The 102,773-nt window shown below is 56.4% G+C and carries 106 protein-coding genes, 2 tRNA genes, 1 other RNA gene and 1 other annotated feature (1 of these 110 cut by a window edge); of the genes, 57 read left to right on the top strand and 52 right to left on the bottom strand.

The features are described 5' to 3' along the window. Window positions 1–327: 327 nt before the first annotated feature. The 11 genes from ydgT (at window position 328) to gstA (ending at window position 10,137) form a co-directional block, all read left to right on the top strand. The gene (gene ydgT / locus ACOTXF_RS02820) at window positions 328–543 is read left to right on the top strand and encodes a transcription modulator YdgT (protein ID WP_006174966.1); all 216 of its coding nucleotides are present in this window, start codon (window positions 328–330) and stop codon (window positions 541–543) included. A gap of 86 nt (window positions 544–629) precedes the next feature. Further along, window positions 630–1,070 carry a DUF2569 domain-containing protein gene (locus ACOTXF_RS02815; RefSeq protein WP_021241142.1) on the top strand — a complete coding sequence of 147 codons (441 nt, stop codon included), beginning with the start codon at window positions 630–632 and terminating at the stop codon, window positions 1,068–1,070. A 76-nt stretch (window positions 1,071–1,146) separates the two neighbouring features. Continuing rightward, window positions 1,147–1,728 carry an electron transport complex subunit RsxA gene (gene rsxA, locus ACOTXF_RS02810; RefSeq protein ID WP_008500564.1) on the top strand — a complete coding sequence of 194 codons (582 nt, stop codon included), beginning with the start codon at window positions 1,147–1,149 and terminating at the stop codon, window positions 1,726–1,728. Continuing rightward, window positions 1,728–2,306: an electron transport complex subunit RsxB gene (rsxB, locus tag ACOTXF_RS02805; protein ID WP_008500565.1), complete on the top strand. Its 579-nt coding sequence runs from the start codon at window positions 1,728–1,730 to the stop codon at window positions 2,304–2,306. Before rsxA ends, rsxB begins: the two co-directional genes overlap by 1 nt. Further along, a complete protein-coding gene (rsxC, locus tag ACOTXF_RS02800) occupies window positions 2,299–4,320 on the top strand; it encodes an electron transport complex subunit RsxC (protein ID WP_039266203.1) in 2,022 nt (673 codons plus the stop codon). Before rsxB ends, rsxC begins: the two co-directional genes overlap by 8 nt. Beyond that, window positions 4,321–5,373 carry an electron transport complex subunit RsxD gene (rsxD, locus tag ACOTXF_RS02795; protein ID WP_008500567.1) on the top strand — a complete coding sequence of 351 codons (1,053 nt, stop codon included), beginning with the start codon at window positions 4,321–4,323 and terminating at the stop codon, window positions 5,371–5,373. It abuts the gene before it with no gap. 10 nt (window positions 5,374–5,383) lie between these two features. Beyond that, on the top strand, window positions 5,384–6,004 hold the full coding sequence (gene rsxG / locus ACOTXF_RS02790; protein WP_023327216.1) for an electron transport complex subunit RsxG: 621 nt from the start codon (window positions 5,384–5,386) through the stop codon (window positions 6,002–6,004). A gap of 2 nt (window positions 6,005–6,006) precedes the next feature. After that, window positions 6,007–6,693, top strand: coding sequence for an electron transport complex subunit E (locus tag ACOTXF_RS02785; protein ID WP_008500569.1), 687 nt, complete (start codon window positions 6,007–6,009; stop codon window positions 6,691–6,693). Beyond that, complete coding sequence (nth, locus tag ACOTXF_RS02780; RefSeq protein ID WP_008500570.1) at window positions 6,690–7,325, top strand: endonuclease III; 636 nt, start codon at window positions 6,690–6,692, stop codon at window positions 7,323–7,325. The genes ACOTXF_RS02785 and nth overlap by 4 nt, the downstream gene beginning before the upstream one ends. Window positions 7,326–7,917: 592 nt before the next feature. Next, window positions 7,918–9,426, top strand: coding sequence for a dipeptide/tripeptide permease DtpA (dtpA, locus tag ACOTXF_RS02775; protein WP_008500571.1), 1,509 nt, complete (start codon window positions 7,918–7,920; stop codon window positions 9,424–9,426). Between the two features lie 105 nt (window positions 9,427–9,531). Then, entirely contained in the window at window positions 9,532–10,137 is a 606-nt protein-coding gene (gene gstA, locus ACOTXF_RS02770) for a glutathione transferase GstA (protein WP_008500572.1), read from the top strand. A gap of 76 nt (window positions 10,138–10,213) precedes the next feature. On the opposite strand, the gene pdxY is transcribed toward gstA, so the two are convergent. The 5 genes from pdxY to anmK form a co-directional block, all read right to left on the bottom strand. Continuing rightward, window positions 10,214–11,074, bottom strand: a complete 861-nt coding sequence (pdxY, locus tag ACOTXF_RS02765; RefSeq protein ID WP_023327213.1) for a pyridoxal kinase PdxY — start codon at window positions 11,072–11,074, stop codon at window positions 10,214–10,216. 66 nt (window positions 11,075–11,140) lie between these two features. Further along, the gene (gene tyrS, locus ACOTXF_RS02760; RefSeq protein WP_008500574.1) at window positions 11,141–12,415 is read right to left on the bottom strand and encodes a tyrosine--tRNA ligase; all 1,275 of its coding nucleotides are present in this window, start codon (window positions 12,413–12,415) and stop codon (window positions 11,141–11,143) included. Between the two features lie 125 nt (window positions 12,416–12,540). Beyond that, window positions 12,541–13,197, bottom strand: coding sequence for a pyridoxamine 5'-phosphate oxidase (pdxH, locus tag ACOTXF_RS02755; RefSeq protein WP_008500575.1), 657 nt, complete (start codon window positions 13,195–13,197; stop codon window positions 12,541–12,543). Window positions 13,198–13,254: 57 nt separating this feature from the next. Beyond that, a complete protein-coding gene (gene mliC / locus ACOTXF_RS02750) occupies window positions 13,255–13,578 on the bottom strand; it encodes a C-type lysozyme inhibitor (RefSeq protein WP_047747478.1) in 324 nt (107 codons plus the stop codon). 93 nt (window positions 13,579–13,671) lie between these two features. Continuing rightward, complete coding sequence (gene anmK / locus ACOTXF_RS02745; protein ID WP_023343975.1) at window positions 13,672–14,796, bottom strand: anhydro-N-acetylmuramic acid kinase; 1,125 nt, start codon at window positions 14,794–14,796, stop codon at window positions 13,672–13,674. Between the two features lie 255 nt (window positions 14,797–15,051). Here anmK and slyB point away from each other — a divergent pair, with 255 nt between their 5' ends. Both slyB and ACOTXF_RS02735 read left to right on the top strand, forming a co-directional pair. Further along, window positions 15,052–15,519, top strand: coding sequence for an outer membrane lipoprotein SlyB (slyB, locus tag ACOTXF_RS02740; RefSeq protein WP_008500578.1), 468 nt, complete (start codon window positions 15,052–15,054; stop codon window positions 15,517–15,519). 196 nt (window positions 15,520–15,715) lie between these two features. Next, window positions 15,716–17,077, top strand: coding sequence for a sensor domain-containing diguanylate cyclase (locus tag ACOTXF_RS02735; protein ID WP_047745169.1), 1,362 nt, complete (start codon window positions 15,716–15,718; stop codon window positions 17,075–17,077). Window positions 17,078–17,112: 35 nt separating this feature from the next. On the opposite strand, the gene slyA is transcribed toward ACOTXF_RS02735, so the two are convergent. Then, window positions 17,113–17,553, bottom strand: coding sequence for a transcriptional regulator SlyA (slyA, locus tag ACOTXF_RS02730; protein WP_021241135.1), 441 nt, complete (start codon window positions 17,551–17,553; stop codon window positions 17,113–17,115). 186 nt (window positions 17,554–17,739) lie between these two features. Here slyA and ACOTXF_RS02725 point away from each other — a divergent pair, with 186 nt between their 5' ends. Genes ACOTXF_RS02725 through ACOTXF_RS02715 form a run of 3 tightly spaced genes read left to right on the top strand, consistent with a single transcriptional unit; the run spans window position 17,740 to window position 20,872 of the window. Beyond that, the gene (locus ACOTXF_RS02725; protein ID WP_008500581.1) at window positions 17,740–17,976 is read left to right on the top strand and encodes a DUF1656 domain-containing protein; all 237 of its coding nucleotides are present in this window, start codon (window positions 17,740–17,742) and stop codon (window positions 17,974–17,976) included. Between the two features lie 2 nt (window positions 17,977–17,978). Then, complete coding sequence (locus tag ACOTXF_RS02720) at window positions 17,979–18,839, top strand: HlyD family secretion protein (protein ID WP_047745170.1); 861 nt, start codon at window positions 17,979–17,981, stop codon at window positions 18,837–18,839. Beyond that, window positions 18,839–20,872 carry an FUSC family protein gene (locus ACOTXF_RS02715; RefSeq protein WP_045415050.1) on the top strand — a complete coding sequence of 678 codons (2,034 nt, stop codon included), beginning with the start codon at window positions 18,839–18,841 and terminating at the stop codon, window positions 20,870–20,872. The genes ACOTXF_RS02720 and ACOTXF_RS02715 overlap by 1 nt, the downstream gene beginning before the upstream one ends. Here the strand turns inward: ACOTXF_RS02715 and sodC are convergent. From sodC to ACOTXF_RS02700, 3 genes are all read right to left on the bottom strand, one after another. Continuing rightward, window positions 20,851–21,369 carry a superoxide dismutase [Cu-Zn] SodC gene (gene sodC, locus ACOTXF_RS02710; RefSeq protein WP_234115193.1) on the bottom strand — a complete coding sequence of 173 codons (519 nt, stop codon included), beginning with the start codon at window positions 21,367–21,369 and terminating at the stop codon, window positions 20,851–20,853. The two genes, ACOTXF_RS02715 and sodC, sit on opposite strands and share 22 nt — an antisense overlap. 80 nt (window positions 21,370–21,449) lie before the next feature. Further along, window positions 21,450–22,346: an aldo/keto reductase gene (locus ACOTXF_RS02705; protein WP_021241132.1), complete on the bottom strand. Its 897-nt coding sequence runs from the start codon at window positions 22,344–22,346 to the stop codon at window positions 21,450–21,452. A 48-nt stretch (window positions 22,347–22,394) separates the two neighbouring features. Continuing rightward, the gene (locus tag ACOTXF_RS02700; protein ID WP_008500587.1) at window positions 22,395–22,634 is read right to left on the bottom strand and encodes a DUF1289 domain-containing protein; all 240 of its coding nucleotides are present in this window, start codon (window positions 22,632–22,634) and stop codon (window positions 22,395–22,397) included. Between the two features lie 149 nt (window positions 22,635–22,783). Here ACOTXF_RS02700 and eptA point away from each other — a divergent pair, with 149 nt between their 5' ends. From eptA to rnt, 5 genes are all read left to right on the top strand, one after another. Then, window positions 22,784–24,409: a phosphoethanolamine transferase EptA gene (gene eptA, locus ACOTXF_RS02695; protein WP_045415052.1), complete on the top strand. Its 1,626-nt coding sequence runs from the start codon at window positions 22,784–22,786 to the stop codon at window positions 24,407–24,409. Window positions 24,410–24,450: 41 nt separating this feature from the next. Then, entirely contained in the window at window positions 24,451–25,050 is a 600-nt protein-coding gene (locus tag ACOTXF_RS02690; RefSeq protein WP_021241130.1) for a TetR/AcrR family transcriptional regulator, read from the top strand. A 54-nt stretch (window positions 25,051–25,104) separates the two neighbouring features. Next, window positions 25,105–26,202: an alkene reductase gene (locus ACOTXF_RS02685; protein WP_047745172.1), complete on the top strand. Its 1,098-nt coding sequence runs from the start codon at window positions 25,105–25,107 to the stop codon at window positions 26,200–26,202. A gap of 100 nt (window positions 26,203–26,302) precedes the next feature. After that, complete coding sequence (gene gloA, locus ACOTXF_RS02680) at window positions 26,303–26,710, top strand: lactoylglutathione lyase (RefSeq protein WP_008500591.1); 408 nt, start codon at window positions 26,303–26,305, stop codon at window positions 26,708–26,710. Between the two features lie 95 nt (window positions 26,711–26,805). Further along, complete coding sequence (rnt, locus tag ACOTXF_RS02675) at window positions 26,806–27,465, top strand: ribonuclease T (protein WP_008500592.1); 660 nt, start codon at window positions 26,806–26,808, stop codon at window positions 27,463–27,465. 75 nt (window positions 27,466–27,540) lie between these two features. Here the strand turns inward: rnt and grxD are convergent, their stop codons facing one another. Continuing rightward, window positions 27,541–27,888 carry a monothiol glutaredoxin 4 gene (grxD, locus tag ACOTXF_RS02670; RefSeq protein WP_003832760.1) on the bottom strand — a complete coding sequence of 116 codons (348 nt, stop codon included), beginning with the start codon at window positions 27,886–27,888 and terminating at the stop codon, window positions 27,541–27,543. Window positions 27,889–28,226: 338 nt separating this feature from the next. On the opposite strand from grxD, the gene ACOTXF_RS02665 reads away from it, so the two are divergent. Beyond that, window positions 28,227–29,000, top strand: coding sequence for a C40 family peptidase (locus ACOTXF_RS02665; RefSeq protein WP_021241128.1), 774 nt, complete (start codon window positions 28,227–28,229; stop codon window positions 28,998–29,000). 122 nt (window positions 29,001–29,122) lie between these two features. Next, on the top strand, window positions 29,123–29,704 hold the full coding sequence (gene sodB, locus ACOTXF_RS02660; RefSeq protein WP_023292633.1) for a superoxide dismutase [Fe]: 582 nt from the start codon (window positions 29,123–29,125) through the stop codon (window positions 29,702–29,704). 38 nt (window positions 29,705–29,742) lie between these two features. Here sodB and ACOTXF_RS02655 read toward each other — a convergent pair whose 3' ends face one another. Then, the gene (locus ACOTXF_RS02655) at window positions 29,743–30,909 is read right to left on the bottom strand and encodes an MFS transporter (RefSeq protein WP_421635253.1); all 1,167 of its coding nucleotides are present in this window, start codon (window positions 30,907–30,909) and stop codon (window positions 29,743–29,745) included. 163 nt (window positions 30,910–31,072) lie between these two features. Further along, on the bottom strand, window positions 31,073–31,162 hold the full coding sequence (locus tag ACOTXF_RS02650) for a YnhF family membrane protein (RefSeq protein WP_008500596.1): 90 nt from the start codon (window positions 31,160–31,162) through the stop codon (window positions 31,073–31,075). A gap of 297 nt (window positions 31,163–31,459) precedes the next feature. On the opposite strand from ACOTXF_RS02650, the gene purR reads away from it, so the two are divergent. Then, a complete protein-coding gene (gene purR / locus ACOTXF_RS02645) occupies window positions 31,460–32,485 on the top strand; it encodes an HTH-type transcriptional repressor PurR (protein WP_014883552.1) in 1,026 nt (341 codons plus the stop codon). Window positions 32,486–32,502: 17 nt separating this feature from the next. On the opposite strand, the gene punR is transcribed toward purR, so the two are convergent. Then, window positions 32,503–33,414: a DNA-binding transcriptional activator PunR gene (gene punR, locus ACOTXF_RS02640; protein WP_008500598.1), complete on the bottom strand. Its 912-nt coding sequence runs from the start codon at window positions 33,412–33,414 to the stop codon at window positions 32,503–32,505. A 114-nt stretch (window positions 33,415–33,528) separates the two neighbouring features. Here punR and punC point away from each other — a divergent pair, with 114 nt between their 5' ends. Beyond that, on the top strand, window positions 33,529–34,728 hold the full coding sequence (gene punC, locus ACOTXF_RS02635) for a purine nucleoside transporter PunC (RefSeq protein WP_047745173.1): 1,200 nt from the start codon (window positions 33,529–33,531) through the stop codon (window positions 34,726–34,728). A 298-nt stretch (window positions 34,729–35,026) separates the two neighbouring features. Further along, entirely contained in the window at window positions 35,027–36,175 is a 1,149-nt protein-coding gene (cfa, locus tag ACOTXF_RS02630) for a cyclopropane fatty acyl phospholipid synthase (RefSeq protein WP_008500601.1), read from the top strand. Window positions 36,176–36,205: 30 nt separating this feature from the next. On the opposite strand, the gene ACOTXF_RS02625 is transcribed toward cfa, so the two are convergent. Continuing rightward, on the bottom strand, window positions 36,206–36,847 hold the full coding sequence (locus ACOTXF_RS02625) for a riboflavin synthase (protein WP_008500602.1): 642 nt from the start codon (window positions 36,845–36,847) through the stop codon (window positions 36,206–36,208). A gap of 225 nt (window positions 36,848–37,072) precedes the next feature. Between ACOTXF_RS02625 and mdtK the strand changes: the two genes are divergently transcribed. The 4 genes from mdtK to ACOTXF_RS02605 all read left to right on the top strand — a co-directional run bounded on the left by mdtK (window position 37,073) and on the right by ACOTXF_RS02605 (window position 40,471). Further along, window positions 37,073–38,446 carry an MdtK family multidrug efflux MATE transporter gene (gene mdtK, locus ACOTXF_RS02620; protein ID WP_150319313.1) on the top strand — a complete coding sequence of 458 codons (1,374 nt, stop codon included), beginning with the start codon at window positions 37,073–37,075 and terminating at the stop codon, window positions 38,444–38,446. A 153-nt stretch (window positions 38,447–38,599) separates the two neighbouring features. Continuing rightward, window positions 38,600–38,676: transfer RNA gene (locus ACOTXF_RS02615), tRNA-Val, on the top strand. A gap of 4 nt (window positions 38,677–38,680) precedes the next feature. Further along, window positions 38,681–38,757, top strand: a tRNA-Val gene (locus ACOTXF_RS02610). A gap of 118 nt (window positions 38,758–38,875) precedes the next feature. Next, a complete protein-coding gene (locus ACOTXF_RS02605; RefSeq protein ID WP_232926549.1) occupies window positions 38,876–40,471 on the top strand; it encodes an FAD-NAD(P)-binding protein in 1,596 nt (531 codons plus the stop codon). Between the two features lie 28 nt (window positions 40,472–40,499). Here ACOTXF_RS02605 and ACOTXF_RS02600 read toward each other — a convergent pair whose 3' ends face one another. Together ACOTXF_RS02600 and ACOTXF_RS02595 are read right to left on the bottom strand one after the other, a co-directional pair. Continuing rightward, on the bottom strand, window positions 40,500–41,135 hold the full coding sequence (locus tag ACOTXF_RS02600) for a carbonic anhydrase (protein ID WP_008500605.1): 636 nt from the start codon (window positions 41,133–41,135) through the stop codon (window positions 40,500–40,502). A 72-nt stretch (window positions 41,136–41,207) separates the two neighbouring features. Then, window positions 41,208–41,990: an MBL fold metallo-hydrolase gene (locus ACOTXF_RS02595; protein ID WP_008500606.1), complete on the bottom strand. Its 783-nt coding sequence runs from the start codon at window positions 41,988–41,990 to the stop codon at window positions 41,208–41,210. A gap of 125 nt (window positions 41,991–42,115) precedes the next feature. Here ACOTXF_RS02595 and ACOTXF_RS02590 point away from each other — a divergent pair, with 125 nt between their 5' ends. After that, the gene (locus ACOTXF_RS02590; protein ID WP_008500607.1) at window positions 42,116–42,256 is read left to right on the top strand and encodes a hypothetical protein; all 141 of its coding nucleotides are present in this window, start codon (window positions 42,116–42,118) and stop codon (window positions 42,254–42,256) included. Window positions 42,257–42,301: 45 nt separating this feature from the next. On the opposite strand, the gene ACOTXF_RS02585 is transcribed toward ACOTXF_RS02590, so the two are convergent. Both ACOTXF_RS02585 and ACOTXF_RS02580 read right to left on the bottom strand, forming a co-directional pair. Then, the gene (locus ACOTXF_RS02585) at window positions 42,302–43,708 is read right to left on the bottom strand and encodes a DUF1996 domain-containing protein (RefSeq protein ID WP_047745176.1); all 1,407 of its coding nucleotides are present in this window, start codon (window positions 43,706–43,708) and stop codon (window positions 42,302–42,304) included. A gap of 144 nt (window positions 43,709–43,852) precedes the next feature. Further along, on the bottom strand, window positions 43,853–44,020 hold the full coding sequence (locus tag ACOTXF_RS02580; RefSeq protein ID WP_008500610.1) for a hypothetical protein: 168 nt from the start codon (window positions 44,018–44,020) through the stop codon (window positions 43,853–43,855). 245 nt (window positions 44,021–44,265) lie between these two features. Between ACOTXF_RS02580 and ACOTXF_RS02575 the strand changes: the two genes are divergently transcribed. The 4 genes from ACOTXF_RS02575 to ACOTXF_RS02560 are packed head-to-tail and all read left to right on the top strand — an operon-like array spanning window position 44,266 to window position 47,360. After that, window positions 44,266–45,096, top strand: coding sequence for an ABC transporter substrate-binding protein (locus ACOTXF_RS02575; RefSeq protein ID WP_072253605.1), 831 nt, complete (start codon window positions 44,266–44,268; stop codon window positions 45,094–45,096). 2 nt (window positions 45,097–45,098) lie between these two features. Next, window positions 45,099–45,914: an amino acid ABC transporter ATP-binding protein gene (locus ACOTXF_RS02570; RefSeq protein WP_045353762.1), complete on the top strand. Its 816-nt coding sequence runs from the start codon at window positions 45,099–45,101 to the stop codon at window positions 45,912–45,914. Further along, window positions 45,914–46,690, top strand: coding sequence for an amino acid ABC transporter permease (locus tag ACOTXF_RS02565; RefSeq protein WP_047745177.1), 777 nt, complete (start codon window positions 45,914–45,916; stop codon window positions 46,688–46,690). Before ACOTXF_RS02570 ends, ACOTXF_RS02565 begins: the two co-directional genes overlap by 1 nt. Continuing rightward, window positions 46,674–47,360, top strand: coding sequence for an amino acid ABC transporter permease (locus tag ACOTXF_RS02560; RefSeq protein WP_047745178.1), 687 nt, complete (start codon window positions 46,674–46,676; stop codon window positions 47,358–47,360). Before ACOTXF_RS02565 ends, ACOTXF_RS02560 begins: the two co-directional genes overlap by 17 nt. On the opposite strand, the gene fumD is transcribed toward ACOTXF_RS02560, so the two are convergent. The 4 genes from fumD to ACOTXF_RS02540 form a co-directional block, all read right to left on the bottom strand. Beyond that, complete coding sequence (gene fumD, locus ACOTXF_RS02555; protein ID WP_023343959.1) at window positions 47,341–47,550, bottom strand: fumarate hydratase FumD; 210 nt, start codon at window positions 47,548–47,550, stop codon at window positions 47,341–47,343. The genes ACOTXF_RS02560 and fumD overlap by 20 nt on opposite strands. Window positions 47,551–47,660: 110 nt before the next feature. Further along, window positions 47,661–48,473: a MetQ/NlpA family ABC transporter substrate-binding protein gene (locus tag ACOTXF_RS02550; RefSeq protein WP_008500616.1), complete on the bottom strand. Its 813-nt coding sequence runs from the start codon at window positions 48,471–48,473 to the stop codon at window positions 47,661–47,663. A 148-nt stretch (window positions 48,474–48,621) separates the two neighbouring features. Next, a complete protein-coding gene (locus ACOTXF_RS02545) occupies window positions 48,622–49,290 on the bottom strand; it encodes a methionine ABC transporter permease (protein ID WP_047745179.1) in 669 nt (222 codons plus the stop codon). Next, on the bottom strand, window positions 49,283–50,305 hold the full coding sequence (locus ACOTXF_RS02540; RefSeq protein WP_008500618.1) for a methionine ABC transporter ATP-binding protein: 1,023 nt from the start codon (window positions 50,303–50,305) through the stop codon (window positions 49,283–49,285). The genes ACOTXF_RS02545 and ACOTXF_RS02540 overlap by 8 nt, the downstream gene beginning before the upstream one ends. Window positions 50,306–50,705: 400 nt before the next feature. Here ACOTXF_RS02540 and ACOTXF_RS02535 point away from each other — a divergent pair, with 400 nt between their 5' ends. The 5 genes from ACOTXF_RS02535 (at window position 50,706) to lpp (ending at window position 55,569) form a co-directional block, all read left to right on the top strand. Further along, window positions 50,706–52,076: a pyridoxal-phosphate dependent enzyme gene (locus ACOTXF_RS02535; protein WP_232926548.1), complete on the top strand. Its 1,371-nt coding sequence runs from the start codon at window positions 50,706–50,708 to the stop codon at window positions 52,074–52,076. An 11-nt stretch (window positions 52,077–52,087) separates the two neighbouring features. Continuing rightward, the gene (locus ACOTXF_RS02530) at window positions 52,088–53,233 is read left to right on the top strand and encodes a trans-sulfuration enzyme family protein (protein ID WP_232926558.1); all 1,146 of its coding nucleotides are present in this window, start codon (window positions 52,088–52,090) and stop codon (window positions 53,231–53,233) included. 73 nt (window positions 53,234–53,306) lie between these two features. Beyond that, window positions 53,307–53,603, top strand: a complete 297-nt coding sequence (locus ACOTXF_RS02525) for a hypothetical protein (protein ID WP_420252602.1) — start codon at window positions 53,307–53,309, stop codon at window positions 53,601–53,603. A gap of 7 nt (window positions 53,604–53,610) precedes the next feature. Further along, entirely contained in the window at window positions 53,611–55,023 is a 1,413-nt protein-coding gene (gene pykF / locus ACOTXF_RS02520) for a pyruvate kinase PykF (protein WP_008500621.1), read from the top strand. Window positions 55,024–55,332: 309 nt separating this feature from the next. Further along, window positions 55,333–55,569 (top strand): murein lipoprotein Lpp, encoded by a 237-nt coding sequence (lpp, locus tag ACOTXF_RS02515; protein WP_001082307.1) that lies wholly within the window; start codon window positions 55,333–55,335, stop codon window positions 55,567–55,569. A 60-nt stretch (window positions 55,570–55,629) separates the two neighbouring features. Here the strand turns inward: lpp and ldtE are convergent, their stop codons facing one another. The 9 genes from ldtE to ACOTXF_RS02470 form a co-directional block, all read right to left on the bottom strand. Further along, entirely contained in the window at window positions 55,630–56,643 is a 1,014-nt protein-coding gene (ldtE, locus tag ACOTXF_RS02510; protein ID WP_048963066.1) for a L,D-transpeptidase LdtE, read from the bottom strand. A gap of 97 nt (window positions 56,644–56,740) precedes the next feature. Continuing rightward, window positions 56,741–57,157 carry a cysteine desulfuration protein SufE gene (sufE, locus tag ACOTXF_RS02505; protein WP_234115191.1) on the bottom strand — a complete coding sequence of 139 codons (417 nt, stop codon included), beginning with the start codon at window positions 57,155–57,157 and terminating at the stop codon, window positions 56,741–56,743. 14 nt (window positions 57,158–57,171) lie between these two features. Further along, window positions 57,172–58,392 (bottom strand): cysteine desulfurase SufS, encoded by a 1,221-nt coding sequence (sufS, locus tag ACOTXF_RS02500; protein WP_047745183.1) that lies wholly within the window; start codon window positions 58,390–58,392, stop codon window positions 57,172–57,174. Beyond that, window positions 58,389–59,660, bottom strand: coding sequence for a Fe-S cluster assembly protein SufD (gene sufD / locus ACOTXF_RS02495; RefSeq protein ID WP_047745184.1), 1,272 nt, complete (start codon window positions 59,658–59,660; stop codon window positions 58,389–58,391). The genes sufS and sufD overlap by 4 nt, the downstream gene beginning before the upstream one ends. Next, window positions 59,635–60,381: a Fe-S cluster assembly ATPase SufC gene (gene sufC, locus ACOTXF_RS02490; protein ID WP_008500629.1), complete on the bottom strand. Its 747-nt coding sequence runs from the start codon at window positions 60,379–60,381 to the stop codon at window positions 59,635–59,637. Before sufC ends, sufD begins: the two co-directional genes overlap by 26 nt. 9 nt (window positions 60,382–60,390) lie before the next feature. Next, window positions 60,391–61,881, bottom strand: coding sequence for a Fe-S cluster assembly protein SufB (gene sufB / locus ACOTXF_RS02485; protein ID WP_021241107.1), 1,491 nt, complete (start codon window positions 61,879–61,881; stop codon window positions 60,391–60,393). An 8-nt stretch (window positions 61,882–61,889) separates the two neighbouring features. Further along, the gene (gene sufA, locus ACOTXF_RS02480) at window positions 61,890–62,258 is read right to left on the bottom strand and encodes a Fe-S cluster assembly scaffold SufA (RefSeq protein WP_008500631.1); all 369 of its coding nucleotides are present in this window, start codon (window positions 62,256–62,258) and stop codon (window positions 61,890–61,892) included. Window positions 62,259–62,571: 313 nt separating this feature from the next. Continuing rightward, on the bottom strand, window positions 62,572–63,300 hold the full coding sequence (locus tag ACOTXF_RS02475; protein WP_008500632.1) for a MerR family transcriptional regulator: 729 nt from the start codon (window positions 63,298–63,300) through the stop codon (window positions 62,572–62,574). Window positions 63,301–63,488: 188 nt separating this feature from the next. After that, the gene (locus tag ACOTXF_RS02470; protein ID WP_025911631.1) at window positions 63,489–64,709 is read right to left on the bottom strand and encodes a diguanylate phosphodiesterase; all 1,221 of its coding nucleotides are present in this window, start codon (window positions 64,707–64,709) and stop codon (window positions 63,489–63,491) included. A 340-nt stretch (window positions 64,710–65,049) separates the two neighbouring features. Here ACOTXF_RS02470 and ycgZ point away from each other — a divergent pair, with 340 nt between their 5' ends. The 5 genes from ycgZ to ACOTXF_RS02445 all read left to right on the top strand — a co-directional run bounded on the left by ycgZ (window position 65,050) and on the right by ACOTXF_RS02445 (window position 69,024). Beyond that, on the top strand, window positions 65,050–65,289 hold the full coding sequence (gene ycgZ, locus ACOTXF_RS02465; protein ID WP_008500634.1) for a regulatory protein YcgZ: 240 nt from the start codon (window positions 65,050–65,052) through the stop codon (window positions 65,287–65,289). Window positions 65,290–65,293: 4 nt separating this feature from the next. Then, window positions 65,294–65,614 carry a hypothetical protein gene (locus ACOTXF_RS02460; protein WP_021241105.1) on the top strand — a complete coding sequence of 107 codons (321 nt, stop codon included), beginning with the start codon at window positions 65,294–65,296 and terminating at the stop codon, window positions 65,612–65,614. Window positions 65,615–65,643: 29 nt separating this feature from the next. After that, window positions 65,644–65,922: a biofilm/acid-resistance regulator YmgB/AriR gene (locus tag ACOTXF_RS02455; RefSeq protein ID WP_008500635.1), complete on the top strand. Its 279-nt coding sequence runs from the start codon at window positions 65,644–65,646 to the stop codon at window positions 65,920–65,922. A gap of 190 nt (window positions 65,923–66,112) precedes the next feature. After that, complete coding sequence (gene fdhF / locus ACOTXF_RS02450) at window positions 66,113–68,263, top strand: formate dehydrogenase subunit alpha (RefSeq protein ID WP_047745185.1); 2,151 nt, start codon at window positions 66,113–66,115, stop codon at window positions 68,261–68,263. A 131-nt stretch (window positions 68,264–68,394) separates the two neighbouring features. Next, a complete protein-coding gene (locus tag ACOTXF_RS02445; protein WP_045415081.1) occupies window positions 68,395–69,024 on the top strand; it encodes a helix-turn-helix domain-containing protein in 630 nt (209 codons plus the stop codon). Between the two features lie 50 nt (window positions 69,025–69,074). On the opposite strand, the gene ACOTXF_RS02440 is transcribed toward ACOTXF_RS02445, so the two are convergent. The 3 genes from ACOTXF_RS02440 to ydiJ form a co-directional block, all read right to left on the bottom strand. Continuing rightward, complete coding sequence (locus tag ACOTXF_RS02440; protein ID WP_003857766.1) at window positions 69,075–69,269, bottom strand: YdiH family protein; 195 nt, start codon at window positions 69,267–69,269, stop codon at window positions 69,075–69,077. Window positions 69,270–69,354: 85 nt separating this feature from the next. Then, window positions 69,355–69,765 carry a 1,4-dihydroxy-2-naphthoyl-CoA hydrolase gene (gene menI / locus ACOTXF_RS02435; protein WP_045406266.1) on the bottom strand — a complete coding sequence of 137 codons (411 nt, stop codon included), beginning with the start codon at window positions 69,763–69,765 and terminating at the stop codon, window positions 69,355–69,357. After that, window positions 69,762–72,818 carry a D-2-hydroxyglutarate dehydrogenase YdiJ gene (gene ydiJ / locus ACOTXF_RS02430; RefSeq protein WP_047745186.1) on the bottom strand — a complete coding sequence of 1,019 codons (3,057 nt, stop codon included), beginning with the start codon at window positions 72,816–72,818 and terminating at the stop codon, window positions 69,762–69,764. The genes menI and ydiJ overlap by 4 nt, the downstream gene beginning before the upstream one ends. A 200-nt stretch (window positions 72,819–73,018) precedes the next feature. On the opposite strand from ydiJ, the gene ydiK reads away from it, so the two are divergent. Next, window positions 73,019–74,134 (top strand): AI-2E family transporter YdiK, encoded by a 1,116-nt coding sequence (gene ydiK, locus ACOTXF_RS02425; RefSeq protein ID WP_021241100.1) that lies wholly within the window; start codon window positions 73,019–73,021, stop codon window positions 74,132–74,134. Window positions 74,135–74,341: 207 nt separating this feature from the next. Then, window positions 74,342–74,449: antisense sRNA RprA (rprA, locus tag ACOTXF_RS02420), an RNA gene on the top strand. Window positions 74,450–74,454: 5 nt separating this feature from the next. Here rprA and ACOTXF_RS02415 read toward each other — a convergent pair. The 3 genes from ACOTXF_RS02415 to ppsA all read right to left on the bottom strand — a co-directional run bounded on the left by ACOTXF_RS02415 (window position 74,455) and on the right by ppsA (window position 80,847). Next, the gene (locus ACOTXF_RS02415) at window positions 74,455–76,830 is read right to left on the bottom strand and encodes a glycoside hydrolase family 3 N-terminal domain-containing protein (protein ID WP_047745187.1); all 2,376 of its coding nucleotides are present in this window, start codon (window positions 76,828–76,830) and stop codon (window positions 74,455–74,457) included. A gap of 3 nt (window positions 76,831–76,833) precedes the next feature. Next, entirely contained in the window at window positions 76,834–78,234 is a 1,401-nt protein-coding gene (locus tag ACOTXF_RS02410) for an MFS transporter (protein ID WP_048963065.1), read from the bottom strand. A gap of 234 nt (window positions 78,235–78,468) precedes the next feature. Beyond that, a complete protein-coding gene (ppsA, locus tag ACOTXF_RS02405; RefSeq protein WP_045415087.1) occupies window positions 78,469–80,847 on the bottom strand; it encodes a phosphoenolpyruvate synthase in 2,379 nt (792 codons plus the stop codon). 335 nt (window positions 80,848–81,182) lie between these two features. On the opposite strand from ppsA, the gene ppsR reads away from it, so the two are divergent. The 8 genes from ppsR (at window position 81,183) to ACOTXF_RS02365 (ending at window position 89,297) form a co-directional block, all read left to right on the top strand. Further along, window positions 81,183–82,016 carry a posphoenolpyruvate synthetase regulatory kinase/phosphorylase PpsR gene (gene ppsR / locus ACOTXF_RS02400; RefSeq protein WP_008500644.1) on the top strand — a complete coding sequence of 278 codons (834 nt, stop codon included), beginning with the start codon at window positions 81,183–81,185 and terminating at the stop codon, window positions 82,014–82,016. 152 nt (window positions 82,017–82,168) lie between these two features. Further along, entirely contained in the window at window positions 82,169–83,215 is a 1,047-nt protein-coding gene (aroH, locus tag ACOTXF_RS02395) for a 3-deoxy-7-phosphoheptulonate synthase AroH (RefSeq protein WP_008500645.1), read from the top strand. Between the two features lie 198 nt (window positions 83,216–83,413). After that, complete coding sequence (hemP, locus tag ACOTXF_RS02390; RefSeq protein ID WP_021241095.1) at window positions 83,414–83,596, top strand: hemin uptake protein HemP; 183 nt, start codon at window positions 83,414–83,416, stop codon at window positions 83,594–83,596. A 72-nt stretch (window positions 83,597–83,668) separates the two neighbouring features. Continuing rightward, window positions 83,669–85,651: a TonB-dependent hemoglobin/transferrin/lactoferrin family receptor gene (locus ACOTXF_RS02385; RefSeq protein ID WP_047745189.1), complete on the top strand. Its 1,983-nt coding sequence runs from the start codon at window positions 83,669–83,671 to the stop codon at window positions 85,649–85,651. Between the two features lie 35 nt (window positions 85,652–85,686). Beyond that, entirely contained in the window at window positions 85,687–86,715 is a 1,029-nt protein-coding gene (chuS, locus tag ACOTXF_RS02380; protein WP_048963061.1) for a hematinate-forming heme oxygenase ChuS, read from the top strand. Beyond that, window positions 86,712–87,533: a heme/hemin ABC transporter substrate-binding protein gene (locus ACOTXF_RS02375; protein ID WP_094945191.1), complete on the top strand. Its 822-nt coding sequence runs from the start codon at window positions 86,712–86,714 to the stop codon at window positions 87,531–87,533. Before chuS ends, ACOTXF_RS02375 begins: the two co-directional genes overlap by 4 nt. After that, entirely contained in the window at window positions 87,533–88,525 is a 993-nt protein-coding gene (locus ACOTXF_RS02370) for a FecCD family ABC transporter permease (RefSeq protein ID WP_045415092.1), read from the top strand. The genes ACOTXF_RS02375 and ACOTXF_RS02370 overlap by 1 nt, the downstream gene beginning before the upstream one ends. Beyond that, a complete protein-coding gene (locus ACOTXF_RS02365; RefSeq protein WP_045415094.1) occupies window positions 88,518–89,297 on the top strand; it encodes a heme ABC transporter ATP-binding protein in 780 nt (259 codons plus the stop codon). Before ACOTXF_RS02370 ends, ACOTXF_RS02365 begins: the two co-directional genes overlap by 8 nt. Before the next feature lie 38 nt (window positions 89,298–89,335). Here the strand turns inward: ACOTXF_RS02365 and selO are convergent, their stop codons facing one another. The 14 genes from selO to thrS all read right to left on the bottom strand — a co-directional run bounded on the left by selO (window position 89,336) and on the right by thrS (window position 101,972). Next, window positions 89,336–90,778: a protein adenylyltransferase SelO gene (gene selO / locus ACOTXF_RS02360; RefSeq protein ID WP_045415097.1), complete on the bottom strand. Its 1,443-nt coding sequence runs from the start codon at window positions 90,776–90,778 to the stop codon at window positions 89,336–89,338. 61 nt (window positions 90,779–90,839) lie between these two features. Beyond that, window positions 90,840–91,556 (bottom strand): EAL domain-containing protein, encoded by a 717-nt coding sequence (locus tag ACOTXF_RS02355; RefSeq protein ID WP_008500649.1) that lies wholly within the window; start codon window positions 91,554–91,556, stop codon window positions 90,840–90,842. Window positions 91,557–91,849: 293 nt separating this feature from the next. Further along, a complete protein-coding gene (locus ACOTXF_RS02350) occupies window positions 91,850–92,314 on the bottom strand; it encodes an NlpC/P60 family protein (protein WP_008500650.1) in 465 nt (154 codons plus the stop codon). A 74-nt stretch (window positions 92,315–92,388) separates the two neighbouring features. After that, the gene (gene btuD / locus ACOTXF_RS02345) at window positions 92,389–93,144 is read right to left on the bottom strand and encodes a vitamin B12 ABC transporter ATP-binding protein BtuD (protein ID WP_008500651.1); all 756 of its coding nucleotides are present in this window, start codon (window positions 93,142–93,144) and stop codon (window positions 92,389–92,391) included. Then, the gene (locus ACOTXF_RS02340; protein ID WP_021241087.1) at window positions 93,144–93,695 is read right to left on the bottom strand and encodes a glutathione peroxidase; all 552 of its coding nucleotides are present in this window, start codon (window positions 93,693–93,695) and stop codon (window positions 93,144–93,146) included. The genes btuD and ACOTXF_RS02340 overlap by 1 nt, the downstream gene beginning before the upstream one ends. A gap of 22 nt (window positions 93,696–93,717) precedes the next feature. Then, window positions 93,718–94,698, bottom strand: a complete 981-nt coding sequence (gene btuC, locus ACOTXF_RS02335) for a vitamin B12 ABC transporter permease BtuC (RefSeq protein ID WP_023327171.1) — start codon at window positions 94,696–94,698, stop codon at window positions 93,718–93,720. 103 nt (window positions 94,699–94,801) lie between these two features. Then, window positions 94,802–95,101, bottom strand: coding sequence for an integration host factor subunit alpha (ihfA, locus tag ACOTXF_RS02330; RefSeq protein ID WP_003857805.1), 300 nt, complete (start codon window positions 95,099–95,101; stop codon window positions 94,802–94,804). Window positions 95,102–95,105: 4 nt separating this feature from the next. Continuing rightward, window positions 95,106–97,493 (bottom strand): phenylalanine--tRNA ligase subunit beta, encoded by a 2,388-nt coding sequence (gene pheT, locus ACOTXF_RS02325; RefSeq protein WP_023292673.1) that lies wholly within the window; start codon window positions 97,491–97,493, stop codon window positions 95,106–95,108. A gap of 15 nt (window positions 97,494–97,508) precedes the next feature. Next, entirely contained in the window at window positions 97,509–98,492 is a 984-nt protein-coding gene (pheS, locus tag ACOTXF_RS02320; RefSeq protein WP_021241084.1) for a phenylalanine--tRNA ligase subunit alpha, read from the bottom strand. Between the two features lie 62 nt (window positions 98,493–98,554). After that, window positions 98,555–98,679 (bottom strand) — a sequence feature (Phe leader region). Then, on the bottom strand, window positions 98,630–98,674 hold the full coding sequence (pheM, locus tag ACOTXF_RS02315) for a pheST operon leader peptide PheM (protein ID WP_001386830.1): 45 nt from the start codon (window positions 98,672–98,674) through the stop codon (window positions 98,630–98,632). (Overlaps the previous feature by 45 nt.) Before the next feature lie 117 nt (window positions 98,680–98,796). Continuing rightward, window positions 98,797–99,153 (bottom strand): 50S ribosomal protein L20, encoded by a 357-nt coding sequence (gene rplT, locus ACOTXF_RS02310; protein ID WP_000124850.1) that lies wholly within the window; start codon window positions 99,151–99,153, stop codon window positions 98,797–98,799. A gap of 49 nt (window positions 99,154–99,202) precedes the next feature. Then, window positions 99,203–99,400, bottom strand: a complete 198-nt coding sequence (gene rpmI / locus ACOTXF_RS02305; protein WP_001124225.1) for a 50S ribosomal protein L35 — start codon at window positions 99,398–99,400, stop codon at window positions 99,203–99,205. 97 nt (window positions 99,401–99,497) lie between these two features. Continuing rightward, window positions 99,498–100,040 carry a translation initiation factor IF-3 gene (infC, locus tag ACOTXF_RS02300; protein WP_023616141.1) on the bottom strand — a complete coding sequence of 181 codons (543 nt, stop codon included), beginning with the start codon at window positions 100,038–100,040 and terminating at the stop codon, window positions 99,498–99,500. Window positions 100,041–100,043: 3 nt separating this feature from the next. Beyond that, window positions 100,044–101,972, bottom strand: coding sequence for a threonine--tRNA ligase (gene thrS, locus ACOTXF_RS02295; RefSeq protein ID WP_008500657.1), 1,929 nt, complete (start codon window positions 101,970–101,972; stop codon window positions 100,044–100,046). Window positions 101,973–102,188: 216 nt separating this feature from the next. Between thrS and yncL the strand changes: the two genes are divergently transcribed. Together yncL and yniD are read left to right on the top strand one after the other, a co-directional pair. Next, on the top strand, window positions 102,189–102,389 hold the full coding sequence (yncL, locus tag ACOTXF_RS02290) for a stress response membrane protein YncL (RefSeq protein ID WP_084635613.1): 201 nt from the start codon (window positions 102,189–102,191) through the stop codon (window positions 102,387–102,389). 98 nt (window positions 102,390–102,487) lie between these two features. Further along, window positions 102,488–102,595, top strand: a complete 108-nt coding sequence (yniD, locus tag ACOTXF_RS02285; protein ID WP_008500658.1) for a small membrane protein YniD — start codon at window positions 102,488–102,490, stop codon at window positions 102,593–102,595. 80 nt (window positions 102,596–102,675) lie between these two features. Here yniD and ACOTXF_RS02280 read toward each other — a convergent pair whose 3' ends face one another. Next, window positions 102,676–102,773, bottom strand: partial view of a DUF481 domain-containing protein gene (locus tag ACOTXF_RS02280; protein WP_021241081.1) — the end only. 661 nt of this gene lie beyond the right edge of the window; 98 of the gene's 759 nt are visible here — the last part of the coding sequence; its start codon lies beyond the right edge, outside the window — the gene reads right to left on this strand; its stop codon occupies window positions 102,676–102,678.

Genomic DNA, 102,773 nt, shown 5'->3' with positions numbered 1-102,773 from the left:
GCTGAACAGGAGGGACAGCTGATAGAAACAGAAGCCACTGGCGCACCTCAAAAACACCATCATACACTAAATCAGTAAGTTGGCACCATTACCTAACCGGTTACTGCAATAAAGAGTGACATAATATGTCAGTTACTTATTGCCAGCCCTGGTGAACACGGTTAACCTTCTCTTCCAGGCATCGTCTGATGCCTGAATTTCAGCAAAGAAAACTCCTAATTTCGTCGCGTTACCTGAGTGGGCTGTTTACGTCTTTATTAATCCGTTTATTATTCGAACGAATTACCTTAACTGGTATTACTCACTTTTATATGGAAACTTATTAATATGACAGTTCAGGACTATTTATTAAAATTTCGCAAGATCAATTCGCTTGAGAGCCTGGAAAAACTGTTTGACCATCTGAACTACACCCTGTCGGATAATCAGGAAATCATTAATATGTATCGCGCCGCTGACCATCGCCGTGCGGAGCTGGTCTCCGGTGGCCGTTTGTTCAACGTCGGCGAAGTGCCAAAGTCAGTATGGCGTTACGTTTTATAAGAAAGTAGCCATCCGCGCGAAATGTTATATACTCTCCGCCCTGCCAACTGGCTGTACAACATTTCGCGCAGATTATGGGAGAGTTCATGACCGCAACGCCTGGAGAACGCATTGGAGGCTGGTTAATCGCCCCACTGGCATGGCTGCTGGTTGCCTTATTAAGCGCATCACTTGCGCTGCTGCTTTATACCACCGCACTGATTACCCCTCACGCCATTCAGACCCTGTTGTCGCAAAGCGTGCTTAATATTGCTTTGTGGTTTGTGTCGTTCGTTTTCGCGATCGGGATGTGGTACTACACGCTGTGGCTGACCATCGCCTTCTTTAAGCGCCGTAAGAATGTGCCTAAGCACTACATTATCTGGCTGCTGGTTTCGGTCCTGCTGGCGGTGAAGGCGTTTGCTTTTTCGCCCGTTTCAGACGCGCTGGCCGTTCGTCAGCTGCTTTTCCCGTTACTGGCCGCGGCGCTGCTGGTGCCCTACTTCAAGCGTTCGACGCGGGTGAAAAACACCTTCGTGAACCCGTAATAACCCTACAGATAACCTGTTGTCGCCTGCCTGGGTTTGTCCGATAATAGGCGGCTTTTTTATTTCAGGCTAAATAATGACCGATTACTTACTGCTCTTTGTCGGCACCGTGCTGGTTAACAACTTCGTTCTGGTGAAGTTCCTTGGCCTGTGCCCGTTTATGGGCGTTTCCAAAAAGCTGGAAACGGCAATGGGTATGGGGCTGGCGACGACCTTCGTCATGACGCTGGCGTCCATCTGCGCGTGGTGGATTGATACCTGGATCCTCATCCCGCTGGGGTTAACCTATCTCCGTACGCTGGCCTTTATTCTGGTTATCGCGGTGGTGGTGCAGTTTACCGAAATGGTGGTGCGCAAAACCAGCCCGGCGCTCTATCGCCTGCTGGGCATCTTCCTGCCGCTGATCACCACTAACTGCGCCGTTCTCGGCGTGGCGCTGCTGAACATCAACCTGGGTCATAACTTTATGCAATCGGCGCTGTATGGTTTTTCTGCGGCTGTCGGTTTCTCTCTGGTCATGGTGCTGTTTGCCTCTATTCGCGAGCGCCTGGCAGCAGCGGATATTCCTGCGCCCTTCCGCGGTAACGCGATTGCGCTGGTCACCGCCGGTTTAATGTCTCTGGCCTTTATGGGCTTTAGTGGTCTGGTGAAGTTGTAATGAATGCTATCTGGATTGCCATCGCCTCTATCAGCGTCCTGGGGTTGGTGTTTGGCCTTATCCTGGGTTACGCCTCCCGCCGTTTCGCGGTAGAGGACGATCCCGTTGTTGAGAAAATTGATGAGCTTCTGCCGCAAAGCCAGTGCGGGCAGTGTGGCTACCCGGGCTGCCGCCCTTACGCTGAAGCGGTAGGCATCCAGGGCGAAAAAATTAACCGCTGCGCCCCCGGCGGCGAAGCAGTCATGCTGAAAATTGCCGCCCTGCTTAACGTTGATCCGCAGCCGGTTGATGGCGACGCGGACGTGCAGGAGCCGGTCCGCGCGCTGGCCGTGATCGACGAAGCGAACTGCATCGGCTGTACCAAATGTATTCAGGCCTGCCCGGTCGACGCCATTGTTGGCGCCACGCGCGCCATGCACACCGTGGTGGCGGACCTGTGCACCGGCTGTAACCTCTGCGTAGCCCCCTGCCCGACGCAATGTATCGAGCTGCGCCCGGTTGAAACGACTACCGAAAGCTGGAAATGGGATCTTCAAACCATTCCGGTTCGCAATATTCCTGTGGAACAACATGCTTAAGTTATTTTCTGCTTTCAGAAAAGAGAAGATTTGGGACTTTGACGGCGGTATTCACCCACCGGAGATGAAAACCCAGTCTAACGGCACGCCGCTGCGTCAAATACCGCTGGCGACCCGTTTCGTCATGCCGCTCAAGCAGCACATTGGCGCTGAGGGTGAGCTGTGCGTGAAAGAAGGCGATACGGTTCTTCGCGGTCAGCCGCTGACCTTTGGTCGCGGACGTATGCTGCCGGTGCACGCCCCCACCTCCGGTAAGGTGGTCGCCATCGCGCCTCATACGGTGCCGCATCCGTCAGCGCTCTCAGAGCTGAGCGTGATTATTGAAGCCGACGGCGAAGACCGCTGGATCGACCGCGATGGCTGGAGCGACTACCGCTCCCGCAGCCGCGAGGCGCTTATCGAGCGCATTCATCAGTTCGGCGTTGCTGGCCTCGGCGGCGCAGGCTTCCCGACCGGCGTCAAGCTGCGCGGCGGTGGCGATAACATTCAGACGCTGATTATCAACGCCGCCGAATGCGAACCGTACATCACCGCCGACGATCGTCTGATGCAGGACTGCGCCGCCCAGGTGGTGGAAGGCATCCGCATCCTCGCGCACATTCTGCAGCCGCGAGAAGTGCTGATCGGTATCGAAGACAATAAACCGCAGGCTATCTCTATGCTGCGCGCCGTGCTGGCAGGCAGTCACGATATTAGCCTGCGCGTTATCCCGACCAAATACCCCTCTGGCGGTGCTAAACAGCTGACGCAAATTCTCACCGGTAAGCAGGTTCCGCACGGCGGACGCTCTTCAGATATCGGCGTGCTGATGCAGAACGTCGGGACCGCGTACGCCGTGAAGCGCGCGGTGATCGACGGCGAGCCGCTGACCGAACGCGTGGTAACGCTGACCGGGGAAGCGGTCTCTCGTCCGGGCAACGTCTGGGCGCGTCTGGGTACGCCGGTGCGTCACCTGCTGGAGCAGGCTGAGTTTTGCCCGTCCAGCGACCAGATGGTGATCATGGGCGGCCCGCTGATGGGCTTTACTCTGCCGTGGCTCGATGTGCCGGTAGTCAAAATCACCAACTGCCTGCTCGCCCCTTCCCCGACCGAGATGGGTGAAGAGCAGGAAGAAAAAGGCTGTATTCGCTGCAGCGCCTGTGCCGACGCCTGCCCGGCGGATCTGCTTCCACAGCAGCTGTACTGGTACAGCAAAGGCCAGCTGCACGACAAGGCGACAGCCCATAACCTGGCCGACTGCATCGAATGCGGCGCCTGCGCCTGGGTCTGCCCTAGCAACATTCCTCTGGTGCAGTATTTCCGCCAGGAGAAGGCGGAAATTTATGCCATCTCCATGGAAGAAAAACGCGCGGCGGAAGCCAAGGCACGCTTTGAAGCGCGCCAAGCGCGACTGGAACGCGAGAAAATCGCCCGTCAGGAGCGCCATAAGCAGGCCGCCGTTCAGCCCGGCGAGAAAGATCAGGATGCGATTAATGCCGCACTGGCCCGCGTTCGCGAGAAAAAAGCGACCGCGGCGCAGCCTGTGGTGATCCCGGCTGGCGAGAAGCCGGACAACAGCGAAGCCATTGCGGCGCGTGAAGCGCGTAAAGCTCAGGCTCGCGCCCGTCAGGCTGAAAAAGCGCAAACGGTCCAGGCAGAGACGGAGATCGACCCGCGTAAAGCCGCCGTTGAGGCGGCGATAGCCCGCGCTAAAGCCCGCAAAGCCGGTGAGCAAAGCGTGGTGGTTGAGCAGGAAGCGGTCGACCCTCGCAAAGCGGCCGTAGAGGCAGCGATTGCCCGTGCTAAAGCCCGCAAAGCGGCGCAGCAGACGCCAACCGCAGAACCCGACGCGCCGGTCGATCCGCGTAAAGCCGCCGTTGAAGCGGCGATTGCCCGCGCTAAAGCCCGCAAAGCGGCGCAGCAGGATGAGCAGCCGCAGGCCGCCAACGATGACCCGCGCAAAGCCGCCGTCGCCGCCGCCATTGCGCGCGTTCAGGCAAAGAAAGCCGCACAGCAAGCAGTTAACGAGGATTAAATGGTTTTCAGAATCGCAAGCTCCCCTTACACCCACAATCAGCGCCAGACATCGCGCATCATGATGCTGGTCTGCCTGGCGGCGCTGCCGGGCATTGCCGTTCAGTGCTGGTTTTTCGGCTGGGGAACCCTGTTCCAGATAATCCTGGGCTGTGCCAGCGCCTTAGCGGCGGAAGCCCTTGTCCTTAAGCTGCGCAAGGCGGCGGTCTCCCGCATTCTGGCTGATAACTCCGCGCTGCTGACCGGGCTGCTGCTGGCGATCAGTATCCCGCCGTTTGCTCCATGGTGGATGGTGGTCCTCGGCACCGTGTTTGCGGTGATCATTGCCAAACAGCTGTATGGTGGACTGGGCCATAACCCGTTTAACCCGGCGATGATTGGCTACGTGGTGCTGCTGATCTCCTTCCCGGTACAGATGACCAGCTGGCTGCCACCGCACGAGATTGCGGCCACGGTTCCGGGCTTCATGGATGCTCTGCACGTGATCTTTACCGGCCATACGGCGCTCGGTGCCGATATGAACGCGCTGCGCATGGGCGTGGACGGGATCAGCCAGGCGACGCCGCTTGATACCTTTAAAACGTCCCTGCATGCCGGACACAGCGTTGAGCAGATCATGAAATCCGCCATCTACAGCGGCGTACTGGCGGGTGCCGGCTGGCAGTGGGTCAACCTGGCGTATCTGCTGGGCGGCCTGTTCCTGCTGCAGCAGAAAGCCATCCGCTGGCATATTCCGGTCAGCTTCCTCGTGACGCTGGCGGTCTGCGCCACGCTGGGCTGGGTATTCTCTCCTGAATCACTGGCCAGCCCGCAGCTGCACCTGCTCTCCGGGGCGACCATGCTGGGTGCCTTCTTTATCCTGACGGATCCGGTGACGGCCTCAACGACTAACCGCGGGCGCCTGATCTTCGGCGCGCTGGCAGGCCTGCTGGTCTGGCTCATCCGCAGCTTTGGCGGGTACCCGGACGGTGTGGCTTTTGCCGTCCTGCTTGCCAACATTACCGTTCCGCTCATCGACTATTACACGCGTCCGCGCGTGTACGGTCATCGCTAAGGGTCTCGCCATGTTCAAAACGATGCAAAAACACGGCGTCACGCTGGCTGTCTTCGCCGCGGTCCTGACAGGGCTGACGGCGCTAGTAAATGCGCTGACCAAAACGACCATCGAAGAGCAGGCCTCGAAGCAGCAAAAGGCCCTGTTCGATCAGGTGATCCCGTCCGACTTCTACGATAACGACCTGCAAAAAAGCTGCTTTGTGGTAGACGCGCCGCAGCTTGGGAAAGGCCCGCACCGCCTCTTTATTGCCCGCAAAGGGGATAAACCGGTCGGCGCGGTGATGGAAGCGACGGCGCCTGACGGCTATTCCGGTGCCATTCAGCTCCTCGTGGGCAGTGATTTCTCCGGCACCATACTGGGCACCCGCGTGACGGAACACCATGAAACGCCGGGTCTTGGCGATAAAATTGAAACCCGTCTGAGCGACTGGATTTTGCACTTTGCCGGTAAAGTGATCCATGGTGAAGATGACACCGCGTTTGCGGTGAAGAAAGATGGCGGCGAGTTCGACCAGTTCACCGGGGCGACCATCACCCCACGTGCGGTGGTGAATGCCGTAAAACGAGCCGGGCTGTACGCTGAAACGCTGCCCGCGCAAATCAACAATCTTCCGGCCTGTGAGGAGTAATCATGAGCCAGGTTAAAGAGGTTATTGTCCAGGGGTTGTGGAAAAACAACTCCGCGCTGGTTCAGCTTCTGGGGATGTGCCCACTGCTGGCGGTGACATCCACCGCCACCAACGCGCTCGGTCTGGGTCTGGCAACCACGCTGGTATTGACCCTGACCAACCTCTCCATCTCTGCCCTGCGCCGCTGGACGCCGTCGGAAATTCGTATTCCTATTTACGTCATGATCATTGCGTCGGTGGTCAGTATTGTTCAGATGCTGATTAACGCCTACGCGTTCGGTCTGTACCAGTCGCTCGGGATCTTCATTCCCCTTATCGTCACCAACTGTATCGTGGTCGGGCGTGCGGAAGCCTTTGCGGTGAAAAACAGTCCGGCCATGTCGGCGCTGGACGGTTTTTCTATTGGCATGGGTGCCACCTGCGCCATGTTCGTGCTGGGCTCGCTGCGCGAGATCCTCGGCAACGGTACGCTGTTCGACGGCGCTGATGCGCTGCTGGGCGGCTGGGCCAAAGCGCTGCGTATTGAAGTGTTCCACACCGATACGCCATTCCTGCTGGCGATGCTGCCGCCTGGCGCGTTTATTGGTCTTGGCATGATGCTGGCGATAAAATACCTGATTGACGAGAAACGTAAGCGCCGCGCGGCTGAGCGCAGCGTTCTGGAAGGGACACCCGAGAAGGCCTCATGAATAAAGAAAAGCGCATTGCGATCCTGACCCGTCTGCGGGACGAGAACCCGCACCCGACGACGGAGCTGAATTTTACCTCCCCGTTTGAGCTGCTGATCGCCGTGTTGCTCTCTGCGCAGGCTACCGACGTGAGCGTCAATAAAGCCACCGCCCTGCTCTATCCGGTCGCCAATACGCCGAAGGCCATGCTGGAGCTGGGCGTGGAAGGCGTGAAGTCCTATATCAAAACCATCGGCCTGTTTAACAGCAAAGCCGAGAACGTCATCAAGACCTGCCGAATTCTGCTGGAGCAGCACGGAGGCGAAGTGCCGGAAGACCGCGCAGCGCTGGAAGCCTTGCCGGGCGTGGGTCGTAAAACCGCGAACGTAGTACTCAATACCGCGTTTGGCTGGCCCACTATCGCCGTCGATACGCATATCTTTCGCGTGTCTAACCGGACCAACTTCGCGCCGGGAAAAAATGTCGAGCAGGTCGAAGAGAAGCTGCTGAAAGTGGTTCCGGCAGAATTTAAGGTTGATTGCCATCACTGGCTGATTCTGCACGGTCGTTACACATGTATTGCCCGTAAGCCTCGCTGCGGCTCCTGCATTATTGAAGATCTCTGCGAATACAAAGAAAAAGTGTACCCCTGAGGCATCTCAATCCCCTGACTAAAGAAGGGCTTTCAAACGCTCTTCTTTTGACCGTTATTTGTCCGCCTTTCGTTTCGCCTCACCTGTCACTTATTCGGCTCTTTAACGCTGAAACAGGTTAATACTTTTTTCATAGCCGAAAATTTCTATACATCTGTGATCGCGATCACCCTGATAACTTCATGTTGTATTTTTGTTGTCAAAATCGACCTAAACCCTTTATCTGACAAGACACTCCTCTTTCTTTGCCGACGATAAGACCAGCTATTTTTCAGAATATGGGCTATATCACTGCCACAAGCGGCAAATAGCAGAACATATCGCCAACTGCCCGTACTGACCGGTGATTACCAGTCGAAAAAACTACCTTTACTCAGCGTATGAAATTTAACGCTGAATAACATTTGCATGAACCGACGATTATACCACTCAGGATATATGTAACAGATTATTACAAACGTATTGCCAGATGGGGCAGGATAGTGAACATTACCCGCCGTTTCTCCTCCCAATATAACTATAAGGCGTATGGACTACGGCCATCACGCTATGAACACCCCCGTTAATATGGGATGTAAAAAAAGAGGTATATGTGTCGACTGCAAACAATAAACCAACAGATGAAAGCGTGAGTCTGAACGCTTTTAAACAACCTAAAGCGTTCTATCTCATCTTCTCTATTGAGTTATGGGAGCGTTTTGGTTACTACGGCCTGCAAGGGATCATGGCGGTTTACCTGGTGAAACAGCTGGGTATGTCCGAAGCCGATTCCATCACGCTGTTCTCCTCCTTCAGTGCTCTGGTGTACGGTCTGGTCGCTATCGGCGGCTGGCTGGGCGATAAAGTCCTCGGAACTAAACGTGTCATCATGCTGGGCGCCATTGTTCTGGCGATTGGCTATGGACTGGTAGCATGGTCAGGGCATGATGCCGCTGTCGTGTATATGGGCATGGCCACGATCGCCGTGGGTAACGGTCTGTTCAAAGCGAACCCGTCTTCCCTGCTCTCTACCTGCTACAGCAAAGATGACCCGCGTCTGGACGGTGCATTTACCATGTACTACATGTCCATCAACATCGGTTCGTTCTTCTCGATGCTGGCAACTCCATGGCTCGCAGCGAAATTCGGCTGGAGCGTGGCGTTTGCGCTGAGCTTCGTCGGTATGCTGATCACCGTGGTGAACTTCCTGTTCTGCCGCAGCTGGGTTAAAAACTACGGTTCAAAACCAGACTTCGAGCCTGTGCATATGGGCAAACTGCTGGCGACCATCGTAGGCGTTGTGGTCCTGGCGGCCATCGCTACCTGGCTGCTGCACAACCAGGGTATCGCACGTGCCGTTCTGGGCGTTGTGGCGCTGGGTATCGTGGTTATCTTCGCGAAAGAAGCATTCGCTATGCAGGGTGCTGCCCGTCGTAAGATGATCGTGGCCTTCATTCTGATGCTGGAAGCGATTATCTTCTTCGTGCTGTACAGCCAGATGCCAACCTCTCTGAACTTCTTCGCCATTCGTAACGTTGAGCACTCTATTCTGGGCATCGCGTTCGAACCGGAGCAGTATCAGGCACTGAACCCGTTCTGGATCATGATTGGTAGCCCGATTCTGGCCGCGATCTATAACAAGATGGGCGACCGTCTGCCAATGCCGCACAAGTTTGCTATCGGTATGGTGCTGTGTTCCGGCGCGTTCCTGGTGCTGCCGCTGGGTACCAAATTTGCTACCGACGCCGGTATCGTATCCGTTAACTGGCTGATCCTGAGCTACGCGCTGCAGTCTATCGGCGAACTGATGATCTCTGGTCTGGGTCTGGCAATGGTTGCACAGCTGGTTCCGCAGCGTCTGATGGGCTTCATTATGGGTAGCTGGTTCCTGACCACTGCCGGTGCAGCCATTATCGCCGGTAAGATTGCGAACCTGATGGCCGTGCCGGAAAACGTCACTGACCCACTGGTTTCCCTGAACGTCTACGGTACCGTGTTCATGCAGATTGGTATCGCGACTGCCGTTATTGCCGCTCTGATGCTGCTGACCGCACCGAAACTGAATCGCATGACTCAGGACGACGACAAGACCGCTAAGGCGACCAAAACCGCTACTGCGTGAAATCCGTGAGAAACGACTGACCAGAAGCCGCTAATTGATTAGCGGCTTTTTTTTTATCCGTTTGCGCACTAACATAGCTGAAACCTCAGCGAAAAGGAGTTACCGATGAAACTGTTCTACAAACCGGGCGCGTGCTCTCTTGCTTCCCATATCACCCTGCGCGAGAGTGGCAAAGATTTCACGCTGGATGGCGTTGATCTGATGAAAAAACGTCTTGAAAACGGCGATGACTTTCTTGCCATTAACCCGAAAGGACAGGTTCCGGCGCTCCTGCTGGATGACGGTACCCTGCTGACCGAAGGCGTGGCGATTATGCAGTTCCTGGCCGATAGCGTGCCCGATCGCCAGCTGCTGGCCCCGGTCAGTACGATTTCTCGCTATAAAACGCTGGAATGGCTGAACTACATTGCCACCGAGCTGCACAAAGGCTTTACGCCGCTGTTCCGCCCGGATACGCCGGAAGAGTTTAAGCCGACCCTGCGCGCCCTGCTGGAGAAAAAGCTGCAGTACGTTAACGAATCGCTGAAAGACGAACAGTGGATTGGCGGCTCGCGCTTCACGATCGCTGATGCGTACCTTTTCACCGTGCTGCGCTGGGCACGTGCGGTTAAGCTGAATCTGGAAGGGTTAGACCACATTGCATCGTATATGAAACGCGTGGCTGAACGTCCTGCGGTGGCTGCAGCGCTGAAAGCGGAAGGTCTTAACTAATATCGCCGGCGGCGCTGCGCTGGCACGGGCCTACGGGTTTTGTAGGCCGGGTAAGCGCAGCGCCACCCGGCATCGTTTAAAGCTGGGTTGCGCTGAAATAGTGCTCCGGCTTCGCGATACGATCCTGAGCCGCAACCACCTGCAGTTCATATTCCTGCATCTCTTTCGTCGCAATCATAATTTCGTACACCGCTGCCGTAACGTGCTCCAGCGCGTCCCTCACCGTTGCACCCTGAAGCAGTTTCACCAGCAGCAGCCCGCTGGTCACATCGCCCACGCCCACCGGCTGACGCGGGCCAAAATCCACCAGCGGGCGGCTGATATGCCAGGCATCCTCTTTCGTCACCAGCAGCATCTCAAAGCGATCCTGGCTTAGCCCTGCGCGCGCGAGGTGTTTTACCAGCACAACTTCAGGCCCCTGCGCGATCAGCTCGCGTGACGCGCTTACGGCCTCTTCTACGCTGTTAACCGGATGCTCGCAGAGAATTTCCAGTTCGACCAGGTTTGGCGCAATGATATCGCTGGCGGGCAGCGCATGGCGAACGTGGAATTCTGCCACGCCTGGCGCCACAATACAGCCTTTCTCCGGATGGCCCATAACGGGGTCGCAGAAGTATTTTGCCGACGGGTTGGCAGCCTTTACCTGACGCACGATGCCGAGGATATGCTCCCCCTGCTCCGCTGAACCAAGATAACCGCTCAATACGGCGTCACAGCGCTTGAGCTGGTCGATATCGGCAATGCCCTGCACCACCTCGGTGAGGTGTGAAGGCGGCATTACGCAGCCGGCCCATTTGCCATACTGCGTGTGGTTAGAGAACTGAACGGTATTGAGGGGCCAGACGTTGACGCCGAGGCGGCGCATCGGGAATTCCGCAGCGCTGTTGCCAGCATGTCCAAAAACAACGTGGGACTGAATGGCGAGGATGTTCTTCATTTTATGCTTACCAAACCCTGAAAAAACAAAAGGGGCGTGGTTTCCCACGCCCCTCGAGACTGTTAATTATTTCCAGCAGACAAGGCAGTAGTTTTTCTTACCGCGACGCAGCAGGGTGTAGCGGCCATACAGACGGTCGCCATCAACAAAGGTGTATTCCGGGTCAGCCTGCTTTTCACCGTTGATGGTGATCGCGTTTGAGGCGATGGTTTTACGCGCCTGACCGCGGGAAGGCTGCAGCTCAGAATCCACCAGCGCCTGCATCAGGTCAGCCCCTTTCTCCATCTCAACCATTGGCACGCCGTCCTGCGCCAGCTGTTCGAAGTCCGCTTCGCTCAGATCGCTCAGGGTACCGTTGAACAGGCTTGCAGTAATGCGTTTTGCCGCGGCCAGACCTTCTTCACCGTGAACCAGTTTGGTCACTTCATCTGCCAGCACGTACTGCGCGCGTGGCGCTTTACCGCTGTTCTTGTCTTCTTCTTCCAGCGCATTGATGTCTTCAATATCCATAAAGGTGAAGAACTTCAGGAAGCGATAAACATCGGCATCCGCCGTGTTGATCCAGAACTGGTAGAATTTGTACGGGCTGGTTTTCTTCGGATCGAGCCATACCGCACCGCCTTCCGTCTTACCGAATTTGGTGCCGTCTGCTTTAGTGATCAGCGGAACGGTCAGACCAAAGACCTGATTCTGGTGCAGGCGACGGGTCAGGTCGATACCGGAGGTGATGTTACCCCACTGGTCAGAACCGCCAATCTGCAGGGAAACACCGTGCAGTTTGTTCAGGCAGGCAAAGTCATACCCCTGCAGCAGGTTGTAGGAGAACTCGGTAAAGGAGATACCCTGGTCGTCACGGTTCAGACGCTGCTTCACGGCCTCTTTGTTAATCATCTGGTTAACAGAGAAGTGCTTGCCGATGTCACGCAGGAAGGTCAGCACGTTCATGCTGCCAAACCAGTCGTAGTTGTTCGCGGCAATCGCGGCGTTATCGCCACAGTTGAAGTCGAGGAACGGTGCAACCTGTTTGCGGATCTTATCGACCCACTCCTGCACGGTATCTTCGGTGTTCAGTTTACGCTCAGCGGCTTTGAAGCTTGGGTCACCAATCAGACCGGTCGCGCCGCCCACCAGGGCAACAGGCTTATGGCCCGCCATCTGGAAGCGTTTCAGGCATAACAATGGAACAAGATGCCCCAAATGCAAGCTGTCAGCGGTGGGATCGAAGCCGCAATAGAGCGCGATCGGGCCTTGCGCCAGTCGCTCTGCTAACGCTTCCTCGTCCGTCACCTGGGCCACGAGGCCCCGCTCTTGCAATTGTTTAATCAAGTTACTGCTTGCCATCAAATTCTCCATGTATAAACGACTGCACCTTTGCCGGTACACGACTTTTCGCCTGATGCGAAAGGACCATAGAATAAAGCGCAAGCGCGGTGTGCGCTAGCGCTTAAATCAACAAATTTCGGGGATTACGGCGCCAGTCTGTCGATTTTCCAGCCGCCATTCTCGCGCTGGTATAAAAAGCGGTCGTGCAGGCGATGTTCGCCACCCTGCCAGAACTCGATTTGCTCAATCGGGATGCGGAAACCACCCCAGAAGCTCGGCAGCGGGATTTCACCCTGCTGGAACTTCTGCTTCAGCTCGAGGAATTTACTTTCCAGCACGCCGCGGGCGGAAATGCGGCTGGACTGTTTTGATACCCAGGCGCCAATCTGGCTGTCACGCGGACGACTGTGGAAATACTTCACCACTTCCAGCGTCGAGAGACGTTCCGCTTTGCCGGTCACCATGACCTGGCGTTCCAGCATGTGCCACGGGAACAGCAGGCTGATACGCGGATTGTTTTCCAGATGGTGCGCTTTGCGGCTGCCAAGGTTGGTATAGAACACCAGCCCTTTCTCGTCATAATGCTTGAGCAATACGATACGCTGATACGGTTGACCGTTTTCATCTACCGTTGCGACAACCATCGCCGTTGGGTCGGCAAGTTTCGCTTCGCAGGCCTGTTTCAGCCAGCGTTCAAAAAGCACGAGGGGTTCAGCGGGAAGATCCTGGCGACGCAGGCCGCCTTTGGTGTATTCACGGCGCAGATGCGCAATTTGCTGCAGTTCGTCGTTATCTGACATGGCGTTAGCTGACATTGAGAGTGGGTGGCGCTATTGTGCGCCGCCCCTGTAAAAATCTCAACGCTTCGGATTTTCGAGCTGGCAATTGTTCAGCACAATACGGTCGCGTTTGTAGACCGTGGCGCTGTCGCCTTTCGACCAGAAGACATAGATACCGTCGGTGTAGCGTGCGCCCGAGGCCGAAATGCCCTGCTTCAGCGTCAGCAATTTATTGTTGTAAACAAAACTGGCTTCCTGGCGCGGATTGTTCAGCTTCACGGTCAGCGGTTTTTCGTCGCAGCGATACTCAAGCGTATCGGTCTGCATGCGCTCAAGGAGCTGGTTGTAGACGCTGCATCCTGACAGCAACAAAGGGGCGGCAATAAGAAGAAGTTTTTTCATGGGCGTATTCCGAAGACTTTCCTGGTCCTGGAGGGCATGACTGCCCCCCTGTTTCGTTCCATTTTAACGACGACGCGCCGCGCTGAATTTCAGTTAACTCTGATTATGACGCGGATTTGCCGGGAAAATCGCCCCAAGGACGCTCGCCTCGCGCGCGCCGGTGACCGACGGTAAATTGCCCGGCAGCCCGGCAACGGTGCGCCAGGCAAGCCAGGCGAAGGCCAGCGCCTCCATATCATCACCGCTGATGCCGGCCTCATCGGTCGTCGACACTTCGGTGCCCGGCAGCAGCCCGGCAAGACGCGCCATCACCAGCGGGTTACGGCTTCCCCCGCCGCACACCAGCAGGCGTTCACATCCGCCACTGAGGAGCACCTGTTCGGAAATCGACACGGCCGTAAGCTCGGCAAGCGTCGCCTGAACATCCTGCGGCGCGAGCGCCGGGAATGACGCCAGCTGGCGCTCAAGCCAGCCAAAGTTGAAGTATTCACGCCCCGTGCTTTTCGGTGCCGGTAAGGCAAAATAAGGATCGCTCAGCATGGACTGCAGCAGCGGGAGAATCACCTTACCCTCACTCGCCCACTCCGCGTTTTTATCATACGGTTGCCCGCACTGACGCCAGATCCAGGCATCCATTAACATATTGCCCGGGCCGGTATCGTAGCCGCGGACCGGCTGCCCCGGAATAAGCATCGACAGATTGGCGATCCCACCAATGTTGAGCACCATGCGCCGTTCTGAAGGGTGCGCCAGTAGTGCCTGATGAAACGCGGGCACCAGCGGTGCGCCCTGTCCGCCAAGAGCAATATCGCGACGACGGAAATCGCCGACCACCGTGACGCCCGTCTTCGCCACAATCTGGTTGTTATCGCCGATTTGCAGGGTGTGCGGGGCATCGCCGATGGGTTCATGCCAGACCGTTTGTCCGTGACACCCGATGGCCACCACATCCTGCGGACGAAGATGTTCTTTTTGCATCAAAGCCTGCACCGCATCCGCAAACAGCGCCCCCAGGCGAACATCCAGCTGTCCAAGCTGCGAAAGGGTCAGCTGCTGCCCCTGACAGATACTGAGAATATCCTCTTTCAGTGAAATGGGGATTGGCCAGGTCAGGCTCGCCTGCTGCGCCACCATGTTCTCATCAATGGCAGCCAGAACGACATCTACCCCATCCAGACTGGTGCCTGACATCACACCAATGTAGCGACCCGATTTCATGCGCTTTCCTTACGTTGCGTGGGCTAAGGATATCCACTCAACCATAAACGGCGTCGCTTTGCCATCCGGCAATAATATTTTTTAACAATGTCAGACGGGTAGCGTGGGCGGATCCTGTTTATGTCTCGTTAAGTCAAATTCAAGTACAATTTTCCTATTGTTAGTGCAAAGATATGAACGATGGCCCCTTATGCCATATAATTTAGCCATAACGGATGCCCCCCATCGGGCGTTTTTGGTGAACAGGAGATTCAAATGATTTTACGTGTACTGGGCGTTTCGCTGATTGGTTTAACTCTGGCTGGCTGTGTGAATGACAGTTCACTTTCTGGCGACGTTTATAGCGCTTCTGAAGCGAAACAGGTTCAGAACGTGACTTACGGTACCGTTGTTAACGCACGCCCTGTACAGATTCAGGGTGGTGATGAAAACAACGTGATGGGCGCCATCGGCGGTGCCGTTCTGGGTGGTTTCCTGGGTAATACCGTCGGCGGCGGTACGGGCCGTTCTCTGGCAACAGCCGCAGGCGCAGTGGCCGGTGGTGTAGCAGGCCAGGGTGTTCAGGGTGCGATGAATAAAACCCAGGGCGTCGAGCTGGAAATTCGTAAAGACGACGGCAGCACCATTATGGTTGTTCAGAAACAAGGCAGCACCCGCTTCTCCGCAGGTCAGCGCGTTGTGCTGGCAAGCAACGGAAGCCAGGTGACCGTTTCTCCACGTTAATTAAAAGTGGTTGTGGTCCTCGGGCCACATCCATTTACAATATATATCACTCTCACAAATATAATTACAAAATACATTCACCCCATCCATTATTAATCACTCCTTATATTGTTTCTGCGCAAAGTATTTATTGCACTAATTGATTAGACTCTTCGCAATCACCTTCTCTTTATTCATTATAATTTGTAAAAATTCTATGCTTGCGAATCGTCGTGCTCTAACGAGCCGTTATATCGCGTTCTGTCTCGGTTGCCTTGTTGTTATCGGGATATTGCACGCGCTGTTTTTAAAACTCGTTGAATGGGTTCCGTCCTTTTCACCGCTTTTATTCCCTACGCTCACCATTTTTCTTCTGGTGTTTCACCTGTTTATTGCCTGTTTTATGGCGATGAAATACGGGTGTGACAAAAGACGGCTGTATCTGGTCGCAATCGCCTTTGCCTTTGCCGGATCCGCATTGCTGATGGTCGGAACGCTGACCAGCTTCCCCGCCTGGCTGGATCTCTATCAGTTCAACGTCGTGAACTACAACGATGCGATGATCTACTATATGTTCCGCCACTTTTTAATGGCGGTGCTGTTCATCGTGGCGGCAATACTCTATCCCATGCGCAAATACCCTCTTTCACGGCTGGCGCATATCTCAATTGTGAGCGGGGCATCTCTTTTTACCGCCTGTGCCGTGGGACTGGCCTGGATATATTCCAGCCACTCGCCCTTGTTATCGATTGACCTGGTTGATAATGAAACCCGGCAGTTTATGGTCCTCTGGAGCCATTGCATTAATATCTCTTTAATTGTTTTCTGGGTGATAACATTAGTAGCGCTGATGTTTGTCACGCGCGTGCGCAATTTATTCTGGGTAGGCGGAAATTTTCTGTGCGTTTGCTATATCGTCACGCTTTCAATGCTGTTAGCGGGTGGACATGCCGAAGATATCTCATGGTACCGCGCCCGGTTATTTGAAACTGTCGCCACGCTGCTGATTATTTTTGTTCTGCTTTACGATGTCTTCAGACTGTATCGCGACTCGCACGTAAAATATCAGCAGTCCTATCAGAACTCGATTCGCGATCCGCTCACGCGCCTTTATAACCGCAGCTATTTTTATGAATCGTTAAACCAGGCGCTGGATATCGCCAGACCCAACCGCCCCGTTTCCGTCATTGTCAGCGATCTCGATCGCTTCAAGCGCATTAACGACACCTACGGGCATCTTCAGGGCGATAAAGTCCTGCAGTTTGTCGCCAACCTGCTGATGGATTCCGTGCGCCCGCAGGACATCGCGGCCCGTATCGGCGGCGAGGAGTTTGTGCTGATGCTGGCCAACACGTCGTCAGACTCCGCGTACCAGGTGGCCGAGCGCATACGTCTGAAGCTAAGCAGCTTTGATAAAACCAGCAGCGGCGGTCAGTTGCCGGAGCCCATCACCATCAGTATGGGGGTGTTTACGGCAACGTCATCAACGATAACCGCAGAAGCGTGCGTGGAAAATGCCGACAAGGCGATGTATGAAGCGAAGGAGACGGGTCGTAATCGTGTGGTCGTCTTTAAGTAAAAAAAGGCCTTGCTGGTGCAAGGCCTTCGTGTTTATCAGTCGCGAGACTGCAGCTCATGGATATTTTGCTCAAGGCGAGCAATGAGGCTAATGAGCATTTCCAGCTCCGCCGGTGAAACGCCTGAAAGGATTTCACCGCGCGTTTTGGTAATCACAGCTTCCATTTCAGTAATGATAGGCGCCGCTTTCTCAGTGAGTTTTATCCGCTTGGCGCGACGATCGCTGGCGCAGGTTTGTCGGGAGATCAGCCCCTTCTCTTCCAGCTGGTCAAGCGTGCGCACCAGTGACGGTTGCTCAATGCCTATCGCTTTTGCCAGTTGAATTTGCGACTGGTCGGGCGGCAGCTGATGAATGTTGTGCAGCGTGACCCAATGCGTCTGTGTCAATTCCAGAGGTTTCAGGCGATGGTCAATCAGAGCACGCCAGACGCGTACCAACCTTGCCAGATCAGAACCTAATGGCGATTCCAATTTCATCTCCTTATAATTAGCTTGCTAAGTTATTATACTGATTTTAGAATAGTGTGCAGCATTTGTAATGGCAAAACAAATGCAATACTGCATTCATCTAACTCAAAAGTATGACTTACACTGAATTGTGATGCTTCTTCATACTCAGACAAGCCAACACGGCATTCTGTTCACTGCAAAGGATCTCTGCTCGTGACCTTTTTTCATCGCTCAGAGGGTTTACCCCTCCAGGACCTGATCTTCGGTGCGTCAGTCTACTTTCCCCCTCTGTTTAAGGCCGTGCTGGTGGGCTTTATTCTCTGGCTCATCGCGCATCGCCTGCTTCGCGACTGGATGTATTCCGGCGAAATCTGGCATCCCATGCTGATGGATCTTTCCCTGTTTGCCCTCTGTGTATGCCTGGGCCTTGCTGTTCTGATCGTGTGGTGACTATGCCCCTGAAAACGCTGAAGTACTTTTCCACCCTGTTTGTTCTGGTCCTTGCGCTGGTCGCCGGATGGTGGCTCTGGAATTATTACATGCAGTCACCCTGGACGCGTGACGGTAAGATTCGCGCTGAGCAGGTCAGCATTACCCCGCAGGTATCGGGAAGCATTACGTCGCTGCTGGTTAAGGATAACCAGTACGTTAAAAAGGGAGAGGTTTTATTCCGAATCGACGACACGCCGTACCATATCGCGATTCTGAATGCCCAGGCGCAGCTGGCAAAAGCCCTGTCTGATCTGGCAAAGGCCAACAACGAGGCCAACCGCCGCCGTCACCTGTCGCAAAACTACATCTCCGCGGAAGATTTAGACACCGCCAACCTCAACGTTAAGGCGATGCAGGCGAGCGTCAACGTGGCTGAGGCGACGCTGAAGCAGGCGCAGTGGGAGCTGACCCAAACCGTGATTACCGCCCCTGTTGATGGATGGGTGACCAACCTTTCCGCCCGCGTGGGTAACTATGCCACCACGGGACAGCCCGTTTTCGCCCTGGTCGACAGCCACTCCTTCTACGTAGTGGGCTACTTCGAAGAGACCAAGCTTCGACATATTCGCGAGGGATCTCCAGCAGCGATTACGCTGTACAGCGGCTCGCAAAGGTTACAGGGTCACGTCTCCAGCATTGGTCGCGCCATTTACGATCAAAGCGTTGAAACAGATTCCGGCCTGGTGCCGGATATCAAGCCGAACGTCCCCTGGGTGCGTCTCGCTCAACGCGTGCCTGTTCGCGTGGAGTTTGACCATTTACCGCAGGGCATCACGCTGGTATCCGGCACCACCTGCACTGTCTCCATCGGAACCCCTTAATGAAGCTGCAGGCGCTCTCCTGGCAAAACTCGCCGTGGATGAAAGCGACGCGTCCTCAGTGGCGCTACGCGCTGCGTAACGGCATTGCCATGTGTCTGGCGCTGACCGTCGCCTATTACCTGAACCTTGATGAGCCCTACTGGGCGATGACCTCTGCCGCAGTGGTGAGTTTTCCCACCGTTGGTGGGGTGATCAGTAAAAGCCTTGGGCGTATCGCCGGCAGCCTGCTGGGTGCCACGGCGGCGTTAATTATCGCCGGCCACACGCTGAACGACCCATGGCTGTTCCTCCTGAGCATGGCGGCATGGCTGGGATGCTGTACCTGGGCCTGCGCCCATTTCACCAACAACGTCGCCTACGCTTTCCAGCTGGCGGGCTATACCGCCGCCATTATTGCCTTCCCGGTGGTGAATGTGCTCGATACCACCGAGCTGTGGGATATTGCACAGGCGCGCGTCTGCGAAGTGATTGTCGGGATCCTCTGCGGCGGATTTATGATGATGATCCTCCCCAGCACTTCCGACGGCACCGCACTCATCACCGCCCTTAAAACCATGCACACCCGGTTGCTTGAACACGCGAGCCTGCTGTGGCAACCGGATACCAGCGATGAGATCCGTCTCGCCCATGAAAAGGTGATAGGACAGATCCTGACAATGAATCTGCTGCGTATTCAGGCGTTCTGGAGTCACTACCGCTTTCGCCGTCAGAACACCCTGCTTAATTATTTACTGCACCAGCAGCTGCGCATGACCAGCGCCATCTCCAGCCTGCGCCGGATGCTGCTCAACTGGCCAACGCCGCCGGAAAACACGCGCGCGGTGATTGAAACGCTGCTCGCGACCCTTGCGCGCCCGGATGCAGACATCTACACGGTCGCGCGAATAATCGCCCCGCTCGCCCCGGTGGATGAATATGATTATCGCCATCGCGCCTTCTGGCAGCGGTTGAATTACTTTTGCCGCCTCTACCTGCGCAGCAGCCGCTGGATTAACGCGGTAGAGAACGCCACCCCGGTTACGGAGTTCAACGTTCCCGGGAGCCCGGCTCTCGCCCGCCATACTGACTACCTGGAGGCGCTGTGGAGCGGTTTTCGCACCTTTTGCGCGCTGATGCTGGTGGGCGCGTGGAGTATCACCACGCAGTGGGAGTCCGGTACGGCGGCCCTGACGCTCGCCGCCATCAGCTGCGTGCTTTACTCCGTCGCGGCCTCGCCGTTTAACTCGCTGACGCTCCTGCTGCGCACCCTGGTGCTGCTGTCGCTGTTCAGTTTCGTGGTGAAGTTTGGCCTGATGGTGCAGATAAGCGATCTCTGGCAGTTCCTGCTGTTCCTCTTTCCGCTGTTGACCACCATGCAGCTACTCAAGCTGCAGATGCCGAAGCTGGCGGGCCTTTGGGGACAGCTGATTGTCTTTATGGGCTCGTTTATCTCCGTGACGAATCCACCGGTGTACGATTACGCCGATTTTCTCAATGACAACCTGGCAAAGATCCTCGGCGTGGGGCTGGCGTGGCTGGCCTTCGCGGTGCTGCGTCCCGGCTCCGATGTCCGCAAAAGCCGCAGGCATATCCGGGAGTTACGCCGTGGGTTTGTCGACCAGCTCAGCCGCAAACCGCATCTTCGTGAGAGTGAATATGAATCGCTGGTTTATCATCACGTCAGCCAGCTCAATAACAGCCAGGACGCGCTTTCCCGGCGCTGGCTGCTGCGCTGGGGCGTGGTGCTGCTGAACTGCTCGCACGTGGTCTGGCAGCTTCGCGGGTGGGAAACGCGTTCCGACCCGCTGTCGCAGGTGCGTGACGTTTGCATCTCCCTGCTGCGTGATGTCATGAGCGAACGCGGGGTCCAGCAGCGGCCGCTGGAAGCCACGCTGAATGAACTGCAGCGGATCTGCGATACGCTTGCACGACATCATCTCCCCGCCGCCCGCGATTTGGCCTCGATAATCTGGCGGCTGCACTGCTCGCTGTCGCAGCTGGAACAGGCACCACCGCCGGGTACGATTGGGGATCAGATCACGCCGCAGGCATAACGCGCCCCGCCGCCGCCAAGCGGTTTAGGCTGATCGGACATATTGTCGCCGCCGACGTGGATCATCAGCGCTTTGCCTTTCACCTCATCCAGCTTTTTCAGCCGCGGCGCGACAACGGGATCGGTGGCTTTACCGTCGTTATTGACCACCAGCACGGGCAGATCGCCCAGATGTCCCATGCCTTCGGGGCCCTCATGCTTGCCGGAGTGCTGCGGGTCAAGGTGACCGCCTGCCTCTTCCGCAGCCGACGCTTTCCCCTCTTTTAACGCGGGCTGACAGCTTCCTTTGGCGTGAACATGAAAACCATGCTCACCGGGAGGGAGTGCTTTGAGGTTGGGAGCGAACTCCAGTCCTTTATCGGTTTCCGTGATTTTCACCGTACCGATGGACTGACCCACACCCTGAGAGGTGACGAGATTCATTTCCACTTCGTCGCTGGCTGCCTGCGCCCCTGCGCAAACAACCAGCGCGACCATTGCCAGAGCAAAACGCTTCATATGACCTCCGCTGGTTATTTTTTGCCCCTTAAGTGTATACCAGGGGCAAAGATTTCACCGGAAAGTCATCTTCTGGCGGTTTATGGCACGTCGTAACCCAGCGCAGCCTTGCGGATGCGGAACCACTGCTGGCGGGTCATCTGCAGCTCTTCAGCGGCCAGTGCAGAACGCACGCGTTCAATTTTGCCAGAACCAATAATCGGCAGCGGTTTTGACGGCAGGCGCAGGATCCAGGCGTAAACCACCTGTTCGATGCTCTCCGCGTTCAGCTCGCGGGCGATGGTGTCCAGCTCGTTACGCAGCGGCTGGAATTCATCATCATTGAACAGGCGTCCGCCTCCCAGGCACGACCAGGCCATCGGGCGAATGCGCAGCTGCTGCAGCTGGTCGAGCGTACCGTCCAGCAGCAGCGGCTGGTGTACCGGGGAGATCTCCACCTGGTTGGTGGCCAGGGTAAACGGCAGACGAGACTGAAGCAGTGCAAACTGCGCAGGGGTAAAGTTGGAAACGCCAAAGTGACGCACTTTGCCGCTCTGATGCAGGTTCAGGAAGGCTTCTGCCACCTCATCGGCATCCATGAGCGGGTCCGGACGGTGGATTAACAGCAGGTCGATACGGTCGGTCGCCAGGTTGACCAGCGACTGCTCAGCGCTCTTGATGATATGCGCGCTGTCGGTGATGTAATGCCCAAGGGCGTGTTCCGGTTTTGCCGTGGTGGCAATCCCGCACTTCGTGACGATCTCCATGCGGTCGCGGAGTGCCGGAACCAGCTTGAGCGCCTCGCCGAATGCAGCTTCACACTGATAGCCACCGTAAATATCCGCATGGTCGACCGTGGTAACGCCCAGATCGATATGCTCTTCAATAAAGCTCGCCAGCTGGAGGGGGGACATATTCCAGTCCATCAGGCGCCAGTAGCCCATCACAAAACGGGAGAATTCTGGCCCCTGGGGGGCAAGGGTAATTCGCTGAACCATAACATTTTCCTCGAGGACGTGATGTCATGAGTATACGCAATTACCGTGTTAAAAAAGTGAAGGTTGCTGGGGTTCTTCGGTCTCACCGGCTTTGTTTGCGCGTATTTTGCGCAGAAGACGCTGTCGGCAGAGGCGTAACACCTCCTGCTTTTGCGTGTCACTAAAGTTTTGCCAGTTAAAACGCTCGTCGCGGGTACGCATGCACCCGCGGCAATATCCGCGTTCATCCACCTGACAAATCCCCCGGCACGGGCTCTGGATGGGGAAAAACTCCAGCTGCTCTGCCACACTCACCTCCGGATAACCACTCTCACCTACAGTGAAGACGCTAAACGCGCCACGTGCAAGGCCTTTACCACAGATTTGTGGCATTAAGGTTTCACTAATCTTCCTTCTTTATAGTCGGCCCATCATGACAATGACAGGTTTACCGATCGATGTGGTTAATCAAAAAGTTACAATGTAACGACATTAAATTTACTCTGGGCTGTGCACTCTTTTTTACGTTGATTAATGGGCTGTTTATCCAGCGCAGCTGGGCCATTATTGCCCCTGCGCACCTGCACGACATCCTCTTCGCCGCGTCCGTACCGCTGGTGCTGTTTTGCGGCTGGGTGATTGTCTTTAGCCTGCTGAATATCCCCTATATCCGTAAGCCGCTGCTGATCGTCTTAACGGTCGGATGCGCCGCGGCCACCTACTTTATGTACACCTACGGCGCGGTGATCGATCAGAACATGATTGTGAACGTGTTCGAAACCAACTCTCAGGAAGCGACAGCCCTGGTGACCCCGCAGATGATTCTGTGGATTGTTATCGCAGGCCTCGTTCCCTCCGTGGTGCTGGCGTTGACCCGTATTCGTACCGGGAAATGGTGGTATGCCCTGCTGACGCGCGTCGCCGCAATGCTCGGCGCCCTGCTGGTGATTATCCTGATTGCGGCGCTGTTTTATAAAGATTACGCGTCGCTGTTTCGCAACAACAAAAGCATCGTCAAAATGGTAACCCCGGCCAACTATGTCAGCGCGGTGGTGAAGTACACCAAAATGCGCTGGTTTGCCGGCGATCAAACGCTGGTGCGGATTGGCGAAGATGCCCATAAAGGACCGTTGATTTCCGGCCAGCAAAAGAAAACCGTTCTGGTGCTGGTCGTTGGGGAAGCCTCTCGCGCGGCGAACTACTCCCTGAATGGTTACGATCGTGAAACGAACCCGGAGCTGAAAAAGCAGGATGTGATTAACTTCCCGCAGGCCTCCTCATGCGGCACCGAAACCGCCGTTTCCGTTCCGTGCATGTTCTCGGGCATGACGCGCAGCAAATACGATGCCGACCTGGCTCACCATCAGGAAGGTCTGCTCGATGTGCTCAAGCATGCGGGGATCAACCTGCTCTGGCGCGACAACGACGGCGGCTGTAAAGGCGCCTGCGATCGCGTACCGCATACCGATATGACGCAGTGGAATCTGGATCAGTTCTGCAAAGACAAATCCTGTATTGATGATGTGAATTTCTACCGTCTGGACAACGTGCTGGATGGTCTGAAGCAGGACACGGTGCTGGTTATCCACCTGATGGGGAGCCACGGTCCGGCATACTATCGCCGTTACCCGGACAATTTCCGTAAATTCACCCCTACCTGCGACACCAATGAAATTCAGGATTGCGACCATCAGGCGCTGATGAATACCTATGACAACACCATCCTGTATACCGACAGCATGGTCAGCAAAACCATTGATGCGCTGAAAGCGCGCCAGGCAAGCATGAACACCGCCCTGATTTATCTCTCGGATCACGGTGAGTCACTGGGTGAAAGCGGCATTTATCTGCACGGTACGCCGTACATGCTGGCACCGGAGCAGCAAACGCACATTCCGTTTATGTTCTGGCTGTCACCGGACTACGCGAAAAACTTTGGCATCAATGAACAGTGTTTACGCGACCACGCTGCAAAAAATGCGGTTTCCCAGGACAATTTGTTCTCGACCGTACTGGGTATGATGGACGTGAAATCAACGGTTTATCAACAGCAGCTGGATATTCTGAACGCATGTCGGCAATAAACTCGCTTGCATTAGACCGAACGGTCTATTAGAGTGCGGCCATGAGCAGAAATACTGAACACGATACCCGCGAACATCTCCTGGCAACCGGCGAGCGTCTTTGCATGCATCGCGGGTTTACCGGTATGGGGTTGAGCGAGTTATTAAAAACCGCTGAGGTACCGAAGGGGTCGTTTTATCACTACTTCCGGTCCAAAGAAGCCTTTGGCGTGGCAATGCTGGAGCGTCATTACGCGGGCTACCATCAGCGTCTGGCGACCCACTTTGCGTCGGGTGAAGGAAACTATCGGGATCGTGTTCTGAACTACTATCAGGAAACGCTGAACCAGTTCTGTCAGCAGGGCATTATCAGCGGATGCCTGACGGTCAAGCTGTCTGCCGAGGTGTGCGATCTTTCCGAAGATATGCGCTCGGCGATGGATAAGGGTGCCCGCGGCGTGATCGCCCTGCTGGCCCAGGCGCTGGAAAAAGGCCGCGACGAAAAAACGCTGGCCTTTACCGGCGACCCCTTAATGCAGTCTCAGGTGCTCTATTCCCTGTGGTTAGGGGCCAATCTGCAGGCAAAAATTTCGCGCAGTGCCTTGCCGCTGGAAAGCGCCCTGGCACATGTGAAAAACAGCATTACTGCGCCTGGCGTATAACGGGCGCTTTTTATTTACTTTATTACTAGTCGACTGGTCTACTCAGGAGTCTTTATGTCAGCTGAAAAACTGTTTACCCCATTGAAAGTGGGTGCCGTCACGGCGCCAAACCGCGTGTTCATGGCTCCGCTGACCCGTCTGCGCAGCATTGAGCCGGGTGACATCCCAACCCCGCTGATGGGCGAATACTACCGTCAACGCGCAAGCTCTGGCCTGATCATTACGGAAGCCACGCAGATCTCTGCTCAGGCGAAGGGTTACGCCGGTGCGCCGGGCCTCCATAGCCCGGAGCAGATTGCCGCATGGCAGAAAATCACCGCGGGCGTTCACGCTGAAGAGGGCCGCATTGCGGTTCAGCTGTGGCATACCGGTCGTATCTCTCACAGCAGCATCCAGCCTGGCGGTCAGGCACCGGTCTCCGCGTCGGCCCTCAGCGCCAATACCCGTACGTCCCTGCGCGATGAAAACGGTAACGCGATCCGCGTGGATACCTCTATGCCGCGCGCGCTGGAGCTGGACGAAATCCCGGGGATTGTTAACGACTTCCGACAGGCCGTGGCCAACGCCCGTGAAGCCGGCTTTGACCTGATTGAGCTGCACTCCGCGCATGGCTATCTGCTGCACCAGTTCCTGTCACCGTCGTCAAACCACCGCACCGATCAGTACGGCGGCAGCGTCGAAAACCGCGCCCGTCTGGTGCTGGAAGTGGTGGATGCGGTATGCAAGGAGTGGAACCCGGACCGTATCGGGATCCGCGTCTCCCCAATTGGGTCTTTCCAGAACGTCGACAACGGCCCGAACGAGGAAGCGGATGCGCTTTATCTGATTGACGAGCTGGCCAAACGCGGTATTGCCTATCTGCACATGTCCGAGCCTGACTGGGCCGGCGGTAAGCCTTACACTGAAGCCTTCCGCCAGAAAGTGCGCGAGCGCTTCCACGGCGTGATCATCGGTGCAGGTGCCTATACCCCAGAGAAAGCCGAAGACCTGATCGGCAAAGGGCTGATTGATGCCGTCGCGTTTGGCCGCGACTACATCGCCAACCCGGATCTGGTTGCCCGTCTGCAGCAGAAAGCGGCGCTCAACCCGCAGCGTCCGGAAAGCTTCTACGGCGGCGGCGCGGAAGGCTACACCGACTACCCTTCTCTGTAATCTCGCCATTGTTCATTGATAGCGGCGACACTTCGCCGCTATACTAAAACATCGTTTCTGTTCAAAAAGCTTTTTTATTCCATTGGTTAATGAGGAAATTATGCGCCTACTTCACACCATGCTGCGCGTTGGCGACCTGCAACGTTCAATCGATTTCTACACTAACGTCCTGGGCATGAAGCTGCTGCGCACCAGCGAAAACCCGGAATACAAATACTCGCTGGCGTTCGTGGGTTACGGCCCGGAAACGGATGAAGCGGTGATCGAGCTGACCTACAACTGGGGCGTTGACAGCTATGAGCTGGGCACGGCCTACGGCCATATCGCGCTGGAAGTGGACAACGCGGCCGACGCGTGCGAACGCATTCGCAAAAATGGCGGTAACGTTACGCGCGAAGCGGGACCGGTAAAAGGCGGCACCACCGTGATTGCGTTTGTGGAAGATCCGGACGGTTACAAAATCGAGCTGATTGAAGCCAAAGACGCCGGTCGCGGTCTGGGCAACTGATCCCTCAGGGCGCAACGTGCGCCCGTAGTTTTACTGCATCACCCCGCAAAATTTGCCATAATGCGCTCTGCTTTTTCCCCATGTAAGAGACCCTGATGTCCGATAACGCTCAATTTAGCGGTCTGTGCGACCGTTTTCGTGGTTTTTATCCCGTTGTCATTGATGTAGAAACAGCCGGATTTAACGCTAAAACCGATGCGCTGCTCGAAATTGCCGCCATCACGCTGAAGATGGATGAACAGGGCTGGCTTACACCGGACACCACGCTGCATTTCCACGTTGAACCTTTCGAAGGGGCAAACTTACAGCCGGAAGCGCTGGCGTTTAACGGTATCGATCCGCATAACCCGCTGCGCGGTGCCGTCAGTGAATATGATGCGCTGCACGCCATTTTTAAAATGGTGCGCAAAGGCATGAAGGAGAGCAACTGCAGCCGCGCCATTATGGTGGCTCATAACGCCACCTTCGATCACAGCTTTACCATGGCCGCCGCCGAGCGGGCCGCGCTCAAGCGCAACCCCTTCCACCCGTTTGTGACCTTCGATACCGCCGCGCTGAGCGGCCTGGCGCTGGGACAAACGGTGTTATCAAAGGCCTGTATTACGGCTGGCATTCCGTTCGATGGCACGCAGGCGCACTCCGCGCTGTATGACACGGAGCGTACCGCAGAGCTGTTCTGTGAGATCGTCAACCGCTGGAAGCGTCTGGGTGGCTGGCCGCTGCCGATGGATGATGAGGCCGAGCGCCAATCGTAGGTCGGGTAAGCACAGCGCCACCCGACAAAAAAAAAGCGACCACATAGCAGGTCGCTTTTTTATTTCCGCAGAAAGTTACTCTGCGTCCGGCTCTTCCGTTTTGTACTTCGCCGCGGTTTCTTTGATCAGCTGCTGCAGTTCGCCGCGCTGATACATTTCAATCAGGATATCGCAGCCGCCAACCAGTTCACCGTCTACCCACAGCTGTGGGAAGGTCGGCCAGTTCGCGTACTTAGGCAGCTCAGCGCGGATGTCCGGGTTCTGCAGGATATCAACGTAAGCAAAACGCTCACCACAGGCAGACAGCGCCTGAACCGCTTGCGCGGAGAAGCCGCAGCTTGGCAGCTTTGGAGAACCTTTCATATACAGCAGAATCGGGTTTTCAGCGATCTGGCGCTGGATTTTTTCAATAGTGGTGCTCATGTCTTGCTTCCTTTAACTTCTGTTACGGCATTCGTCTGACATTGTAGCGGTTCAGACTGGCATCGGAAAATAACATTTTTGTCACGTATAGACATTCTACTCCGAGTGATGAAAAGTTGCATTGCAAATGGTGTTTACCCCTGCGTCAGCCAGGGTTTTGCTTAGGGAATGGGCAAATGTACGACAGAACGATGAATTTTTTTGCACTTGCTAACGAAACAGGATCGTAGATTGAAAAATGCTATTAACTTTCTGGCTTTTTATGGATTAGAATCGACGGGCTTTGTAAATCACACGCGGGTATTATTGATGACCTGCATTTATCAGGGGACTGCCCAGTGGCGCGGATAAATAAAATCTCGATCACGCTCTGTGCTTTACTGTTTACTTCACTCACCTTCACGCCAGTGGCAAACGCCTCTCAGCAGGCGCGGCATTCTGCTGTACAAAAAAACCATCTGGTGAAAGCCACAGAACGTAAGAAAAAAACCACCGCTAAGAACGACAAGAAAAAGACAACCACACAGACTAAAAAAACCGCTTCCAGCAAGACGAAAACCACCTCTTCCCGCACTGCCCACACCGCCAAAAGTAAAGCTTCGCAAACCGCCGCTAACCTCGTGACTGAAAAATGCATCGCGCGTAAAGGCCATAAGGCGAAATGCACCAAGGTCACCAAAATAGCGGAAGTGCATAAAGTGCGCGTCCAGAAAGCGCAAAAAACCGCAATGAACAAGCTGATGGGACAGATTGGCAAACCGTATCACTGGGGCGGGACTTCGCCACGTACCGGTTTTGACTGCAGCGGCCTCGTCTATTACGCCTATAAAGATCTGGTCAAGTTCCGCATTCCGCGCACCGCCAACGAGATGTACCACCTGCGCGATGCTTCCCCGGTCAACCGAGGAGAGCTGGAGAACGGCGATCTGGTCTTCTTCCGCACGCAGGGTCGCGGGACGGCTGACCACGTTGGCGTCTATGTCGGCAACGGAAAATTCATCCAGTCACCGCGTAGCGGCCAGGATATTCAGATCACATCGCTCAGTGAAGACTACTGGGTGCGCCATTACGTCGGCGCGCGTCGCGTGATGACGCCGAAAACCATTCGCTAACCCTTACCCTGCCACACCCGTGGCAGGGTAAGTTCCTCTTTTGCATACCCTTTCAATTTGCTATCCTGTCCTTGTTGTCTGTGTGGTTATTGGCAACACAAAATACAATAAGGAGAGAAGCAATGTCGTTCGAATTACCTGCACTACCGTATGCAAAAGACGCCCTGGCCCCGCACATTTCTGCGGAAACCCTGGAATATCACTACGGCAAGCATCACCAGACGTACGTCACCAACCTGAATAACCTGATCAAGGGCACCGATTTTGAAGGCAAAACGCTGGAAGAGATCGTGCGCAGTTCTGAGGGTGGCGTATTCAACAACGCCGCTCAGGTGTGGAACCACACCTTCTACTGGCACTGCCTGGCGCCAAACGCCGGTGGCGAACCTGTCGGTGAACTGGCTACCGCCATCAACGCCGCCTTTGGCAGCTTCGCGGAATTCAAAGCGAAGTTCACCGATGCCGCCATCAAGAACTTCGGTTCAGGCTGGACGTGGCTGGTCAAAGAGGCGGATGGCAAACTGGCTATCGTGTCTACCTCTAACGCAGGCACCCCGCTGACCACCAGCGCGAAGCCGCTGATGACCGTGGACGTATGGGAACACGCTTACTACATCGATTACCGCAACGCGCGCCCTAACTACCTGGAGCACTTCTGGGCACTGGTTAACTGGGACTTTGTGGCGAAGAACTTCGCCGCGTAAGAGACACGCAGAAGGGTTCGCCCTTCTGCGTTTTTGGTTTATTCCGCAGCGCAGGCTGCTTCTGGCTGTTTACGACCCGACATCATCACCAGCAGCAGACCGAGCGCGGCAATAATCGCACCCATCACCGGCACAAAACTGTACCCCAGCCCACCGGAAATCACGGCCCCACCGGCCGCCGCACCGAGCGCATTGCCCAGGTTGAAAGCACCAATATTGACCGAGGATGAGAGGCCCGGCGCTTCATGCGCGACGCGCATCACGCGCATCTGCAGCGGTGGCACCACCGCGAACGTTGCAGCCCCCCAGACGACCATTGCGATCGCGGCACCAAACTCGTTACGCGCCAGCCACGGAATGGCGATCATGATAACAATCAGCAGGGTTAAGAAGCCCTTCAGCGTTCCGCTCACGGAACGGTCGGCAAATTTCCCGCCGAGATAGTTACCAATCGAGAAGCCCACGCCAATCAGCACCAGCATCGCGGTAACGAAGAGAGGCGTTGCGTGGGTGATATCGTGCAACACCGGTGAAATATAGGTGTAGAGGGTAAACATCGCCCCTGCCCCCAGCACGGTGGTCAGCAGCGCGGAGAGCACCTGCGGGCGCATCAGCACCGCCAGCTCCTTACGCACTTCCGGACGTTCTCCGGCGCTGCCCTTTGGCAGGGAGAAGAACAAGGCCACCATCGCGACCACGCCCAGTCCGGCCGTCGCCAGGAAGGACATCCGCCAGCCAATGACCTCGCCCAGCCAGGTTGCCGCAGGAACGCCGCCGATGTTAGTGATGGTCAGGCCCATAAACATGGTGGCTACGGCGCTGGCCTGCTTGTGTTTCGGCACAACGCTTGCCGCCACAACCGACCCCAGCCCAAAGAACGCGCCGTGGTTAAGGCTGGTCAGAATACGCGACAGCATCAACGTGGTGTAGTCCGGCGAAATGGCCGAAAGCACGTTGCCGAGGGTGAAAATCGCCATCAGGAAAATCAGCGCATTGCGGCGCGCGCGGTGTGAAAGAAGAAGCGTCATCAGCGGCGCCCCCACCATCACGCCAATGGCGTAGGCGCTGATTAACATGCCGGCCGCAGGGATCGAGACGTCCACGCCGCGGGCGATAACGGGCAGTAACCCCATCGGGGAAAATTCAGTGGTGCCAATCCCAAAAGCGCCAATCGCCAGGGCCAGCAGGGGAAAATTGATTTTCATGCGTCAACTCCGGATGCCGTGTCATGTGGTGACACAGAACAAAGAAGCGGAAAGCATGACATCAATCACAAAAAATGAGAAGTTAACAAAATGGCAAAAGATTTTTGCCTTAGGAGTAACAATCGGGGATAGCGGGAGGGAGAAGGCTCTCCCTCCGCGTAAATCAGTGCAGCGCGGCCGTCAGACCCGCCGCGACAATCAGAGCCAGCACAACCACGGTGGTGAACAGCGAAAACTTCAGATCGGAACTCATCAATTTTTCTCCTTTTAATCCCCCCACGAAAAGTGAGCCTGCTCATTTTTGCATAATTTACGTCAAAAATCTTCCTGGATTTAGGCTGATAAACACTTTACCTCTTCCCCTTTTCATCAAGATAGGACAAAATTCCACGCTAAATTTATTAGCGTACCGGCCATTGACCCCCTCCTGACGTCCCGTGTCGTTTTCCCGGCGTGCCGCAATTCAAGATTGCGTGATAAGGGTGAGAGAAGGCAAACGTTTACCTTCAAGTTTTTCAGGAGTTTAGGATATGGTCTGGAGTGACATTTAATGGCAACAATTAAAGACGTAGCAAAACGCGCAAACGTTTCCACTACAACCGTATCACATGTAATTAACAAAACCCGCTTCGTGGCGGAAGAGACGCGCAACGCCGTCTGGGCTGCGATCAAAGAGCTGCACTATTCGCCAAGTGCGGTTGCGCGCAGCCTCAAGGTTAATCACACCAAATCCATTGGATTGCTGGCGACCAGCAGTGAAGCGGCCTATTTTGCCGAGATCATTGAAGCGGTAGAGAAGAACTGCTTTCAGAAAGGCTATACCCTGATTCTGGGCAACGCGTGGAACAGCATAGAAAAACAGCGCGCCTACCTGTCGATGATGGCGCAAAAGCGCGTCGATGGCCTGCTGGTCATGTGTTCCGAGTACCCGGAATCCGTGCTGTCAATGCTGGAAGAGTATCGCCATATCCCCATGGTGGTCATGGACTGGGGTGAAGCGCGCGCGGACTTCACCGACTCCGTTATCGACAACGCCTTCGAAGGCGGTTACATGGCGGGTCGTTACCTGATCGAACGCGGTCACCGCGAGATTGGCGTGATCCCCGGTCCGCTGGAGCGTAACACCGGCGCGGGCCGTCTGGCCGGTTTTATGAAAGCAATGGAAGAAGCGCTGATCACCGTGCCGGAAAACTGGATCGTGCAGGGCGACTTTGAGCCGGAATCAGGCTACCGCGCGATGCAGCAGATCGTTTCCCAGCAGCACCGCCCGACCGCCGTTTTCTGCGGCGGTGACATCATGGCCATGGGCGCACTCTGCGCCGCCGATGAGCTGGGTCTGCGCGTACCGCAGGATATTTCCGTGATCGGGTATGACAACGTGCGTAACGCGCGCTTCTTCACCCCGGCGCTGACAACCATTCACCAGCCAAAAGATTCGCTGGGCGAAACGGCCTTCAATATGCTGTTGGACAGGATCGTCAACAAACGCGAAGAGTCGCAGTCCATTGAAGTTCACCCGCGCCTGATTGAACGCCGTTCCGTTGCGGACGGTCCGTTCCGCGACTACCGTCGTTAATCCCTTGACGGGGCCAGCTACGCTGGCTCCCGTAACCATTCCCGGTTTAGGGTTTCGCTGTCTCCCAGATAATCCAGCAGCCAGGCCATGGCGGGCGAGACATCATTTTGTTGCCAGGTCAGGCAGCAGGCTGCGTCCGGGAACGGATTCTCCAGCGTCAGTTCAACCCATTCTCCGGTATCGATGCGTGGACGCGCAAAATGAGCGGGCACCATCGCGACGCACAGCCCGGCGCTGAGGCACGTCGCCGATGATTCCCAGTCAGGAGCCACCACCCGCCGCTGGTTATCCAGAAGCCAGGTGATACGCTTGGGCAATGAACGGGACGTATCCTCCAGCACCAGCGACGGCCAGTTGCGCAGCGTATCGTCGCTCAGCGGACCTTCCATCGCTGCCAGAGGATGATCGCTGGCCACCACGCATTTCCAGCTCAGCATACCCATGTCGCGAAAGGCGTAACGTCCCCCGACCGGGATCGCCTGCGTCGCGCCAATCGCCATCTCCGCCCTGCCGTCCGCCAGCGCATCCCAGACGCCGTTGAACACCTCCTGCGAGACCCGTAGCTCGACGTCAGAGAAATGACGATAGAAATCCACGATCATTTGTCGCGTGCGTTCCGGCTTCACGATGTTATCTACCGCGATGGCGAGATGCCCCCGCCAGCCGTTGGCGATCTGCTGACACTGTTCGCGGGTGATCTGCATTTTTTTGATAACAGAACGCCCTTCTTTCAAAAACCATGCTCCGGCGGGCGTTAATTCCACGTCGCGATGCCGCCGTTCAAACAGCGGAACCGCCAGCCACTCCTCAAGCTGACGCACCGTGTAGCTGATGGCCGAAGGGACGCGGTGCAGCTCCTGCGCTGCACCGCTAAAGCTGCCGTTACGCGCAACAGCATCGACCACTTCAAGAGAATAATCTGACCACATTTTCTGCCTGCAAAAAATTTGAATGCACCCGCCAAATATTAGCGTTTCACAAGCCGCTTTGCACTCCCTACACTCTGCGCCAACGTACACCTGCCTCCTCAGGAGAATAAAAGAATGCAACCCAGGAAAGGATTTTTAGTCTGGCTCGGCGGCTTAAGCGTGCTGGGCTTTTTGGCCACCGACATGTACCTGCCCGCGTTTGCCGCGATGCAGGAAGACCTGCAAACCCCTGCCGCGGCCATCAGCGCCAGCCTGAGCCTGTTCCTTGCCGGTTTTGCTTTCGCCCAGCTGCTCTGGGGACCGCTCTCGGATCGCTTCGGCCGTAAACCGGTACTGCTGCTGGGTCTGGCCATTTTTGCCGTGGGCTGCCTGGGGATGCTGTGGGTGCGCGATGCCACCTGGCTGCTGGTGCTGCGCTTCGTTCAGGCCGTGGGCGTCTGTGCCGCGGCGGTGACCTGGCAGGCGCTGGTGACCGACTACTACCCGGCTAACCGCACAAACCGTATTTTCGCCACCATTATGCCGCTGGTGGGCCTCTCCCCTGCCCTGGCTCCGCTGCTGGGCAGCTGGATCCTCGCGCACTTTGACTGGCAGGCCATTTTTGCCACGCTGTTTGCCATCACGCTGGTGCTGATGCTGCCGGCGTTTGTCCTTAAGCCCGCGCATAAAAAAGAGGCGCATGCCGACGCGACGCCGATTACCTTCACCTCCCTGCTGAGCGCCAAAGCGTATCGCGGGAATGTCCTGATTTATGCCGCCTGTTCGGCCAGCTTCTTCGCGTGGCTCACCGGCTCGCCGTTTATTCTGCACGATATGGGCTACAGCCCGGCGGCCATCGGTCTGAGCTATGTTCCGCAGACCATCGCGTTCCTGGTGGGCGGGTACGGCTGCCGCGCGGCGCTGCAAAAATGGGAAGGTCAGCAGATGCTGCCATGGCTGCTGGTGCTCTATGCGCTGAGCGTCATCGGTACCTGGGCCGTCGGGTTTATTCCGGGCGCGGGTCTGGCTGAAATTTTGGTCCCCTTCTGCGTGATGGCCGTGGCAAACGGAGCGATCTACCCGATCGTGGTGGCACAGGCATTACGTCCATTCCCGCAGGCGACAGGCCGCGCCGCCGCGCTGCAAAATACCCTGCAGCTGGGTCTGTGCTTCCTCGCAAGTCTGGTGGTCTCAGCACTGATTGCCACGCCGCTGTTGACCACCACCAGCGTGATGCTGTTCACCGTAGCGCTGGCGGTATTGGGTTACCGCATGCAGGCGTCCGCGCAGCGCGAGCAGGATAACGGCGCGCAGGTGGAAACTTCGCATGCCTGATTGCGCCAGAAATCATGTTACATTTCAGTGATTAGGTTGCTAACAATTTTCTATTGAATCACCAAATTTTGAGGCCTATACTAAATTTGGTTCGATTAAATACGATAAATATTAAGTGTTAACGGGAGCCGGAGTGCTCCCGTTTTACCATGGAAGGCATTTCGGCAAGGGTTATCTCCCTTCCTCTGTTCTACGTCGGATACTAGCCTCGCGGTATTTACCGTGAGATTTCTCACAAACCAAAAAAAGCGTCTACGCTGTTTGAAGGTTCTGATCACATCAGGGTGATGGAGAAGCTATGAGTTCATCGTGTATAGAAGAAGTCAGCGTTCCGGACGACAACTGGTCCCGGATCGTCAGTGAACTATTAGGTCGAGCAGGCATCACTATCAACGGATCTTCGCCATCCGATCCCCAGGTAAAACATCCCGACTTTTTTAAACGCGTGTTGCGGGAAGGATCGTTAGGCCTGGGAGAAAGCTATATGGACGGCTGGTGGGAGTGCGAACGTCTGGATATCTTTTTTGCCAGCGTGTTGCGTGCCGGTCTGGAAAATCAACTCCCCCGCAATCTGAAAGACACCCTGCGTGTCGCCTCTGCCCGACTGTTTAACTTGCAAAGTAAAAAACGCGCATGGATCGTCGGCAAAGAACATTACGATCTCGGCAACGACCTGTTCAGCCGCATGCTGGACCCTTTCATGCAATATTCCTGCGCCTACTGGAAAGACGCGTCGACGCTTGAGGAAGCACAGCAGGCCAAGTTGCGCCTGATCAGCGAGAAGCTGCAGCTACAGCCCGGCATGCGCGTGCTGGATATCGGCTGCGGCTGGGGCGGGCTGGCGTATTTTATGGCGAAGCACTACGGCGTCAGCGTGGTCGGCGTCACGATCTCAGCGGAACAGCAAAAAATGGCGCGGGAGCGCTGTCAGGGTCTTGACGTGGATATCCGGCTGCAGGACTACCGTGACCTGAACGAGCAGTTCGACCGGATCGTTTCCGTCGGCATGTTCGAGCACGTGGGGCCAAAAAACTACGACACCTACTTTGAGGTGGTGGATCGTAATTTGAAACCGGACGGCCTCTTCCTGCTGCACACCATCGGCTCTAAGCGGACCGACAACAACGTTGACCCGTGGATCAATAAATATATCTTTCCGAATGGCTGTTTACCGTCCGTTCGCCAGATTGCCAACGCCAGTGAATCCCATTTCGTAATGGAAGACTGGCATAACTTTGGCGCAGACTACGACACCACCTTAATGGCATGGCATGAACGTTTCCAGAAAGCCTGGCCCGAGATTGCGGACAACTATTCAGAACGATTTAAACGGATGTTTAGCTATTATCTGAATGCCTGCGCGGGGGCGTTTCGTGCACGGGATATTCAGCTCTGGCAGGTGGTATTCAGCCGGGGGATTGAACACGGACTGCGTGTCGCACGCTAAAAAAATAACCCCGATAGCCGGGGTTATTTTTTATTCTTCTTCTGCGGTCTTTATTATTGCGGCTTCTTTAGCTGCCAGCACGCGTTCAACCGTATCCACCACCGCCTGGGTTTGCGGATCGATTTCGATATTCACGCGATGCCCCAGTTTTTTGGCACCCAGCGTGGTGCGCTGCAGCGTTTCAGGAATTAAATGCACGCAAAAACGCGTTGGCGTCACTTCTCCCACCGTCAGGCTAATCCCGTCAATGCCAATAAATCCTTTATAGAGGATGTATTTCATTAATGACGGATCCTGCATTTTAAACCAGATTTGACGGTTATTTTCCGAGGTCACGATTTTCGCCACTTCGGCAGTGGTCATGATGTGCCCGGACATCAAATGGCCGCCAATCTCATCGCTGAACTTCGCCGCGCGCTCAACGTTGACGGTATCGCCTACCACCAGCTCGCCCAGGTTAGTGATCCGCAGCGTCTCTTTCATTAAATCAAAGCTAATCTGGTTGCCGTTAATTTCGGTCACGGTCAGGCAGCAGCCGTTATGGGCAATCGAGGCGCCGGTTTCGATGCCCTCAAGCATATATTCCGGCAGCTCAACAACATGAGTACGGAAATTAGGTTTTTCATCAATGGACACCACTTTGGCAGTGCCCTGCACAATACCAGTAAACATGCTTACAACTCCTGTTTTTTCCGAACGGTGATGACACCGTTTAATCCCTCCACAATAACAGTTGGAAAAACAGGTTGCCAGCGGAGCGCATTTTCTGGCGATTTTTTCACTAGATAAATAGCTAAAGCCCGCTACAATAGCTGGCACCCCCCTGCATTTTCTTCTTGCTGCCCGTTTCGGCGGCTTTTTTAGTCTCTCAAATAACTACAAAATAAAGGTGTTCACGTGCAGAAGTACATGAATGAAGCGCGCCAGTTATTGGCACTGGCTATACCGGTGATCGTCGCGCAAGTGGCCCAGACCGCAATGGGATTTGTGGATACGGTAATGGCAGGTGGCTACAGCGCCACCGACATGGCGGCCGTGGCTATCGGCACGTCAATCTGGCTTCCGGCCATCCTGTTCGGCCACGGTCTGCTGCTCGCGCTCACGCCTGTTATCGCTCAGCTCAATGGCTCGGGGCGCCGCGAGCGCATTGCCCATCAGGTCCGCCAGGGTTTCTGGCTGGCCGGGTTTGTCTCTGTGCTGATCATGGTCGTGCTCTGGAACGCGGGCCATATCATTCGCGCTATGCATAACATTGACCCGGCCCTGGCGGACAAAGCCGTGGGCTATCTGCGCGCCCTGCTCTGGGGGGCGCCTGGATATCTCTTCTTCCAGGTGGCGCGTAACCAGTGTGAAGGTCTGGCGAAAACCAAGCCCGGCATGGTGATGGGCTTTATCGGGTTACTGGTCAACATTCCCGTTAACTATGTTTTTATTTACGGTCATTTCGGGATGCCGGAGCTGGGCGGCGTCGGCTGCGGCGTGGCGACGGCCGCCGTTTACTGGGTCATGTTCTTCTCAATGCTTACCTTCGTGAAGCGCGCCCGCTCCATGCGCGATATTCGTAACGAGAACAGATTCAGCACGCCGGACTGGAACATCATGACGCGCCTGGTGCAGCTAGGGCTGCCGATTGCCCTTGCGTTGTTCTTTGAGGTGACCCTGTTTGCCGTGGTCGCCCTGCTGGTCTCCCCGCTGGGCATTGTGGACGTCGCCGGGCACCAGATTGCGCTCAACTTCAGCTCCCTGATGTTTGTCCTGCCGATGTCGCTGGCCGCGGCAGTGACGATTCGCGTGGGCTTCCGCCTGGGGCAAGGCTCGACGCTCGATGCGCAAACCGCCGCGCGCACCGGACTGGGCGTCGGCGTCTGCATGGCCATTTGCACGGCGCTTTTTACCGTGGCGCTGCGCGAGCAGATTGCCCTGCTCTACAACAACAATCCGGAAGTCGTCGCGCTGGCCTCGCACCTGATGCTGCTGGCCGCGATTTACCAGATTTCGGACTCCATCCAGGTGATTGGCAGCGGGGTGCTGCGCGGCTATAAAGACACGCGTTCCATTTTCTTTATCACCTTCATCGCCTACTGGGTGCTGGGTCTGCCGTGTGGGTATATTCTGGCCCTGACCGACCTGGTGGTTGACCGCATGGGACCGGCGGGGTTCTGGATGGGCTTTATCATCGGCCTGACGTCGGCGGCAATTATGATGATGTTGCGCATGCGCTTCCTGCAGCGCCAGCCATCAACGATCATTTTGCAACGCGCTGCACGTTAAATACGCAGTAGCCGCCGCCCGGCGGCTACTTTCTCTTCACTTTGCGCGGTAATACAGCAATCGCGTGAAATCAGAGAGAAAATTGCATTTTCCCTCTTGCCACCTCGGTGCTGTGCCGCTAATATTCGTCCCCGTTGTCACCGACAACACGTTGCGTTCATAGCTCAGTTGGTTAGAGCACCACCTTGACATGGTGGGGGTCGTTGGTTCGAGTCCAATTGAACGCACCATTCTGCGTCCGTAGCTCAGTTGGTTAGAGCACCACCTTGACATGGTGGGGGTCGGTGGTTCGAGTCCACTCGGACGCACCATTTCAGTCCTGAAATGGTGCAAATTCTCCTCAGTTACCCTGAATTTTCTTAATCCCTTATTTTCATCATTATTCTCCTGCTACGCTTTTCCTATGGAAAAAACACAGGAAACGTGTTGATGAAGAAGATCGCGATTATCGGCTCCGGCCCCACGGGAATTTACACCTTTTATCATCTGCTTAATAACAATACCCCACTCTCCGTTTCCGTCTTTGAACAGGCCGATGAAGCTGGCGTGGGCATGCCCTATAACGACGACGATAATTCCCGGCTGATGCTGGCGAACATAGCGAGCATTGAAATCCCGCCCATTTTCATGACCTACCTCGACTGGCTCAAGGAACAGAGTGACGCCCATCTGGCGCGCTTTAAGGTGGATAAAGCCAGCCTGCATGACCGGCAGTTCCTGCCCCGACTCCTGTTGGGAGAGTATTTTCGCGACAGCTTTCGTTCAATCGTAAAAGAGGCGAAAAAGCTGGGGTTCCAGGTTGAGGTCCATGAATCCGCGAAGGTCAACGACATCATCCCTTCGACAACCGGCGTGACGATTTCGGTCAATGACAACACCTTAGCGGATAAATTCGACCTGGCGGTTATTGCCACCGGCCACGTCTGGCCAGAGGAGGATGAAGCCACGCGCACGTTCTTCCCAAGCCCGTGGTCCGGCCTGATGGACGCCCGCATTCCCCCTTGCCGCGTGGGCATTATGGGCACCTCGTTGAGCGGCCTGGACGCGGCTATGGCGGTGGTGATGCAGCACGGTGCGTTTCGTGACGGTAAATTCATCCTCGACAGCGGCAGCGAAGGGTTACACATTACGCTGATGTCCCGGACGGGTATTCTGCCGGAAGCCGATTTTTACTGCCCTATTCCTTACGAGCCGCTGTCGGTATTGACCGAATTCGTGGTGGAAAGCGAGATCGCCAAAGGACCGGATAGCCTGCTTGACCGCATTTTTGCCCTGATGGTCAAAGAGCTTAAGCTTGCCGATCCGGCGTGGTGCGAGAAGATGTCTCTGCATACGCTGAATGCGGACACTGTTCGTGAGGCCTGGTTTGAGGATCGTCAACGCCATGGCCCCTTTACCTGGGCGGAAGAGAATCTCAACGAGGTTGAACGCAATAAACGCGAACGCCGTACCGTGGCGTGGCGCTACACCGTGCTGCGGCTGCATGAGGTCGTTCAGGAGATTGTCCCCCATCTCGACGAGCGAGACGGTGAACGCTTCAGGCAGGGGCTGGCTCGGGTATTTATTGACAACTATGCCGCCATCCCTCCGCAGTCTATCCGCAGGCTGCTCGCGCTTCGCGAAGCCGGCATCATCAGCGTGGCCGCGCTCGGTGACGACTACACGCTCGACGTTGGCAGCGATCGAACGGTGATAACCACAAAAGAGACCGTCTATCGTTTTGACGTATTTATTGACGCTCGCGGACAAAAGCCGCTCAAAACGAAAGATCTGCCCTTCCCGACGCTGCGAAAACAGCTGGAAGCGACCGGCGATGAGATACCCGATATCGGCGAGGATTACACGTTAAAAGCGCCAGAAACGGTTCGTGGGCGCATCGCCTTCGGCGCAATACCGTGGCTGATGCACGATCGTCCCTTCGTTCAGGGGCTGGCAGAGTGTGCGGAGATTGCAGAAGCGATGGCGAAGGCGGCTGAAAAACCGGCCTCAGGTATACGGCGTCGGTTACCGTACGTGGAGAACTGACAGGGCTTCCATGCCCTGCAACGCGAGATTATTCGAAGAACACTTCCGGGTTTTCAGACAGCGAGACGAAGCTTTTCGTCGCTTTATCCAGGGCGAGAATTTTGCCGCTTTCAATGTCGTATACCCATCCGTGCAGGCGAAGCGAGTTATTACGCAGGCCCACCGCGACGGACGGGTGGGTCTTGATGTTGCTGAGTTGCGCAAAGACGTTTTCCTGCACCATCGCATTCACTTTATCGATCGGCTTATCCCAGCTTTTCTTCTCTACCACGGCTTTTGCCGCGTCGGAATAGCGCAGCCAGTGCGATACAGCAGGCATCGGCTCCAGGTTCGCGTTATCGGCAATCGCCTTCATCGCGCCGCAGTTGGAGTGACCGCAGATCACGATGTCGGTCACGCCCAGCGCCACTACCGCGTACTCGATAGTTGCAGAGACGCCGCCTGGCTCCGGCCCGAACGGTGGAACAATGTTGCCAGCATTACGAATAACAAAGAGTTGTCCCGGCTCTTGCTGGGTGACCAGTTCAGGGACCAGACGGCTGTCGGAGCAGGAGATAAACAGCGCTTTGGGATTCTGGCTGGACGCTAAACTGCGAAAGAGCTCTTTACGTTGCGGGAAAATCTCTTTTTGAAAGCTGAGAAAACCTTCAATGATATGTTGCATAGCAATTTCTCTTTTATCTGTTTTCGTTTAGGCATGATCGAGATCACACTCGCAAAGTTTACCCACCGTGCTTCACTTGAGACAAGCAATATATTTCTGGCCCGACCGCTGCACGATGTCATCGGCGTTTGCCGGAATGTTCTGCCCTTCGAACGCGCCGTAAAGACGGGCGAACGATTTTCCCGCCAGGCGCCGGGTAACGTCCTCAACCGTACGGGCAGGCAGCGGAAGCATATTCGGGTAGCTCCACATGAACGACACGGCCTCTTTCCCTGGGGTCACCTGCAAAATGTCTCCCGCCAGTAAAACGCCCTCGCCCTCCTGCCAGTGCAGTACCGTTCCGCCCGCAAAATGCCCGCCGAGACGCAGCAGCGTAACCGACGGTACTATCTCCAGCGCATCGCCATCCCAGAAATGAATCGCCGGGCTGTCGCGCATCACCCACTCGCTATCGCTTACGTGCAGATAGACCGGCGCGTCGAAAGCCGCGGCCCACTCCTGCATCGTGGTGTAATAGTGCGGATGCGAAATCGCAATCGCGCGAAGGCCGCCGAGTGCGGCGATGAGCGTTTGGGTTGCAGGATCAAGGTTGGCGATGCAGTCCCAGAGAATGTTACCGTGGGGAGTACGCAGGAGCAGTGCCCGCTGGTTAATGGCAAAAGCGGGTACCGTCTTGATACTGAATAACTGCGGCTCCAGCTGCTGCCATTTGTTGGCGTGTGTCGCCGTTACCGTCGCGTAATCGATCCACGCCTGGCCGCTGGCCGGAACATACTGACGTTCATCCTCGCAAATGGCACATCTCTCCGGCGTTCCCTCATAGGAAGTACCGCAGGTTCTACAGAGTGTAATCATGAGCGCTCCTCAGTGATAAAGCACTGAGTATGGCAGGGATTATCCTTATGTGCTGCGAGGTACATTGCTGGCGTTTTTTACCCTATACTGTGCCAGTATCAAAAACCGAACAGAGCAGGTGCAACATGGAAATTGATCTCGATAACTTAGTTTTTAACGGTCTGGATGAAGCGGAAGAGCGAAACGCAGAACGTCTGGACGATGCGGATAAAAAAGCGCAGGCGATTATTGCCGACGACGACTGCGGCGACGCCTGCAAGATCTGATAAAAAAGCACCGGAAAACCGGTGCTTTTTTCATTGCGGGGAAGATTACAGCTCAGGCGTCTTTTTAAACCCCGTTAGCATCAGAACCAGGCTTTCTGATGAAGACGCCGGTTCGAACTGGTAATGATTCCCCTGGCGGTCACCGCCGATATACCACGAGATTTCGGTTTTTCCTTCCGCCAGCGCCTTGCGCACGGCTTTGTCCACGTTCACCATCCGGTATTCACGAGAATGGTTCAGATAGAGCACTGCGTCGGAGCGATAGTTACAGGCCGGACGCGAGGCCCATCTTACGGTAGCTGGATCCCAGTCATTGCTGGCCGGATAGAAGAAGATCTGATCGGCACCGTTAGTTTCCACTTTGCCGCCATAAATCCGCACGCGGTATGTAAACTGCGAAGGATCCTGCCCGGCAGGCAGAGGGGGAATGTGGAACTTCACCAGCGACAGCGTTTCGCTGTTTTTCGTGCGTCCCCCGTTCTGCCAGTTATCCTGCACCAGTAAAACCTGCGGTTCGGGCTGGGAGAGGTCTGGCTCCAGGCTGCTGAGCCAGACGTTGGCCTTCGCTCTGGAATAACCATACGGGACGGTGGTGCCACAATCTAACCCGCGGTTCATGCACAGGTCCGTCATAAAGCGCGCGGCGTCTTCCGTCCAGCCGTTCATGAAATCTGCATGCGCCGTATACAGGCTACCCCACCGCTCTTCTCGCTCATCGCCGTGCATGATGGGGTCCATGGAGAGCTGCACTTTGCTGGTATCAAGCGAGCTAATCGTCGGGAGTACGTAAGCAATGTTCATGTTCACGGTGGGAATTTTCACCGGGAAGGTGGACGGGCACTGCCCCTTGACGTCGTAGGTGGCGTTAATCAGACCATGGGCAGGCTTCAGGTTCACTCCATCCCAGCAGTTAGGAAACTGAATGCCGATATTAAACTGCACGGCATCGTTCGCCTTGCGCAAGCCGCAGACCTCACCGGTTTTGGTGGTGTAACCCTTGCCGTTGGCACATAAAAAGGTGATATGTGGATTCGGCGCACTACCGTGATGGTCGCCCGCCAGCAGCGACAGCCCCGCCGGGAAAGGGTGTAGCGGCCAGGCGTCCACGTTCGATGCCTGATAATAGGTTTTTTGATACGCCGGTTTGACGACCGTGCCGTCAGGCAGGCGAAGCGAAGGTGCCCAGTAGGCAGAGCTGTCGGCTTTGTTATCGCAGGTGGTCTTTTCATCCCGGCGCAGGGATTCACGGCTGGAGTCAGCATCCGTTCGCACGTTGCCGAAGAAGTCGTGCAGCATGGCCTCGTTGGGCATGCCGTACATCATAATGGCGTCATCGCCAAGGGTATGGGAATAGCCGCAAACAACATGCGCCTGCGGTGCGGCGTGTGCCGCATGAATTGTGAAAAGTAGCGCAGGGACAGAAAGCGCGCGTGTTAACGTGGTCCGTTTCATCATTTTCTCCATGACTGAAAGGACACATTGGTAACAAAAGCGGGCTAATTAACCGAATGATTCAGAGCGTACTTTTCCGTCTTTTGAGGCTTTACAGACGTCACGCACACCTCATTCCAGTACGTTTCGCGCGTGCGGCGCAGTTCAGCGTGGCGTTTTATCATGGAACCACTCCGGGTCAATGTTGGCAACGTCTACGCCATACAGGCTGGCGACAGGCAGTATCGACTCAAGAACACGTTGCGCGCTGTTCTCCGCATTCGCTGGTCGGGTCGCAAAAAACCGCCGTAACGTGCTGATCCATTTTTTCATCGTCTTACCCTCTCTCGCCGTATCTGCCTTCAGTTAAGCACCCCACTCCCGTGCAGGGGAAATACCAAAATCCACTGTCGATGTGCAGGATCTGCAAATAGCGCCCCGTCCTTTTCACGCTTCATTAACACCTTGTTCACTAATGCTTTTTTGCTCATAGCAAAGAACGATTTCTTATTTGGCGATAGCTTTCCCTTATGGGAGCGTAACGGGGTAAAACAAAAACAACGGGATGGCGTATGACTATGGCAGCAAAAATGAAAGGGTTTAAAAAACGGACGCTGGTTCTGGGCGTAGTGGCAGCCTGGGGCCTGTTTTCAGCGCAGGCGCAGGCCGATCAGCTGGCGGATATCAAGGCAGCAGGGGTGGTGAAAGTCGCCACGTTTGATGCCAACCCACCGTTTGGCTCGATTGATGCCAAAACGCATGAGATCGTGGGTTACGACGTGGACTTCGCCAAAGCGCTGGCAACCTCGCTCGGCGTGAAGCTTGAACTGGTTGCCACCAATCCGGCCAACCGCATTCCGCTGCTGCAGTCCGGGAAGGCGGACCTGATCGTGGCGGATATCACCATCACCCCAGAACGCGCGCAGGTGATTGATTTCTCGACGCCTTACTTCGTTACCGGCCAGCAGTTCCTCGTTCCGGCGAAATCCCCGGACAAGCTCGATGACTACAGCCGGGCGCGCATTGGCGCAGTCAAAGGCACGACGGGCGAGCAGGCGCTGCACCAGCGCTTCCCGCAGTCCCGCGTCCTCTCTTATGACGATATTCCGCTGGCGCTGACCGCGCTGCGCAACGGCAACGTACAGGCCATCACTCAGGACAGCACCATTCTGGCCGGTCTGCTGGCGCAGGCGCCGGACAAAGCCAACTTCAAAATCCTGCCCGACCTGCTGAGCAAAGAAGAGATTGGCGTCGGGGTGAAAAAAGGTGAAACGGCGCTGCTGAAAGCCGTCAACGATGAGCTGGTCAATCTCGAGAAGACTGGTCAGGCGGCTAAAATCTACGACGTCTGGTTTGGTCCTGGCACCCCTGCTCCACAGCCCCGCGCCTTTAAAATAGAAGCCAGATAATGATGCTCTCAGGTTTATTTTCCCACTCCGCGGCCGGTGCCGCGGATTTTTCACATCTGGAACAGGCCAGCGTCGAGTTTCGCCACGTGGACAAACGCTACGGTGACCATCAGGTTTTAAACGACATTAACCTCACCATCACGCCCGGTGAAGTGGTGGCCATCCTCGGCCCGTCGGGTTCCGGTAAATCCACCCTGATTCGTCTTATCAACCAGCTTGAACCCCTGAGCGGCGGGGAGATCCTGGTCGACAACAAGCCTACCGGAAAGCTCTCCGGTAGCGGGCTGCGCCAGCTGCGAAGCCGCGTGGGGTTTGTGTTTCAGCAGTTCAATCTTTATGCCCACCTCACCGCCAGCCAGAACATCACCCTGGCGCTTGAGCACGTCCACGGCTGGAAGCCGCTGCCCGCTCAGGCGCGCGCGCTGGCCCTGCTGGAGAAAGTCGGGATGCTGGAAAAAGCCCACCATTACCCGGCTGAGCTTTCCGGTGGACAGCAGCAGCGGGTGGCGATTGCCCGCGCCCTGGCCTCGTCACCGCAAATCATTCTCTTTGACGAGCCGACGTCGGCACTCGATCCCGAGATGATTGGTGAAGTGCTGTTTGTGATGAAAGCCCTCGCCCACAGCGGGATCACGATGATCGTGGTGACCCACGAGATGCAGTTTGCCCGGGAAATCGCCGACCGGATTGTCTTTATCGACGGCGGGCACATTCTGGAAACCGCGCCGCCGGCACAGTTTTTCAGCCAGCCAGCGCATCCGCGCGCGCAGCGGTTCCTGCAAAAGGTGCTGGACCCGCTGCATCAGGAGCATCTGTAATGCCCGCGCTCGACTGGCAGGGAGTACTGACCGGACAGCCTCTGCAGTGGATACTTTCCGGATTTCTCACCACCCTGTGGGTGACGCTGGCGGGGATCGCGCTGGCCAGCCTGCTCGCACTGCTCTTTATGCTCCTGCGCCTGTCCGGCGGACGCGTCGGGAAAGCGCTCGTCAGCGGCTGGGTATCGCTGTTTCGCAATACCCCGCTGCTGGTTCAGCTGCTGTTCTGGTATTTTGCCGCCTGGAACGGGCTGCCGCAGGCGTTTCGCGACGCGGTCAACGCCGATCACAGCTGGTCCATTCTGCCCGGCGACGTCTGGTGGTTTACGCCCGAATTTTTATGCTCTGCCTGGGGGCTGGGCGTTTTTACCTCGGCGTTTTTAATCGAAGAAGTGGAAGCCGGGTTGCGTTCTGTGCCAGTCGGGCAACGGGAGGCGGCGCTGGCCCAGGGATTCTCAGCATGGCGCGTGTTTCGCTACATCCTGCTGCCGCAGGGGCTGGCTAACGCCTGGCAGCCCGTCGTGGGCCAGTATCTCAACCTGATGAAGCTCTCCTCGCTCGCCAGCGGGATTGGCTTCGCCGAGCTAACCTATCAGGTCAGGCAGATCGAAAGCTATAACGCGCACGCGCTGGAGGCATTTACCCTCGGTACCGCACTCTATCTCCTGACCGGTCTGGTCATGGGAATGGTGCTGGTTCGCCTTGGGCCGCAGGCGAAACGTAAACGTCCGATCGTCGTCACCGCAGGGAGTGAAAAACATGATTGCCGGACTTAATGTCATCACCGATAACCTCGATTATCTGCTGTGGGGACGCGCGGCAGCCGGTGAACCGGGGGGCGTGTTGCTCTCGCTGATGATGGCGACTGGAGCAGCCGTTATCGCCCTGCCCGCGGGGATTGCGCTCGCGTGCCTGGCCTGGCGCTTTACCGGGCTCGTGCGCAAAGCCCTCTTTTTATGGGCAGAGCTGATTCGCGGGATCCCGCTCATCTTCGTGATTTTCTGGATGTGGTATCTCCTGCCGCTCATGACCGGGGGCGATCTGCCGGGAGCGCTGACCGTCACGCTGGCGCTGGCCTGGTTTACGGCGGCCACCGTGATGCACTCGGTCCTGGCCGGGCTGAGCGCGCTGCCGACCGGGCAGTACGAAGCCGCGCTGTCACAGGGATTCAGCACGCAGCAAACCCTGTGGCGCGTGCTGCTGCCGCAGGCGCTGAGGAATATTCTGCCGTCGCTGGTGGGGATTTTTATCAGCCTGCTGAAGGATACGTCGCTGGCGTTTATCGTGAACGTCCCGGAGCTGACCACGGTGGCGGGACAGGTCAACAACCGGGTGCAAATCTACCCGGCGGCCATTTTTATCTTTACGGGCGTGGTCTACTACCTGCTCTGCTGCTCGCTCGAGCAGCTTGCGAAACGCTGGCGCCTTACCCGGCCAGCGCTTTAACCACCGTTTCCATTGCCTCGGTTGTCAATGCACTGCGTTTCACGCGCTGGTTCGCCAGCGCGGTACGCAGTACCCCGGCAATGACAATATGCTTTGGCTCCTGCCCTAAATCTCGCATCTCAAGCACGACCTTCCCGACCACCCGGCACATCTCCTGATACAGCGCTTCATCTTTGGTCACGTTACCCATCGTCATCACTCCATTGCCTGTTAAACGTTGAGCTTAAATGATTCTCCTGCCGGATACAAAAAAGAAGCCCGGCGAGAAACTCGCCGGGCTTCATCTGTAAAATCAGCTAATTAGTTGTTTACTGGAATGACCGCGCCTTTGTACTTGGTGCGGATCCAGTCCTGAATCTCTTTCGAGTGCAGCACGTTCACCAGCGCGACGATGTCTTTCTTCTTCTCGTCACCGCGATGCACGGTGATGATGTTGGCATACGGGTTGTTTTCACCGCTCTCAACCGCAATCGGGTCGTGAACCGGATCCAGACCGGCGTCAATCGCGTAGTTGGCGTTAATCACCACCGCATCGCCTTCGTTGTTGTTGTACATCTGCGGCAGCAGAGACGCTTCAACGTTAGGCGTGAACTTCAGCTTTTTCGGGTTCTCGACGATGTCGCTGATGCGCGCGGTCACTTTATCGATGCCCGGCTTCAGCTTGATCACGCCCTCTTTCTCGAAGATGGAAAGAATACGACCCTCTTCAGAAACCGCGTCACGCATGATGATCTTGCCACCTTCCGGCAGGTCTTTCAGCGACTTGTATTTTTTGGAGTAGATGCCGATTGGTTCAATGTGGATCGCGCCCGCACTGACAAAATCGTAGTCCTTATCGCCCGCATGATCTTTCAGCACGCTGTTCAGGTAAGGAATGTGCTGGAAATAGTTCGCGTCGATGTCATGACCCGCCAGCGCGGTGTTCGGCAGGATGTAGTCCTGGAACGGTTTAATCTCCAGGTCGATACCCTGCTTCGCCAGAATCGGCTTTGCCTGCTCCAGAATTTCCGCATGCGGCGTGTTGGACGCCCCCACGGTCAGGGTGTCGGCCCAGGAGGCGAAGCTCAGGGCGCTCAGGGTTGCAGCGGCGATCAGTGTCAGTGTCTTTTTCATGATGTGGTTCCTGTGTGTTGTTGTTACCCTAAATAGTTCGAGTCACAGGAAGGCGGCAAGTGAGTGAATCCCCAGGAGCTTACATACAGTAAGTGACTGGGGTGAACGAATGCAGCCAACGCGCCTGAGGCTCGAAATATGACGGGTATTAGCGTTTATCTAACAGTGAAGTAATGACATCGCCGCAGAACTGGATAATGAAAACGATGATCAGAATGGTCACCGTTGCCACCAGCGTGACGTCACCATGGTTGCGCTGGAATCCTTCCAGATAAGCCAGATTTCCCAAACCACCGGCGCCAATCACCCCCGCCATGGCGCTGTAGCTCACCAGCGCAATCAGCGTCACCGTAATACCCGAGACCAGTGCGGGTGATGATTCCGGCAGTAAAACCCGAAACACGAGCGTGCTCAGTCGTGCGCCCATCGAGCGTGTGGCTTCGATGACGCCTTTATCCACTTCACGCAGGGCGATCTCCACCAGGCGTGCGTAGAACGGTGCGGCACCCACAATCAGGGCCGGCAGCGCCGCGTTGGCGCCAAGAATGGTGCCGACAACGGTCTTGGTGAACGGGATCAGCAGCACAATCAAAATGATGAACGGAATCGAGCGGAACACGTTCACCACAATCGAAATGACGTTATACACCGTGCGGTTGTGGAACAATCCGCCGCGCGCGGTTAAAAACAGCGCCAGACCCAGCACGATGCCTAGTACAAAGGTCGCTACGCCGGACAGCGCAGTCATGTACAGCGTCTCCAGCGTCGCCGCCCAGAGCTGATCCCACTTGAGATGCGGAAAGAGATTCTCAGCCATGTTTAATCACCTCGCCTTCAATATCGCTGTGCTGCAGGTCGGCGAGGATATTGTTCAGTTGTTCATCAGATGCCACGACGTGCACCCAGAGCTGACCAAACACGCCGTGAGCGGTTTGGGTCATTTTTCCGTGCAGAATGTTAAACGGCAGGCCGTAGCGCAGCGTCAGTTCGCCCACAATCGGTTTATGCGTGCTGTGCCCGGTAAAGGTCAGCCTGATGACCGTCCCTTCCAGTTCGTTTGCCAGTTCGGGATTGAAGGTTTCTTCTTCAGCGTACTGGCTCACCTGACGGACAAACTGCTGCGTAATCGGCTGCTGCGGATGGGTAAAGACGCTCAGCACGTCTCCCTCTTCCACCACTTTACCGTTCTCCATCACCGCCACGCGGTCGCAGATTTTGCGCACCACGTGCATCTCGTGCGTGATCAGCACGATGGTCAGCCTGAAACGACGGTTAATATCCAGCAGCAGATCGAGGATCTGATCGGTGGTCTGCGGGTCAAGCGCGGAGGTAGCTTCATCGCAGAGCAGCACATCCGGGCGATTAGCCAGCGCACGCGCAATGCCCACGCGCTGCTTTTGCCCACCGCTCAGCTGTGACGGATAAGCATGCTCGCGACCTTTCAGGCCAACGAGTTCAATAAGCTCGGCCACGCGGGCCTTAATGTCGGCTTTCGGTACGCCGGCAATTTGCATCGAGAACGCAATATTCTCGCTGACCGTGCGCGACCACAGCAGGTTGAAGTGCTGAAACACCATGCTGATCTTCAGACGCGCCTGGCGCAGGGCTTCACCTTTTGCGGCAGAAATGTTCTGCCCGTTGATGGTTACGCTGCCGCTGCTCGGTTTTTCCAGACCATTCAGCAGGCGAATAAGCGTACTTTTACCTGCGCCGCTGTAACCGATGATCCCGTATATCTGTCCCTGTGCTATCGTCAAATTGACATTATCAACGGCCGTGAGCGCCACCTTTCCGTTGTCAAAAACCTTCGAAATATTGCTGAGAACTATCATTCTTATTCGTTATCCGTGCCGCCCGCGGCGGTTTAGCAGTATGGATGTCCAAACGATAGTAAACAGGCGTTATCAGCTTTTAAATGAACAAAAAAGAATGTGTTATAACTTTGGGGAATAAATAGCGGATTTACCGGGTGGGAAGCATTTAGATGAATTTCAGCAATGATTATCTGCCTGATGTATATCTGCTGGCTGACACCCTGCAAAAACGCTCATTTTTGCAGCATTTTATGCGTATATAGCCATCCTCACATCCAGACAACTTTACGTCTTGCTGTCCTGACATCCAAAAACATCATTTATATTCCTTTCTGTTCTAAAAAGCAGTGAATGGTTCTTTATTGAGAAAATTTCACCGCCCTATCATCCCGTCATGACATCCAGAAAGGAAAACATCATGACGATTTATCACTCCGTCACCGAACTGATTGGTCGTACCCCGCTGATCCAGCTGCATAAGTTTGATACCGGTCCCTGCTCGCTCTTTCTGAAGCTGGAAAACCAAAATCCTGGCGGCTCCATTAAGGATCGCGTTGCGCTGTCGATGATTAACGAAGCGGAACGTACCGGTAAGCTGCAGCCTGGCGGCACGATAATTGAAGCCACGGCGGGCAATACCGGTCTCGGCCTGGCCCTGATCGCCGCCCAAAAAGGCTACTCGCTGATCCTGGTAGTGCCGGACAAAATGAGCCGCGAGAAGATTTTCCACCTGCGCGCGCTGGGTGCCCAGGTGGTGCTGACCCGCTCCGACGTTAACAAAGGCCATCCTGCCTATTACCAGGATTACGCCCAGCGTCTGGCTAACGAACTGCCGGGCGCGTTTTATATCGACCAGTTCAACAACGAAGCCAACCCGCTGGCGCACCGCACCACCACGGCGCCTGAGCTGTATGAACAGCTTGACGGCAGGATCGACGCCATCGTCGTGGGTGTCGGCTCAGGCGGCACGCTGGGCGGCCTGCAGGCGTGGTTCGCCGAGCACTCTCCGCACACGGAATTTGTCCTGGCTGACCCGGCCGGATCCGTTCTTGCCGACCAGGTGGAAACCGGACGCTACCACGACGCGGGCTCCTGGCTGGTTGAGGGAATTGGCGAAGACTTTGTTCCTCCGCTGGCCCACATTGAAGGCGTCAATCGCGCCTGGCGCATCACCGACCGCGAAGCGTTCACCACCGCGCGCGAGCTGCTGAAAACGGAAGGCATTCTGGCGGGCTCCTCCAGCGGCACGCTGCTGGCGGCCGCGCTGAAGTATTGCCAGGCGCAGACCACGCCGAAGCGCGTGGTGACCTTCGCCTGCGACAGCGGCAATAAATATCTTTCGAAGATGTTTAACGACGACTGGATGCGACAGCAGGGGCTCATCACGCGTCCTCAGGCCGGCGATCTCTCCGACTACATCGCCCTGCGCCACGACGAAGGTGCCACCGTCACCGCGGCCCCGGACGACACGCTTTCCACCGTCCTGGCGCGCATGCGTCTGTATGACATCTCCCAGCTGCCGGTGCTGGAGAACGGCAAGGTGGTGGGCATTATCGACGAGTGGGATCTCCTGCGGCATATCGGCGGCGACGGCGATCGCTTCGCGCTGCCGGTGACGGCAGCCATGACGCATCAGGTCGAGTTCCTTGACAAGCACGCGCCGGAAAGCGCCCTGCACGCCATCTTCGACCGCGGCCTGGTGGCCGTCATTAATGACAACGACCGTTTTCTCGGTCTGATTACGCGCAGCGACGTTCTGACCGCCTGGCGCAACCGTCTACAGCAATAAAGGAATCAATGATGAAAAATCTGGCCACCCTCAGCGTTCACAGCGGCGAATTTAACGACCAGCACGGCGCCGTTATGCCGCCAATTTACGCCACCTCGACGTTTGCGCAACCCGCGCCCGGGGAGCATACCGGCTACGAGTACTCCCGCAGCGGCAACCCTACCCGCCATGCGCTGGAAACGGCGATTGCCGAACTGGAAGGCGGCACGCGCGGCTACGCTTTTGCCTCCGGTCTGGCGGCCATCGCCACGGTGCTCGAACTGCTGGATAAAGACAGCCATATTGTCGCCATTGATGACGTATACGGCGGGACGTACCGCCTGATTGAAAACGTGCGCAAGCGCAGCACCGGGCTGCAGGTTAGCTGGGTTAAACCGGACGACCTGGCCGGGCTCGAGGCCGCCATTCGCCCGGAAACGCGTATGGTCTGGGTCGAAACGCCAACCAACCCGCTGCTGAAGCTGGCGGATCTGGCGGCGATTGCGGCGATCGCCCGTCGTCATAACGTCATCAGCGTGGCGGATAACACCTTCGCGTCGCCGGTGATCCACCGTCCGCTGGAGTCCGGGTTCGATATCGTGGTGCACTCGGCCACTAAATACCTTAACGGCCACTCTGACGTCGTCGCCGGGCTGGCGGTGGTGGGCGATAACAAGGCGCTGGCGGACAAGCTCGGCTATCTGCAGAACGCGGTGGGCGGCGTTCTGGATCCGTTCAGCAGCTTCCTGACGCTGCGCGGTATTCGCACGCTCGCGCTGAGGGTCGAAAAGCACAGCACCAACGCGCTGGCGATTGCGCAATGGCTGGAGCAGCATCCGCTGGTCGAAAACGTGTACTATCCAGGACTGGAATCGCATCCGCAGTACCAGCTTGCCCGCACGCAGATGGCGCTGCCCGGTGGCATGATTTCCGTCGTGGTAAAAGGCGATGCGCAACGCGCCACCGAGGTGATCCGCAACCTGAAGTTGTTCACCCTTGCGGAAAGCCTGGGCGGCGTGGAAAGTCTGGTGAGCCAGCCTTACAGCATGACCCACGCCTCAATTCCGCTTGAGCAACGTCTGGCGAACGGCATTGTGCCGCAGCTGATCCGCCTGTCGGTGGGGATTGAAGATCCTAAAGACCTGATTGCCGACCTCAGCCAGGCGCTGCAAAAATAAGCAAAGTGCGGCAGGTCCCTCACCTGCCGCGATAAGTTGTCATCATGGCTTAACGCCTTGATAACAATATTATGTGAAACAGCACAGATTATTTCTGAAACACCGTTTCCATTTTCCTTTTATCTTAAAATCAGCGTATAATGCGCGCCTAATCCCTGGTGAATGGTTTCAGCGCTTGGAATACAAACAACAACGTACAACTTCTCCTCTCCTTCGTTGGGCTGTCACTCAGGCACACTTTCTTCTGCACGCTCATTTGATGTCTCCTATCCTTAGTGCGTGTCATATACTCTTTTGCAACACAGGTTTGACTCCGCGGCGGTGCGCCCCCGGAGCGAGATTTCCATATCCTTCCCAACTTAAAGACTAAGACTGTCATGAAAAAGACGAAAATTGTTTGTACTATCGGCCCGAAAACCGAATCTGAAGAGATGCTAAGCAAAATGCTGGATGCCGGCATGAACGTGATGCGTCTGAACTTCTCCCACGGCGACTACGCAGAACACGGCCAGCGCATCCAGAACTTGCGCAACGTGATGAGCAAGACCGGTAAAAAAGCGGCCATCCTGCTGGATACCAAAGGTCCAGAAATCCGTACCATCAAGCTGGAAGGCGGTAACGACGTCTCTCTGAAAGCGGGCCAGACCTTCACCTTCACCACCGACAAATCCGTTATCGGCAACAGCGAAATCGTTGCAGTGACCTACGAAGGCTTCACCAGCGATCTGTCCGTCGGTAACACCGTGCTGGTCGACGATGGCCTGATCGGTATGGAAGTCACCGCTATCGAAGGCAACAAAGTTATCTGTAAAGTGCTGAACAACGGCGACCTGGGCGAAAACAAAGGCGTTAACCTGCCGGGCGTCTCCATCGCGCTGCCAGCCCTGGCTGAAAAAGACAAACAGGACCTGATCTTCGGCTGCGAGCAAGGCGTTGACTTCGTCGCGGCCTCCTTCATCCGTAAGCGTTCCGACGTGGTTGAAATCCGTGAGCACCTGAAAGCACACGGCGGCGAGAAGATTCAGATCATCTCCAAAATCGAAAACCAGGAAGGCCTGAACAACTTCGACGAAATCCTCGAAGCGTCTGACGGCATCATGGTTGCACGTGGTGACCTGGGCGTTGAAATCCCGGTTGAAGAAGTGATCTTCGCGCAGAAGATGATGATCGAGAAGTGTGTGCGCGCGCGTAAAGTGGTTATCACCGCAACGCAGATGCTGGACTCCATGATCAAAAACCCACGCCCAACCCGCGCTGAAGCAGGCGACGTGGCAAACGCCATCCTCGACGGTACTGATGCCGTTATGCTGTCCGGTGAATCCGCGAAAGGTAAATACCCGCTGGAAGCGGTCGGCATCATGGCGACCATCTGTGAACGTACTGACCGCGTGATGACCAGCCGTCTGGACTTCAATAACGACAGCCGCAAGCTGCGTATCACCGAAGCAGTATGTCGCGGTGCGGTAGAAACCGCTGAGAAACTGGAAGCACCACTGATTGTGGTTGCCACTCAGGGCGGTAAATCTGCGCGCGCCGTGCGTAAATACTTCCCGGATGCGACCATCCTGGCCCTGACCACCAACGAAACCACCGCTCGTCAGCTGGTGCTGAGCAAAGGCGTCGTTGCGCACCTGGTTAAAGAGATCGCCTCTACTGACGATTTCTACATTCAGGGTAAAGCACTGGCTCTGGAAAGCGGTCTGGCACAGAAAGGCGACGTTGTGGTCATGGTTTCTGGCGCCCTGGTACCAAGCGGCACCACCAATACCGCATCTGTTCACGTGCTGTAATAATTCCCGAACGAACTAATTTGGATAAAAAGCGCCCATTGGGCGCTTTTTTTATTCCCGGCATTAGCCAAACGCATTCAAAATGCAAATCGGGTTTTTCTATTTAATTGCGAATTATCTAAGATGAATCCGATGATAAATGCCTTTTTTTCCTTAGATTTTTGCCCGAAAAGGGCTGATTCGGTGCTTCTTTGAGCGAACGATCAAAAATAGGTGTATTCCCATCAAAAAAATATTCTCAACCCAAAAAACTTTGTGTAATACTTGTAACGCTACATGGAGATTAACTCAATCTAGAGGGTATTAATAATGAATCGTACTAAACTGGTACTGGGCGCGGTAATCCTGGGTTCTACTCTGCTGGCTGGTTGCTCCAGCAACGCTAAAATCGATCAGCTGTCTTCTGACGTTCAGACTCTGAACGCTAAAGTTGACCAGCTGAGCAACGACGTGAACGCAATGCGTTCCGACGTTCAGGCTGCTAAAGACGACGCAGCTCGCGCTAACCAGCGTCTGGACAACCAGGCTACTAAATACCGTAAGTAATAGTACCTGTTAATAAAATGGCGCACATTGTGCGCCATTTTTTTTGCCTGCGTCAAACGCCTACTGCGTCACCCTCTCCCCTTCATCTTCCGCCACCGCAGCAGACACCCGGCTGTTCTGCACCGACAACACGCTATTGCTGGCTGACGGGCCGCTACCGGACGACACGATAACCGGGATCCCGGCACGACGTGACAGCGCTTTATCAATCAGCGCCTTATCGCTTCCTGCCTGAGAAACAAAGGCCGCAAAGTCGGCAGAATGAGTAATTGGCGAGACCTGCGGATTTTCCCCTTCTACCTGCGCCAGCGGACGGTGGACCTCAATATAGCGTTTACCATCCGGCTCCACGGAAAACTTCACGGGTTCATTAATAATCTGCACCCGCGTGCCCACCCGCACCTGTTCGAACAGCGCCTTAATGTCCGGGGCGTTCATTCGCATACAGCCAGAGCTGACCCGCAGGCCGACGCTGTCCGGCGCGCTGGTACCGTGGATCAGATATTCCCCATTACCCACGCCTAAACGCAGCGCGAAGCGCCCCAGGGGGTTATTTGGCCCGGCAGGGACTACCGGAGGCAGTTTAATCCCCTGCTCCAGAGAGCGTGCTCTGATGCCCGGCGTGGGCGTCCAGGTGGGGTTCGGGATCTTCTGGCTCACCCGCGTGGTTGTCACCGGCGTTTCCAGCCCCAGCTGGCCAATTCCCAGGGGATAAACCTGAACAATGTTTTGCCCCGGCGGGAAGTAGTAGAGCCGCAGCTCAGCAAGATTGACCACAATCCCCTCGCGCGTCGTATCCGGCAGCAGCATTTGCGACGGAATGGTAATCACGGTTCCCGGCGCAGGGTTTACCGGCGCAATGGTATTGTTGGTTTCCAGGATCACCTGCGCCGCCGTATTAAACCGGCGAGCGATGGTCTGCAGCTTATTATCCCCTTCCTGTATCGTATAGGTTTGATTTTGCCCAATCAGACGACTGCCTGCGGGCGGCAACGGATAGTCCATCGCGCGGGCCGAATGAAGGGCTCCAAGCGAACTGAGAAGTAATAGAGTGATGAAAGACGCGCGCTTCATGCTGAGATTCCTTATTCACTGACAGAACGCCAGAAAGCTGAAAAACCAGCGAGGCGGGAACCACCTCGCGAAACAGAATGAATGCTGTTCTGTAAGTCTAGCTAAGGATTGCAGCTTTGGCGCGGATGGCGCGAATCATCGCTTCCAGTCCCTGAGAGCGGGACGGGGTGAGGTGTTGGGTTAAGGCCATTTTTTCAAACCACGGACGAACATCGAACGCGACGATATCCTGCGCAGACATCTGCTGGTAAAGGCTAAAGACGACCGCAATAAGCCCTTTTACAATGGCGGCATAGCTGTCGCCGCGCAATTCAATCGTGCCGTCATCCGACTGCGCCATCACAATCCACACCTGGCTCTGGCAGCCCTGAATACTGTTCTCCGGCCTGTGCGCCTCTTCACCGAGCGGCGGCAAACGCTGTCCCAGCTCGATGATATAGAGATACTTCTCTTCCCAGTTTGCGCAACGCGAGAAGTTGCGCAGTAATTTATCTTTGTCCGGCAGCTCTGCCATCTTTTGCCTCTCCGTTAGCCCAGCAGCTGGTGAATGCGCTTGAGCCCCGCCACCAGCCTGTCGACCTCTTCCGTCGTGTTGTACATCACCAGCGATGCGCGGCACATTGCCGGTACCTGGTAAAACGCCATCAGCGGCATGGCGCAGTGGTGCCCGGTGCGGACAGCCACGCCGTAGTTATCAAGGAAGCTGCCCACGTCATAGGCGTGGTGTTTCCCAAGGTTAAACGCAATCACGCCATGGCGGTCGGCCGGGCCATACAGGGTAAGATCCGGCACGCTGGCAAGCTCCTGCAGCGCGTAGTGCATCAGCAGCTGTTCGTACTCCTGGATGGCGTCCAGGCCGATTGCGGAAACGTAAGACACCGCCGCCCCCAGGCCGATAATCCCCCCGGTGTTGGGCGTGCCCGCCTCAAAACGCCACGGCGCGCGCGCGTAGGTCGTCCCTTCCGTCAGGCTGACAGTGGCGATCATCGACCCGCCCCCTTCCCACGGCGGCATCGGCTGCAGGATCTCTTCTTTCACATACAGCACGCCAATCCCGGTCGGCCCATAGAGCTTGTGGCCTGAAAAGACGTAGAAATCACAGTCCAGCGCCTGCACATCCAGCGCGTGGTGCATTACCGCCTGGGCACCGTCAATCAGGACCTTTGCGCCCGCCTGATGGGCCTTCTCGACGATCTCTGCCACCGGGTTTTCTGTCCCCAGCACGTTGGAGACCTGGGTAACCGCCACCAGCCGCGTGCGGTCGTCCAGCAAGAGGTCAAGCTGCTCAAGCTGAAGCGTCCCGTCAGCGTTTAGCGGGATCACCCGCAGCTGGGCGCCCACGCGCTCGCAGAGCATCTGCCACGGCACGATATTGGCGTGGTGCTCCATCTGGGTGATGATGATGTTATCGCCCGCGTGGACCTGCGCGTTGCCCCAGCTGTTAGCAACAAGGTTGATCCCTTCGGTGGTCCCGCGAACAAAGACCAGTTCTTCCGGCGAGCGGGCGTTAAGAAAAGCGGCAAGCTGCGTGCGCACGTTTTCCATCCGCTGGGTCGCCTCGGCGCTCAGGGTATGGATACCGCGATGCACGGCTGCATAGCCGTGGCGATAAAACTCGGCTTCGGCATCCACCACCTGATTCGGCTTCTGCGCGCTAGCCGCGCTGTCCAGGTAGGCCAGCGGCAGACCGTTTACTTCACGGGTCAGAACCGGGAAATCTGCCCGTACTTTTTCGACGGGAAAACTCATGCTTCGCCTCCAGGCAGGCGCTGACCGATCCGATCCAGCACCTGCAGTTTTAACTGACCATCGTGCAGCGCTTCCGTCAATTCGGCGGCAAACGCGAAGATAATCATTTTCTGCGCCGCCTGCTGGTCGATGCCGCGCGAGCGCAGGTAGAACATCTGCTCGTCGTCGATTCGCCCGACCGTCGCACCGTGGCTGCATTTCACGTCGTCGGCGTAGATCTCCAGCTGCGGCTTGGTGTCCACCTCTGCAAGGCGACCTAACAGCAGATTGTTGTTGGTCATCTGCCCGTCGGTTTTAATGGCGTGCTGCGCCACGTTAATCAGGCCGTTAAACACCGCACGCCCTTTATCGCTCACGATGGTTTTATGCAGCTGGCGGCTGTTGCAGTAGCCTTTGTTGTGCTCCAGCCAGGTGCGCGTGTCACACACTTCTGATTTAACCGGCATCGCCAGGCTGTTGATGCGCAGCGTGGTGTTTTCACCGTTAAGTTGCGTGCTGGTGTTGTGGCGCAGCACCGCCCCGCCAAGCAGGAAGCTGTGGCTGTACGCGGCGGCATCCTGTCCCAGGACAATGTCGTTATGGGCAAAGTGGTGGCTCTGCGCATTCTCAAAAGCCAGCTTGATGTGGTGTAGCTGGGCATTCGCCGCCACGTTCATCGTCAGTCGCGACCCGGTAAAGTGACGTGTCTCATTGAGGCTGACGTAGTGTTCGATGACCGTGGCCTCCGCCCCCTCCGCCAGCTCAAGATGGTGGCGATAGTGCGCGGTGTTGATTTCGTCGCCGTCCAGACCCTGAGTGATGTGCATCAGCAGCAGCGGTTTGGCCGGACGCTGGTTACGCTTCACGCCGATATGCGTCACGCTGCGGGCCAGGCTTTCGGTCAGGTGCAGAAAGATCTCAGGCTGAACCGGGGCGTTCAGGCGCTGGCGATCGTCGTTTATCTCAATCTCAAAGCCGCTCTCCTGGAGCGTGTCGCTCAGCTCAGGGCGGAACTGACCGTCGACAAACACCAGGCGCACGGCATCCACGCCCACTGCCAGCGCGTCACGCTGTGCAGGCGTGAGATCCGCCAGGCGGGTCACAAACTCGGCGTTCAGCAAGCCATCAAGCGGGGTGTACTTCCAGTTCTCATGCTTACGCGTCGGCAGGCCAAGACGCAGCATCTGCTGCAGATGCTGCTGCGCCTGCTCGGAGCGCGTGCCGCCCTGGGCTTCAAACAGCCGGTGCCACTGCTGGAGCGCATTACTGCTGTTCGGTAAGCCAGCCATAACCCTGCTCCTCCAGTTGTTTAACCAGCGTGAAATCACCGGATTTCACAATGCGTCCCTGGTAAAGCACGTGGACGTAATCCGGCTTGATGTAGTCCAGAATGCGCTGGTAGTGGGTGACGATAATAAACGAGCGCTTGCCGTCGCGCAGGGCGTTCACCCCGTCGGCGACAATCTTCAGGGCGTCGATATCCAGACCGGAGTCGGTCTCATCCAGAATGCACAGCTCGGGCTCCAGCACCGCCATCTGCAGAATGTCGTTTCGCTTTTTCTCGCCGCCGGAAAAACCGACGTTCACCGAGCGGGTCAGCAGATCTTCCGGCATTTTCAGCAGCTTGATTTTCTCTTCCATTAAATCCTGGAAGTCGAAGCGGTCGAGCGCCTCCAGCCCCCGGTATTTCCGCACCGCGTTGAGCGCGGTTTGCAGGAAGAACTGGTTGCTGACGCCGGGGATTTCTACCGGATACTGGAAGGCCATGAAGATGCCCTCTCCCGCGCGGTCTTCCGGCGACATCTCCAGCAGATCTTTGCCGTTAAATTCGACCGAGCCGTGGGTCACCTCATAATCTTCGCGTCCCGCCAGCGTCGCAGAAAGCGTACTTTTCCCGGAACCGTTCGGCCCCATGATGGCGTGGACTTCGCCCGGCTTGACGTCAAAATTGAGGCCACGCAGGATGGCTTTATCTTCTACGCTGACCTGTAAATCTTTAATGCTTAACATGTGCTTTCCTTAACCGACGCTGTGTTCAAGACTGATGGCGAGGAGTTTCTGGGCTTCAACGGCAAATTCCAGCGGCAGTTCAGAGAACACGTCCTTACAGAAGCCGTTTACGATCATCGAGATGGCATCCTCTTCGCTGATCCCGCGCTGCAGGCAGTAGAAGAGCTGATCTTCCCCAATCCGTGACGTGGTCGCCTCGTGCTCCAGCTGGGCCGTATTATTACGGCATTCGACGTATGGGAAGGTATGCGCCCCGCAGTCAGCGCCAATCAGCATCGAGTCACACTGGGTGAAGTTTCGCGCATTGGTCGCCGTCGGCATGATTTTCACCAGCCCGCGATAGCTATTCTGGCTGTGTCCGGCGGAGATACCTTTCGAGATAATGGTCGATTTGGTGTTTTTACCAATGTGGATCATCTTGGTGCCGGTATCCGCCTGCTGATGACCGCTGGTGAGCGCCACCGAGTAAAACTCGCCGATGGAGTTATCCCCGCGCAGGATGCAGCTCGGGTATTTCCAGGTGATGGCCGAGCCGGTTTCGGACTGGGTCCACGACATCTTGCTGTTTTCCCCTTCGCACAGCGCACGCTTGGTCACGAAGTTCAGGATACCGCCAGTATTGCCGTCGCCCGGGAACCAGTTTTGCACCGTCGAGTATTTCACCTCGGCGTCTTTATGGATGATGACCTCCACCACCGCCGCGTGCAGCTGATAGCTGTCGCGGACCGGGGCAGAGCACCCTTCGATGTAGCTGACGTAGCTCCCCTCATCGGCCACCAGAATGGTACGTTCGAACTGGCCGGTTTTTTCGGCATTAATACGGAAATAGGTTGAAAGCTCCATCGGACAGCGCACGCCTTTCGGCACGTAAATAAAGGTACCGTCCGAGGCCACCGCCGCGTTAAGCGCCGCAAAGAAGTTATCGTTTGAAGGCACAACGGTCCCGATGTACTTTTTCACCAGTTCCGGATGATCGTGAATCGCTTCGCCGAAGGAGCAGAAAATGATCCCCTGCTCTGCCAGCTTCTCACGGTAGGTGGTCGCCACCGAGACCGAGTCAAAGATAGCATCCACCGCCACCTCTTTCCCTTCGCGCACCGGTACGCCCAGCTGGTTAAAGGCTTCTTCCACCTCTTTGCTGAGGAAACTGTTCTCCGCGCCGGTTTGCTGCACCGCGCCGGGCTGCGAGGCGCAGGTGTCATCACAGCTGCCGCAGGACGGCGCGGAGTAGTAGCTGTAATCCTGGTAGTTCAGCTTGTCATAATGCGCTTTCAGCCAGTGCGGCTCTTCCATCTCCAGCCAGGCGCGGTAGGCACTCAGGCGAAACTCCAGCATCCACTCGGGCTCGTTACGTTTCGCCGAAATAGCCCGCACGACATCCTCGTTGATGCCTTTTGCCAGCTCATCGGTCTGCAGCTGGGTGAAGAACCCCTCTTTATAGTTGAGGTGCCCGCCGCTCCAGGTATTTACTTCACTCGTTGCTTCAGTATTACGAGACATAGTTCCGCCTATACCCCAAAGCTTTCGCCGCAGCCGCATTCGTTCTGGGCTTTCGGGTTATGAAATTTGAATAACTGATTTAAGCCTTCGCGGACGTAGTCCACTTCGGTGCCATCGATAAAGGGCATGGCCTGCAGCGCGACGTACAATTTTGCGCCGTCGGTCTCGAACACCAGGTCATCTTTCTCGGGTTCGGTGACGGTATCAAGCACGTAACCGAAACCTGCGCAGCCGGTCTGTTTGACACCTAAACGCACGCCAAGGATCTCGGGCTTTTTCGCCACCAGCTCGTGAATATGTGCCGCCGCCGCTGGCGTGAGCGTTAACCCGCGCCAGGCGAAATCGGCAGGATTAAAGGTTTCTGAATGCAGTTCCATAGGTCCACCTCATCTGATAAGCCATCAGGGCATAACACCATGTTAGTGATAACGATTATCACTTCAACCCTCTGTCAGCAGGGGCATTCGGCTAAACCGCCCTTTTTGCCTACTTTTATTAAGCATAGACCCTGTGACAAGATGCAGGCAGGATGGATTTAATTGTTCAATGCATTGATTAATAATGCATTTCGTCGTGGCATTCGGGCAGGAGAGGAGAAACGTAAAATATGCATTGGAAATGCCTATTTTTGAGATAGCTTTTGCATGGAAAGTGACAAAAATAAAAAAAGGCCCTCAAGGCCTCTTACACTTAATGATGAAATGAGACAGCAAACCCCTGTTCACGCCAGTGGTCGAGCTGTTCCTGCTGTCGAGGCGTTGGGGATTTCCCCGTCCAGACGAAGATTTTTTGTCCCGGGAACAGTTCAGGACGCGGCGAATCAATCGGTTCTGCCAGGACGTCGATGTGCCAGCCCTTCTGCGCTAAGCGCGCGGCTTCGAGCCACAGATGGGTGCGGTCATCGCACTCCCAGCCGATCAGGAGCGCGTCTTTACCGGCTTTCTTACGGGACTCCGCCAGGCTTGCAATCGCGAATTCAATCAGAACTCCGTCTAACAGGCTCGCCATGTGACGCACGGTATTTTGGTCCTGGTTCATCCGCTGACGGACGGGAGAAATGATATTGTCAATCAGGGAATCTATCGGGTGATCGCGGCGGAACTCGCCAATTTTGGCGCGCAGCTTTGCCGGGCTGGCGTAGCGCAGAACGGTCATCATCTCTTCCTGGAACGAGACCCAGTTGCCCTGAGTCAACACTTCCTTGTTTTCCAGCAAGGCTTTTACTTTCCCGACCGAAACGCCGCTCTTCATCAGGCGTTTGATCTCTTCTATACGCAGGATATCTTCATCGTCAAACTGACGATGGCCCCCTTCGCTGCGCTGCGGCTTCAACAATCCATAACGGCGCTGCCAGGCACGCAGCGTAACGGGGTTGATACCGCATCGTTCGGCCACTTCGCCGATACTGTAATAGGCCATTAACTCCCTCACGCTCAGAACTTCCATACCTAACTGCACCAACCTTATCAGATTGTACAAACCATTTGTATAACTAAGACCGCATTTTGAACGGGTGAATGGCTTACCACCCCATCCACCTGTTAATACATTGTTGTATAAAATTTACCGTTCGTACAGTAACGACTGCCAGATTGTGTACAGCTTTATCACAATTCGAACTTTTTCTCCGGCCAGGCAATGGCTGGAATACCGCCGTGCCGGGGGCTGGCAAAAAGATGCCCCTGGAACTGGGAAATTCCCGCAGACTCCAGCCACATCCACTCTTCTGCCTTCTCTACCCCCACCGCGCAGAACTGGATTTCAAGCGAGGAACAGCATTTGATGATCGCCTGAATGATGGCCTGTCGGGGGCCACTTTTATGCACGTTCGCGACCAGATCGCGATTAATCTTAATTCTGTCAGGCTGGAAGTGGGCCAGCAGCTGCAGCCCGGCAAAACCGGCACCAAAGTGATCGATCGTCACGCTGATACCCGCGCTTTTTAACTGCCTGACCGAATCCGTGAATTCATCAAAACGGGAAATGGCTTCGCTCTCGGTGAACTCCACCACGATTTGCTCAGGTACAAACCCGTTTGCTTCAATCGCGGTGAGCAGAAAATCCACGGCGTTGGGAATGTTAACCAGCGTCATAGGCAGCAGGTTCAGGGATAACGTCTGGTCCTGTAACCCCAGCGCGCTGGCCATAGACAGAGCCACCTGCTTGCTCTGCAAATCAGAGGTGTACACTTCCTCCTGCGGAAGGCTGGCGAAATAGGCCCCCGGCGAGTCGCCGGACGGGGTGCGGAGAAGCGCCTCCCAGGAGACAACCTGCTGCATAAACGGATCGACTATCGGCTGGAACGCGAAGCTGCAATCCGCCCCTTTCGCGACCACCTCAGGCTGCGCGGACAAACGCGTCTCTTCGCGTACGAAATCCCATGTATCCGCAGGCGGCAGTTCAAAATAGTTCGCTTTTTCCGTGGCCTCGACAAAGGTGCGGAAAAACTGCAGAGGGCGATCGTTATAGGCCAGCTGGTAGCGTGTCGTCCCCTTATTAAGTATCTGCTGCAGCACCTCGTCCCGGTCGAAGTGGCGCAAATCAAAAAGCTCCATACCCACGTTGCCAAAACGCCGGACAGGGCCGTGATCGCGCATTAACTCGACCACGTTATGGTGGCGCGGGTCGTTGCAGATCTGCTCATAGATAGCCGAAACGTGCTCCACCGGCCCTTCAAGCAGTTGAAAAAAATGTGTGCCGTTAAACAGCAGGATCCCCGTGACATTGGATTGCCGATTTTTACGATTTGCAGCAGCGACCATTGCTTCCAGCGCTTTCACTGGAACGTCCTCGCAGATATGACTGCGGTAAATGATGGTTGTGAGCATGCTATTCCTGGGGGGTTAGGGTTTTGGCCACAAAAGACGTGGGGAATGTTTATTTATAGCACATTAATTGCCTGACAAATAATTTACATCTCAACCATTTACGGCAGTTAATGAGACCGTTTGACTCGGCTGTACAACTTACCAGCACATGCGCTTTTTGTACAATATATCCTGCACTCTACCCCCATCACAACGCCAACCCAACGCAATGAAAAATAAATGATTTATAAGATATATCGAAAAAAATCTAAAAATCTGTACATTTTAGATGTACAGATTTGGAAATTGTGTATACCTTAAATGTAACGTTACTGATTACAAAATTTTACAGGAGCGAAACATGCAGCAGAAAGGTTACGTCGCAGATTCCGCAGCAGCAATCGCACAGTACTTCGAAAAAGCCGCGCTTCCGACCCAACAGGAAACGCTGGGCCAGGTGGTTGTTGAAATTCTCAGCGACGGGCGAAACCTTAATCGCAAATCGCTTTGTACAAAATTGCTGAGTCGCCTCGAAAAGGCCGACGGCCCGGAAGAGGAAGAGCATTACCACATGCTGCTTGGTCTGCTCTTCGAACGGTAAGGATATGAATCGCAGTAACGCAGACCGACTGATAGACCAGCTTATCGGTGAAGCCGTTCTCTCTCTTCTGAAAGAGCGGGGGCCGGTGACAACAGAAGGCTTGCTACAGCGTCTGCGGGTCATGAAAGAACATGAAAAGGATCCCCAGCGGCGGGAGACACTTGCGATGGTGATTGCCGAGATCGGCTCAAACAGCATCGCCTTTACACGTCGCAGAACCGCGCAAGGACGAACAAAAAGAGAGGGATCTCTCAACGATAACCGAGACAATGTAGTGCCGTTATTTGGAAGTGGAAAACCGTCCGATCCCAAAAAAATACATTGACTGCAATTTAACAGCTACGGTGAGAACAAATGAGACAAAATATTCAGCTTCAACCCGAATATCACTCTGCTTTTTTAGACAGTGCGCTGGCGGAGTATTTCCGCCATGCAGGCGATCGTTTTGCTGAAGAGTCCGCTATTTTTTCTACTGCAGTACGCTGTGTTCTGGCCTCCGAAGGTCATCTTTCCAATAAAGCGATCATCCTCTGGCTCATTCAGACGCTGGAATCCACCAACGACGTGGTTCAGGCGGATGTGATTCGTAAGACGCTGGAAATCGTGGTGGGTTACACCATGGACGATCTCTGAGTTCCTGCCCGCCGCGCCCCCTAACGTGTCATCGTCAAAACTGACGATCGGCCTGACGATGACACGCGCCCTCCCCCATAACACCCTGTAATTCACGCAAAGCCAACCTGGCACGCTTTCTGCTTATCTCCGCATACGGGACTGGTTTTTCCAGTCAACTTTGCTTCATTTCTTAACAGGTCTGTTATTGATGAAAAAGATCGCCAGCGTCTGCCCGTACTGCGGTGCAGGCTGTAAATTGAACCTTGTCGTTGAAAATAACCGTATCATCCGTGCCGAAGCGGCAGAGGGGGTCACAAACCAGGGCACCTTATGTCTGAAAGGGTTTTACGGCTGGGACTTCCTCAACGACACCCGTCTTCTCACCCCCCGCCTTACCCAGCCCATGATCCGCTACCGCAAAGGCGAAGCCTTCACCCCCGTTACCTGGGAAGAGGCGATCCGCTACACCGCCCACAGGCTCAGCAGCATTAAAGCGCAGCACGGGCCGCGGTCGATCATGACCACCGGCTCCTCTCGCGGCACCGGCAATGAAACCAACTACGTGATGCAAAAGTTTGCCCGCGCGGTGCTGAACACCAACAACGTGGACTGCTGCGCGCGCGTCTGTCATGGTCCGTCCGTGGCGGGTTTACAGGAAACGCTCGGCAACGGCGCGATGAGCAACGCCATTAACGATATTGAAAACTCAAAATGCCTGCTGGTGTTTGGCTATAACTGCGCGGACTCCCACCCTATCGTTGCCCGCCGCGTGCTGAAAGCGCGTGAAAACGGCGCAAAAATTATTGTCTGCGATCCGCGCCGTATTGAAACGGCGCGTATTGCCGACCAACATCTTCAGCTGAAAAACGGCAGCAACATGGCGCTGGTGAACGCCTTTGGCTATGTGCTGCTGGAAGAGGAGCTGTACGACAAAAGCTACGTGGCGCGCTTTACGGAAGGGCTTGAGGCCTACCGGCAAACGGTAAAAGACTATGCGCCTGAGAAGGTCGAACATCTTACCGGCATCCCCGCCCGTGATGTCCGCCAGGCGATGCGCACGTTCGCGGCGGCTCCTTCTGCTACCGTGATGTGGGGAATGGGCGTGACCCAGTTTGGTCAGGCCGTTGACGTGGTCAAAGGGCTGTCCAGCCTGGCGCTGCTGACCGGGAATCTCGGTCGCCCCGCCGTCGGCGTCGGGCCGGTGCGCGGTCAGAACAACGTCCAGGGTGCCTGCGATATGGGCGTTCTGCCGAATATGTTCCCCGGCTATCAGGATGTGACTGACCCGGCGGTCAGGCAGAAGTTCGCCGACGCCTGGGGAATTGACGTCAATGCGATGGACGATCGCGTCGGGACGCGCATTACCGAAGTGCCGCACCTTGCGCTGGAAGGCAAGGTGAAGGCCTATTACATCATGGGGGAAGACCCGCTTCAGACCGAAGCCGATCTCGGCCTGGTGCGCAGCGGTTTTGAGGCGCTCGAGTTTGTCGTGGTTCAGGACATCTTTATGACCAAAACGGCAGAGGTGGCGGACGTTCTGCTTCCGGCTACCTCATGGGGTGAACACGGCGGCGTCTTTACCTGTGCCGATCGCGGCTTCCAGCGTTTTGGCAAAGCCATTGAAGCCAGCGGCAACGTGAAGCGCGACTGGGAGATTATCAGCCTGCTCGCCACCGAGATGGGCTATCCGATGCATTATGACTCCAACCAGCAGATCTGGGACGAGATGCGCGAGCTGTGCCCGCTCTTCTACGGCGTGACGTATGAAAAAATGGGCGAGATGGGTCACGTTCAATGGCCGTGCCCGACGCTGGATCATCCCGGTACGCCGTACCTGTACAAAGATAATCAGTTCGATACCCCGAGCGGTAAAGGGCAGCTCTTTGCCGCACCGTGGCGCGCGCCGGCGGAAACTCCGGATGCGGATTTCCCGCTGGTGCTCTGTACGGTCCGCGAGGTTGGCCACTACTCATGCCGCTCCATGACCGGGAACTGCGCCGCGCTGCAAAGCCTGGCCGACGAGCCGGGTCGGGTGCAAATGAACCCTGCCGATGCAGAAAAGCTGGGCATTACTGACGGGCAGCTGGTCTGGGTACGTTCACGTCGCGGGAAAGTGATTACCCGCGCCAGCATCAGCGAGCGTATCAACGCCGGGGCCGTCTATATGACCTATCAGTGGTGGATTGGCGCCTGCAACGAGCTGACCCAGGACAACCTCGATCCCATCTCCAAAACCCCGGAAACGAAGTACTGCGCGGTGCAGCTGGAGGCGATTGAGGACCAGCGCTGGGCGGAGGACTATGCCGCGTCGGCGTATCAGTCCATGAAGTCGCGGCTGATAAGTGCGGCGAACGTCTGAGGAAAATGCCGGGTGCCGTAACCGCCACCCGGCAATCGCGTACGGAATCATGCAATAACAAGCAACTCGCTTACCCGTCCCAAAGAGAAGCGCTATAATTAGCCAGGTTTTTTTTAAGGCTGTCGGCAACCATGTCCCTTCCAGAAAAGTCTCAGCGGGGTTCTCCCCACGCGCAAGCGCTTATTTCACACCTGTTACCTGATTGCACAACGCGACATACCGCCCGCGGCGAGCGGCTGGACCTGCAGGTCAATGGTCAGGGCATGTGCTATTTAATTCTTGAAGGAACCATCGCCGTCTACAGAAGAAGCGATAACATGATGCTGTCTACGGCCTGTAGCCCTGCTGTTTTCGGCCTCGCTAACCTCACTGATATCTATTTTAGTGATTATCTTAAGACCGTCAGCCCGTGCCTGATCGGGACGATCACCACAGAAAGGGTGAATGCCATTATTAAAGAGAAGGCGCTTTGGGGACTGCTCTCTCAACAGCTCATGTATGTGTATAGCCGTCTCTATAACAACGTGATGCCGCAGGGCGCGCCGACGGCGTATGAGATGATTCGCCAGCAGTTAATAAAGCTGACGGAGGAAGAGGAAGATTATCGGCTCAGCGTGACGGCGGAAAAGTATATCAGGGATAAAACCCACCTCTCCCGAAGCGGCGTGATGCGCATTCTGGCGGATTTAAAAACCGGCGGATTTATCGAAATGGAAGAAGGCAGGCTTATCAAAATCAACAAGCTCCCCGCTAAATACTGAATCTCAGACACAAAAAAGGCCGCAGTTGCGGCCTTTTCAACATGACTCTCTCAATGGACGTGAACGCCCAACCGCCAGGCAAAGTAGATCTCTTCTTTCAGCTCATTCGAAGAGAGCGCCAGCAAATCTGTAAATTCCAGCTCAAGCTGTTTCAGCTTTTTCAGGTACTGCGCCGGGGACAGATTGCTCTTATCGCGACGTAAATATTCAATTGCCAGCTGTGTTGGGGTTATTTCAGTATCCATGATGTCCTCGCTTATGTACAAAACCTGACCAGTATATCACAACCCGCTGGCTAGTTTTTGACCAAAGGCAAAACATCTGAAAACTTTACACGACCGCTGTCGTCAACCTTGAAGAGCAGCACAGGCGATCCTGCTCGTCGAGAATGTCAATCTGCCACACCTGGTGGCGACTACCGGCGTGCAGCGCGCGGCACACGCCGCGCACGCGCCCGCTGCGTACCGAGCGGATATGATTAGCATTCACCTCGAGTCCGACCACCTTCTGCTCCCCTTCGGTACAGAGATATCCCGCCACCGAGCCCAGGGTTTCGGCCAGCACGACGGACGCACCGCCGTGCAATAAACCAAACGGCTGGTGGGTGCGATGATCGACAGGCATGGTGGCCTCAATGTCATCGTCGCCAATGCGGGTGAACAGGATATCCAGCAGCCCCACCATATTCCCCTCGCCCATGGCGTTCAGCGCCTGCAGCGTCACGGCACGTTTCCAGATCATCCAATTATCTCCAGTAAAGCCTGCAATGGGTGGCGTACGCCGTTACCCTCTACCCGTTTCACCTGGCTGCGGCAGGAGTATCCCGTCGCCAGACAGCGGTTTCGCGGCAAGCGCTGCATCGCCTGATGCCAGGACAGCTCATAAATGCCGAGCGAGTTGGCGTGGTTTTTCACTTCGTGTCCGTACGTGCCGGCCATGCCGCAGCAGCCCACACTAACGCTCTCCAGCTTCGCGCCGAAGCGGGCAAAGACGGACGCCCACTGCGCGGGGGCACCAGGCAGCGCGGTGACTTCCGTGCAGTGTCCGAACAGATACCACGGCTCACCGCTGACGTCCTGAACCGCTTTGTCTTCCAGGGCCGTCGGCAGCCACTCGTGCACCAGCATGACGTGGAAATCACCGCGCTTATCGCCCAGCGTCTGCCTGTATTCATCGCGGTAGCACAGCACCAGCGCCGGGTCGACGCCGACCATCGGTATCCCGAGTTGCGCCACGCGGTTTAAGAAGTCAGCTGTTTTCTGCGCGGTCTTCGCAAAGCGCGTCAGGAAGCCTTTAATGTGCTGCGCCTTGCCGTTGGGCGAGAACGGCAGCACAACCGGCTGATAGCCCAGCTTTTCCGACAGGCGGATAAAGTCCGCAACCACCTGGGCATCGTAGTAGCTGGTAAACGGATCCTGCACCACCAGCACTACCTTCGCTTTTTGCTCAGGCGTGAGCGCCTCCAGCTGCTCCAGGGTCATGTTCGCCGAACGATGCCCGACGAGCTGGCGCTGCAGAGACGGCACCGACAGCAGCGGCAGATCGACCATGCCGATATGCTTTTCGGAAAGCTTGCGCACCAGCGGCTGGTTGATAAAGAAGTTGAAGGTCTTCGGCGCGCGCGCCATCAGCGGCGCGTAGCTTTCCACCGTTGCCACCAGATGGTCGCGCACCGGGCGGAGGTAGCGCGTGTGGTAAAGCTGCAGGAAGCGCGAGCGGAATTCCGGGACGTCGATTTTAATCGGGCACTGGGTCGAGCAGGCTTTACAGGCCAGACAGCCGGACATCGCCTCTTTCACCTCATGGGAGAAATCATACTCGCCCTTGTTGGCATGCCAGCTGTTGCGGGTGCGCTCAATCAGCGAGCGCAGGCTGGCCCGTTTTTCCGGCAGCTCCTGCTCCAGCTTCAGGGGATCGACGCCACGGTCCGCCAGCAGACGCAGCCACTCGCGCACCAGCGTCGCCCGCCCTTTCGGCGAATGAATGCGGTTGCTGGTGATTTTCATCGACGGGCACATCGGGCTTTTCACGTCAAAGTTAAAGCACAGGCCGTTGCCGTTGCACTCCATCGCACCGCGCCAGGAGGAGCGCACCGCAATCGGGATCTGTCTGTCGTAGGTGCCGCGCTTGACGGCATCCACCTGCAGCATGGGGGCGTCCACGCCTTCTGGCGGGCAGATTTTACCCGGGTTGAGGCGGTTATGCGGGTCGAAAGCCGCTTTCACCTTGCGCAGCTCCGCATAGAGCTGTTCGCCGAAGAACGCCGGGCTGTATTCCGCGCGGAACCCTTTCCCGTGCTCGCCCCACAGCAGACCGCCGTATTTAGCGGTTAAGGCCACCACGTCGTCGGAGATCTGCTTCATCAGGATCTCCTGCTGCGGGTCGCACATATCCAGCGCCGGACGCACGTGCAGCACCCCGGCATCGACGTGACCAAACATGCCGTAGCTCAGGCCGTGGCTGTCCAGCAGGGCGCGAAACTCGACGATATAATCCGCCAGATGCTCAGGCGGCACGCAGGTATCTTCGGCAAAAGGAATGGGCTTCGCGGCCCCTTTCGCATTGCCGAGCAGACCCACGGCTTTTTTACGCATCGCATAGATACGCTCAATCCCGGCCAGATCGTTACAGAGCTGCCAGCCGATCACGCCGCCTTCGCCCTGCGAAATCAGCTCATCCAGTCGCTGGCAGAGCGTGGTGACCTGGCTCTCAATCAGCTCCGCGTCGTCGCCAGCAAATTCCACGATGTTAAGACCGAGCATCTCTTTGTCCGGCACGTCGGTAATGAGATCGCTGACGGAGTGCCAGACAATATCTTCCCGGGCCAGGTTGAGCACTTTGGAGTCGACCGTCTCAACCGACAGCGCTTTCGCCTCCACCATAAACGGCGCATTGCGCAGCGCGGAGTCGAAAGAGTCATATTTGACGTTCACCAGACGACGCACCTTCGGCAGGCGGGTGATATCCAGCCGCGCCTCGGTGATAAACGCCAGCGTCCCTTCGGAACCGGTGAGCACGCGGGTTAAATCGAACTGGGTCAGGTCGTCGTTAAAGACGTGGCGCAGGTCGTAGCCCGTTAAGAAGCGGTTCAGTTTGGGGAATTTGTCGAGAATAAGCTGGCGGTTGTCGCGGCAGCGCTCCAGCACGGTACGGTAGATGCGTCCGCTGGCGGTGTTATCTTTACCCAGCGTTTCCGCCAGTTCGACTGGCATCGGCTGCGTATCGAGAATATCGCCGCCCAGCAGAACGGCCCGCACGCCCAGCACATGATCGGAGGTTTTGCCGTAGACAAGCGAGCCCTGACCGGAGGCATCCGTGTTGATCATCCCGCCGAGGGTCGCGCGGTTACTGGTGGAAAGTTCCGGGGCAAAAAAGTAGCCGTAAGGCTTGAGGTACTGGTTAAGCTGATCTTTGATAACGCCCGCTTCGACCCGCACCCACCCCTCTTCCGGGTTGATCTCAATGATGCGGTTCATATAGCGCGACATATCAACAATAATGCCCTGGTTCAGCGCCTGGCCATTGGTCCCGGTGCCGCCGCCGCGCGGCGTAAAGACCAGCGAGGCAAAGCGTTCCTGCGTGGCGAGCCGGGCAATCAGCGCCACGTCGGCCGTAGAACGAGGGAAAACGACGGCATCGGGAAGAAGCTGGTAAATACTGTTATCGGTTGCCATCGTCAGCCTGTCGGCATAGTTCGTGGCGGTATCACCTGTAAAACCCTGTTGCTCCAGTGCCTGCAAAAAATTAAGCACCAGCTGAACGACGCCGGGTGCCTGGGAAATCTGTGGGATCATGACTGTCGACCCTAATTAGAGTAATGTGAAATCGTTTGCGTTGTGTCCGGAAAGTTTTATCACATTTTTTTCTTATGTGCTTCGTAGAATTACGGGCAAAATCCGCCTGTCAAAAACCGCTGAGATCATTAATGATTAAAGAGATGCGGTTTTCCGTTCCCGCCAGCCGCGCTGGCGTTCTTTTAAGGAAAGTTTCATTTATGGTCAATCTTCGCCAGCCCAGGGATGTTGCGCAAATTTTGCTGTCGGTGCTGTTCCTGGCCCTCATGATCATTGCGTGTCTGTGGATTGTTCAACCCTTTATTCTTGGCTTCGCCTGGGCCGCGACCGTCGTCGTTGCCACGTGGCCTCTGCTGCTGCGCTTGCAGAAGCTGCTGTTCGGCCGCCGCGGGTTAGCCGTGCTGGTCATGACGCTGCTGCTGTTCCTGCTGTTTATTATTCCCATTGCGCTGCTGGTCAACAGTCTCGTCGACTCCAGCGGCCCGGTGATCCGCGCCGTGACCAGCGGCGATCTCACGCTGCCGGATCTCGCCTGGCTGAACAGCATTCCGGTCGTGGGCGCCAAGCTCTACAGCGGCTGGCACAGCCTGCTGGAGATGGGCGGCAGCGCGCTGATGGCAAAAGTGCGCCCGTATATTGGCACCACCACCACCTGGTTTGTGGGTCAGGCGGCGCATATTGGCCGCTTTATGATGCACTGTACCCTGATGCTGCTCTTCAGCGCCCTGCTTTACTGGCGCGGTGAGCAGGTGGCTTTGGGCGTTCGTCACTTTGCCACCCGCCTGGCGGGCAAACGCGGTGACGCTGCGGTACTGCTGGCGGCGCAGGCCGTACGCGCGGTGGCGCTGGGCGTGGTGGTCACCGCGCTGGTGCAGGCGGTGCTGGGCGGTATTGGTCTGGCGATTTCCGGCGTACCGTATGCCACGATATTCACCGTAGTCATGCTGATGACCTGTCTTGCACAACTGGGGCCGCTGCTGGTGCTGGTGCCCTGCATTATCTGGCTCTACTGGACGGGAGATACCACGTGGGGAACGGTGCTGCTGGTCTGGAGCTGCGTGGTCGGCACCATGGATAACGTCATTCGCCCGATTCTCATCCGCATGGGCGCCGACCTGCCGCTGATCCTGATCCTCTCCGGGGTGATTGGCGGCTTGATTGCCTTCGGCATGATTGGCCTGTTTATCGGCCCGGTGCTGCTCGCCGTTACCTGGCGTCTGTTCTCCGCCTGGGTGCATGAAATTCCGCCGCCGGGAACCGACCCGGACGTGATTTTGAGCGAACTGGAAGAGCTGGAAGAGAAGAACACGCATTAAGTTTTTGCCGGGTGGCGCTAACGCTTACCCGGCCTACATTCCCCCACCCAATACTTTAACGCTGCTAAAGTATTTATTCGTTGCACACTGGTCAGACCCGCAATTTCTGCACTCAATCTGCTCATAACCTCAAGAAATCTTTATATCTCTTTAACTATTGAGACGAATCCGATCGACGCTAAAAGCGGACATGCCTACTATTAGCACACGGTTATAAATCAACACCTTGATTTATAAGCATGGAAATCCCCTGAGTGAAACAACGAATTGCTGTGTGTAGTCTTTGCCCATCTCCCACGATGGGCTTTTTTTTATCCTGACTACGCGCGCGTAACCTCACAGGTACTGAGCATCCGCCACTCGGCAGGCAGCACCCGCGTTTCCCCGGTTATATTGACCGTCACCACCTGGCGGATATCCGCCGACGATGCGCCAACCTGCAGTTCAAACTCGCCCGGCTCAACGATGCGTTTCCCGTCGCGACGGGTGAAGTTGAACATCTCCACCGGCAGCGTAAAGCTGAGCGTGGCGGTTTCGCCCGGCGAGAGCGTGACGCGCTGGAAGGCCTTCAGCTCCTGGAGCGGCCGCACCTGGGTGGCGACCTTATCTCTGACGTAAACCTGCACCACCTCGCTGCCGCTGCGCTCTCCGGTATTGGTGATATCCACGCTCAGCGTCACCTCGCCGTCGACCGGCACGCTGCTTTCAGCGACGCGGGCAGCATTCCAGCGAAACGTCGTCCAGCCGAGGCCGAAGCCAAACGGATAACGTGAACCGAAGTGGAACGCAAACGGCGTGCCGCCGCTTTTGAGCTTGTGATTGTAGTAATACGGCATGGCCCCGGCGCTTTTCGGCACGCTCACCACCAGACGCCCCTGCGGCTCTGCACGTCCCGTTAACACGTCCGCAATGGCCCAGCCCCCTTCCTGCCCCGGTGCCCAGGCCACGATCAGCGCGGCCACCTTGTCCTCCAGGCCCTGAAGAGTGTAAGGACGCCCGCCGGTCATCACGACAATCACCGGTTTGCCCGTCGCCACCAGCGCCTCCAGCAGCTGCTGCTGAACACCCGGCAGATTCAGGGAATCGGTGTCGGAACCTTCCCCCACGGTACCGCTCTGGAACAGCCCGGCGAGATCGCCCACGCAGGCCACCACCACGTCACTCTCCTGCGCGGCATTGACCGCCTCGGGGATAAGGGCGGTGCTTTGCGACACGGGAGACTGCTGCATCGGTTTACCGCCGCTGTCGCCCGGGAAGACCGGCGCACCCGCCATCCGTTTCTCGATGATGTGACACCCTTTGGCGTAACGGACCTGAGACGCGCCGAGGTAGTGTTCCAGCGCTGCGCGCGGGGTCGTCACCTGCGAGGTCTCCTCCACCATATCGCTGATGATCAGATGCACCGGGAAGCTGTAGCCGCTGAGCAACGCCAGCGGATCGTCTGCCGTCGGTCCCACAAGCGCCACGCGGGGCTTACCATTTAGCGGCAGAATGCCGTTGTTTTCCAGCAGCGTGATCGATTTTGTCGCCACCTCCCGCGCCACCTGGCGGGTCGTCTCATTGTGCAGATCGATGCCGTTTTCATCGGCATACGGGTTCTCAAACAGGCCGAGACGGAATTTTTCGGTCAGCACACGGCCCACAATCTCATCCACTTTCGCCATAGAGATCAGCCCGCGCTCAACGGCGTCTGCCAGATGCCGCGCGCAGTCATCTTTCGGCAGCTCGACGTCCAGCCCGGCGTTGAAGGCCAGCGCGGCGGATTCGGCCGCATCGTGGGAAATGCCGTGATGCTGGTGCAGCAGGCTGACGCCGCCGTAGTCCGCCACAATAATGCCGTCGAAGCCCCACTGTTCGCGCAGGACGGTGGTCAGCAGGAAGCTGTCGCTGTGCCCCGGCTGGTTATCGATGTCGTGGTAGGCGGGCATGACCGAACCGGCGTTTGCCAGCTTGACCGCCATTTCAAACGGCAGCAGGAAGGTGTCGTTCAGCTCGCTAAAGCCCAGATGCACCGGGGCGTGGTTGCGCGCCCCTTCGCTGAACGAGTGGCCCACGTAATGCTTGAGCGTCGCCAGCAGATCGCGCTTATCGCCCTGTAAGCCTTTCACGTAGGCGGTCGCCATCACGCCCACCAGCCAGGGATCTTCCCCGAAGGTCTCTTCGGTTCGCCCCCAGCGCACGTCGCGGGAAACGTCCAGCACCGGCGCCAGCCCCTGCTGGCAGCCGACGGATCGCGCCTCTTTGCCAATCTGCTGTGCCGCGCGCTGCACCAGCTCCGGATCCCAGGTCGAACCGTAGTTCAGCGACGACGGGAACAGCGTGGCGTCTTTGCACAGCAGCCCCACCAGGCACTCTTCATGGAACAGGGCCGGAATGCCGAGTCGCGTCTCCTCCATCATCATGCGCTGCAGGCGGTTAGCGGCGCGCACGCCGGTTTTCGCGTCAACGATATGGGTACCCAGCGGACGGGTGATCTGCCCGACGCCCAGCTTCAGCCGTTCGCTCAGCGCGGCCTGCTCGCTCACGCCAGCGAATTCGTCGCTCAGATCGCTGCGCTCGCGGTGGTTGCCGTTTTCATCGAGGATCAGCCAGTACGCATGCATCTGGGCGAACTTCTCTTCCGGGGTCATACGCGCCAGTAAATCGGCGACGCGCTCGTGCACGGGACGTCCCGCGTCCTTATAGATAGCTGTCATGTTTTACTCCTGTAGTGCGGAAGGGGTCGCCGGGCTGAGCGGCCCTGCTTCGGGTCTCACCTCACGCTTGCTGGCCAGTTCCCGGGCGATGGAATCCACCAGCCGACTGTTAAGCTTGTAGATTGAAAGCAGCGCGACCATGCAGAGGAACAGCGCGCAAGGGATAAGGGTGAACAGGGCGTTGATCGTAGAGAGCACGTGCGGCGCCTGGGCTGCCTGTCCCGGGGCGTAATCCACCATGCCAAGCACCCAGCCGACGACCGCCCCACCCAGCGCCAGCCCAAATTTGATGGCAAACAGCGCGGTAGAGAAAACCAGCCCGTCCAGGCGGCGGCCGCTGCGATGCTCTTCGTAGTCGACCACATCGGAGAACATGGTCCACTGCAGCGGCGTGGTGAGGTTTTGCACAAAGCTAAAGACAATGTTGAGGCCAAAAATCAGCCACACCTGCGAAGGCGGCAGGAAGAAAATCAGCGTCCCGAAAATGACGAAGGAAATAATGGTCCACTGATAGGCGCGGACGCGGTCAAATTTCCCCAGCAGCCGTTCAGATAATAGTGCGCCGCTTAAGGAGGCGACCATTCCGGAAACAATAAAGGCAAAAACCAGTTCCGGGCGCAACAGCACATAGTTCACGTAATACATCGTGGCGGAACCGCGCGTTACCACCGCCGTTAACAGCAAAATATTAAACAGGAAAACAATGCGCCACTGGCTGTTTCCGGCGAGCAGTTTTAAATCGGTGAGCATCGAGCCGGAAGTATCACTGCGCGGAGAATAACGCTCGCGGGTCATCAGGAAACAGCAGAAAAACAACACAATGCCCAGCAGCCCCATCAGGCTCATGGCGTAGAAATAGCCTTTCTGCACGTTGCCCTGGCCTAACAGTGAGACCAGCGGCAGGGCAATCACCGTCACAATCAACCCGCCGATAAACGACAGGCCAAAGCGCCACGACTGCAGGGAGTGACGCTCGCGCGGATCCAGCGTCAGCGAGCCGGGCATGGCGCAGTAAGGCACGTTAATGGCGGAGTAAATCAGGCTTAAGATCGCGTAGGTCAGGCAGGCATAAACGATTTTCGCCGTCGGCCCCACGTCCGGTACATAGAAAGTAATGAGGCAGCTCACGCCAAACGGAATGGCGAACCACAGCAGCCAGGGACGGAAACGGCCGTGGCGCGTTTGAGTGCGATCCACCAGCGCGCCAATGCACGGGTCGACAAACGCATCGACCACGCGCACCACTAAAAACATGGTGCCCATGATTGCGGCGGGCAGCCCAAAAACGTCCGTATAGAAATAGGCGAGAAATAACGTTGCCGTTTGCCAGACCAGCGCGCTGGCCATATCACCTAAGCCATAACCTATTTTATCTTTGGTACGCAATACAGAGGAGAGTGTCATTGTTATTTGCCTTTTTATCAGGTTAAAACGTATTTCAACCAGTTGCGCATCATCTGAAGGGAAATGCGCATGTAAGGCTCAAGTATTAGCAACGGTTTGCGCGCTAACAATTGTCTAAATTGACAGGCAAATTATGATATTTGGTTTTTTACTTTATTTGTGATGGGGAGCATATTCGGGCGGAAATAAAAAAGGCGAGGAATAATATCCTCGCCTTTTCGGGTCAGCGTGGCGTTACTTGTTCAGTTCCGCCAGGCTCAGCCAGGTTTGCACCACGGTGTCCGGGTTCAGGGACAGGCTATCGATCCCCTCCTCCATGAGCCAGGCGGCAAAGTCTTCATGGTCGGATGGCCCCTGACCACAAATCCCGACGTATTTGCCCTGCTTCTTCGCCGCGCGGATGGACAGGGAGAGCAATGCTTTCACCGCCTCGTTGCGCTCGTCGAACAGCTCGGAAACCACGCCGGAGTCGCGGTCCAGACCCAGCGTCAGCTGCGTCATGTCGTTCGAGCCGATAGAGAAGCCGTCGAAGTGCTCCAGGAACTGCTCGGCCAGCAGGGCGTTGGACGGGATTTCGCACATCATGATGATCTTCAGCCCGTTCTCGCCGCGCTTCAGACCCTGACGCGCCAGCTCGTCAACAACCGCTTTCGCCTGATCCACGGTACGCACAAACGGGATCATGATTTCGACGTTGGTCAGCCCCATGTCGTTGCGCACGCGCTTCACCGCATCACATTCCAGCGCGAAGCAGTCGCGGAAGCTGTCGGACACGTAGCGTCCGGCCCCGCGGAAGCCCAGCATCGGGTTCTCTTCTTCCGGCTCGTAGCGCTCGCCGCCGACCAGGTTGGCGTATTCGTTAGACTTAAAGTCAGACAGGCGCACAATCACGCGTTTCGGATAGAAAGCGGCACCCAGCGTCGCGATCCCTTCGGTCAGACGGCCGACGTAGAACTCTTTCGGCGAGTCGTAGCCTTTCATCATCTCGCGGATTTCGTTCTGCAGCTTCGGCTCCTGGTCGTCAAACTCCAGCAGCGCACGCGGGTGAACGCCGATCATACGGTTGATGATAAATTCCAGACGCGCCAGGCCTACGCCTTCGTTCGGCAGGCAGGCGAAGTCAAACGCGCGGTCCGGGTTACCGACGTTCATCATGATCTTCAGCGGCAGGTCCGGCATGGTATCCACGCTGGAGCTCTTCACGCTGAAGTCGAGAATATCGGCGTACACGTAGCCGGTATCGCCTTCGGCACAGGAGACGGTCACGTTCTGTCCGTCCTTCATGCGCTCGGTAGCATCACCGCAGCCGACAACCGCAGGAATCCCCAGCTCGCGGGCAATGATCGCCGCATGACAGGTACGGCCGCCGCGGTTGGTGACGATAGCCGCCGCTTTCTTCATGATCGGTTCCCAGTCCGGGTCGGTCATGTCGGTCACCAGCACGTCGCCTGGCTCAATGCGGTTCATCTCGCTGATGTCGTGGATCACCTTCACCGGACCGGCACCGATGCGGTGACCGATGGCACGGCCTTCCGCCACGATTTTGCCCTGGGCGTGCAGCGTGTAACGCTCCATCACCTGACCGCGTGAGCGAACGGTTTCCGGACGCGCCTGCACGATAAACAGCTTGCCGGTGTTCCCGTCTTTCGCCCATTCGATATCCATCGGACGGCCGTAGTGTTTTTCGATCTGCACCGCCTGCTTCGCCAGCTCCTGCACTTCGGCGTCGGTCAGGGAGAAGCGGTCGCGCAGCTCCTGCGGTACATCTTCAATTTTGACCTGCTTGCCATGCTCCTGGGTCGGGGCATAGATCATGCGGATTTTTTTCGAGCCCATGGTGCGGCGCACCACCGCCGGGCGGCCAGCGGCCAGCGTAGGCTTGTGAACGTAGAATTCGTCAGGGTTTACCGCACCCTGCACGACCATCTCACCCAGCCCCCACGCGGAGGTGATGAACACCACCTGGTCGAAGCCGGATTCAGTATCAATGGAGAACATCACGCCGGATGAGCCCACGTCCGAGCGCACCATGCGCTGCACGCCAGCGGAGAGCGCCACGCCGCGATGGTCGTAGCCCTGATGCACGCGATAGGAGATGGCGCGGTCGTTGAACAGGGAAGCAAACACGTGCTTCACCGCCACCAGCACCGCATCGTAACCCTGGACGTTCAGGAAGGTTTCCTGCTGCCCGGCAAACGAGGCGTCCGGCATGTCTTCTGCGGTGGCAGAGGAGCGCACGGCAAAGGAGGCCTGCGCGTCATCAGCGGAGAGCTGGTTGTACGCGTCGTGAATGGCTTTTTCCAGTTCCGGCTGGAAAGGTGTGTCGATGATCCACTGGCGGATCTGCGCCCCGGCTTTCGCAAGCTCGGTCACGTCATCAATATCCGTTTTATCCAGCAGGTCGTAAATGCGCTGGTTAACACCGCTCTGGTCTAAAAACAGGTTAAAGGCATCGGCGGTGGTGGCAAACCCGTTCGGTACGGAGACACCCATACCCGACAGGTTTGTAATCATTTCACCCAGGGAGGCATTTTTGCCCCCAACTCTGTCTACATCATTCATGCCGAGTTGGTTATACCAAAGCACCAGCGGTGACGAGCCATTGTTGGACATCGAAACAATCCTTTTGTGATATTTGATCGGAGTAAGAAACACCTGACTACGTATTTATACTGGCATAATTATTTCCGCTAAAAAAACGGTGAATCGTGTAAGCAATTTAAATTTTCAACTTTTCGGATACTTTCCCATCAACGATTAACCCGATGATTCCTCTATATTCTGCCAAAAACCCCAAAAATAAAGTCGCTATTTGAAAAATGAAATCCACTTTTCAGGAAAATCAAAAACAGCGTTTCATTCATAATTAGGATAAGTTCTTTGCTGTGTAAATTACTTTTTTAATTTATGCTTTCAGACAATTACGTCTGATATTCAGGGTGGATAAAATGGATAGTGCTGTCGATCGTCACGTTTTTTATATTTCTGATGGTACGGCGATCACCGCCGAGGTGCTGGGCCACGCGGTGATGTCGCAGTTTCCCGTATCGATCAACAGCATCACGCTGCCGTTTGTCGAAAATGAGAGCCGCGCCAAAGCGGTGAAGGACCAGATCGACGCCATTTACCAGCAGACCGGCGTTCGCCCGCTGGTGTTCTACTCCATCGTGATCCCCGAGATCCGCGCCATCATTCTGCAGAGTGAAGGCTTCTGCCAGGATATCGTGCAGGCGCTGGTGGCTCCGCTGCAAAGCGAGCTGAAGCTCGACCCAACGCCTATCGCCCACCGAACCCACGGGCTGAACCCCGGCAACCTGACCAAGTACGATGCCCGTATCGCCGCCATCGATTACACCCTCGCGCACGACGACGGCATCTCGCTGCGTAATCTCGACCAGGCGCAGGTTATCCTGCTTGGCGTGTCGCGCTGCGGCAAAACGCCGACCAGCCTTTACCTGGCGATGCAGTTCGGCATTCGCGCCGCCAACTACCCGTTCATCGCTGACGATATGGATAACCTGGTGCTGCCCGCCGCCCTGAAGCCACTGCAGCACAAGCTGTTCGGGCTGACCATTAATCCGGAGCGCCTTGCCGCCATCCGCGAAGAGCGCCGCGAGAACAGCCGCTACGCCTCCATGCGCCAGTGCCGGATGGAGGTCTCCGAAGTGGAAGCCCTGTACCGCAAAAATCAGATCCCGTGGCTGAACAGCACCAACTACTCTGTGGAAGAAATTGCCACCAAAATTCTCGACATCATGGGGCTTAATCGCCGCATGTACTAATATGCTAGTACATTAGCTCAGAATCAGGTATCATCATCGGCAACCACGGGGCTATGTCGCCCCGAACTTGAAATCAGCAGGGATTGGTTTAAGGTGATGCCCATCACTTCCCGGTAGTCTGCCGATGAAGCAAAAATTTTCTGAGACATTCCATGAATAAAACCGATGAACTCCGCACTGCGCGCATTGACAGCCTGGTCACGCCGGCTGAACTGGCCCAGCGGCATCCTGTTTCCGCGGCCGTTGCGGAACACGTGACGGCCTCCCGCCGCCGCATTGAAAAAATCCTCAATGGTGAAGACAAGCGTCTTCTGGTGGTGATTGGTCCCTGCTCCATCCACGATCTGGATGCCGCGATGGATTATGCAAAACGGCTTCAGGGCCTGCGGGATAAGTATCAGCACCGCCTTGAGATTGTGATGCGAACCTACTTTGAAAAACCGCGGACCGTGGTGGGCTGGAAAGGGCTGATTTCCGACCCTGACCTCAACGGCAGCTATCGCGTGAACCACGGCATCGAGCTGGCGCGGAAGCTGCTTTTGCAGGTCAACGAGCTGGGCGTGCCGACCGCCACCGAGTTCCTTGATATGGTGACCGGGCAGTTTATCGCCGATCTGATCAGCTGGGGCGCGATTGGCGCACGCACCACCGAGAGCCAAATCCACCGCGAGATGGCCTCCGCCCTCTCCTGTCCGGTCGGCTTTAAAAACGGGACCGATGGCAATACGCGTATTGCGGTCGATGCCATCCGCGCGGCCCGTGCCAGCCACATGTTCCTGTCGCCGGACAAGAGCGGTCATATGACCATCTACCAGACCAGCGGTAACCCGTACGGGCACATCATCATGCGCGGCGGGAAGAAGCCCAATTATCATGCACAGGATATTGCGGCGGCCTGTGAAACGCTGGCGGAATTCGACCTGCCGGAACATCTGGTGGTGGACTTCAGCCACGGCAACTGCCAGAAGCAGCATCGCCGCCAGCTGGACGTCTGCGATGAGATCTGCCAGCAGATCCGCAGCGGTTCAACCGCCGTTGCAGGGATTATGGCGGAGAGCTTTATCAAAGAAGGCACGCAGAAAATCGTTGCTGGCCAGCAGATGGTGTACGGCCAGTCGATCACCGACCCGTGCCTGAGCTGGGAAGACAGCGAGCTGCTGCTGGAGAAGCTGGCTGCAGCCGTGGACACGCGCTTTTAACATCCTGCCGGGGGGCGGCTTCGCCTTACCCGGCCTACGATTCGTGCCGTTGTAGGCCCGGTAAGGCGAAGCCGCCACCGGGCTTTTGATTGCACAATATTGATCCTCTCACCCTTTTTTCACAAAAACGCTTGCCGTAAATTTGCAGTTTATTGATAATGATTATCATTGTTACATTGATTGTTATTTATAAACATTATGTCACGTACGGATAACAGCGCGGCAACGCCAGCAAAAACAGACACAGCACCAGCCCCTACCGAGCGTCGAATTGACAGCAAAACCCTGCTCGGCGATGCGGGGCGGGTCATTATCGAGCATGACGGCCAGCGCTATCTGCTGCGCCAGACCCATGCCGGAAAACTGATCCTCACAAAATAAACCAAAAACTTCGCCAGCCACCCAGGTGATCCCCAGGCAGCCAGCGCTTTCGATTCTTTATGGAGAGTTGCTATGCCACACCTGCCTTCCGCGTCTTTACGCCCGTCACTTCTGGCGCTGGCGATTGTCAGCACCCTGCCGGGCGTCGCGTTTGCTGCCGCAGATGAAATGACCGTCACCGCCACGGGCAACGCCCGCAGCGCCTTTGAAGCCCCCATGATGGTGAGCGTGATTGACGCCAGCGCGCCGGAGAAACAAACCGCCAGCTCGGCGGCCGACCTGCTGCGTAACGTTCCCGGCCTGACGCTGGACGGCACCGGGCGCACCAACGGGCAGGACGTGAACCTGCGCGGCTACGATCGTCGCGGCGTGCTGGTGCTGGTTGACGGCGTGCGTCAGGGCACCGACACCGGCCACCTGAACAGCACGTTCCTTGATCCGGCGCTGATTAAGCGTATCGAAGTGGTTCGCGGCCCGTCGGCCCTGCTGTACGGCAGCGGCGCGCTGGGCGGCGTGATTTCCTATGACACCGTCGATGCAAAAGACCTGCTGGAAACGGGTAAAAACAGCGGTTATCGTGTGTTTGGTACGGGGGCGACAGGCGATCACAGTCTTGGCATGGGGGCCAGCGCCTATGGCCGCACCGACACGCTGGACGGTCTGGTGGCCTGGTCCAGCCGGGATCGCGGTGATATTCGCCAGAGCGACGGAGTAACCGCCCCTAACGACGAGTCCATCAATAACATGCTGGCGAAAGGCAGCTGGAAAATCGACCCGGCCCAGACCCTGAGCGGCGCCCTGCGCTACTACAACAATGATGCTCAGGAACCAAAAAACCCGCAAACCACTGGGGCGGACAGCAGTAACCCGATGACCGATCGTTCCACCATCCAGCGTGACGCGCAGGTGGGCTACCGCATCGCCCCGGAAGGTAACGACTGGCTGAACGCCGACGCGAAGGTCTACTGGTCCGAAGCGCGCATTAATGCCCAGAATATCGACAACAGCGGTGAGTTCCGCAAGCAAACCACCAAAGGCGGCAAGGTGGAAAACCGCACCCGCCTGTTCAGCGACACGTTTGCAGCACATCTGCTGACCTACGGTGGGGAATACTACCGTCAGGAGCAGCATCCGGGCGGCGCGACCACCGGCTTCCCGGAGGCGAAAATCGACTTCAGCTCCGGCTGGCTGCAGGATGAGATCACCCTGCGCGATCTGCCGGTCACCCTGCTGGGCGGTACGCGCTATGACAACTACCGCGGCAGCAGCAATGGCTACGACGACGTGGATGCCGATAAATGGTCCTCCCGCGCCGGGTTGACCGTCAGCCCGACTGACTGGCTGATGCTGTTTGGCTCATACGCGCAGGCGTTCCGCGCGCCCACTATGGGCGAGATGTACAACGACGCCAAACACTTCTCTATTGGCCGCTTCTATACCAACTACTGGGTGCCAAACCCGAACCTGCGCCCGGAAACCAACGAAACGCAGGAGTTTGGGTTCGGTCTGCGCTTTGACGATCTGCTGCTTGCCAACGATGCGCTGGAGTTTAAAGCCAGCTATTTCGATACCAAAGCTAAAGACTATATCTCCACCACCGTCAATTTTGCCGCCGCGACCACCATGTCTTATAACGTTCCGAACGCCAAAATCTGGGGCTGGGACATGATGGCAAAATACTCTGCCGACCTCTTCAACCTCGACCTGGCCTATAACCGCACGCGCGGGAAAGACACCGATACGGGCGAGTACATCTCCAGCATCAACCCGGATACCGTCACCAGCAAGCTGGACATTCCGGTGGCGCAGAGCGGTTTTTCCGTCGGCTGGATTGGCACCTTTGTCGATCGCTCAACGCATATCAGCAGCAGCTACAGCAAGCAGCCGGGCTACGCGGTCAATGACTTCTACGTCAGCTATAAGGGCCAGGAGCAGCTCAAAGGCGTGACCACGACGCTGGTGCTCGGCAACGCCTTTGACAAAGAATACTGGTCACCTCAGGGCATTCCGCAGGACGGCCGTAACGGCAAGATTTTCGTAAGCTATCAGTGGTAATTCCCGTCGGGGCAACTCTTCAGAAGGATAAGAAAATGAATCACTACACGCGCTGGCTTGAGCTGAAAGAAGACAATCCGGGTAAGTACGCGCGCGACATCGCAGGGTTAATGAATATCAGCGAAGCAGAGCTGACCTTTGCCCGCGTGGGTCACGACGCCTGGCGACTGCGCGGTGAGATCCGCGAGATCCTGGGCGCGCTGGAGGCGGTGGGCGAAACCAAGTGCATCTGCCGCAACGACTACGCCGTTCACGAGCAGGTCGGAAGCTTCACCAACCAGCACCTGAACGGCCATGCCGGGCTGGTGCTGAACCCGCGCGCGCTGGATCTACGCCTGTTCCTCAACCAGTGGGCAAGCGCGTTTCACATCAGTGAAGCCACCGCCCGCGGCGAGCGGCAGAGCATTCAGTTCTTCGACCACCAGGGCGATGCCCTGCTGAAGGTCTACGCCACGGATAACACCGACGTTTCCGCCTGGGGCGACGTGCTGACCCGTTTTATCTTTGCCGATAATCCACCGCTGGCGTTGAAGGCGCCCGACGCGCCTGCTCACACGGAAAATGCGCAAGCCGACCTCGTGGACAAAGAGTGGCGCGCCATGACCGACGTGCACCAGTTCTTCAGCCTCCTCAAACGCCATAACCTCAGCCGCCAGCAGGCGTTTCGCCTGGTGGGGGACGATCTGGCCTGTCGGGTAGAGAACAGCGCGCTGGCGCAACTGCTGGAGACGGCGCGTCGTGACGGCAATGAAATCATGGTCTTCGTCGGCAACCGCGGCTGCGTACAGATTTTCACCGGCGTGGTGGAAAAGCTGGCGCCGATGAAAGGCTGGCTGAACATCTTCAACTCAACCTTTACCCTGCACCTGCTTGAAGACGCCATTGCGGAGACGTGGGTCACGCGCAAACCAACCGCTGACGGGCACGTCACCAGCCTGGAGCTGTTTGCCGCCGACGGGACGCAAATCGCCCAGCTGTACGGCCAGCGCACCGAAGGCGAGCCGGAGCAAAGCCAGTGGCGCAGCCAGATAGACGCCCTGACGGCGAAAGGGCTGGCCGCATGAAACGGTGGCTTGTCCTGTTCAGCGCCCTGCCCCTGCTGGCGTTTGCTGCGCCGCAGGAGAAAATCGTCACGCTCGGCGGCGACGTCACCGAGATTGTCTACGCCCTCGGCGCGTCGTCTTCCCTGGTGGCCCGCGACAGCACCAGCCGGTGGCCGCAGGCGGCGAACGTGCTGCCGGACGTGGGCTATTTGCGTCAGCTCAACGCGGAAGGGATCTTGTCCATGCGCCCCACGCTGGTGCTGGCCAGCGCCCAGGCGCAGCCCTCCCTGGCGCTAAAGCAGGTTGAGCAAAGCCACGTCCGGGTTATCGCGGTTCCAGCCGCTAACGATTTGAGCGTCATCGACGAAAAAGTGCGGATCGTGGCGGAAGCGACGCATCGCGAGGCCGAAGGGGAAGCCCTGCGCGGCAAGCTGCGTCAGGCGCTGTCAACCCTGCCCACATCGCCGCTCAACAAACGGGTGCTGTTTATTCTCAACCACGGCGGGATGACCGCGATGGCTGCCGGACAACAGACCGGCGCGGACGCGGCCATTCGCGCGGCGGGGCTGCAGAATGCGATGCAGGGGTTCACCCGCTATCAGCCGCTGTCTCAGGAAGGGGTGATTGCCAGCCGGCCCGATCTGGTGGTGATTTCGCAGGACGGCATCAACGCCCTGGGTGGCGAAGCGAATCTGTGGACGCTGCCCGGGCTGGCGCAAACCCCGGCAGGACGTAATAAGCAGGTGCTGGCGATTGATGATATGGCGCTGCTGGGCTTTAGCGTGAGAACGCCGGAAGCCATCCGGCAGCTGCGTACAAAAGCGGAGCAACTGCCCTGATGGCCCGGCGAGTCGCCCTGTCATTGTGGATGCTGGCCGCGCTGCTGGTCGTCACGACGCTGACGGCCAGCGGTATTGGCGCGCTGCGCCTGCCGGTCAGCCTGCTTTGGAACGGCACCGACGAGGCCCTGCGTCAGATCTGGCTGACGATCCGCCTGCCACGCGTGCTGCTGGCGCTGGCGATCGGCGGTTCGCTGGCGCTCGCGGGCTGCGTGATGCAGGGGCTGTTCCGCAACCCGCTGGCGGACCCGGGCCTGCTCGGCATCAGCAGCGGCGCGGCACTTGCCGTCGCGCTGTGGGTGGTGCTTCCGCTCTCGCTGCCTGCACTGGTGATGCTGTATGCCCCGATGCTGGCGGCGTTTCTCGGCGCGCTGGCCGCCACCTCCGTGATTTTCCTGCTCAGCCGTCAGCGTGACGCTTCCCTGTCGCGCCTGCTGCTGGTGGGCATTGCCATCAACGCCCTGTGCGGTGCGGCCGTCGGCGTGCTGTCATGGCTCAGCAATGATGCCCAGCTTCGCCAGCTTTCACTCTGGGGAATGGGCAGCCTCGGCCAGGCCCAGTGGTCGACGCTGCTGGTCGTCGCGTCGCTGATGATCCCCACCGTGCTGATTATCTGGCGCCTGGCAGGGCCCCTCAACCTGCTGCAGCTGGGCGACGAAGAGGCGCACTATCTCGGCGTGGAGGTGGCCGCCGTGCAGCGGATCCTGCTGCTGTGCAGCGCCCTGCTGGTGGCTGCCGCCGTTGCGATCAGCGGCGTGATCGGTTTTGTTGGCCTGGTGGTGCCGCACCTGGTGCGCATGTGGCTGGGAGCCGACCATCGGGCCACGCTCCCCGGCTCGGTGCTGGCCGGTGCGCTGCTCCTGCTGATGGCCGACACGCTGGCGCGCAGCGTGGTCGCTCCGGCGGAAATGCCGGTTGGCTTATTGACCAGCCTTCTCGGCGCGCCGTGGTTCCTGTGGCTGATCTTTCGTCGTGGAGGTGCGCATGGCTGAACGCTATTGTGCAGAAAACCTTGTTTTTCGCGCCGGGCAACGCACGCTGATTAACGACGTGTCGCTGACCTTATCTCAGGGCGAGCTGGTGGCGTTGATTGGCCCCAACGGCGCCGGGAAATCGACGCTGTTGCGACTGCTTACCGGCTATCTTAAACCTGCTGGGGGACGGTGCAGCCTGGCGGGCACACCGCTTGCGGCCTGGAAACCGGAAAGGCTCTCCCGCTACCGGGCGGTGATGCGCCAGAGCACGCAGATCGGATTTGACTGGCCGGTTGAGGCGGTGGTCGGTATGGGGCGTGCGCCCTGGACCCGCACGCCAGAAGCGTCGGTGATCGAGGAGGTGATGGCCATCACCGGCTGTTTACCGCTGGCGGGCAGGCAGTTTGCCGCGCTCTCCGGCGGCGAGCAGCAGCGCGTTCAGCTCGCCCGCGCGCTGGCTCAGCTCTGGTGCGACGGTGCGCCGCGCGGTTGGCTGTTTCTTGATGAACCGACGTCCGCGCTGGATCTCTATCACCAGCAGCATCTGCTGCGCCTGCTGAAATCCCTGACCAGCCGGGGACATCTGCACGTGTGCGCGGTGCTGCACGACCTCAACCTGGCAGCGCTGTGGGCGGATCGCATCCTGCTCCTGCACAGCGGCAGGATCGTGTCCCAGGGAGAGCCGGAAACCGTTTTGCAGGCCGATGCGCTGGCGCGCTGGTACGGCGCACAGATTCACGTCGGCAGGCATCCGGCTCACGCCGTGCCGCAGGTGTTTCTCGCCTCCTGACCGGTCCGGATTCTGATGACGCCGACTCCGGCCAGACACTAGCTTGAGCAACTGACCTCCAGCCGCTTGCCCCACTCAGGCGGGCGGCTGACGTAATCATCATCCCGGTCGGCAAACGGCGTGCGCAACGCCACGTGCAGACGGTGTAACTCGTCGTACTCGCCCTGCTCGGCCTGCTCAATCGCCCGCTGCGCCAGCCAGTTGCGCAACACCATCGCAGGGTTCGTAGCGTTCATCTGCGCCTGGCGGGTCGCATCATCCACCTGCTCCTGCTGCAGCCGCGTGCGGTACGATGCAAACCAGTCGTCAAACGCCTGTCTGTCAATAAACTCATCGCGCAGCGGCGAGGCGGCACTGTGCTGCTCCGTCTGGCCCAGCATCCGGAAGGTGCGCGTGTAATCGCTGCCCTCGCGCGCCATCAGGGCAAACAGGCCATTGAGGATGTCGTTATCGCCCTTCTCCTGCGTGACTAGCCCCAGCTTGTTGCGCATCAGCGAGCCATACTCTCGCAGTAAGATCGCCTGATAGCTGTCGAGCGCATCATTGAGGGCATCAACGTCGATGAACGGCGACAGGGTTTGCGCAAGCCGCTGCAGGTTCCACAGGCCCACCGCGGGCTGATTGTCAAAACTGTAGCGCCCCTGATAGTCGGAGTGGTTACAGATGTACCCTGGCTGATAATCATCCAGGAAACCAAACGGGCCGTAGTCAAAGGTCAACCCGAGAAGCGACATGTTGTCCGTATTCATGACGCCATGGGCAAAACCTACCGTTTGCCAGCGGGCAATCAGGGCTGCGGTACGGGCCACCACGTCCCTGAACCAGAGAGCGTATTGATCCGCGTCGTCCTGCAACTGCGCCCAGTGGTGACGAATGGCAAAGTCAGCCAGCTGGCGCACCTTGTCCGGCTCGCGGCGATAGTAAAAGTGTTCAAAATGACCGAAGCGCAGATGGCTTTGCGCAATGCGCATCAGCATTGCGCCCTTTTCCACGGTTTCGCGCGCAACCGGCGTGTCGCTGGTCACGATCGACAGCGCACGGGTGGTGGGGATACCGAGGGCATGCATCGCTTCGGAGCCCAGGCATTCGCGAATCGTTGAACGCAGAACCGCACGCCCGTCGCCCATCCGCGAATAGGGCGTCAGGCCCGCACCTTTCAGGTGCCAGTCAACCGTCTCCCCGTTGGGAAGCTGTTGTTCACCGAGCAGGATCCCCCTGCCGTCGCCCAGTTGCCCAGCCCAGACGCCAAACTGATGCCCGCTATAGACCTGAGCAAGGGGTTGCATACCGGCGAGCAGCGTTTCGCCTCCCCAGACGCCAGCGCTCCCTGAACGCTGAAACAGCTCAGGCGGAATGGCCAGCTCTTCTGCCAGCCGATCGTTATGCCAGATAAGGCGTGAATTTTGTAACGGTGTGGGTTTGAGTGCGGTATAAAATCCCGGCAACTCGTCATGCCAGTGAGCAGTAAAAGACAGGGTCATAAGTCCTCCTGCTTTCAGTGTAGAGGGTTTACCCGGACTTAAACACGGGCGAAAGCAAGGGTTATCGCTGCTGAACCAGCGTAGTGACGTGTTCCGCCGAGACGGCAGGCCAGAGCGTTCCCTGCATGGCGCCAAAATTAAAGGACAACACGCGCTGCAACAGACCGTGATCGTCAATGCCCGAGACAATCACAGACTGGCAGTGCGGCGTGATTTGCCAGAGGATGGCGCGCATAAATGGCTCAAAAGAGAGCTCTGAAGCACGCTGCTGAATGAAGCCTTTATCGAGAATAACCCGTTTAAATAATCCATCGTAGACCGCCTTGAGCGATGCAGCGCCTGCACCAAAGTTTGCCAGCACCAATGGGAAATGGATTGCCATTCTCGCCAGCTGAAGATCGTCCTTTCCGTTATTTAAACCTGGATAATTCTCATTAACAGTAAACTCAAGAAACGGATAACGCTCAAGAATTGAAACAGCGTTTCCATTACTTAATAAAAATTCAACTATTGCAGGTGTAATATTGATCCATGCAATTAACTGATGCTGAATAAAAAACAGTTTGCAGGTATCAAGCAATTGCAGTTTTTCGTTAAACAGCGCTAACTCTTCAGCCGCTGAAAGTCGTGGGATAACAAGCTCAGTGGGGATCCGCACATCGCTGTCGACGCCAGTAAAGTTAACCAGAATTTCTAAACCTTTAAGCTCCCCTGCGCTATTACGGGCAGGCAAAAGCAGCAGTTCAGACTGGTAAGCATTATCTAGCGTAATTATCATTGCACTCGCCCCGCATTAAAGATGAGAGAGGACATCCTGGAGCAATTGCCGACACAATTCCACTGTCTTGATTTTAATAAGATTAATTTCATTAGTTCCGTATTAATTTTCAGATTTTTCCCTGAATCTAAAATAATCTTATCCTGGTTGCAAAATAATAGCCAGTTTTAGATAAAACAGATACATGAGGGATTCGCTAATTTTAGGTAAATTTAACTTTAATCATCTTATTTGAGAAAAAACGGCATGTTTATTCGCTACCATGCCGTCATAAGAGAGGTATACGACGAAGATTATATACGTCGTGCCTGCCAGAAATTTTTACGCCAGTAAACATTATCAAGAGAAGAGCGCATCACGCCGCGGCTCGTCGAGGCGTGAATGAACTGGTTGTCAGTATCATAAATGCCCACATGAAGTCCGCTTTCCCCCGATCCGGTTTTGAAGAAAACCAGGTCCCCGGGCAGGAGGTCGTCTTTATCAATTTCCGTGCCGATTTCTGCCTGTTTACGCGTTTCACGCGGCAGCTGTAAATCAAACTTGTCGCGAAACGTCATCAGAACGAAGCCGGAGCAATCTACACCGCCACGGCTCATGCCGCCGTAGCGATAAGGCGTGCCGCGCCAGTTGCTCAGCTGATCGTTGAGGCTGGCAATGACGGTGATCGAATCTGAAAGCCGTGGGTTAGGCGGCGGTGCACGATGGCTACTGCATCCCGCAAGAAAAAGTGCGGCCATCAGGAGAAACCAGAATCGCATTTTCAGACGAATCCTCTGCTTTTTTTGTTCTTTTCGTAATTTAGCGTGCAATTGTGCTCACAGGCAAGAAACGCTTACTCCTGCCCGGTCGAAATCAGCATCTTATGGCCCTCAATATCCAGCCTGCGGAACGACATGTTGTACGCGCGGGCAAGATTGGGCGGCGTAAGAACCTGATCCCGCGTACCGCTGGCGATCATCTTCCCCTGCGACAGCAGCCACACCCGGTGGGCATGACGCAAGGTGTGGTTGAGGTCATGACTGCTCATCACCACGGCGATGCCTTTTCGGCTGAGCGCACTTAGCAGGGTATCCAGGGCCGCCTGCTGCGCCACATCCAGACCGCTCATCGGTTCATCGAGAAGCAGCATCCGCCCATGAGGATTACCGGCCGGGTGGATCTGAACAATGACAGCCGCCAGACGCACCCGCTGCCATTCGCCGCCGGATAGCTGGCTGACATGCCGGGAGAGTTTATCCTCCAGCCCCAGCGCCGCGGCCACGTCCGTCAGCAGTGCCGTAGAATGTTTGTCGTGCAAATGCAGCATCAGATAGTGCCAGACCGGCATCGCAAAGGGGGGGACCTGCTGCTGCACGAGATAGCTGCGCCGATGCGCCAGCGAGACCGGCGACCACTCGGCCAGCGTATGCTCCAGCAACATTATCTGCCCTTCTCCGGCAGTCATGCCTGCCATCCGTGCCAGCAGCGTGCTCTTTCCTGCGCCATTTGGCCCGACAAGATGCAGGATTTCTCCCGCATTGACGGCGCCGGTTATCGGCTCCAGACGTCCCTTCTCGGCAACGTCCGTGAGCTGCATCAGCAGCGACATTATTTCGCCAGCGCCAGCTTGATCGATTCCATGACGATCGGATCTTCAGGGGTCATATCCGGTGAAAAACGCTGTACGACCTGGCCGTCGCGACCTATCAGGAATTTTTCAAAGTTCCACAGAATATCGTCCGGATAAAGCGGCGCGCGGCCTTTGCTGGCCATGCGTTCATAAAAACCGCTGCCTTCCGGCGCGACGGCTTTCGGTGCGGCAGCGATCAGCTTCGCATACAGCGGATGGCGGTCTTCACCGTTGACATCGATTTTGCTGAACAGCGGGAACGTTACGCCGTAGGTAGTGCTGCAGAAGGTTTTAATCTCCTCTTCGCTGCCCGGCTCCTGCCCCAGAAACTGGTTGCAGGGGAAGCCCAGCACGGTAAAACCGTCTTTCTCCCAGGCCTTCTGAATGTTTTCCAGCTGCTCGTACTGCGGCGTCAGGCCGCATTTGGATGCCACGTTGACGATCAGCAACACATTGCCTTTGTAGCCTTCCAGCGTGGTTTTATCGCCATCAATGGTGGTCACTTCAGTATTCAGGATATCTGACTGCATAGCATTTCCTCAGGTTGTCGATTTAACGTCCAGCTTTTAATAGTAGCCAGATAAAGACCGGCGCGCCCAGCGTGGCGGTCACCACGCCAATGGGCAGCTCTGCGGCCGTCAGGGCAAGCCTGGCGATGATGTCGGCCACCAGCAGCGTGACGGCCCCGGCAACCGCCGAGGCCGGAAGCAAGGTTCGATGGTCCGTGATTCCGCACAGTCGAAGCATATGCGGAATCACCAGACCGATAAAGCCAATCGCGCCCGCCAGAGCCACGCTGACGCCGACCAGCCAGCCAATGGCGATGACCAGCACATTACGCCAGAACCCAATCGGCATGCCCAGCTGGCGGGCTGAGGTTTCACCCAGCGCGAGCATATTCAACGGCTGCGCCTGCAGGGCAGCCCATACGATGACCGGCACCAGCAGCGCCATCAGCCAGCCCTGCTGCCAGTCGACGCCGCCAAAGCCGCCCATCATCCAGTACATGAGCTGCCGAAGGTCAAAAGAGGTCGAGAAGTAGACCGCCCAGGTCATCAGCGCGCTACAGATGATCCCCAGCGCCACGCCGGCAAGCAGCAGACGGCTGGTCGATAAGTGCCGTCTGGCAAAACGAAGAAGGATGAGCGTTATCAGTAATGCGCCAAGGATCGCGCTCAGGCTAATGCTCCAGCCGGAGAGTTCTCCTCCGCCCAGCATCACCGCTGCAATCAGCCCCACGCCCGCACCGTTAGACACGCCGAGCAGCCCGGGCTCCGCCAGAGGATTCTCAAATAACGCCTGCATAATGGTGCCGCACAGCGCCAGCGCGGCACCCACCAGCATCACCGCGACGGTACGCGGCAGACGAATTTGCCAGACGAAGAGCTGTCCGTCAGGTCCCCACCAGCTTTCGGGCCCTATCCACCGGTCACCGGCGCAGAGGCTAACGCCTGCGGCGACAATGAGCAGCAGCACCAGAATAAGCAGGTGACGCCGATCGGAACGGTGCTGGAGATGGACATAATCAAGCATGTTTACGGTTTTCGTAGCGAGAGATGTAATTGATTTTACGGCGGGTTTGCCTGAGAGCGCAAAGAAAAAAGGCCGCGTGGGCGGCCTTTTTAGTTAGTTCATATTACTCTGCTTTGGGCGTTGCGTTTTCGACACGGCTTTTTAACTTCTGGCCGGGTCTGAAGGTCACCACGCGGCGGGCTGTAATGGGAATATCTTCCCCCGTCTTCGGGTTGCGGCCCGGACGTTGGTTTTTATCTCGCAAATCAAAATTGCCAAAGCCGGAGAGTTTTACCTGCTCACCATTTTCCAGAGCACGACGGATCTCTTCGAAAAACAGCTCTACCAGCTCTTTGGCATCCCGTTTGCTAAGCCCAAGCTTATCAAACAGATATTCTGACATTTCAGCTTTTGTAAGCGCCATAGGTTCAATCCCTCAATGATGCCTGGAATCGCTCTTTTAATGCCTCTACACATTTGGCGACGGTAGCGGCAATCTCCTCTTCTTCGAGTGTACGGCTGGTATCCTGAAGGATCAGGCTGATAGCCAGGCTCTTAAAGCCCTCTGCTACGCCCTTGCCGCGGTACACGTCAAATAAGTTTACGCCAACTACCTGATTTACGCCAACTTTCTTACATTCGGCCAAAATATCTGCTGCGGGCACATTTTCCGCGACCACAACCGCGATATCACGGCGGTTTGCCGGGAAGCGGGAGACGTCCTGAGCCTGAGGAATCACGCGGTCTGCCACCAGGTTCCATTCCAGCTCGAACACGATGGTACGGCCATTCAGGTCCAGTTTACGCTCCAGCTCAGGGTGAACAACCCCAATAAAACCAATGCGTTTGCCGTCTAAATAGAGGGCGGCGCTCTGGCCTGGATGCAGGGCCGGAATGGCTTCTGCGCGGAATTCAATTTCAGATAATTTACCGGTCAGATCCAGAATCGCTTCCAGATCGCCCTTCATATCGTAGAAATCAACCGTGCCTTTTGCCAGGTCCCAGTGCTCTTCATAACGGTTACCGCTGATGGCGCCAGCCAGCATGAGATCCTGACGGATGCCTAAATTTGCCTGATTATCCGGTACAAAGCGCAAACCGCTTTCGAAAATTCGCACGCGGTTTTGCTGGCGGTTCTGGTTGTAAACGATAGTGCCCAGCAGGCCCGTCCACAGGGACAGACGCATCGCGGACATTTCGCTGGAAATTGGGCTTGGCAGGATCAGCGCTTCCTGACCCGGGTGGATCAGCTGCTGCAGCTTTGGATCAACAAAGCTGTAGGTGATCACTTCCTGATAGCCTTTGTCGTTCAGCATGGTTTTCACACGCTTCAGGGACAGGTCGGCTTCACGGTGGGTGCCCATCACCAGACCTGCCTGCACAGGCTCGTCAGGGATGTTGTTGTAGCCATAAACACGGGCCACTTCTTCCACCAGATCTTCTTCAATTTCCATGTCGAAACGCCATGACGGCGCAACGGCTTTCCACTCGTCCTGACCTTCGGTTACGTCGCAACCCAGACGCTTCAGAATATCGGTCACCTGCGCGTCGGCAACGTGGTGCCCAATCAGGCGATCCAGCTTACTGCGACGCAGGGTGATGGTCGCACGCTTCGGCAGCGTGGCTTCGTTGGTGACGTCGATAACCGGGCCCGCTTCGCCGCCGCAGATGTCGATCAGCAGGCGAGTCGCACGCTCCATCGCTTTGTATTGCAGCGCAGGATCCACGCCGCGCTCGTAGCGGTGGGACGCATCGGTGTGCAGGCCGTGACGGCGTGCGCGACCGGTGATGGAAAGCGGGCTGAAGAACGCGCACTCCAGCAGAACGTTTTGCGTTTCGTCGTTGACGCCCGAATGCTCGCCTCCGAAGATACCGCCCATTGCCAGCGCTTTGCTGTGGTCAGCAATCACCAGGGTGTCGGCGTTCAGTTTCGCTTCGGTGCCGTCCAGAAGAACCAGGGTTTCGCCCTCTTTCGCCATGCGCACCACAATACCGCCTTCGATACGATCTTTATCGAAGGCGTGCATTGGCTGGCCCAGTTCCAGCAGAACGTAGTTAGTCACGTCAACCACGGCGTCGATAGAGCGGATACCGCAGCGGCGCAGCTTCTCTTTCATCCACAGCGGGGTTGGCGCTTTCACGTTGATGCCTTTCACCACGCGACCGAGATAGCGCGGGCAGGCATCCGCAGCGTCAACCTGGATAGGCAGCACGTCACTGATGGTCGCTTCAACCGGGACGATCTCCGGTGCGTTCAGCTCGGTCTGGTTCAGCACGGCAACGTCGCGCGCCACGCCGATGATCCCTAAGCAGTCAGCACGGTTTGGCGTGACGCTGATTTCGATGGTGTTGTCATCAAGCTTCAGGTATTCGCGGATGTCGGTGCCGATTGGCGCATCCAGCGGCAGCTCAATGATGCCGTTGTGATCGTCGGAAATACCCAGCTCGGAGAAGGAACACAGCATGCCTTCAGACGGCTCGCCGCGCAGCTTAGCCGCTTTGATTTTGAAATCGCCCGGCAGTACCGCACCGACGGTCGCCACGGCCACTTTCAGCCCCTGGCGGCAGTTTGGCGCACCGCAGACGATATCCAGCAGACGGTCACCGCCTACGTTTACTTTTGTTACGCGCAGTTTGTCCGCGTTAGGGTGCTGGCCGCACTCTACCACTTCGCCGACGACCACGCCGTTGAATGCCCCTGAAACCGGCTCAACGCCGTCCACTTCCAGACCCGCCATGGTAATCTGATTAGAAAGCGCGTCGCTGTCCAGCGTGGTGTTCACCCACTCGCGTAACCACAGTTCACTGAATTTCATTGTTCTGTCCTGCCCTTATTTAAACTGTTTGAGGAAACGCAGATCGTTTTCGAAGAATGCACGTAAGTCGGTGACGCCATAGCGCAGCATGGTCAGACGCTCCATGCCCATACCGAAGGCGAAGCCGGAGTAAACTTCCGGATCGATACCCACGTTGCGCAGGACGTTTGGATGCACCATGCCGCAGCCCAGCACTTCCAGCCATTTGCCGTTTTTGCCCATCACGTCAACTTCCGCAGACGGTTCGGTGAACGGGAAGTAGGACGGACGGAAACGAACCTGCAGATCTTCCTCAAAGAAGTTGTTCAGGAAATCGTGCAGCGTGCCTTTCAGGTTGGTGAAGCTGATGTTTTTATCAACAATCAGACCTTCCATCTGGTGGAACATTGGGGTGTGGGTCTGATCGTAGTCGTTACGATAGACGCGGCCCGGCGCGATAATACGGATTGGCGGCGCCTGATCCTTCATGGTACGGATCTGAACGCCAGAGGTCTGGGTACGCAGCAGACGCGTCGCGTCGAACCAGAAAGTGTCGTGGTCAGCGCGTGCCGGATGATGGCCAGGAATGTTCAGAGCATCGAAGTTGTGGTAATCATCTTCAATTTCCGGGCCAGTCGCCACGGTAAAGCCGAGCTCACCGAAGAAACTTTCAATGCGATCGATGGTGCGGGTAACCGGGTGCAGACCGCCGTTCTCGATGCGGCGACCCGGCAGAGAAACGTCGATCGTCTCTGCGGCCAGACGCGCATTCAGCACCGCGCTTTCCAGCTCGGCTTTGCGTGCGTTCAGCGCCTGCTGTACCTGCTCTTTGGCTTCGTTAATCACCGCCCCCGCTGCCGGGCGCTCTTCTGGCGGCAGCTCACGCAGGGTTGTCATTTGAAGGGTCAGGTGCCCTTTCTTCCCAAGATATTCGACGCGGACATTGTCTAACGCGGCAACATCTGAGGCCTGATTAATGGCGGCTGTTGCACTGGCAACCAGCTCTGCGAGATGTGACATGATTTTCCTCATTATGTCGGTGCAGACACCGATTTGGTGGAGTTATTCTCTCAAATTCAGGCACAAAAAAAGCCTCCATCGGGAGGCTTATCTGGCGCTGTTTTTCGTTTCATCTTTCACGCGCTAGCCTCCTGAAGTCAGGTGCTAAAGTAAAAGAAGAAGCGGAAAATAGCAGCATTCATGCTTGCGTTACCTTGTTGGGTAAAAACCGTTGAGACCTTATTGAAAAGCCTGCACGGGTAAATGTCAATCTTCTTACAGGGTTATATGAAAAGAGGGAGCCAGGCCCCCTCTCTCAACTGGCTTATGCCAGTGCTGCTTTCGCTTTTTCGACCAGAGCGGTGAACGCTACTTTGTCGAATACTGCGATGTCAGCCAGGATCTTACGGTCGATTTCAACAGAGGCTTTTTTCAGGCCGTTGATGAATTTGCTGTAAGAAATACCGTTCTGACGTGCTGCTGCGTTGATACGCGCAATCCACAGTTGACGGAACTGACGCTTACGCTGACGACGGTCACGGTAAGCGTACTGACCTGCTTTGATAACAGCCTGGAAGGCAACGCGGTATACGCGTGAACGCGCACCGTAGTAGCCTTTAGCTTGTTTCAAAATTTTCTTGTGACGTGCACGTGCAATTACACCACGTTTTACGCGAGCCATGTGTGCTCTCCTGTATCTATTCTAAGTTAAAAAAGTTAAACGAAACGACTTATGCGTACGGCAGGCACGCGATGACCAGGCCCAGATCGCCTTTAGAAACCATGGCTTTTGGACGCAGGTGACGTTTACGCTTGGTAGCTTTCTTAGTCAGAATGTGACGCAGGTTAGCGTGCTTGTGCTTAAAACCACCTTTACCGGTTTTTTTGAAGCGCTTAGCAGCACCGCGTACGGTCTTAATTTTTGGCATTTTAATAACTTCCACTTCGCATTGTTAAATAAACGAAACATAGGCGAACAAAACCTATGAAACCCGAAGGCTCCACAGATTTTGCTGCTTGAAGGCCTTACTGTTTCTTCTTAGGAGCGAGCACCATGATCATCTGGCGGCCTTCGATCTTCGTAGGGAAGGATTCGACTACTGCCAGTTCACTCAGATCGTCACGGACGCGGTTAAGCACTTCCATACCAATCTGTTGGTGGGCCATCTCACGACCGCGGAAACGCAGTGTGATCTTGGCCTTATCGCCATCTTCCAGAAAGCGAATCAGGCTGCGGAGTTTTACCTGATAATCGCCATCGTCGGTACCAGGACGGAATTTGATTTCCTTAACCTGGATAACTTTTTGCTTCTTCTTCTGTTCCTTAGAAGACTTACTCTTTTCATAAAGGAACTTGCCGTAGTCCATGATACGACAAACTGGCGGTTCGGCGTTAGGGCTGATTTCAACTAAATCTACTCCAGCTTCTTCAGCCTTTTCGATTGCTTCTCTCAGACTCACAATCCCCAGCTGCTCGCCTTCCAGACCTGTTAAGCGAACTTCCTGGGCGCGAATCTCGCCATTGATACGATTCGGACGTGCCGTTTGAACTCGTTTTCCGCCTTTAATACCTTATTCCTCCAGTTGTTGAAGACTGCGGCTGCGAATCTCTTGTTGCAGCTTCTCAATCACTTCACTTACGTCCAGGCTGCCCAGGTCTTTACCACGGCGGGTGCGAACGGCAACTTTGCCTGCTTCCACCTCTTTATCACCACAGACCAACATATACGGGACACGACGTAAAGTGTGCTCGCGGATTTTAAAGCCAATCTTCTCATTTCTCAAGTCTGCTTTTACGCGAATGCCCGCATTTTGTAGTTTCTGCGTCAATTCTTTAACGTAATCTGCCTGAGAATCGGTAATGTTCATCACCACCACCTGCACCGGCGCAAGCCAGGTTGGGAAGAAGCCGGCGAACTCTTCGGTCAGGATGCCGATGAAGCGTTCCAGAGAACCGAGAATGGCGCGGTGAATCATTACCGGCACCTGACGCTCGTTGTCTTCGCCAACATAAGAGGCGCTTAAACGCTGCGGCAGGGAGAAGTCCAGCTGTACAGTACCGCACTGCCATGCGCGATCGAGGCAGTCATACAGGGTAAATTCAATTTTCGGACCGTAGAATGCGCCCTCGCCCAGCTGGTATTCGAACGGAATGCCGTTCTCTTCCAGCGCCACGGCGAGATCCGCTTCTGCGCGATCCCAGGTCTCATCGCTACCGATACGTTTTTCCGGACGCGTTGAGAGTTTGACCACGATCTTCTCGAAGCCAAAAGTGCTGTACATATCGTAGACCATACGAATACAGGCGTTAACTTCGTCACGGACCTGATCTTCGGTACAGAAGATATGCGCATCATCCTGCGTAAAGCCACGCACGCGCATCAGACCGTGCAGCGCACCTGATGGCTCGTTACGGTGGCAGCTACCGAACTCCGCCATACGCAGCGGCAGGTCACGGTAGGATTTCAGACCCTGGTTGAAGATCTGAACGTGGCCCGGGCAGTTCATTGGCTTGATGCAGTATTCACGGTTCTCAGACGAGGTGGTGAACATCGCATCCTTGTAGTTGTCCCAGTGGCCGGTTTTTTCCCACAGCACACGGTCCATCATGAACGGGCCTTTCACTTCCTGATACTGGTACTCTTTCAGCTTGGAGCGTACGAAGGTTTCCAGTTCACGGAAGATGGTCCAGCCGTCGTTATGCCAGAACACCATACCCGGCGCTTCTTCCTGCATGTGGTACAGGTCAAGCTGCTTGCCGATTTTACGGTGGTCACGCTTCGCCGCCTCTTCCAGACGCAGCAGGTAAGCGTTCAGGGCTTTTTTATCGGCCCATGCGGTACCATAGATACGCTGCAACATCTTGTTGTTGCTGTCGCCGCGCCAGTAGGCGCCTGCGATCTTCATCAGCTTAAAGTGATGACAGAAGCGCATGTTCGGCACGTGCGGTCCACGGCACATGTCGACGTATTCTTCGTGATGGTACAAGCCAGGCTTGTCATCATGCGAAATGTTTTCGTCAAGAATCGAGACTTTATAGCTCTCGCCGCGCTTCACGAAGGTTTCACGCGCTTCGTGCCAGCTGACTTTCTTCTTGATGACGTCATAGTTCGTTTCGGCGAGCTCGTGCATACGTTTTTCGAGCGCGTCGATATCTTCCTGAGTCAGGGTATGGTCAAGGTCAACATCGTAGTAGAAACCATTATCGATAACCGGACCGATCGCCATTTTGGTGTTTGGCCACAGCTGTTTGATGGCATGGCCCAACAGGTGCGCGCAGGAGTGACGAATGATCTCCAGACCTTCTTCATCTTTTGCGGTGATGATGGCCAGTGTCGCATCGTTTTCGATCAGATCGGAGGCATCCACCAGCTCACCGTTGACACGGCCGGCGATGGTCGCTTTCGCGAGACCAGGACCGATGTCCAGGGCAACATCCATTGGGCTAACAGCGCGGTCGAAATGGCGTTGGCTGCCATCAGGAAGAGTAATTACAGGCATTTTATATCCTTATTTGCAGTGATGCCCCACACATAAGAGCATATACAAAGAAAATAATCGTGATTTGACAATAGATTACGACACCATCTGACCAACAATCGTCAAATTGGTTCGTCATCATTCACCTGCCGGAAAATCAGACAACGCCGGATATACGGCAAGCCTTGCAATGTTAACACTAACAAAAGGGAGATTGCACCCTCTGCTGGCAGATTGATGTGCTGGCACTTTCGCATGAATTTGCAGGTTGCATATTCCCGGCGCTCGCAATTTAGAAATGCAGGGCTACTCTTGAACAGGTCTTTAAACCCAAAGGTGCATACCATGAACGTATCCAGTAGAACGGTTGTGATATTGAACATCCTTTCCGCCACAGGTTTATTGTTGATTCTCGCCGAACGATTCCACTGGTTCTGAACCGCCCCCTACGCTGGCATAACCCAATCGTTCCTGCGAAGGGGCATATTCAGGCCCTGTTTGGTAGACTGTGGATATCAACGAACAAGGATTAGGTTATGCCAACAAAACGATTTGCCGTAAAACACTGGAAAATGGTGCTGGTGCTGATTGCCATCTGCGGCGCAATGCTGTTACTCCGTTGGGCGGCGATGATTTGGGGTTAGGGGCGAGTACAGCTCATCAGAAGGGACGTCACAAGATCAGAGAGAATAAACGGGCCGACATGATCATCGGCCCGTCTTCATTACATTCTATAACCCAGTGAAACCGTGGTTCTGCGGTCGGTATGATCCGGTGCAGACTCTGGTGGTGAAGAGTTCCAGGTCACGTTGTAGGCGACTT

Origin of the sequence: Enterobacter cloacae complex sp. IR53041, from assembly GCF_049238285.1 — a bacterium.
GTDB classification, from domain to species: domain Bacteria; phylum Pseudomonadota; class Gammaproteobacteria; order Enterobacterales; family Enterobacteriaceae; genus Enterobacter; species Enterobacter roggenkampii.
Note: the sequence above shows the minus strand (reverse complement) of the source record. Positions and strands in the feature narration are given on the sequence as shown.

Coding starts and splice junctions, on each gene's coding strand:
- ydgT (WP_006174966.1), top strand. CDS start 328: ATGACAGTTCAGGACTATTTATTAAAATTTCGCAAGATCAATTCGCTT.
- ACOTXF_RS02815 (WP_021241142.1), top strand. CDS start 630: ATGACCGCAACGCCTGGAGAACGCATTGGAGGCTGGTTAATCGCCCCA.
- rsxA (WP_008500564.1), top strand. CDS start 1,147: ATGACCGATTACTTACTGCTCTTTGTCGGCACCGTGCTGGTTAACAAC.
- rsxB (WP_008500565.1), top strand. CDS start 1,728: ATGAATGCTATCTGGATTGCCATCGCCTCTATCAGCGTCCTGGGGTTG.
- rsxC (WP_039266203.1), top strand. CDS start 2,299: ATGCTTAAGTTATTTTCTGCTTTCAGAAAAGAGAAGATTTGGGACTTT.
- rsxD (WP_008500567.1), top strand. CDS start 4,321: ATGGTTTTCAGAATCGCAAGCTCCCCTTACACCCACAATCAGCGCCAG.
- rsxG (WP_023327216.1), top strand. CDS start 5,384: ATGTTCAAAACGATGCAAAAACACGGCGTCACGCTGGCTGTCTTCGCC.
- ACOTXF_RS02785 (WP_008500569.1), top strand. CDS start 6,007: ATGAGCCAGGTTAAAGAGGTTATTGTCCAGGGGTTGTGGAAAAACAAC.
- nth (WP_008500570.1), top strand. CDS start 6,690: ATGAATAAAGAAAAGCGCATTGCGATCCTGACCCGTCTGCGGGACGAG.
- gstA (WP_008500572.1), top strand. CDS start 9,532: ATGAAACTGTTCTACAAACCGGGCGCGTGCTCTCTTGCTTCCCATATC.
- pdxY (WP_023327213.1), bottom strand. CDS start 11,074: ATGAAGAACATCCTCGCCATTCAGTCCCACGTTGTTTTTGGACATGCT.
- tyrS (WP_008500574.1), bottom strand. CDS start 12,415: ATGGCAAGCAGTAACTTGATTAAACAATTGCAAGAGCGGGGCCTCGTG.
- pdxH (WP_008500575.1), bottom strand. CDS start 13,197: ATGTCAGATAACGACGAACTGCAGCAAATTGCGCATCTGCGCCGTGAA.
- mliC (WP_047747478.1), bottom strand. CDS start 13,578: ATGAAAAAACTTCTTCTTATTGCCGCCCCTTTGTTGCTGTCAGGATGC.
- anmK (WP_023343975.1), bottom strand. CDS start 14,796: ATGAAATCGGGTCGCTACATTGGTGTGATGTCAGGCACCAGTCTGGAT.
- slyB (WP_008500578.1), top strand. CDS start 15,052: ATGATTTTACGTGTACTGGGCGTTTCGCTGATTGGTTTAACTCTGGCT.
- ACOTXF_RS02735 (WP_047745169.1), top strand. CDS start 15,716: ATGCTTGCGAATCGTCGTGCTCTAACGAGCCGTTATATCGCGTTCTGT.
- slyA (WP_021241135.1), bottom strand. CDS start 17,553: ATGAAATTGGAATCGCCATTAGGTTCTGATCTGGCAAGGTTGGTACGC.
- ACOTXF_RS02720 (WP_047745170.1), top strand. CDS start 17,979: ATGCCCCTGAAAACGCTGAAGTACTTTTCCACCCTGTTTGTTCTGGTC.
- ACOTXF_RS02715 (WP_045415050.1), top strand. CDS start 18,839: ATGAAGCTGCAGGCGCTCTCCTGGCAAAACTCGCCGTGGATGAAAGCG.
- sodC (WP_234115193.1), bottom strand. CDS start 21,369: ATGAAGCGTTTTGCTCTGGCAATGGTCGCGCTGGTTGTTTGCGCAGGG.
- ACOTXF_RS02705 (WP_021241132.1), bottom strand. CDS start 22,346: ATGGTTCAGCGAATTACCCTTGCCCCCCAGGGGCCAGAATTCTCCCGT.
- eptA (WP_045415052.1), top strand. CDS start 22,784: ATGTGGTTAATCAAAAAGTTACAATGTAACGACATTAAATTTACTCTG.
- ACOTXF_RS02690 (WP_021241130.1), top strand. CDS start 24,451: ATGAGCAGAAATACTGAACACGATACCCGCGAACATCTCCTGGCAACC.
- ACOTXF_RS02685 (WP_047745172.1), top strand. CDS start 25,105: ATGTCAGCTGAAAAACTGTTTACCCCATTGAAAGTGGGTGCCGTCACG.
- gloA (WP_008500591.1), top strand. CDS start 26,303: ATGCGCCTACTTCACACCATGCTGCGCGTTGGCGACCTGCAACGTTCA.
- rnt (WP_008500592.1), top strand. CDS start 26,806: ATGTCCGATAACGCTCAATTTAGCGGTCTGTGCGACCGTTTTCGTGGT.
- grxD (WP_003832760.1), bottom strand. CDS start 27,888: ATGAGCACCACTATTGAAAAAATCCAGCGCCAGATCGCTGAAAACCCG.
- sodB (WP_023292633.1), top strand. CDS start 29,123: ATGTCGTTCGAATTACCTGCACTACCGTATGCAAAAGACGCCCTGGCC.
- ACOTXF_RS02655 (WP_421635253.1), bottom strand. CDS start 30,909: ATGAAAATCAATTTTCCCCTGCTGGCCCTGGCGATTGGCGCTTTTGGG.
- ACOTXF_RS02650 (WP_008500596.1), bottom strand. CDS start 31,162: ATGAGTTCCGATCTGAAGTTTTCGCTGTTCACCACCGTGGTTGTGCTG.
- purR (WP_014883552.1), top strand. CDS start 31,460: ATGGCAACAATTAAAGACGTAGCAAAACGCGCAAACGTTTCCACTACA.
- punR (WP_008500598.1), bottom strand. CDS start 33,414: ATGTGGTCAGATTATTCTCTTGAAGTGGTCGATGCTGTTGCGCGTAAC.
- punC (WP_047745173.1), top strand. CDS start 33,529: ATGCAACCCAGGAAAGGATTTTTAGTCTGGCTCGGCGGCTTAAGCGTG.
- cfa (WP_008500601.1), top strand. CDS start 35,027: ATGAGTTCATCGTGTATAGAAGAAGTCAGCGTTCCGGACGACAACTGG.
- ACOTXF_RS02625 (WP_008500602.1), bottom strand. CDS start 36,847: ATGTTTACTGGTATTGTGCAGGGCACTGCCAAAGTGGTGTCCATTGAT.
- ACOTXF_RS02605 (WP_232926549.1), top strand. CDS start 38,876: ATGAAGAAGATCGCGATTATCGGCTCCGGCCCCACGGGAATTTACACC.
- ACOTXF_RS02600 (WP_008500605.1), bottom strand. CDS start 41,135: ATGCAACATATCATTGAAGGTTTTCTCAGCTTTCAAAAAGAGATTTTC.
- ACOTXF_RS02595 (WP_008500606.1), bottom strand. CDS start 41,990: ATGATTACACTCTGTAGAACCTGCGGTACTTCCTATGAGGGAACGCCG.
- ACOTXF_RS02590 (WP_008500607.1), top strand. CDS start 42,116: ATGGAAATTGATCTCGATAACTTAGTTTTTAACGGTCTGGATGAAGCG.
- ACOTXF_RS02585 (WP_047745176.1), bottom strand. CDS start 43,708: ATGAAACGGACCACGTTAACACGCGCGCTTTCTGTCCCTGCGCTACTT.
- ACOTXF_RS02580 (WP_008500610.1), bottom strand. CDS start 44,020: ATGAAAAAATGGATCAGCACGTTACGGCGGTTTTTTGCGACCCGACCA.
- ACOTXF_RS02575 (WP_072253605.1), top strand. CDS start 44,266: ATGGCAGCAAAAATGAAAGGGTTTAAAAAACGGACGCTGGTTCTGGGC.
- ACOTXF_RS02570 (WP_045353762.1), top strand. CDS start 45,099: ATGCTCTCAGGTTTATTTTCCCACTCCGCGGCCGGTGCCGCGGATTTT.
- ACOTXF_RS02565 (WP_047745177.1), top strand. CDS start 45,914: ATGCCCGCGCTCGACTGGCAGGGAGTACTGACCGGACAGCCTCTGCAG.
- ACOTXF_RS02560 (WP_047745178.1), top strand. CDS start 46,674: ATGATTGCCGGACTTAATGTCATCACCGATAACCTCGATTATCTGCTG.
- fumD (WP_023343959.1), bottom strand. CDS start 47,550: ATGGGTAACGTGACCAAAGATGAAGCGCTGTATCAGGAGATGTGCCGG.
- ACOTXF_RS02550 (WP_008500616.1), bottom strand. CDS start 48,473: ATGAAAAAGACACTGACACTGATCGCCGCTGCAACCCTGAGCGCCCTG.
- ACOTXF_RS02545 (WP_047745179.1), bottom strand. CDS start 49,290: ATGGCTGAGAATCTCTTTCCGCATCTCAAGTGGGATCAGCTCTGGGCG.
- ACOTXF_RS02540 (WP_008500618.1), bottom strand. CDS start 50,305: ATGATAGTTCTCAGCAATATTTCGAAGGTTTTTGACAACGGAAAGGTG.
- ACOTXF_RS02535 (WP_232926548.1), top strand. CDS start 50,706: ATGACGATTTATCACTCCGTCACCGAACTGATTGGTCGTACCCCGCTG.
- ACOTXF_RS02530 (WP_232926558.1), top strand. CDS start 52,088: ATGAAAAATCTGGCCACCCTCAGCGTTCACAGCGGCGAATTTAACGAC.
- pykF (WP_008500621.1), top strand. CDS start 53,611: ATGAAAAAGACGAAAATTGTTTGTACTATCGGCCCGAAAACCGAATCT.
- lpp (WP_001082307.1), top strand. CDS start 55,333: ATGAATCGTACTAAACTGGTACTGGGCGCGGTAATCCTGGGTTCTACT.
- ldtE (WP_048963066.1), bottom strand. CDS start 56,643: ATGAAGCGCGCGTCTTTCATCACTCTATTACTTCTCAGTTCGCTTGGA.
- sufE (WP_234115191.1), bottom strand. CDS start 57,157: ATGGCAGAGCTGCCGGACAAAGATAAATTACTGCGCAACTTCTCGCGT.
- sufS (WP_047745183.1), bottom strand. CDS start 58,392: ATGAGTTTTCCCGTCGAAAAAGTACGGGCAGATTTCCCGGTTCTGACC.
- sufD (WP_047745184.1), bottom strand. CDS start 59,660: ATGGCTGGCTTACCGAACAGCAGTAATGCGCTCCAGCAGTGGCACCGG.
- sufC (WP_008500629.1), bottom strand. CDS start 60,381: ATGTTAAGCATTAAAGATTTACAGGTCAGCGTAGAAGATAAAGCCATC.
- sufB (WP_021241107.1), bottom strand. CDS start 61,881: ATGTCTCGTAATACTGAAGCAACGAGTGAAGTAAATACCTGGAGCGGC.
- sufA (WP_008500631.1), bottom strand. CDS start 62,258: ATGGAACTGCATTCAGAAACCTTTAATCCTGCCGATTTCGCCTGGCGC.
- ACOTXF_RS02475 (WP_008500632.1), bottom strand. CDS start 63,300: ATGGCCTATTACAGTATCGGCGAAGTGGCCGAACGATGCGGTATCAAC.
- ACOTXF_RS02470 (WP_025911631.1), bottom strand. CDS start 64,709: ATGCTCACAACCATCATTTACCGCAGTCATATCTGCGAGGACGTTCCA.
- ycgZ (WP_008500634.1), top strand. CDS start 65,050: ATGCAGCAGAAAGGTTACGTCGCAGATTCCGCAGCAGCAATCGCACAG.
- ACOTXF_RS02460 (WP_021241105.1), top strand. CDS start 65,294: ATGAATCGCAGTAACGCAGACCGACTGATAGACCAGCTTATCGGTGAA.
- ACOTXF_RS02455 (WP_008500635.1), top strand. CDS start 65,644: ATGAGACAAAATATTCAGCTTCAACCCGAATATCACTCTGCTTTTTTA.
- fdhF (WP_047745185.1), top strand. CDS start 66,113: ATGAAAAAGATCGCCAGCGTCTGCCCGTACTGCGGTGCAGGCTGTAAA.
- ACOTXF_RS02445 (WP_045415081.1), top strand. CDS start 68,395: ATGTCCCTTCCAGAAAAGTCTCAGCGGGGTTCTCCCCACGCGCAAGCG.
- ACOTXF_RS02440 (WP_003857766.1), bottom strand. CDS start 69,269: ATGGATACTGAAATAACCCCAACACAGCTGGCAATTGAATATTTACGT.
- menI (WP_045406266.1), bottom strand. CDS start 69,765: ATGATCTGGAAACGTGCCGTGACGCTGCAGGCGCTGAACGCCATGGGC.
- ydiJ (WP_047745186.1), bottom strand. CDS start 72,818: ATGATCCCACAGATTTCCCAGGCACCCGGCGTCGTTCAGCTGGTGCTT.
- ydiK (WP_021241100.1), top strand. CDS start 73,019: ATGGTCAATCTTCGCCAGCCCAGGGATGTTGCGCAAATTTTGCTGTCG.
- ACOTXF_RS02415 (WP_047745187.1), bottom strand. CDS start 76,830: ATGACAGCTATCTATAAGGACGCGGGACGTCCCGTGCACGAGCGCGTC.
- ACOTXF_RS02410 (WP_048963065.1), bottom strand. CDS start 78,234: ATGACACTCTCCTCTGTATTGCGTACCAAAGATAAAATAGGTTATGGC.
- ppsA (WP_045415087.1), bottom strand. CDS start 80,847: ATGTCCAACAATGGCTCGTCACCGCTGGTGCTTTGGTATAACCAACTC.
- ppsR (WP_008500644.1), top strand. CDS start 81,183: ATGGATAGTGCTGTCGATCGTCACGTTTTTTATATTTCTGATGGTACG.
- aroH (WP_008500645.1), top strand. CDS start 82,169: ATGAATAAAACCGATGAACTCCGCACTGCGCGCATTGACAGCCTGGTC.
- hemP (WP_021241095.1), top strand. CDS start 83,414: ATGTCACGTACGGATAACAGCGCGGCAACGCCAGCAAAAACAGACACA.
- ACOTXF_RS02385 (WP_047745189.1), top strand. CDS start 83,669: ATGCCACACCTGCCTTCCGCGTCTTTACGCCCGTCACTTCTGGCGCTG.
- chuS (WP_048963061.1), top strand. CDS start 85,687: ATGAATCACTACACGCGCTGGCTTGAGCTGAAAGAAGACAATCCGGGT.
- ACOTXF_RS02375 (WP_094945191.1), top strand. CDS start 86,712: ATGAAACGGTGGCTTGTCCTGTTCAGCGCCCTGCCCCTGCTGGCGTTT.
- ACOTXF_RS02370 (WP_045415092.1), top strand. CDS start 87,533: ATGGCCCGGCGAGTCGCCCTGTCATTGTGGATGCTGGCCGCGCTGCTG.
- ACOTXF_RS02365 (WP_045415094.1), top strand. CDS start 88,518: ATGGCTGAACGCTATTGTGCAGAAAACCTTGTTTTTCGCGCCGGGCAA.
- selO (WP_045415097.1), bottom strand. CDS start 90,778: ATGACCCTGTCTTTTACTGCTCACTGGCATGACGAGTTGCCGGGATTT.
- ACOTXF_RS02355 (WP_008500649.1), bottom strand. CDS start 91,556: ATGATAATTACGCTAGATAATGCTTACCAGTCTGAACTGCTGCTTTTG.
- ACOTXF_RS02350 (WP_008500650.1), bottom strand. CDS start 92,314: ATGCGATTCTGGTTTCTCCTGATGGCCGCACTTTTTCTTGCGGGATGC.
- btuD (WP_008500651.1), bottom strand. CDS start 93,144: ATGTCGCTGCTGATGCAGCTCACGGACGTTGCCGAGAAGGGACGTCTG.
- ACOTXF_RS02340 (WP_021241087.1), bottom strand. CDS start 93,695: ATGCAGTCAGATATCCTGAATACTGAAGTGACCACCATTGATGGCGAT.
- btuC (WP_023327171.1), bottom strand. CDS start 94,698: ATGCTTGATTATGTCCATCTCCAGCACCGTTCCGATCGGCGTCACCTG.
- ihfA (WP_003857805.1), bottom strand. CDS start 95,101: ATGGCGCTTACAAAAGCTGAAATGTCAGAATATCTGTTTGATAAGCTT.
- pheT (WP_023292673.1), bottom strand. CDS start 97,493: ATGAAATTCAGTGAACTGTGGTTACGCGAGTGGGTGAACACCACGCTG.
- pheS (WP_021241084.1), bottom strand. CDS start 98,492: ATGTCACATCTCGCAGAGCTGGTTGCCAGTGCAACAGCCGCCATTAAT.
- rplT (WP_000124850.1), bottom strand. CDS start 99,153: ATGGCTCGCGTAAAACGTGGTGTAATTGCACGTGCACGTCACAAGAAA.
- rpmI (WP_001124225.1), bottom strand. CDS start 99,400: ATGCCAAAAATTAAGACCGTACGCGGTGCTGCTAAGCGCTTCAAAAAA.
- thrS (WP_008500657.1), bottom strand. CDS start 101,972: ATGCCTGTAATTACTCTTCCTGATGGCAGCCAACGCCATTTCGACCGC.
- yncL (WP_084635613.1), top strand. CDS start 102,189: ATGTGCTGGCACTTTCGCATGAATTTGCAGGTTGCATATTCCCGGCGC.
- yniD (WP_008500658.1), top strand. CDS start 102,488: ATGCCAACAAAACGATTTGCCGTAAAACACTGGAAAATGGTGCTGGTG.